Below are 81433 nucleotides of genomic sequence, written 5' to 3'. Positions count from 1 at the left end.
GCCCAAAGCAACAGGCGTGCCATCTACCCGCGTGTGGCGCGGACCCCCCGATCAGATTGCCGGGGGTCTGGGGGCAGAGCCCCCAGGGGAAGCACCCAACGCAAGCTGCCCGCCCGCACGGCGACCCACCCGCAAGCTGGCCGCCCGCAAGGTGACCCACCCGCAAGGTGACCACCCACAAGGTCGCCACGCACAAGGTCGCCACGCACAAGGTCGCCACGCACAAGGTCGCCACGCACAAACCAACCACCCGCAAGGTGACCACCCACAAGGTCGCCACCCACAAACCAACCACCCGCAAGCCAGCCACCCGCAATGGTCGCGGCCCTCAAGTCCGCGGAACGCACCGAAAACGCACGCTGACGCAGGCGTCCCCCCGATCTGAGACCCCCTACAACTCAACCTACTCAGAGGGTCCGACAAGATCGGCAGAAGACATGTCCACCCTGCTCAGAGCGGGATCCCATACGCGTAAGCCCGCAGGTCCACACCCGGCAGCGGCGACCAGTCGCGGTCCGGCAGCCGCGTGAACCCCAGCCGCTCGTACAACCGGTGCGCCGCCAGCATCTTCTCCGACGACGACAGCACGACGTGGGTCGCGCCGGCCTCGCGCGCCTTGTCGACCACCGCGCGCACCAAGGTCTCGCCCACGCCGCGGCCGCGCGCTGCCGCCGTCACCGCCAGCATGCGGAACTCCAGCTCGCCCGGCCTGGAGATCTCGGCGTAGGGCGTGCCGGGGTGCACCACCGTCACCGAGCCCAGGACGGTGCCGGACTCGTCCTGGGCGACGAGCAGGTCGGCGTCGCGGAAGCGGGAGGCGGCGTCGGCGAGGACGGTCGCGTAGTCGTCGTGGGCGCCCACGAAGCCGTCCGCTCGGTACGCCTCGACCGTCACGGCGCCGACCGCGGGCAGGTCGGCCTCCGTTGCCGGGCGAATGATCAGATCAGCCATCTGCGCCTTCTTCCACTGAGTCAGCTTCGACGGGAAGGGCCACCTCCCTCGCCGCGTCCGGCCCTTGTTCCAGCAGGACGCGAAAGCCGGCCTCGTCGAGGACCGGGACCTTCAGCGAGACGGCCTTGTCGTACTTGGATCCTGGCGAGTCGCCGACCACCACGAAAGCGGTTTTCTTGGAGACCGAACCCGCCGCCTTGCCGCCGCGGGCGAGGATCGACTCCTTGGCCGAGTCGCGCGAGTACTCCGTCAGCGAGCCGGTGACCACGATGGACAGACCTTCGAGGTTGCGCACGATGGACGCGTCGCGCTCGTCCTCCATCCGCACTCCCGCAGCGCGCCAGCGCTCCACGACGCCTTGGCGCCACTCCGTTTCGCGCCACTCGACCACGGCCGTCGCGATGGTCTGACCGACGCCCTCGGCACCGGCGAGCGCCTCTTCGGGAGCCTCGATGATCGCGTCCATCGAACCGAACTGCTGCGCCAGCGCGCGGGCGGCCGTCGGGCCGACGTGGCGGATCGACAAGGCGACCAGAACCCTCCACAGAGGACGCTCCTTGGCCGCCTCCAGGTTGTCCAGCAGTTTCACCGCGTTCGCGGACAGCTCGCCGTTCTTCGTCGTGAAGCGCTCGACCTGCCGCAACGCCTCGGCGTCGAGGTCGAACAGGTCGGCCTCGTTGGTGTAGATCGTGGACTCGGTGATCGCGGCGGCCGCCTCGTAGCCGAGCACCTCGATGTCGAGCGCGGCGCGGGAGGCCAGGTACGCCAGGCGTTCGCGCAGCTGGCCGGGGCACGTCTCCGCGTTGGGGCAGCGGATGTCGACGTCGCCCTCCTTCATGGCCCGCAGCACCGAGTTGCACTCCGGGCACCGGGTCGGCATCTCGAACTCGCGCGCGTCGGCGGGGCGCGCGGCCAGCACCGGGCCGAGCACCTCGGGGATCACGTCGCCCGCCTTGCGGATGACGATCCGGTCGCCGATCAGCACGCCCTTGCGCTTGACCTCGGACCCGTTGTGCAGCGTGGCCCGCGCGACCGTCGAGCCGGCCACCTTCACCGGCTCCATCAGCGCGAACGGCGTGACGCGGCCCGTGCGGCCGACCTGGACCTGGATGTCCAGCAGCGTGGTGGTGGCCTCTTCCGGCGGGTACTTGTAGGCGATGGCCCACCGCGGCGCGCGGGACGTGGTGCCCAGGCGCCGCTGCAGCGAGACCTCGTCGACCTTGATCACGAGGCCGTCGATCTCGTGGACCGCGTCGTGCCGGTGCTCGCCCCAGTACTCGACCTTCTTGCGGACGTCCGCCGGGTCGGTGAGCACCTCGGTGTGCGGCGACGTCGGCAGGCCCCACGCCTTCAACGCCTCGTAGGCGAGCGACTGGCTGGCCACCTCGAAGCCCTCGGTCTTGCCGATGCCGTGGCAGATCATCCGCAGCTTGCGCGACGCCGTGACCTTCGGGTCCTTCTGCCGCAACGACCCCGCCGCGGTGTTGCGCGGGTTCGCGAACGGCGGCTTGCCCTGCTCGACCAGCGAGGCGTTCAGGGCCAGGAAGTCCTCCACCGCGAAGAAGACCTCGCCGCGCACCTCGACGAGCTCCGGCACCGGGTACTCGGCGGAACCCTTCAGCACCACCGGAACGTCCGCGATCGTGCGGACGTTCAGCGTGACGTCCTCGCCGGTACGGCCGTCGCCACGGGTGAGCGCCCTCGTCAGCCGCCCCTTCTCGTACAGCAGGTTGATCGCGAGGCCGTCGATCTTCAGCTCGCACAGGAAGTGCGTGCCGGAGCCGATCTCCTTCCCGACGCGCTCGAACCAGCCCGTCAGCTCGTCCTGCGCGAAGACGTTGTCCAGGCTGAGCATGCGCTCCAGGTGGTCGACCGCCTTGAACTCGGTCGAGAACGTGCCGCCGACCAGCTGCGTCGGCGACTGCGGCGTCGCGAGGCCGGGATGCTCGGCCTCCAACGCCTCCAGCTGCTTGAGCAGACCGTCGAACTCACCATCGGTGACGATCGGATCGTCCAGCACGTAGTAGCGGAACTGGTGCGAGCGCACCTCTTCCGCGAGCACGGCATGCCGCTCGCGGACCTCTGCCGGGACGTCTTCAAGGCTCTCGCTGGTCACGTCCCACAGCTTAGTGACCAGGTCTGACAGTTTTTCAGCGCTCGGTTTCCCCGGCGAGTTCCCTGACCAGAGAACGCAGTTCCAGCAGGCTGATCGTGCCCTGCGGCTCCAGCTCCGCGGTCTCCACGCGCCGCAACCGCTCCCCCGCCAGCCGCTCGCCGAGAGTGACGTCCAGCGGCAGGAACGTCATCGTCTGCCGGTGCTGGTCGCTCAGGTCCGCGAGCGCCGGGTGGTAGACCGCGACGTCCACGACGTCACCGTCCACCTGGGCCACCACCCGGTAGTCCCCCAGCCGCATCCGCACCTGGCCGAGGTTGATGATCACCTCGGTCGGGTCCGGCACCGGCGGCACCGAGTCGTGGAACTCCCACACCATGTCCGACGGCGGCGCGGCGGCGATCCACGCGTCGGTGTACGGGCGCAGCCTCGGGTCTTCCTGACCGGTGACCACCAGCGCGTACATCGCCATGTGGCCCTGTTCGAGAGAGAACATGAGGTCCGGGTGCAACGAACTCACGAGGTCCCGCAGCTCGTCCTCGACCCGGTGCGGTTCGCCGTCCCCCAGCGCCGCGCTGACCACCGGTACCAGCTCGAACCACCGTTCCCAGAACCGTTGTGCGGCTTCCTCGGCGTTCGGCAGGTGGGCGGGGACGACGTCTTCGGCTTTGCTGCGGCGGAACCACTTCATGATTCTCAACTGTAGAGCTTGCGCCCCTCGGCCAGCATTTCAACGAACTGGGCGATGCGCCTCTGCCGCGTCTCGGGCCTCTTCGCGTCGTGAATGCGCAGCAGCACGGCATACCTGTTCTGGCTGTTGAGCGTCTTGAAGAACTCGGCCGCCTTGGGATTGGCCTCCAAAGCCGCGGTGAGGTCGTCCGGCACCTCGATCGTCGCCGGACCCGCGTAGGCCGCGTCCCAGCGTCCGTCCGCTTTGGCCTTCTCGATCTCGTTGAGCCCGGCCGGCAGCATCTTGCCCGCGGCGATCAGTTCCTCGACCTTGCCGCAGTTGCGCTTGGACCACTTGCTCTTCGGCCGTCGGGGCGTCCACCGCTGCGAGTACCAGGTCTCGTCCACGGACCGGGTGAGTCCGTCGATCCACCCGTGGCACAACGCGATGTCGAGCGCCTCTCCGTAGTTGATCGACCTGATCCCCGAGCCCTTCTTGGCGAACTTGATCCACAGCTCGGTCTCGCTGGAGCCGTTCTCGTGCAGCCACGCGTCGAACTGCGCGGGTTCCTCGAAGACGATCAACGCACCCTCCTCAGGCAGAGCGTCATGTCCTCATAGGGAACACCGAGTTCGGCCTCTTCGGGGCAACTTTCTTCGGCTATGTCGACGACCTGCACGTTCACCCGCGGCGCCGCGCAGTCGAACTTGGACACGACGGACCTCTGCAGATCGTCGGTGTCGAGCTCGAAGCAGTCGCCCCGCGCGGCGTTGGGCATCAGGCACAGGGCGGCGTCGTGCCTGGTGTCGCGCAACACCTTGTAGTCACCGCGCGGGCACTCCGCGCTGGTCTCCGTCAGCACGGTGCCGACCTTCAACGCGGCCCGGCCACCGCCGCAGTCGACGACGGTGAGGCCCAGATCGTTCTCACCGGGGCCGTTGAACCGCACGCAACTGCCCTTCTCCGCCTTGGAGTAGTCGGTGAGGAACATGGATTCCGGTGCCGACTGGGCAGGTTCGTCGGTTCCGCTGAACGCCCACCACACGCCGAGATAGGCCAGCACGGCAAGTACGCACACCATCAAGGTCTGTCTCACGACCACGCTGCGGAGTATGGCGGCGAAAACTCAGTGGCGCGCGGCGACGGGTTTGGCCACAGTGCGCCTCATGCTGATCCGGCGGGAGACGCCCGCAGACATCGACGCCATCCGCACCGTCACCGATCTCGCGTTCAAGAACGGGCCGGAAGCTCCGCTGATCGACTGGCTGCGCGCGGACGAGGGCTGGATCCCGGAGTTCTCGCTGGTGGAGGACGGGGTGCTCGGGCACGTCGTGTGCTCGCGGGGGTACGTCGACGACGTGCCGGTGCTCGGGCTCGGGCCGATCGCCGTGCATCCCTCGCACCAACGGGCGGGGATCGGGTCGGCGTTGGTGCACGCGGTTCTGGGTGCGGCGGAGGCTCGGGGCGAACTCGCGGTCATCCTGTTGGGTGACCCGAAGTACTACTCGCGGTTCGGGTTCCGGCTGGCGTCGGAGTTCGGGATCACGCCGCCGGTTTCCGCGTGGGCGCCGCACTTCCAGGCCCGGCTGTTCGGTGACGTGCCCGCGGGGGCGTTCCGGTACGCGGAGCCGTTCAACCGGCTTTGAGCACCTTGCCTTCGGCCGTGCGCGCGTAGACCGTGCCGTCTGCCTGTGCGGACACGGTGTCGATGAAACGGCCTTCGCCCAACGGTTCCCAGGTCGTGGTGAGGCGGTTCAGGCGTCCGTCGATCAGGGTGTAGATGCCGACAGTTCCGTCTGGACGGAGCACCGCTTCGGGTGAGGCGTCGAGGCCCTGGGCGAGCTCGCGCCACGTGCCTGCGGCGGCGGCCATGAGCTTGGTGCCGGAGCGGACGTAGACGGCCGCGGACCCGTCCGGGTAGGCGATCACGGACGGTTTGCCGGTGGCGAACCCGGCCGGGCTCACGGACTGCCAGCTCGCGGCCTGCCGCTTCGGAATCGATACGGACTCACCGGCCCCCTGGGGGGATCCACCCCCCATCCCAATCATCTCAAGCGGGTCTGACATTTTCGCGACGCTGCCGTCGGCCAGCACCGCGTACAGGTCGACCGTCCCATCAGGACGGAGCACCGCCTCGGGGTCTCCGGCCACGCCCGAAGCCACCGGCCGCCACGCCCCGTCGACCAACGCCACGACCTCCCCGCGAGCCGTCCGGGCGAACACGAACCGGCCGGCCACCGAAGGACGTCCGACGAACACACCCGAGGTGCTCAGCCGCACGCCATCGGCCCAGACGTCGCCGTCCTCCACGACGTAGACCCCACCGGCGACCTCGGGACCGCCCTGCCACGCCTGCCGCAGCATCGAACCCGCGCGCGCCTCCGCCTGGTCGTACCGCTCCGGGCAGCACGACCGCTGCACGGCATCGGCGAGCCGTCCCGCCGAGAGATCCGGCCGGTCTACGCGCACCGCGTACTCGAAGAACCGGCCCGCGGCGTAGGAGACGTCCATGATCTGCTCCGGCGCGCCCCAGCCCATCGACGGCCGCTGCTGGAACACGCCCAGCGAGTCCGCGTCGCCGCAGTCGAGGTTGTTCATGTGCGACTCGACCCACCCGGCCTCGAACCCGGCGAGCATCACCTTGTCGCTCACGCCCCGAGAAAGACCGACGGCGTGCACGACACGGATGACGTCCGCGTCGTGCACGCCGGGAACTCGGCAGGACACCTTCACCGGCAGCGCATGCGCCGTACCGGCCGTGAGCAGCAAGAAGACCAGCGCGAGCCTGAGCACAAGTCCGAATTGGACACCCAGGCCCGCGCCGGCGCCACTCAGGAGTTCGCGATCAGCGAGAACCCGAGCACGCCCGTCGCCGTGAAGTCGATGGCCGGTTCGGAGCTCGGCCACGAGCGCAGGTCGTCGGCGAACACGGACTTCGCGGAGTTGAACTCGAGCGTGTACGGCTTGGTGCAGTCGACGGAACCCGCCGGCATCTCACCGAGGTCGCCGAACAGCGAAGCGTCGTTCGGGCCGTTGATCACGGCGCCGACCAGTACCTTCGAGCCACCGTTGGACGAACCCGAGAGGTTCGCGGCCTGGTGGTGCGGGCACTCGGGGAACTTCGTGCCGACGCCGACGATCAGCGACGTGCCCCAGGCGTTGGTGCCGAGGGCGAAGCCGCGCTGCTGCGTGCCGAAGGTCTCGTACTGCTTCGAGCCGGTGACCTTCTCGTACAGCGCGGCGGTGGTGATGTACCCGAACGTGCGCGAGCCGACGTCCCAGGTCTCGACGTTGGCGGCGGTGCGGAACGGCGAGGTCTTGGCCGCGTCCGCGCCCTTCTGCAGCTGGCGCTGGATGTCACCGACGATCTGCTTCTCGGTCACCTCGGCGCCGGGGATGCCCTTCTTCAGCAACGGGGCGAGATCGGCGTGGCCGAGCGCGGAGATGTTGTAGACGTTCAACGTGTCGGGGTCCTGCGTCGCCAGGAACTCCTTGGCCCAGTGCGTGGCGGCCTTCGCGAACTGCGTGTAGCGCTTGTCGTGCAACGCCTTCGCGGCCAGAGCGAGCTGGGTGGCGCCGAACTCCATGTCGTCGGTCCACGACTCTTCGGGGTAGTACGCGTGCGGGAACGCCGTCACGAGCTCGCCGACGTCCGAGGTCTTGGCCAGGGCGAAGAGCTGCGCGGCCTTGTCCAGGTACGAACGCGCGACGCGCGGGTTGCGGTCGGCCTCGATCTGCGCGGCCAGTGCGAACGAACCGGCGACGCGGCCGACGAGGTTCGGGCTGATCTTCTCGCCGGCGACGTTGGCGCGGAAGACCGGGCGGTACTTGATGAAGTACTCGCTGTCGCCCGGCTGCACGTTCAGCTTGTCGTCGGCCTCGGGCAGGCGCCACACGTCGTGGTCGCCGACGAAGCCGAACTCCTCGGAGCCGGTGCCGATGCCGACCTGCGCGTAGAGCGTGCCGGTCTTCTCGTCGAACGCCTTGTCGAGCCACTTGAGGCCGAACTCGGCCTCGTCGTAGAGGGCGTCGTTGTGCTTGTTGCGCAACGCCAGCAGCATCGACGCGGTCGAGTACGACGACGCGTGCGTGAACTTCACGAAGTCACCCGCGTCGAACCAGCCGCCTTCGAGGTCGACCTTCGCGCCCGTCGGCTTCAACGGTGCCGCGATCTGGTCGCCGCCCTCGCCCGCGAACACCGGCGCCTCGTAGACGAGCGCCTCGCGGTCGGTGAGGTGCGCGGGCTTGCGGTTCAGCCTGCCCGGGACGACGTCGGCGCCGTCGCGCTGCGCCTGGAAGAACTCGACGGTGTTGTGCGCGACCGGCGAGAACAGCTTCTTCAGCGAGTCGACCTTGAACGCCGGCGAGGTCGTCGTGCCGACCTTGATCCGGTACGTCCCCGGCGCCCTGACCTTGGAGAAGTCGATCGGGTGCACGGCGGGGAACTTCTCGCTCCACGACCCCGTCGAGGCACCCGTCTTCCCGGTCAGCACGGTGCGACCGCGACTGTCCACAACGGAGAACCTGGTGTTCGCGGCGCCTCCGAGCACGTAGGCGTGCTTCTGCTCGGAGGTGCCGAACCCGACCTGATCCAGTCGGATCTGGCCGGTGGGCGCGGCCTGTGCAGGCGCCACGACCACGCCTGTGAGCACTGCGGCGACGAGCGCCGCCAGTCTGATGCGCATGAGGGGAACTCCCGGTCCAGGCCCGGCGATCGGCCTACGGTTAAGAAAGTTTCCTAATAGTTCGCAGCAGACTAGCCGCACAAACCGGACATCACCAGCCCTCAGGCGGCTCCGAAAACGCCATCGAAAGGTCGCGGGTCAGCGACAGGGCACGTTTGACCCAAGTGGACGTAGCGCCCGCTAGACCGCACGTCGGAGTGGGCAGCGCCTGCTCGGCGAGGATCGACCGCGGGAAGCCGAGACGGTCCACCAGCGTGAACGCCCGCTGCCCGACGTCCTTCAACGTGACCGGCGCACCGGGGTCGAGGCTCGGCACCAGCCCCAGCGCCAGCGTCGTGCCCGCCTCCCACGTCTCGCCGATCTCGTCGAGCGCTTCTGCACCCTTGATCAACGTCGCGTCGAACGAGATGGCCGTGGCACCGGCTTCGCGCAGCAGCGTCAACGGCGGGTGCAGCGCGCAGCAGTGCACGATCACCTCGTGGTCCTTCAGTGCCTCGATCACCACGGCGAGCACGTTGCGCGCGTCCGGCCCCGGCACGGCGGGCACGGTGCCGAGCTTGGACGGCGTCGGCAGCAGGCCCTGCAGCACGGCGGGCAGGCCCGGTTCGTCGATCTGCACGACGACCTTCGCCTTGGTGCGCTTGGCGACCTCGGCCGCGTGCAGCTGGAGCCCCTCGGCGAGCGACGCGGCGAACTCCTTCACCGCACCTGGGTCCGTGAGCACCCGATGGCCGCGCATCAGTTCGATGTTCGACATCAACGTCCACGGCCCGACGGCCTGCACCTTGACCGTCTCGGGCTGTGCACCCGCACGTTCCAACGCCTCGTCGAACGCGTCCAGGTCGCCACGCAGCAGATCGACGGCACGGCGGTGGTCACGGCCGGGGCGCGGGGTCACGCGGTAGCCGGACGTGACGACCTCGATCGCGAGGTCGACGAGCAGGCCGGCCGTGCGCCCGATCATGTCCGCGCCGACTCCCCGGCCAGGCAGCTCCGGGACGTGCGGCAGCTCAGGCAGTTCTCCGACGACGACGCGCGCCGCCTCGTCGATGTCGGTTCCGGGCAGCGATCCGATTCCAGTTGCTCCACGCACCCACCGAATTGTTCCACTGTCCGGCGGACAGAAGAGGTCTAGACCCATTGACGCTGTGGTCTAGGCCACTTACCGTGATTGAGCAGGCGCTGAACGTACGGGCGCCTCCCTGTACGTGGTGCAGGACCGCGACGCGCCCCGTGGTCCTGCACCACTCCCTTCCTCCCCTGCCGGAAGGACCACACCCGATGGCCCGCTTTGCGCTCTTCGCGGCCGGGGCCGCCACCGCACTGGTGGCCGGACTCGTCGCCCTGGCCCCCACCGCCTCCGCGGCCGGTGAATCCGCCGCCTTCAGCCTGGACTCGAACTGGGGCTCCGGCTACCAGGGCAAGTTCACGATCACCGCGGGCACGACCGCGCTGGCCGGCTGGAAGCTGGAGTTCGACCTCGCCGGCGCGTCCCTCGGCTCGTACTGGGACGCCACGGCGACCAGCAGCGGCAACCACCACACGTTCACCAACCGCGAGTACAACGGCAACGTCGCCGCGGGTGCCTCGACCAGCTTCGGCTTCCTGGTGAGCGGCTCGGCGTTGCCTGCGAACTGCAAGCTCAACGGCGTCCCGTGCGGCGGCGGTGGTGGCACTACGACCACCACGACGACTACGACAACGACCGGGCCGACCACCACCACGACGTCCGATGTGCCGCCCACGCCCGGTAGCGCGCGCGTCGCCCCGTACATCGACATCACGATGCCGACGCCGTCACTGATGGACGTGGCCAACGCGACCGGCCAGAAGCACTTCACGCTCGCGTTCGCGCTGGGCTCGTCGGCCGGCTGCGATCCGGCGTGGGGCGGCACGGTCCCGTTGAACGACAGCCGCATCATCAACGACACCAGGGCGCTGAAGGCCGCGGGCGGCAGCGTCATCGTCGCGACCGGCGGCGCCATGGGCCCGTACCTGGAGCACGTCTGCTCGTCGGTCGACGCGCTCTACAACGCCTACGTGAAGGTGCTCGACGCCGTGGGCTCGAACAGCATCGACGTGGACGTGGAAGCCACGATCCCGCAGGCCACCGTGAACGCGGCGCTGAAGAGGCTCCAGGACGCCCGCGGCACCACCGTCAGCTACACGATGCGCATCCAGGGCCAGGACTACGGCATGGACCCGTACTCGGTGGACGTGCTGAAGGACGCGGCCGCCAAGGGCGTCAACGTCCTCGTGAACCCGATGCTGATGAACTTCGGCTACACGGGCAACTGGGGCGACGCGATGGTCAACGCCGCGAACGCCACCCTCGGACAGATGCGCGCCATCTGGCCGTCGAAGTCCGACGCGCAGCTGAAGGCACTGCTGGGCCTCACGCCGATGATCGGACGCAACGACACGGGCCCGACGACCACCCAGGCCGACGCACGCAAGGTCGTCGACTACGCGAAGGCCAACCACGTCGGGCGGATCGCGTTCTGGTCGGCCGGCCGCGACAACGGTTCGTGCCCCGGCGGCGGAGTTTCGCCCACGTGCAGTGGAATCTCGCAGGCCAACTGGGAATTCACGAACATGTTCAAGACTTTCACGGGCTGATTTCGTCCCTGCGGAGCGAAGGCCGTTGCGGGAACTTCCGTCCCCGCAACGGCCTTCCTCATTCCGTCAGGGAGCTCAGCAGGAGCTGCAGCATCCGCAGCCAGGACCCGTGCAACCGCCACAGCAAGAACAACCACCCATGGTGCCCACCTCCGATGTTGAGCGATCAAGCCTGTCGGACAGTAAGGCCGCTCCAACGCTGCGTGACACCACCTTCAGAGTGATTACGCTGCCACGAATGAATGGTCCTGCCGAGATGCTCGCCGCCGACAAGGCGTCCACCGCCCTGGGCATCGAGCCCGTCGAGCTGCGCGACGGCTACGCGATGCTGCGAATGACGGTCGCGGAGAACATGATCAACGGTCACGGCATCGCGCACGGCGGTTATGTGTTCCTGCTGGCGGACAGCGCGTTCGCGTGCGCCTGCAACAGGGCCGGGTCCGTCACCGTCGCCGCCACGGCCGAGATCGACTTCATCCGGCCCGTGCACGAGGGTGACGAGCTGGTGGCGGAGGCGGTGGAACGGACCCGGTTCGGCCGCAGCGGGATCTACGACATCACGGTCAGGCGTGGGAGTGAGATCGTGGCTGAGTTCCGCGGTCGGTCGCGGACCCTGCGCGCTTGAGGCCGGCGAACTGCAGTGCGGCGAAGACGAAGACCGCGAGCGCCTGCATCAGCACGAGGCCCACGCCGGCGTCGGTGAGCGGGAACCACTTCAGCTCGGCCGTGAGAACGCTGTCCACGCCCCACACCGCGTTGCCGATGATGACGAGCAGCACCATTCGGCGGTCGGGCACGGGACGCATGCCGAGTGTGAAGACACCCACGCCGTAGACGACGAAGAAAATGCCGACACCGATCAGCCAGGCGGTTGGCAGTCCGATTTCCGGGCGGATCAGCAGGGCGAGCACGCCCATCGTGAACGAAGCGACACCGTCGAGTTTCAAGGCGAATTTCAACATGGCCCGACGATGGCCCGCTCAACGCTGCCAAAACCACGTCAAGCGCTGCCAACTCCTGCCATCAGGTCCGCCGCGACCAGGCGTGCGGCGGCGTTCTGCCAGTTGTGGAGCGTGCGCTCGGGCACCTGTGTCACGAACCACTGCAGCGCGCGGCGGTCCTCCGCGTCGAGGTCCTCGCGCTTGGTCCGGACCGAATAGGGGCGGATTCCCTTGACGTAGTAGAAGTACACGGCGTTGTAGTAACGCCATTCGTCGCTCGTGCCGAAATCGCCTTCCAAGGGCTTGAGTCGTTGAATGGACGCCAGCAGCATGCTTTTCAACTGCGCGGCCCGATCCAGCGGAGGGCCCTCGTCGGTCAGCGCGATCAACGGGCTCGCGACGAGTTTCCCGAGATCGCCGTAGTGGCTCAGGGCCTTGCGGGTGAGCCGGGCGAACTCCGCCTCGTCCTCGGTCACCAGCGGCCGGCGTTTGGGCAACGACTCGGCGGCGTCGCGGAGTTCGGCGCGTTCTGCCGCGACCGCGGGCACGGCAAGACGGTCGACCATCAAAGCGAGCGGGTTCGCCAGCACCTGGACCGCGATCGCCGCCGCCACGGTCGTGAAGACGAGCAGTTCCTGGCCACCGAAGAAGATCACCTGCGAGCCGAACAGCACCGCCGTGAAGCCCGAGATCACGAGCGACCGCAGCATGTCCGCGCGGATCGACTCGCCCTCCTCGACGGCGTCGGTGACGGCGACCAGCACGCCGAACACGACCACGTCGAACCCGAGCGAAGGCAGCGTGATCGCGTCTGGCAGCAGGCCCAGCAGGAACGCACCCGCGGAAAGGCCGAACATCACCCCAACGAGTGAAAAGTAAGCACGTTTTCTTATGGCTAGGACCACGGCGGCAGCCATGGGAAGCAATACGATCCACGGCACGAAGAAGGAAATCGCGAAGAACGGCAGCAGCGCGAGCAGCCACCACCTGATCAACTCGGGCCGGCAGAGCAACAGGACCGCACCCGTCCAGGCCAGCGCCGGCACCCCGATGACCACGGGATGTGGCGCCACGACGGCCGCCGAATAGCCGATCATCCCCGCGCCCGCCCACCACAGGAGCGGTTTGCGCGGGTCGCGGGCGAGCAGGTACAGACCCAGCCACCAGGCGAGGCCGGAGACCAGCAGCGATAGGCCGAACACGGGTCAAAGCTAGCCCTACCTGCAAAACTGATCTGCATGCCGGTAGAGCTGACGCTCCACAAAGCGGCCGAGGAGCTACGAAGAGGCGACCTCGCGAGCGTGCTCAGCGCACGTCAGCGCGTCGCAGGACTCGTCGGCACCTACCCGCAGCGGCTCGACCTGCGGGAGCGTCTCGCCGAGGTCTACCGGGTGCTCGGTCAGCCGGCGCAGGCAGGCCGCTGGACCTATCTCTCCGAGGACCGCGATCCCGAGGAACTCCTGGCCTTCGAACGCGCCTACCGCCGCGCGGACGCCCGTCTGGTCGCGCTCTCATGGCAGGGCCGCGTCGACGAGGCGCCGACCGAGACCGCCCGCACCCGGCTCGCGGCGTTGTACTTGGAGGCGCAGGTCGAGCTGCAGCACGAACTCGACGCGACCCCGAACGAGGAGACGTCCTGGGGCGCGTGCCTGATCGTCATGGCCGGTGGCACGTTCGTGCTGGTGTGTTTCCTGCTGGGGATCGTGACTCTCGTGCAGTTCTTGTGGAAGCTGGTCTCATGAGAACGCTGTCGCAGTACGTCCGCCGGACCCCGATCATGCGCGTGTCAGCAGACGGGCGACCGCTCGTGTTCAAACTGGAGCACCTGCAGCTCACCGGCTCGTTCAAGCTCCGCGGCGCCGTCAACACCCTGCTGTCGCTGAACGTCTCCGAGGTCGTCACCGCGTCCGGCGGCAACCACGGCATCGCCGTCGCGCAGGCCGCCCAGCTGCTCGGCGCCCACGCCACCGTGTTCGTCCCGGTGACGGCGCCCGAGACCAAGACCAGGCGCATCGAAGCGTTGGGCGCCAAGCTGATCCGCCACGGCACCACCTATGCCGAAGCCGCCGCGGCCGCCCGTGAGCTCGACCTGCCCTACGTCGAGGCGTACAACGACCGGACGGTGATCGAGGGCCAGGCCACGGTCACGCAGGAGATCGTCGAGGACGCCCCGGACGTCGACACGATCTTCGTCGCGGTCGGCGGCGGAGGACTCGTCGCGGGCGCCGCGCTGGCTTCGGGCGGACGGCACGTCGTCGCCGTGGAACCCGAGAACTGCTGCGCCATGCACAACGCGCTAGAGGCCGGTGAGCCCGTCGACTCCGTGGTGAACTCCATCGCCGCGGACGCCCTGGGTGCTACGCGCGCGGGCTCGTTGTCGCTGGAAATCCTCAAGCAGCACAACGTTTCTTCCAAGCTGGTCACCGACGAGGAGATCCTCTCGGCGCGCGACCGGCTGTGGGAGGAGTTCAGGATCGCGGTCGAACCCGCCGGTGCGGCGGCGTTCGCCTCGTTCCTCAGGGGCGATGTGTCGAGTGAGCTGCCCTGCGTGCTCCTGTGCGGAGCGAACTCGGAGTGGCGTCCCAGTTAGTCCGGCGGAACCGGCGGGCCCCGAGACGGCGCAACGGCGACACCACCCACACCGGTTCGTCGTTGTGCCGGGCACGACCGATGAGCTTCCGCCGGTCCGCGGGGCTGACGAAGCACCGGAACGCGCTGCGAGCACGCGTAGCGAGGTCCTGCGTGTCGGCGAACGCCGTGTCGATGAACGTCACGCCGCGAACGCTAGATCCGCATTCCCGGCCCTACAAGCGAATTAGCTGGTCGCGTCGATGGTCGCGCTGGCGAGCACGATGTCGCCCGCCGCGTCCTCGCGGTAGATCGCGACGGCCTGACCGGGCGCCACGCCCTTCAACGGCTCCCGCAACTGCACCCGCAGCACGCCGTCGACCAGTTCGGCGACGGCCGGAGCCGTGCCACCGTGCGCACGCACCTGAGCAACGCACTCGACGGGTCCGTCGAGCTCTACGTGCGAGACCGGCGACGACGCGGAAATCCCGGTCACCGCGAGCTTTTCGACCGCGCCGACCCGCACGTTCCCGGACACCGGCTCCAGCGCCAGCACGTACCGGGGACGGCCGTCGGCGGCGGGGCCGTCGATGCCGAGGCCCTTGCGCTGCCCGACGGTGAACTCGTGCACGCCCGCGTGCCGGCCCAGCACCGCGCCGGTCGCGTCGTCGATCAGCAGGCCCGGCTTGGTCTCCATGCGGCCCGCCAGGAACTTCTGCGTGTCGCCGTCCGGGATGAAGCAGATGTCGTGGCTGTCCGGCTTCTTCGCCACCGACAGCCCGCGTGACGCCGCCTCGACGCGCACGTCGTCCTTCGTCGTGTCCCCCAACGGGAACATCGCGTGCGAGAGCTGCTCCGCCGTCAGCGAGGCCAGCACGTACGACTGGTCCTTGCCCATGTCGGCGGAACGGCGCAGCTCGGGACGGCCGCCGACCATCTCCAGGCGCGCGTAGTGGCCGGTGCAGACGGCGTCGAAACCGAGGGCGATCGCCTTGTCCAGCAACGCCTCGAACTTGATCCGCTCGTTGCAGCGCAGGCACGGGTTCGGCGTGCGACCGGCCGCGTACTCCGCGACGAAGTCCTCCACGACCTCTTCGGTGAAGCGCTCGGCGAAGTCCCAGACGTAGAACGGGATGCCCATCAGGTCGGCCGCGCGACGAGCGTCGTGGGCGTCTTCGATCGTGCAGCAGCCACGTGCGCCGGTGCGCAGGGTGCCGGGCTTCGCCGACAACGCCAGGTGCACGCCCGTCACGTCGTGTCCCGCTTCGACGGCGCGCGCCGCCGCCACCGCGGAATCGACACCACCGCTCATCGCCGCGAGGACCTTCACTGCTTGACCACCTTCCGGGACCGCCTCATACCTGCCAGGCCCGCCGTGCGGGCCCTCTCCACCACCGGGCCGATGACCGATGCGAGTTGTTCAACGTCCGCCCGCGTCGACGTATGCCCGAGCGAGAACCTCAAAGATCCACGGGCCAGCGCCGGTTCGACGTCCATCGCCAGTAGTACGTGCGAGGGCTGCGCGACACCGGCCGTGCACGCGGAGCCCGTCGAGCACTCGATGCCCTTGGCGTCCAACAGCATCAGCAGGCTGTCGCCCTCGCAGCCGGGGAACGTCAGGTGCGCGTTGCCGGGCAGCCGGTCCGCCGGATCGCCGTTCACGATCATGTCCGGCACCACCGCCCGCACCGACGCGATCAGTTCGTCCCGCAGCGCCGCGATCTCCACGGCCCGGGAAGCCTGTTCCTCCACCGAGATCCGCACCGCGCGCGCCAGCCCGACGATCGACGGCACGTCCAGCGTGCCGGACCGCACGTCACGCTCCTGGCCGCCGCCGTGCATCAACGGCGTGCACTTCACGTCCCGTGCGAGCAGCAGCACGCCGATGCCGTACGGACCGCCGACCTTGTGGCCGGTCATCGTGAGCGCGGAGGCGCCGGAGGCGGCGAAGTCGACCGGGACCGCGCCCACGGCCTGCACCGCGTCCGTGTGGAACGGCACACCGCGTGCGGCGCACAGGGCGGCGATGTCCTGCACGGGGTTGATGGTGCCGACCTCGTTGTTCGCCCACATCGTGGTGACGAGCGCGACGTCGTCGTCCAGCGCCTCGGCGACCGACTCCGGCGACACCCGGCCGAAGCGGTCGGTGGGCAGCCACGTGACCTCGGCGCCCTGCTGTTCGAGCCACTCGACGGCGTCCAGCACGGCGTGGTGCTCGACGGCCGAGGCCAGCACGCGACGACGACCGCTGGCCCAGTAGATGCCCTTGACCGCGAGGTTGTCGCTCTCCGTGCCGCCGCCGGTGAAGAGCACCTCGGACGGCCGGGCGCCCAGGGCGTCGGCGATGTTCTCGCGGGCCTCTTCGATCGCCCGCCGCGCCCGCCTGCCGGAGGTGTGCAGCGACGAGGCGTTGCCCGTGGTGGACAACGCCTCGGTCATGGCCGCGACCGCCTGCGGGTGCATGGGGGTCGTGGCCGCGTGGTCGAGATAAGCCATCAGGCCTTCAGGGTAGCCCGCATGCGTGGCCCGGTCAGAATCGCTCCCACCACCGCCAACGCCGCCATCGACAGGTTGAGCACCACCACGCCCGCGGTCGGCGCCGTCGCCACGACGAGCACACCGCCGAGTCCGATCATGGTCGCGGAGAAGAGCATGTCGCAGATCTGCAGTGCCGCCGAGTTGAAACCCCGGTCGGCCTCGGGTGACGCGGCCATCATCAGCACGCCGACGCTGGACGTCGCCATGCCCATGCCCGCGCCCGCCACCGCCCACAGGACCGGCGTGAGGAAGGCCGGGCCCCACGTGGGTGCGATGAGCGTCACGGCCCCGATACCGGTCGCGACGAACAGGAACCCGACGCGAACGAGCGTGTGGCGCTCGATCTCGGGGTGCCTCGACGCCCACATCGACGCGCTGGCCCAGCCGAGCGCGCTCAGCGTCAGCGGAATCCCGGCTTCCAGGGGCGAGTAGCCGTGCACGACGGACAGCGTCAGCGGGATGAAGCCCTCGACCGCGAAGAACGTGCCCGCGAGCAGACCGCGGGCGAGGATCGTGACGGGGAGGCCGCGGCGGGCGATGAGCGTGCCCTTGGGCAGCAGGATGCGCAGGGCGGGCGCGAGCAGCAGCAACGCCACGGCGATCAGCCACCACGTGCGGTGCTGCAGGCCCCAGCTCAGTCCGGCCACGCCGAGACCGACGGCGACCGCGGCGAGCGGCAGGTACCTGCGCGTCGGCGGAGCCTCGGTGTGCGGCGGCAGCTTTCGCAGCACCGGTACGAGCAGCACGCTGCCGACCAGCACCAGCGGGATGATCGCGAGGAACACCCACCGCCAGCTCAGGTGCTCGGTCGCCCAGCCCGCGACCGCCGGCCCGACCAGCGACGGGATCACCCAGGCCGCGGACAGCGCGCCGAACACGGCGGGCCGGGTGTCCTCCGGGTAGGCGACCGCGATCAGCACGTAGACCGCGACGATCAGGAACCCCGCGCCGAAGCCCTGCAGCACCCGGCCGGCGAGCAGCACCGTCATCGTCTCGGCGACACCCGCGACCACGAGTCCGGCGAGGAACAGCACCACGCCGATCAGCACCGCGGGCTTGGGGCCGCGCCGGTCCGAGAGCCGTCCGGAGAAGACCGTCGCGATGACACTCGCCGCGAGGTTCGCGAGGAACGGCCACGCGTACAACGCCTCGCCCTGCAGCTCGCGGACCATGGTGGGCATCGCCGTGCCGACACCCATCGCCTCGAACGCGAGGAGGGTGACCAGCAGGAGGATGCCCGTCGTGGGCCAGCGGCGGTCAGGCGACCAGAGGCGTGATGGTTCGCGCGCGGTGAGAGTCACCTGTAGATGGTGCAATCTCCAGTTCGGTCGAGGTCAAGCGGTTTGATTGCTCTTCGGCAAGTTTCGCCAGTTCGCGGCGGGTTCCCGCGCGGCCGGGAGCGATCTCGTCGAGCACGTGCACCTCGACGACCAGGTCCCGCGCCTTGAGCACCCGGCGGATCGAGTCGATCAGGGTGTCGCCGCCGACGAACGCCGGCTGCGTCGTCAGGTGGTCGCCGATCCGGTAGCGCAGCACGATCGGCCGCACCGGCACACCGGCGTCGAGCGCGGCCTGGAACAGCGCCGGCTTGTAGTGCCCGGAGGCGAGCCCGCACCACGTCGTGCCCTCGGCGTGGATGGCGACCGCGCTGCCGTTGCGCAGGGTGGTCGCCAGCTCGTTCACGGTCTGCGGCAGCTCGCGCAGCTTCTCGCGGTCGAGGTAGACCGTGCCGACCGCGGTGATGATCGGGCCGAGCACGGGCCAGCTCTTGATGTCCTTCTTGGCCACGATCTTGACGGGCTGCACCGAGTCGATCGCGAGCTCGTCGAGCCACGACACGTGGTTGCTCGCGACGAGCACGCCACGCTTCGGGATCTCCTGGAACTTCCGGGCGCCGTGGACTTCTAGCCGCACGCCGAACGCCCGCAGGATGGCGTGGAACCACAGGCGCACAACGCTTTCGCGCTGCTTGCCCGGCAGCAGCAACGCGAGAGCGATCCACGCGCCGCACAGGATCGCCGTGACCGCCGTGACCGCGCGCCAGACCTGCCTGAGCTTGGCGACTTCTCGCGGTGCGCTGCCGACGCACCCGTCACCGCACGGCGACGCGGGCATCCAGGCGTGACTCATGACGTCTCCCCCAGGAAGAACTTCAGGTAGCGCTGATCCACGTGGTCCATGCCGAGCAGGATGAAGAGGTCGGCGACGCCGAAGTCCGCGTCGAGCGCGGGCCGTCCGCAGATCTTGGCGCCGAGCCGCAGGTACCCCTTGAGCAGCGGCGGCAGCACCGTCTTGTCGGGCCGCGCGATTGCGTCGACGTCCCAAGGGTTGTGCGGCGTGACCCGGTACTGCTCGGGCGCGTAGTGCTTGGCGTGCACCGTGTCCCAGACGCCGGCCGCGAAGCTGCCACCGTCCTGCAGCGGGATCGACGCGCACCCCACGAGCCACTTGTGGCCGCTCAGCAGCATGTACCGCGCGATGCCCGCCCACACGAGGCTGACAACGGCACCGTTGCGGTGGTCGGGGTGCACGCACGAGCGGCCGGTCTCGACCGTGGAGCTGCGGATGTCGTTCAGGTTCGTCAGGTCGAACTCGCCGTCACCGTAGAGCCGCCCGGCCTCCTTGGCGCGCTCCGGCGGCAGCATCCGGTACCCGCCGACGATCTCGCCGGTGCGGTCGTCGCGCACCACGAGGTGGTCGCAGTACTGGTCGAACTCGTCGACGTCGTGGCCGGGCACGCTGGTGTGCAGCGTCGCCCCCATCTCACCGGCGAACACCTCGTAGCGCAGTCTCTGCGCGGCGACGACTTCTTCGCTGTCACGGGCGACGAGGAGGGAGTAGCGGGGAGCGTCCGCGCCCTGCTGGGCGGGGGTGCTGACAAGCAGTTCCGGCTGCGTCATGCGCACCAGGGTGAAGCCGGCTTGGCGAATCGCAGCAGGTCAAACCGATGACGCCTCAGTGGCAGTCGGGTTAACCCACGGTGGTGCTACCTCGGGCCGCGTCGTTTCAGCCTCGCGAGGTGCCGGACCAGGTGGAGTTCCTCGCGCACCAGCCTCCTGCGTTCGTCCAGGGCGAGATCGGCCAGCGGGTCGTCCAGGACCGTGTCGCGGTCCACGTGCACCGTGTACGTCGCGTAGGTCCGGCAGTCGGAGCACCACTTGAGCAGGAAGGTCCGCTCGTAGGAGCGGTCCGTCGGCGGGTGGAACCGGCGCAGGTACTCGTGGATCGTCCCGGCGCACCCGGCATCGTCAGGCGATGCGTGCAGCCGCTGAACTCTCCTTCACCGGTACTGGAGCCAGTAGCGCTCTTCGGTCATGGCACCGACCCTAACGCTCAGATCGAGTTCGGGTTGTGGATGTACGCGCTGATCTTCGTCAGCACCGGTTCCCGCCAGCACCGGAACGGCGCCGTCGAGCAGACCTCGTCGACGGCCTTCCGCCCGAGGCCGGGAAGCGCGAGGTGATCGTACGACTCCGGAACAGGCGAACGGCCGCCCCACCGAGGCGGGACGGCCGTTCGTGAGCTGAAGTGCTCAGCCCTTGCGCTTCTTGACCTCTTCGGTCAGCTGCGGCGCGACGTTGAACAGGTCGCCCACGACGCCGAAGTCGGCGATCTCGAAGATCGGGGCCTCGGGGTCCTTGTTGACCGCGACGATCGTCTTCGAGGTCTGCATGCCCGCGCGGTGCTGGATGGCACCGGAGATGCCCAGCGCCACGTACAGCTGCGGCGAGACCGTCTTGCCGGTCTGACCCACCTGGAACTGGTGCGGGTAGTAGCCGGAGTCGACGGCGGCGCGTGAGGCACCGACGGCGGCGCCCAGCGAGTCCGCGAGCTCCTCGACGGTCGAGAACTTCTCGGCCGAGCCGACGCCGCGGCCACCGGAGACGACGACCGAGGCCTCGGTCAGCTCCGGGCGGTCGCCGCCGGTGATGGCCTCGCGCGAGGTCACGCGGGCGGACTTGGCGGCGTCCACGGAGATGGAGACCGACTCGTCCAGCACGGCGTCCGCCGCGGACTCCTCGGCCTCGACGCCGCCGGGGCGGACGGTGATGACCGGGGTGCCGGTGCCGACCTTGGCCTTGACGACGAACGCGCCACCGAAGATGGACTGCACGCCGGTGCCGTCCGCCTCGATGTCCACGACGTCCACGAGCAGGCCGGCGCCGAGGCGCACGGCGAGACGGCCCGCGACCTCCTTGCCCTCGATCGTCGCGGAGACGAGCACCGCGGAGGCGTTCGGGGCGAGAGCGGCCAGCGCGTCGACCTTCGGGGTCACCAGGAAGCCGGCGGCGTCGTCGGACTCGACGGCGTAGACCTTCGCGGCGCCGTACTTGCCCAGCGACTCGCGGATCTTCGACGCGGTGCCGGGCGCGCCCACGACCACCGCGGCCGGGGTGCCCAGGCGACCGGCGGCCGTCAGCAGCTCGTAGCTGACCTTCTTGACCTCGCCGTCGACGTGGTCGACCAGAACCAGAACTTCAGACATGATTTCCCCTCCCTCAGATGAGCTTCTGGCCGACGAGGAACTCGGCGATCTTGGATCCGCCGTCGCCACCGTCCTCGACGCGCTGACCCGCGCTGCGCGGCGGCTTGGGGGCCGCCTCCAGCACCTGGGTCCACGCGCCGGACAGGCCGACCTCGGACGCGTCGATGCCGAGGTCCGCCACGGAAAGCGTGGAGACGGGCTTCTTCTTCGCGGCCATGATGCCCTTGAAGGACGGGTAACGCGGCTCGTTGATCTTCTCGGTCACGGAGACCACGGCCGGGAGCGACGCCTCGAGGAACGCGACGCCCTCGTCGGTCTCGCGCTCGCCCTTGATCGTCGTGCCCTCGACCGTGACCTTGCGCAGCTGGGTGACCTGCGGGAGGCCGAGCAGCTCGGCGAGGATGGCCGGGACAGCGCCCGCGCGGCCGTCGGTCGCCTCGTTGCCCGCGATGACCAGGTCGACGTTCTCGACCGTGCCGATCGCCTTCGCGAGGACCTTCGCCGTCGCCAGCACGTCCGAGCCGTGCAACGCCTCGTCGTTGACGTGGATCGCCTTGTCCGCACCCATCGACAGCGCCTTGCGAATGGCGTCGGTCGCGCGGTCGGGACCCATCGCGATCACGGTCACCTCGCCACCGTGGGCCTCCTGCAGCAGCAGTGCCTCTTCGACGGCGCGCTCGTTGATCTCGTCGAGCACGGCATCCGCGGATTCGCGGTCAAGGGTGTGGTCGGCGTCGGTGAGCTTGCGCTCGGACCAGGTGTCAGGCACCTGCTTGACCAGGACAACAATGTTCATAGGTCCTCTTCGACCTCCTGCGGACGGGCGGCGACGCTTACGCGGAGGACTCTAGGGATTGCGCCGCCGGGTGTTCACGACCCTGCCATCAATCCGGATGTTACCCGCCAGTAGCACCCCTGCAAACGCCAGCAAGCACCCCGCAAGCGTGATGGTTCTCACCCGGTGGCGCCACCTTTTGAGACGTAACCCATTCGGGGGTCTAGGCTGCGCTGACATGTACCGGCGAGTAGCTATCGTGACCGACTCCACGGCCTGCCTCCCGGCGCAGCTGACTGATCAACTCGGCATCGAAGTGGTGCAGATCCAGGTGCGGATCGGCGACCACACCGACGACGAGTCCCGCATCCCGGTCCCCGACCTGGTCTCGGCCATGCGTTCGAACGTGCCCGTCGCGACGATTCCCCCCGATCCGGGCGCTTTCTTCTGGACGTACAACGAACTGGCCGCGTCGGGCGTTCGCTCGATCGTGTCCGTGCACGTGTCGAGCCGACAGTCCGCGACCGTGGAAGCGGCCAAGGAAGCCGCCGCCAAGGTCCGCGTGCCCGTGCACGTCGTCGACACCCACACCTGCGGGATGAGCATCGGCTACGCGGTCCAGGCCGCCGCGAAGGTGGCGGAGGCGGGTGGCAACGTGGAGAAGGTGCTCGCGACCGCCCAGCGCCGCTTCGACAGATCCACCGAACTGATCTACGTCGACACCCTCGAGTACCTGCGCCGCGGCGGGCGCATCGGCGCCGCGGCCGCACTGGTCGGCGGAGTGCTGTCGATGAAGCCGCTGCTGACCATGGCCGACGGCCAGATCACGCCGCTGGACAAGGTGATCGGCGCAGACCGCGCGCTCAACCGGATGCTGGACATCGCGATCAAGCGCGCGGGCACCGACACCGTGGACGTCGCGGTGGAGCACTTCGACGCCCCGGAGAAGGCGGCCCGTCTGCTGCGCAATCTCCGGCGCCGCGTGCCCAACGTCCGCCAGTTCATGTTGACGCAGGTCAGCTCGGCCATCGGGGCGCACGTGGGCCCCGGCGCGCTGGGCATCACAGTTTCGCCGGTGTGACCCTCGGGAACTCCAGGTGCTGTTCCGTCCGTTGAACTGGACGTAACGGACACCTGGAGGACCGATGGCCGGTTTCATGGACAAGATCACCAGGTTCCTGCGCAGTCCGCAGGGCCACAAGCTCCAAGCCAAGGCACGGCAGATGGCTCAGGACCCGCGCAAGCGTGCGCAGGCCGAGCAGCTGTTGCGCAAGCTCCGTGGCGGCAAGAAGCACTAGTTGGTCTTGAACAACGCGTTCAGTTCGCCGTAGCCCAGACCCTCTTCGGTGCTGTCGTACGTGCCCTTCGACAGCAGCTCTTCGGCCGCCTTCTTGGCCGTCGCGTAAGCCGCTGACGCCAGCGCGGTGCCGACGCTGATCCTGGCAGCGCCCGCGGTCCCCAGCTCGTGGACCGCGGGTGCACCCGGACCCGCCAGCACGTTCAGCGGCGCGTCGATCTTCCCGGCCAGCTCCTCGACGGTCTCGAGGTCGGTCACGCCCGGCACGAAGATGCCGCTCGCCCCCGCCTCCAGGTACGCCTTCGCGCGGTCCAGCGTGTGCTGAAGACGGTCCTGCGGCTCCCCGATGCCGCGCAGGTACACGTCGATCCGCGCGTTGATGTAGAGATCCGGCGCCGCCTCGCGGGCCGCCTTGAGGCGTTCCTGCTGCTCCTGCACGTCGCGGAGCCCTGCCCCGTGCGCGTCCTCGATGTTGACGCCGGACGCGCCCGCTTCAGTCACGGCCCTCGCCGTCTCGCCGACTTCCTTCGCGTCCCTGCCGAACCCGGACTCGATGTCCGCGGTCACCGGGACGCTGACCGCCTTCGCGATCCTGGCGACGAGGTCGATGGCCAGGTCGCGGTCGAGCGCGTCGCCGTCCGGGGCACCGAGACTCCACGCCACGCCGGCACTCGTGGTGGCGACGGCCTTCGCGCCGGCCGCCTCGACGATGAGGGCGGAGGCGACGTCCCAGGCGTTGGGGAGGGCGAGCGGACCGGACCGGTGAAGGGCGTGGAAGAGCTTCGTGCGATCAGTGGCGGAAGTCATGATCGATTGATATCAGCAGGCACTGACATTTTCCGGCGAGTTTCGGACAGGAACCGATGACTTTCCGACACGGCCTCTTCGGGCGCTGCGCCCAGTTGCCCGGCTCAGTTGCTGCCCGCCTTGCGGCGCACCTCTTCGAACGTCCGGAGGTAGCGCTGACGGAAGTCCTCGCGCTCCACCCACGTCGTGTGTTCGACGGGCTGGGGTGAGGCGGGCGGCGGCAGCGCGGTCTGCACCACGGGCGGCGGAGCGGGCTCCGGCTCAGGCTCGGTTTCGAGCTCTGGCCGGGGTTCCTCGACCAGTTCCACGACCGGCTCTTCGGCGACCGACTCCCCCGAGACCACCTCGGCGACCGGTTCGACGGCCTCAGGACTGTCGGTGCTCGGCGCTACGGTTGATTCGGGGGCTTCGAAATTCCCCACGGGGGGATCGAGGTCCCCATCCCAATCATATCCAGCGGCACCGACAGTTTCGGGCGCTGCGACAGGCTCTGGCTCGGCAACTACTTCCGCGACCGGCTCCGGTTTCGCGATGGGCTCCGGTTTCGCGACGGGCTCCGGCTCGACAGCAAGCTCCGGCTCGGCAACCGCAGCAGGCTCGGCCACCGCGGCAGGCTCGACCACCGGTTCGGCGACCGGCTCGGCCAGCGACGCGAACGCCGGTTCCAGCCGCGGCTCCAGCTGCCGCAACCCCATCACCGGATTGCGGTGGATCGGCCTGGTGTCGTAGTCGTCGTCCACCGGCTCGACGGTCGCGGGCCTCTCCACCCACGTCCGCTCGGCCGGCGCCTCCGACGGCGGGGAATCGTGCGACGCCGAGTCCTCGCGGCGCCGCACCAGCACGTACATGAGGGCTGCCCCCAAGGTGAAGGACAGCACGCACAGTCCGAAGACGATCCCGACTGCCCCTGCCATTGCGAAGGCTCCTAGCTGACGAGGACGTCGATCTGAGGTCCGAAGTCCGTGGGCGGGCCCCAGACGGGGTCCACGATCACCCGCGTGGTGATCTCGCTGTCCACCCCTTGCTCGGCCAGGTACTGCCGCAGCAGGCCGGCCCTCTCCATCGCGAGCACGTCGCAGCGGTGCGACGCCGTCTCGCCGTTCCACGCGTGCGCCACCAACGTCACCGAGCCGGTGGCGTTCTGCAGCACGCTGGCCAGCGATCGCCGCACGTCCTCACCGCGGCCCACCAACGACGCGGTGCCCGGCGCGAACGTGATGCCCTTGACCGCGTGCGACGAGAACAGGTTCCGCACCGCCTCCTGCGCGACCGCCGCGGGCAGCGACACCGGTGCGGGCGGCTCCATCCGCAGCGGCGCCACGAAGTCGGAGACCGGGATCGGGCCCGAGCGGGTGGCCGGCGCGGCGGGCGACGACGACAACGCCGTCTCCAGTTCGTTGCCGTACACGGAGAACCCGAACGCCGTGACCGACGCGGGCACCATCAACGCACCGACGACCAGAGGGACCCAGCGCTTCACGACGCGGCCACCTGTTCGGGAATGTGTAGCGGGGCAACGCGATCCGCGGCCACCGACAGGGCGGCGCGGGCGGCGGACAGTTGCGAGTGGACGACCCGCTTCAGCTCGTGCAGTTCGTCGGTCCGGTCGGCGACCTCGGCCAGGCGGCGCTGGGCTTCCCGGCACGCCATCTTCACCATGAACTCCGACCGCGCCCGTGCCAGCGCCTCCTGCTCCTGCAGGTGCTGCGCGGCCTCGTTGCGGCGGCGGGTCATCGTGAGCTCGAAGAACTGCTGGGCCTTCTCGCGCTTGCGTTCGGAGTCGGCTTCCAGCGAGTTGCACTGCAGTGCGGTCTCCCGCAGCAGCATGTCCGCGTCGGTCTGGGCCTGGGCGACGGCCTCGGCGCACTCGCGCTCCACCTCGTCGGCGCGCTGGCGGTGCTGGGCCTCGAGGTCGGTGCAGCGGCGTTCCATCTCCAGCTCGCGCCGTTCCATGGCGGCGGCGCGGGTGGCGCAGTCCTGACGCGAGGCGTAGAGCTCGGACTCGGCCTCGGCGCGCATGGCGGAGGATTCGCGTTCGGCGGCGGCACGCAGCTCGGCGACTTCGACGTCGGTGCGCGCACGGAGATCGCCGCACTCTCGTTCGGCCTGCAGGTGCATCTCCGCCGCCTCGTCCTCGGCGAGGCGGAGCATGCGGTGCATCCGTTCGGTGGCGCTCGCGTGCGTGCCCGACGTGGATTCGAGGCGCTCGATCCTGGCGCGCGCCTCCTCCAGGTCCTGCCGCGTCATTTCCAGCAGCTTGCGCAAATCGGCTGCCTGCGCCAGCGCCTCGACCCGGTCGAGGCTCGTGAAGCGGAGCTGCTCCTCGAGATTCTCGATGTGGTCGATGACCTGACGTCGATGAAAACCTCGGTAGACAACGTCGAAACCGGCGTGCAGCGGAACTAGTTCCTGCTCTTTTGCACCCATGGTCACCTACTCACTCAACCGGGCTGAAGATTGTGCGAGCTTACCCACGGGCGGTGACACCAACCAGCGTCGACAATGGACGGACAGGGTTGATGTAACACGTGGAATAACCCGTCTTTCCTGGGCAAATGCGACGCCCGTAGATCAACACCAATCGACCCGCAGTCACCCGATTGTGTCAAGCAGGGCTCCTTTTCGGGGTGTTCACTCCGTGCGTTCGCCGTGCACGGAAAGCAACCATCAAGGTCGAGATCACACGAATTGCCTTCCATCGGTCGTGGCTACTTCGATCACGCTTCGTTAACCTTCTCGTTCGTGTCCTCACGAGTAGCCGTCGTCACCGACTCGACCGCGTCGCTTCCGGCCCGTCTGGCGGACAGGTTCAACATCATCACGGTCCCGATGCAGCTCAAGATCGGGTCGGAACTGATCGACGAGGCATACGTGCCGACCGACAGGCTGCTGCAGGCGATGGAGGCGCAGATCCCGATCACGACGCAGCCGCCGGCGCCGGACGCGTTCTTCTGGGCCTATCAGGACGCGTGGGCGAAGGGCGCGGAGACGATCGTCTCGGTGCACGTGACGCCGAAGCTCTCCCCCGCGACGGACGCGGCGAAGGTGGCCGCGGCCAAGTCGCGCGTGCCGGTGTTCATCGTGGACTCGCACTCGTCGGGCATGACGCTCGGATTCGCGGCGCTCGCGGCCGCGCGGATCGTGCAGAGCGGCGGCAACGTCCAGAACGCGCGCAACGTCGCCGAGCAGCGCGGCCGGGACGCCAACGTGCTGATCTACGTCGACACGCTGCACTACCTGCGCCAGGCGGGCAGGGTCAGCGCGGCGGCGAAGCTCTTCGGCGACGCGCTCTCGGTGAAGCCGCTGCTCACGGTGGTGAACGGCGAGGTGGAGCCGTTCGACAAGGTCGTCGGCCGCGACCGGGCACTGGTGAAGCTCGTGGACAAGGCCGTGGCAATGGCTTACGGACGCAACGTGGACCTCGCGGTCGAGCACTTCGCGGCCGAGAAGGAGGGCCACGAGCTGCTCGAGATGCTGCAGAAGCGGATCCCGCACGCCCGCGACGTGGTCCTGACGCAGGTCAGCGCGGCGATCGGCGCGAACGTGGGACCGGGAGCGCTGGCCGTCACCGTCTCGCCGTTCTGATCAGAGCTCGGCGACTTCCTCCGCCAGGAGCAGCCCGGGGTCGAACCCGAGCGGCGCGAGGTGACCGGCGAGCTCCAGTGAGAGCACGCCCTGCAGGCGCGTCCAGAAGGCCAGCGCGCGGTGCACCGTCGGCGACGACGCGGGCAGGGCGCCCGCCCATCCCTGGCTCATGCCCAGGACGAGGTCGAACGGGGTCTTCGGCTGCTCGTCCGGTTCGCCCGCGCAGACCTCCAGCAACACCGTCAGGATCTCGTCCGAGATCGCGGTGACGTCGTCGGGCGCGTGATAGCCGGGCACGGGGGTGCCGTAGATGAGCAGGTAGCGCTGCGGGTCGCTCAGCGCCCACTCCCTGATGACCGCGGCGAGCGCCACCGGGGTGGTGCCGGCCGCGTGGGCGACGCGGACGGCGTCGGCGAGGCTGCGGTACGCGTCCCGGATGAGCGCGGTGATCAGCTCGTCGCGACCGGCGAAGTACCGGTACAACGCGGGCCCGCTCATGCCCATCTCCTTGGCGATGGCGTTGAGCGACAACGCCGTCACCCCGGCCGTGGCGATCTGCTCCCACGCGTGCCGCTTGACCTCGTCGCGCACCTGGGCCCGGTAGCGCTCACGAGGGTTCCCTGCCGGCTCCGTCATGGTTAGACCCTCTCACATTCGTTATTGACAGTCACGCAGGCTTCAGCTTAGCTTCTGCATGTCACAAGAGTTAGAGCTTCTAACTACCGCGATTGCCACTAACGAACCGAAGGGGAAGTCCCATGACCCGCACCCGCACCGCCCTGACCGCCCTCTCGCTCAGCGCCGGCCTGCTCGCCGTCACCGCGTGCCAGAGCGCGCCGACCAGCACTCCCGCGCCGACCAGCAGCGCCGTCCCGACGGGTTCGGTGACCTGCGAGGGCCAGGGCATCAACCCCGCCGCCCAGCTGCACCACCGCACCGAGACCCGCATCAACGCGCCGCTGGACGCGGTCTGGAAGGTGCAGACCGAGGTGGAGGGCTGGCCCGCCTGGCAGAAGGCCGTCACCACCGCGAAGAGGCTGGACCAGGGCGAGCTGAAGGCGGGTTCGAAGTTCGAGTGGACGACCCCGGCGCCCGCGACGCCGGTCTCGCCCGCCACCACGCTGAACATCACCTCGACCGTGCTCGGGGTGAAGACCGGCGAGTGCGTGCGCTGGAGCGGGCCCGCGGTCGGCCAGGGCCTGGGCATCGACGAGGGCGTCCACGTCTGGACCTTCACCGAGGTCGACGGCGGCGTCCTGGTCCGCACCGAGGAGAGCTGGACCGGTGCCCAGCTGGAGGCCGACCCGGCCACCGCCATCAAGGTCCTGGCCCCCGGCCTCGACTTCTGGCTGGCCGACCTCAAGGCCGCCGCAGAAGCCCGTCCCGCCCAGAACTGACGTCCAGAAACCCGAACCTCAGAAGGAGAAGATCATGTCCACCGACACCCGCGCCTCCGTCCACCCGTCGAAGTCCGTCCTCGTCGCGGCCTGGGCCGTGCCCGTCATGGTGATCGGCAAGTTCGGCCTGCTCTCCGGGATCCCGATCGCCGTCGTGCTCGTCGCGAGTCTGCGCAAAGGCCGCTCCCGAGCCCTGCGCTGGTGGTCAGGAGCCCTCACGCTGGCCTACGCCACCCCGTTGACGACGTGGCTGGCCGGGCCGAGCGAGGCACCGAGCCTGTCCAAGTACATGGACACCACGACGACGGCGGCACTCGCCGCGGCGGGCGTCGCGACCGCCATCGCGCACCAGGTAGTTCGCAGGCGGTCTACTGGCAAGTAACCTGGCGGGCGTGACCCTCCCCCTGACCGGCGAACGCACCGTGCCCGGTATCGCGGAAGAGAACTACTGGTTCCGCCGGCACGAGGCGGCCTACCTCCACCTCATCGGACACTGCGCGGACGCCGTCGTGCTGGAGGCGGGCTGCGGTGAGGGCTACGGCGCCCAGCTGATCCGCACGGTCGCGCGCCGGGTGATCGCGCTCGACTACGACGAGCTGACGTCGCAGCACGTGTCGCGCTCGTACCCGCAGCTCAACGTGCTCCGCGGGAACCTGGCGACCCTCCCGTTGCGCGACGGCAGCGTCGACGTGGTGGCGAACCTGCAGGTCATCGAGCACCTGTGGGACCAGGAAGGGTTTCTCGCGGAGTGTCTGCGGGTGCTGCGTCCCGGCGGGAGGCTGATCGTGACGACGCCGAACAGGCTGACGTTCTCCCCTGGCCAGGACACGCCGCTGAACCCGTTCCACACCAGGGAACTCGCACCGTCCGAACTGGACGAGATGCTGCGTGAAGCTGGTTTCCGCGTTGACGAACTGACGGGACTGCGTCACGGACAGAGGCTTGACACGCTCCTGAACGGACAGATCATCAACGCACAGGTCGAAGTCGCCCTGTCCGGCGCGCCGTGGCCGGCCGAGCTCAAAGAGGCTGTGGAGTCGGTGACGGTGGAAGACTTCGACATCAACCCTGACGACATGGACGCCTGCCTCGATCTCGTGGCCGTGGCGGTGCGCGCGTGACGTCGAGCAACACTCCCAAGGCTTCCGAGGGCACGTTCTGCCTCGTCCTGCACAGCCATCTGCCGTGGCTCGCGCACCACGGCGCGTGGCCGGTCGGCGAGGAGTGGCTCTACCAGGCGTGGGCGCACTCGTACCTGCCCATCGTGGACATGCTGCGCCGGTTCGCCGACGAGGGCCGTTCCGACGTCCTGACGCTCGGCGTCACCCCGATCCTGGCCGCGCAATTGGACGATCCGTACTGCCTGCGCGGCATGCACGACTGGCTCGGCAACTGGCACCTGCGCTCGCACTACGCCGGCGAACGGCTGCGGGAGCTGTCGACGTACGAGCACCGAGCGTCGTCCTGGGCGCTGGACAGGTTCGAAAGTCAGTGGCGGCACGGGTTCTCGCCCGTTCTCCGGTCCCTTGTGGACTCTTCGACGATCGAGCTGCTCGGCGGGCCCGCCACGCATCCCTTCCAGCCGTTGCTCGATCCGCGGGTGCGGGCGTTCGCGCTGCGGACCGGTTTGGACGACACGGCGCTGCGCGTCGGCCGTGCGCCGGAAGGGATCTGGGCGCCGGAGTGCGGTTACTCGCCCGGTATGGAGGCGGGATACGCGGCGGCGGGCGTGCGGCGGTTCATGGTCGACGGACCCGCGCTGCACGGCGACACGTCGTCGGCGCATCCCGTCGGTTCGTCGGACGTGCTCGCGTTCGGGCGTGATCTGGAGGTCTCGTACCGCGTCTGGTCGCCGAAGGTCGGCTATCCGGGCGATGCCGCGTACCGGGATTTTCACACCTACGATCACCCGACGGGCCTCAAGCCGTCGCGCGTGACGGGCAAGAACGTGGCGCCGGAGGACAAGCGGCCGTACGACCCGTTGTTGGCGCGCGAAGCTCTCGACCGCCACGTGGCCGATTTCGTGGAAACGGTCGTGCGGCGGTTGCGCGCGATCGACGGCGGTCTTGTCGTGGCGGCCTACGACACCGAGTTGTACGGGCACTGGTGGCACGAAGGTCCCTTGTGGCTCGAAGCCGTGCTGCGCGCGTTGCCGGAAGCGGGCGTGCGCGTGACGACGTTGCGGGGCGCCGTCGAGGCCGGGCACGTGGGCGCGCCGGTCGAACTGCCGGCGTCGTCGTGGGGCAGCGGCAAGGACTGGCGCGTGTGGGACGGCGCGCAGGTGTCGGACATCGTGTCGCTGAACGAGTCGGTGCAGAAGGAACTGCTGGGACTGGACTTCTCCTCCGACGTCCGGAACCCGGTGCTGGACCAGGCGGTGCGCGAGGCGCTGCTGGCGTTGTCGAGCGACTGGGCGTTCATGGTCACCAAGGACTCGGCCGCCGACTACGCCCGCTACCGCGCGAAGATTCACAGCGACCGTTTCAGCGAGCTCGCGGCGTTGACGCGGAACGGTCGCGGACAGGCGAGAGCAACGGAGCTCCGCGCGGCAGACGGCCCGTTCGGGCACCTGGACGCGCGAGGAATGGGGTAGCGGGATGCGCGTGCTGATGTTGTCGTGGGAGTACCCGCCGGTGGTCGTCGGCGGGCTGGGCAGGCACGTCCACGCGCTCGCGACACAGCTGGCCGCGCAGGGGCACGACGTCGTCGTGCTGTGCCGCCAACCTTCCGGCACCGACGCGATCACGCATCCCACCGTGGACGTGGTGAGCGAGGGCGTGCGGCTGGTCCGCGTCGCCGAGGACCCCGCGCACTTCGTGTTCGAGAAGGACCTGTTGGCGTGGACGCTCGCGATGGGTCACGCGATGACGCGTGCCGGGCTGGCGTTGGACTCGTGGCGTCCCGACGTCGTGCACGCGCACGATTGGTTGGTCGCGCATCCGGCCGTGGCGCTCGCCGAGGCGTTCGGCGTGCCGTTGGTGGCGACGATCCACGCGACCGAGGCCGGGCGGCACTCCGGCTGGCTCTCGCACCCGCTGAACCAGCAGGTGCACTCGGTGGAGTGGTGGCTGGCGAACCGCGCCGACTCGCTGATCACCTGCTCGTCGGCGATGCGCGGCGAGGTCGCGCATCTGTTCGAAGTGGACACCGCCGACGTTTCCGTGCTGCACAACGGCATCGAGCCCGGCGGCTGGAAGGTGCGCGCGAAGGACGTCGGCGCCGCTCGCCGCACGTACTCGCCGCACGGTGATCCGCTGTTGCTCTTCTTCGGCCGGATCGAGTGGGAGAAGGGCATCCAGGACCTGATCGCCGCCCTCCCCCGGATCCGCCGTTTCCACCGGGGCACAAGGGTTGTGGTGGCCGGTGGCGGTTCGCAGACCGAGTGGCTGCAGGACCAGGCGCGCAAGCACCGCGTGCTGCGGGCCGTGGAGTTCGTCGGCCATCTGTCCGACAGGTCTTTGGCGGCGTTGCTCACAGCGGCCGACGCCGTCGTGCTGCCCTCCCGCTACGAACCTTTCGGCATCGTGGCACTGGAAGCGGCGGCCGCCGGCACGCCCCTGGTCGCGTCGACCGCCGGCGGGCTCGGCGAGGTCGTGCTGGACGGGGTGACCGGGCTGTCGTTCACCCCCGGTGACGTGGACGGACTCACCCGCGCCGTCCGTGACGTGCTGTCGGACCCCGCCTCGGCCGCCTCCCGTGCCCGCGCCGCGAAAGCGCGTCTGGTCTCCGACTTCAACTGGGCCACGATCGCCACCGACACGGCTTCGGTCTACGCCAAGGCTTTGGTGCGCGAACCACGCGTCCTGGGCCGCCCCAAGATCGCTACGGGCAATCTGTTCACCTAGGTCCGCTACAGTCGCCGGTCCCGTTAACAACAGGTGACCGAGGACTGAATGAAATACCAACGCTTCGTGGCGCTCGGGGACAGCTGCACCGAGGGCCTGGACGACCTGCTTCCCGACGGCCGCTACCGGGGCTGGGCGGACCGAGTCGCGTCCGCACTGGACGCGCCGGGCTTCCGCTACGCCAATCTCGGCGTGCGCGGCCGCCGTCTCGACCAGATGCTGGTGGAGCAGGTCCCGTCCGCGGCGGCGTTGAAGCCAGACCTCGTCGTGCTCTTCGGCGGCGGCAACGACGTGATGTCCAACGCGACCCTGGACCAGATCGCCGAGCGGGCAGACGCGATGGTGCGCGCCGTGACGTCGTTCGCGCCAACAGTCGCCGTCTTCACGTTGAGCGACATCTCGCACCGCATGCCGTTCGGCCGGCGTATGCGTCCGCGCATCGAGACCTTGAACGCCGCCATGCGCGCCGCAGCGTCCTGCTACGGCGCTGTGCTGGTCGACGTGGAGGCCGACGAGTGCGTGCACGACTCACGCTACTTCGGCCCAGACCGCCTGCACCTGTCGTCGTTGGGGCACAGGCGGTTGGCCGGCCACGTGCTGTCGGCGCTGGACATCGCGTTCGATGAATCCTGGCTGACGCCGCTGGAGGGCACGGCCGCGAGCGCCTCGGTTCTCGATCACTGGCGGTGGCTGCGCGACCAGGTGCTGCCGGTGGCCTACACGCGGACGCGCAACAAGCTCATCGGGCGGCAGCCGGGTGACGGCTTCGTGCCCAAGCGCCCGCAGCTCGCGCCGCTGACCTGGCAGCGGCACGCAACTCGCTGACCGTCAGGCGGACGCGTCCTCAGCCCGCTTGGCCAGAGCGTCCTTGGCCTTGCGGGCCATGTCCGCGATGTCCGCCCGCCGCTGCGCATCGGCCTCGTAGTCGGCCCGCCGATCCCGCACCACCCGAGCCGGCATCCCGACCGCGATCTTGAAGTCCGGCACGTCCCCACGCACCACGGCGTGCGCGCCGAGCACACACCCGCGACCGACACGAGTGCCGCGCAGCACGGTCACCTTGGCCCCGAGCCAGCAGTCCGGCCCGATGCGCACCGGCGACTTCACGATGCCCTGGTCCTTGATCGGCAGCGTGATGTCCTCGACCTTGTGGTCGAAGTCGCAGATGTAGACCCAGTCCGCGACCAGCGAGGACGCGCCGATCTCGATGTCGAGGTAGCAGTTGACCGTGTTGTCCTTGCCGAACACGACCTTGTCGCCGATGCGCAGCGACCCCTCGTGGCACCGGATGGCGTTGCCGTCGCCGATGTGCACCCAGCGGCCGATCTCCAGGCGGCCGAAGCCGGGGCGGGCCATGACCTCGACGCGCTTGCCGAAGAACACCATGCCGCGCAGCACCACGTGCGGGTTGAGCAGGCGGAACTTCAGCAGCCGGTAGTACCGCACGATGTACCAGGGGGTGTAGGCGCGGTGGCGCAGGACCCAGCGCAGGGAGGCCATCGTGAGGAACCGCGCCTGCATCGGGTCACGGCGCGACCTGCGCCAGCGAGTCCAGACGGGTGCGCCCCACATCGATGTCATGCGGGCACTTTATCTTTTGACCAGTGCCGCCATCGACGCCCCCTTGCCCTGACCTGCTGGTTTCCCCCTCGTTGTGTCCGGTCAGATCTGGTCGGTTCTGGACCTCTGACGGCCTGGAGACGGCCTGGAACTCGACCACCACGGCCTCTCGTGCCCGCCCGTTTGCGCGGTTCGAGGGGCCGTTCTGGCAGGGGCAGATCGGTTCGATGAAGGTCGGGGTCAGGCTGGCGACGGAACGGAACGAGGGCATCAAGCGGACGGGCTCGGCGGTCGTCTGCTTGGCGGCCGGCGGCGTTGGCACGATCTGAAGGGCACCACGGCGTGTCCACCTCATGGCTTGCGCCTCAAGCTCGTAGACGCCCCAGAGGGAGAGCTGTCCGGGCTGGGTGCGGTGGCGCTTGCTCATGATCGGCACTCCTGCGGTCGAAGGGCTTGGATGAGGCGGTGGCTATTCGCCCCCGCTCCCTCGGCCCTGGCCGCTCCTAGTGCTGTGACGGTGCTGTCAAGAGTGGGCTTCAGCCCATCGCGTAGCGACGCCGCAGGCGCTCTTGATAGCGGCGGCACGGCATTAGACGATTTCGGCCCCGTGGGAGGAGCCAACGCTTGTGAGCTGCACGTTCGCAGGCAATTCCGCGGTTGAGTCTGATCGGCTTCGGGACAATGCCGGCCGAACTGCTGGCCGCTGGTGGTGGCGCGCGGACTCGACCACCTGCGCACGCTCCCGCGCGGGGCCGACAGGCGGAGCGAAGCGGGAGCCTGGCGTGTCCCGATGCGGAGAGCGGGCGCAACGGTGGGCGGTGTCAGCACGAGACGACCGCCCGCGCGCCGCCAGCGGCGGCGGGCCTTGATCCCATACAGCACAATTCAGCAACGAAACTGCGACAGTCTGAAGAACGCGATAGTCGCTAGCGCAACCGGCTGATTTCGCGTGTCTGGGCTCGCTGTCCTGGCGCCTGACAGCTACTCTCTTGCGACTCGCTGCGGCGAAGGGAGGGCGTGGAAATGAAGGCGGCCTTGGCTCGCTTCTGGACGGCGTTTCTCTCCGTCGCGGCGGTTGTGGGGCTGTATCTCGCCGCTCTTGACGTAGACCTGCTTCCAGTGTTCTGGGCCAGCCTATCTTCAGCCGTCTTATTGGGCATCATTCCGATTGCCTTTCGGCAGGCCGTCCAGATTAGCGAGAAGATTCGCAAGTATCCGGTACTCCTTCAGCGAGCAGCGGAGCTGGAGGAGAAGAATGAAAAACTGACAGAAGATTTGAATCTCGCTACTAGCGTAACTGGCAGATGGAGCGATGGAGTAATTGAGGGTCGCTACCAGGTGCTTGGGGCGCTACTTGCCACACAATGCCCCACTGTTCATTTGTTGGGCGTAGAGGCGAATGACGGACAAGTTTTTCTTCTTGGGCAGTGGGACGGCGTCCCCCCAAGTATAAACACTCGACTGAACCTGGTGACTGTCGGGTCGGAATCCTCTAAAGGAGTCTTGCAAATTGTGAACGTCGACGCAGAAAAGAAGGTAGTTAAGCTTCAATGTGTCGATGCAATAGTTCCGGACTTCTGGCAGCACCTCAACGATAGAGCCGCGCGAGATCCAAGCCCTCCGGCGGGAGTTAAATTGGTTCCATTCGAATTTCCGGAATGGCCCACCTTAGATGGTGCTAAGTACGCTATCGCGACCGAAAACGAACAGGCGGAGGAGTAAGCGGGTGGGTGCTACTAGAATCGATGGCAAGATTGCCGCCATCGTCTCCTCTACTGCTGTTGCCTTGAATATCGGGTCAGATGCAGGAGTGCGTGTAGGTGCCCGTGTGGACTTCTACCGTGTTGTGGAGGTTGTCGATCCCGACAGTAAGGAGAGTCTGGGATCCGTGAGCGTGCTCAAGGGGCAGGCTAAAGTTACATTGGTTGAGAATAGGATGTGCGTGGCTGAGACGGAAGCTAAGATTGAGGACGGGCTCTCCGCTTTGTTGCCAGCTATGGCGCGTGCGACAAAGAGTTATCGACCTTCTTTCATGGCCGCGGAGAACGCCGCTGATTTTACCTCGCGAGACATAGAAGTTCGCGTAGGTGAACGCGTTGTTGTGAGGGTCGAGGGCTCTTGATTCAATGCGTCGAACCTCATGTATTGGCAGGTTGGCTAGATTGCGGACTGAACAAGCGACAAAAGCTGTCTAGCGATCCCAGGTGCGACGGCGACGGTATTAGATGATTCTTTGGTGTGTTGAATGCCCGAACTGTCAAATACTAGCGCTCCAGCCTCCCGCGCGATGAGAATTCCAGCCGCAAGGTCCAAGGGCTGGTTGGAAAGAATAACCGCGCCATCAATGCGTCCTTCAGCAAGCCAGACGAGATCGTGAGCTGCGGAGCCGAACATTCGAACGCGTTCGACTTGTGCTGCGAGTGCCGCAGTGACTGAGATTCGCTGACTGTTTTTCTCGGCTGCTCTGTCCCCAAGGGCGTAATCTCCAATTGCTACAATAGCATTCGACAAGCTGGTCGTCTCGCTCGCCGCGAGTCTTGTTCCATTTACGAACGCGCCTCCTCCTGCGGTAGCTGAGTAGTGGAGCTCAAGGTATGGCAACGAGACTGCGGCAACAGTCGCTATTTCATCCTGCATGAGCGCCAGAGAGACGCCGCATAGCGGTATTCCATGAACAAAGTTCGCTGTCCCGTCAATTGGGTCGAGCCCCCATGTGTATCTGCTATTGGCGGCTATGCTGCTGCGCCCTTCCTCTTCTCCGAGGAACCCAATCTCAGGAGTCGCCTCAGCGAGGTACGCCCGGATCTCTTGCTCGATCCTCACGTCCACATCGGTGAAGGTGTCGCGGTCAGTCTTCGCAGTCACACTTTCGGGTCGAGCGGTCTTGATCAGCTCATGGCCGATGAGAACGGCCTTCCTGGCAATGTCTGCCAGGTGATCGAGCTGGTGCATCAAGCAACCTCCTGTGCGCGGTCCCACATGGACTCAAAGACTTGGGCGAACGTCGTGTAGAGACCAGGCATGACCTCGTCCTTCTCGATCACGAGCGTGGGCGATTCGACGCCTCGTGCGTCCGGCAGGTATGGCTGCACCACGCACTTGGACTGGTCAACGATCGTGATGTTGTAGCGGATCGGCTCGTCGTAGACACGGATGCCGAGCGACCCCTTGGCGTTCGGTGATGCCTTCGAACCCACACGGCGGAGAGCCTCGATATTCAAGCGCGTGAGCGTGCTGAGGTGCCCTTCGGGCAAGCCCTCTTCCTGTTCTCGGGCCGTGCTGTAGGCCCCTTTCGGGTCGAGGAACAACGCCCGGATGACCGTCCCGTCTTCGATCGCATCCAGCAGGCTCTTGTCCGAATACTGCTGGCACAGCATGTTGAGCGACAGGCCGGCCATGTCGATCTGCTTCGCGCCGTCAAACAGGGTGCGCGGGGTGACGTTGTGCAGGAACTCGGTTCGTGTCGCGTAGGCAGCGGTGATGTCGGCAAGCCGGGCTTGCTGGGGCAACTGCACCGGGCGTGGGGCTGGGGCGTTGCTCGCGGTGCGCTGGGAAGGAGTCACGAGGCTTTCGCCGTCTCCCTCGTGAGGCGCAAGGAGCTGCTGCGCAGTCCAGCCCGGAAACATCTTCTCCAGGATGCGGCAGTGGTCGGCGTACGGCAGGCCCAACAGGTCGCCGGACATCCATCGGTAGAACTGCGCCTTGCTCGGCCACTGGCCCACGAGGTCGCCGTCTAGCTGCTTCGCGACGCGGTCGTATTCCTTGCGGAATGTCATGTATCCCTGCATGTGCCGCTGCCGTAGCAGCACTCTCAACAGCGTCGATTCGGCCGGCATGACGTCTCCCCCGTGGTGCGAGTTCGACTCAACGTAGCACCCTCATGAGACCAAGACGAGACTATTTGAGTGCTCGGCGCGTCAGACGAGACAGGGACGGAACGCGGACGGGACGAATCGGTGCCGAATCTAGGTAGGCAGGTTCGAGAAGTGGCACCAAGCCGCGATTGAGCGGCCCTACTGAAGGAGAACCACGTGGGTATCCCCGCTGGTCATCGGTTCCCGATCACGTTCGACGAGTTGTTCCCGCAGGGGTTCTTCGTGCTGAGCGTCGAGCGGGCTACGGAGTACTCGGAGGGCAAGCAGCCGCGTCCCGCCGTGGACAAGCTGACGGGCCTTCCGGTGTGGACGGTCCAGGGCACGGACCCGTCCGCGAAGGGCAAGAACACGGGTCAGGTTGTGAAGATCGCTTCGGAGTACCAGCCGGTTCCGCCGGAGGTGTTGCCCGGCACGCCGTTCCGTCCGGCCGTGTTCCGTGGTCTGAAGGTCACGCCGTACGTGCGGGACGGCTGGGTGAGCTACACGGTGTGGGCGGAGGAGATGCTGGCTCCGCAGTCGGCGAACCGTGGCCCGAAGCCGCAGGGCAACGCCGCGCCTGATGCCTCCAAGGCAGCGTAAGCCGTGGCAGATCTTCAGGCGTTGGGTGAGCAGTGGCAGAAGGCTTACCAGCGGTTCACGACGGCCGATGAGGCGAACCGCTACGCGAGTGCTGATGATCCGGAGGCCGCCGCTCGGATCGCGCCCGCCTATCGACAGGTGGCGTGGGCCTGGCGGCAACTGGCCGGTCACGCTGAGACGCCCTGGTGGGCCAAGGCGGCTGCGCTCCACGCCGCTGAGATGTTCGACCACCAGGCGGAGACCCGTGAGCGGATGTTGAGCCACGACACCGACGCCTATGGCGAAACCGGAGTGGGGAGACTGACGTGACCGTGACTGAGCGTCGTGGGGCTACATGGGCTCAGGCTGAGCGGATCGTACGGCTCAGTGAGGCACACGAGGTGTTGCCTCGATTGATGCCGGACAAGACGGATCTGGCCGGGCTGCGGCGGTTTCATGAGAAGAGCGCGGCGGTGTACCGGCGAGTGGCTGATCTCGACCGTGGCCACCACCACGAAGCCCTGTACTGGGCGGATCGTGAGGACCGGCTGGCGCGCGAGTTGGACGGGCGATGAGAAGGAGAACTTCGTCGTGGCCGCCGAAAGTCTGTCTGAGGAGCTGCTGCGGGCTTCGCTGATGCGGTTGTCACGAGGGGTCGTGAGGACTTATCCCCAGTTCGGCGAGATGCTCGCGCAGAACATGATGCGGACGCGCAGCGCGGCTCCAGACCTGGAGCGGGCGGGACATTTTCAGGAACTCGGCGTGCTGCTCATGGATCTGGGGCGCCTGTACCTGGCCGAGTCGGACGTGCTCCTGGCGGCATCCGGGGCCGCAGAGCTCCCGGAGTCAGAGGGCATGGAATGGGAGGGGAGATCGCGAGGATTGGGCGGCGCTTAGCAGAATCCTTGTGAGATAGGGATTTGCGTCGTCGGCGCGTGGCTGCGTGTCGCGTGCTGATGACGCATGCCCTTGGCACACAACTGAATACGGGTGTGCGACCGGTTGGTCGTCGCCGATGGAAACAGCCGAGTTCTTGGCGGTTCTGGGTCTGCTTCCATGGCGACGCACTGACTGGTCTTTCTTGTCGTGTTCGTTGCTACGCAAAGGAATTCCAGTCGTGACAATGGTATCTGGCTGTACGGGTGCGGCGTCAAGCCGAGCCGATGGTCCGGTGGTGTGGATGTCCTCACTCTCCCCGAAGTGTGGGGGTGAGGCCTGATGGGTAGGTGGGTTGATCCGGCCCCGTTCGAGGGGGTGCGTCCGCGTGTGCCGTGGTGGGCGCTCGTTCCGGGAAAGCTGAAGTGGATTGCCGCCGTCGTGGCGCTGATGTGGCTGCTGCTGGTCGGCGTCGTCCGCCTGGCCCTCGTGGTCGTGCGGTATCCGGTGGTGACGCTGACGCCTGCGTTGGTGCTGGCCTGCTGGTGGCGTCTGGGCTGGGGGCCGCTGGTCCTCGTGCTGCTGGCGGTCGCGGCCGGCCTGGTGATTTGGTGGGGCCTGTCTCGGGGTTCGTTCCGTGGTCAGGTGTGGTTGCGGCTCGTGACGGAGTGGCGTCGTGCCTCGGTGTACGTGCCGCGCTGGAAGACCACCGTGCGTCTTGCCGAGTTGGCCAAGGAGTGGCGGGGCCGTGAGTACCTGCCGAAGCTGCGTCGGGTTCGTTCGGACGGCTGGCGGGATCGGGTCCGGGTGCGGATGGTCCCGGCGCAGTCGCACGAGGAATGGGAGCTTCGTCGCGCTGGCTTGGCGCACTCGTTCGGGGCGCGATCGTGCCGGGTTCGGGTGCTCAAGCCTCGGATGCTGGAACTCGACTTCGTGCACGCTGATCCGTTGGCCCGTCCAGCGCTTGTGCCTGCTCTGTGCAACGACGCGGACGCGGTGGACCTCAAGCGCGTGGTTGTCGGTGTCCTGGAGACCGGGAAGGCCTGGCGGCTCAAGCTGCTCGGCAACCAGGTCCTCGGCGTGGGGGTGCAGGGCGCGGGCAAGGCGTCGGTGCTGTGGTCGATCGTGTGGCACCTCGCTCCTGCCATCCGTGCCGGTGCGGTCCGCCTGGTGGGCATCGACCCGAAGGGCGGTATGGAACTCGGGCAGTGCGAGGAAGCGTTCTCGCGGCTCGTGTTCGACAACGGCGCGGCTGCGGTCGAGCTGTTGGAGGAGATCGCGGCAGAGGTCAAGGAGAGGGCCGCGAAGTACCGGGGTGTCCGCCGGATCTGGGCGCGGCGCAGTGGTGAGCCGTTCACGCTGCTGATCATCGATGAGTTGGCGGATCTCGTTGCGTACCAACCGGATCGCAATCTCCGGGAGCGTGCGGTGCGGGCCATTTCCACGATCACGTCACAGGGCCGTGCTCCCGGTTACGCGGTGCTGGGGCTGGTGCAGGACCCGCGCAAGGAGGTCGTGGCGTTCCGGCACCTGTTCGGGACCAAGATCGCGCTCCGGCTCGACGAGGCTCCCCAGGTGGACATGGTCCTGGGTGATGGTGCGCGGGCTCGGGGCGCTGCGGCTCACGAGATCAGCGAGAACACGCCCGGTGTCGCGTGGGTGAAGACCGATGGGCGCGGCATGCCCGAACGAGCGCGTGCCTTCCACGTCACGGACTCGGACCTGGTCGAGCTGGCCATGTTCTTCGGGATCACCGAAGCCACTGTTCACGAGTTCCCCAACCGCCCGGACGGCGGCGACGTGGCGGGACGTGAGGCGGCATGACCGACAACCGAAAGGAGACCATGACGAACACTGTGGATGGCGCGGAAACCGTTGGGGTGTCAGTCGTTCCGGCAGTCACTCAGGATGTGTCGGGCATGACCTCGGCGGAGCGTGCTCGGATGCCGCTCACGCTCGACGTGGTCAAAGCGGCGGCGGAACAGCACGGGGTCTGTGTGCGGCCGGTGCTGCGTGAGGTCGTGGACCTCGACACGGGCGAGATTCGCATGGTCGGTGTCCGCTGCAACTCGACCATCGCGAGCAAGTGCCCGGCTTGTGCGGACCGCAACCGGCGTTCGCGCATGGCTCAGTGCAGGGAGGGCTGGCACCTCGATCAGGAGCCCGTGGCGGAGCGGGAGACCGCCACGAGTGACCAGGTCGAGCTGGTGACCTACCGGGCTGACCTGACAGCCGAGTACCGCCAGGCGCAGCGTGAGCAGGACGCTGTGCAGGTCGAGGATCTGCGGGAGGCGATCAGGGAGGCTGATTCCGACCTGCGGCGGGAGGGAGTCCGCGGCAACCTTCCGAGCGTGGATCGGCCGGCTGTTGCGGCTCCGGTTCGCTCGACTCGTCGCCGTCAGGACTCGCCGAACCTGCCTCGGAGGAAGGTCGCCAAGACGACTGTGGGGCGGGAGTTCGCGGGCAAATACCGGCCTTCGACATTCGTGACGGTCACGCTCGACTCCTACGGCAAGGTGCGCACGGACGGCACGCCCGCTGATCCGAGTACGTACGACTACCGCCGTGCCGCTCGGGACGCGGTGCACTTCGCGTCGCTGGTGGACCGGTGGTGGCAGAACCTCCGTCGGGTTGTGGGCTGGGACGTGCAGTACTTCGGCACGGTCGAGCCTCAGAAGCGCATCACCCCGCACGCTCATTTCGCCGTCAGGGGCTCGATCCCGCACTCGGTGGTGCGTCAGGTGACGGCAGCGACCTACCTCCAGGTGTGGTGGCCCAACCACGACGAGATCCGCTACAGCGGTGACCGGTTGCCGGTGTGGGACATGCGCGCCAAGGGTTTCGTGGATCCGGACACCAATGCTCCGCTGACCTCGTGGGCGGATGCGGTGGCCGATCTGGACGCTCCGGCGCACGTGGTCGAGTTCGGGTCTCAGGTGCACTCCAAAGGCATCCTGGGCGGCACCGAGGAAGCAGGGCGGCACATCGGCTACCTGACCAAGTACCTGGTGAAGTCGATCTCTGAAGTTGTGGCGGTGGACGAGTCGCAACGGGTGAGTGAGCACGCGGACCGCCTGGCGGCTGAGCTCGCGATCACGCCGTGCTCGGAGCGGTGCGCGGTGTGGCTGCTCTACGGCGTTGCGCCCAAAGGCACGCACTCCCGGATGACTCCGGGTCGCTGCCGCTCCAAGGCTCACCGCCGCGAAACCCTCGGGCTGCCGGGGCGGCGGGTGCTGGTGTCGCGGCGGTGGTCGGGGAAGACCCTCGCCGAACACAAGGCGGACCGTGCCACGTTCGTCCGTGAAGCACTGGCGGCGGCCGGAATCGCCAAGCCTCAAGGGACAGAACGCACACGGTTGATGTGGGCTCCTGTCCGCGCAGGTGACCCGCACGCCCCCAGCCGGGCGGAACTGCTCATGCAGATGATCGCCCAGCGGCTCAAGTGGAGGGCCGAGTACGACCAGGCGCAGGCCGTCATAGCCGCTCTGCCTCGACCAGCGCCCGATCTTTCAGCAACTGAACCCATAGCGGCCTGACCAGCAGGAAGGGGGGAAGTGATGACGGAACGACCGCGCTTCATCACCGTGGAATGTCTGTGGACTCCGGCCGTGCTGGCTGAGTTCCTGGGCATCCCGGAGAAGACGCTCACGGACTGGCGCTATCGGGGGATCGGCCCGTCCTTCGTCCGGCTGGGCAAGCACGTCCGCTATCGCCCGGACGACGTTCGGTCCTGGTTGGACGAACAAGCAGCAGCCTGATCGACATGGCCCAGCCGGACCTCACGGCCCGGCTGGGTCTTTCAGCAACCCCGTATGGAAGCAGGACTCATGGCTGGACACGTGCAAGATCGCTGGTGGCGGGAGAAGGTCGACCCGGAGAGCAAGCAGGTCGTCCTCGGCAAGAACGGCAAACCTGAGCGGGAGAAGACCGACCTGTACGGGCTCGGTCTGCGATACAAGGTGCGGTACTACGACGATGCCGGCAAGGAGAGGTCGAAGAGCTTCCCGGACAAGCAACTCGGGAAGGCACAGGACTTCCTGACCAAGATGCAGCACGACGTCTTGGCCGGTGAGTACATGGCTCCGGACGCGGGAAAGGTCTTGCTCAAGGACTTCTGCGAGAAATACCTGAAGGGACGGTCACAAGATCCCTCGTCCCAGGAGACCTGGCAACAGATCGTCAGCAACTACATCTACCCGTTCATGGGCGAACTCCCCGTCGGTTCGATCACCGTCGACACGATGCGGGAGTACCTGGCGTGGATGACCAACGAGAAGGGCATCTCGGTCAACTTCCAGTCCCAGGTGTGGGACATCTTGTCGTCCGTGCTCCAGGCAGCGAAGGAGGAACGGAAGATTCGCACCAACCCGTGTCGGTCCCGCTCGCTGTCTCGACCACGTCGCGTCGAGAACAAGGTCGTCCCGTGGGCCGAGACCAAGCTGAGCAAGGTCGAGCTGGCGTTGCCCGCGCGATGGAAGATCATGGTTGCCCTGGGTGCCGGTCTGGGCCTGCGACAGGGTGAGGTCTTCGCCTTCACAATGGACGATGTCGACCGGGAGAAGATGCTCTACAGGTGCAACCGGCAGATCGCGATCATCAACAACAGGCTGACGTTCAGGCTGCCGAAGGGTCACAAGACGCGGGAGATCCCACTCAGTGAAGGCGTCTTGGAGAGGCTGGACGACTACCAGGAGAACTTCCCGTCAGTGGCGATCACGTTGCCGTGGAGTGAGCGGGACTCGAAGAAGTTCGAGACGGTCAACCTGCTGATCGTCAACGCACACAAGGTTCCGAACCACCGACAGACGTTCAACGACGAAGTGTGGCGCACAGCGGTCAGGAGGGCACAGGTCGAGCGGAATCCTGGTGGCGACGGAATGCACGCCCTGAGGCACCTCTACGCCTCTCATCTGCTTGCACAGGGCGTGAGCATCCGTGAGTTGGCGGAGTACCTCGGGCACACCTCCCCCGCGTTCACGCTCCGCAAGTACGCCCACCTGATGCCCTCCAGCCATCACCGGGCTCGGCTGGCGGTCAACTCGATGATCAAGCCGCGCAAACCGAACCCGTCCACGAGCGGGCAGACAGCGACCGGCGAGACCGTGCCGGATTCCCGGCCTGAGGACGTCTGACGGCCTGGAGACGGCCTGACGGCCCGAAAACAAGATCAAAGAGGATGCTTACAGCAGGTCAGAGCTTGATCTTGCACACATCGATGTCATGGACGAAGACTCTAACTTCGGGCGGCGGGCGCGCTGGACACGGTTCTAAAGTGGCCTCGACGAACGCGAGGTGCGACATGTGGGCGGTCATCGGCGTCTGGGACATCAGCCCCGAGGCGATCGACGCGTTGCGGGCGCAGGTGCCGCTGATGGCGTCGAGCAAGGTCGGGTTGCCTGGGTTCGTGCACGGCACGTGGACGCTCGACGGGCACATGATCCAGGTGTACGACAACGAGGCGGACGCGCGCCGCTACCACCAGGACATGCTCGACCAGGGCGCGACGGAACCGCCTGGAGTCCGCTGTGTCGTGTGGGACGTGTCCGAGGTCGGCGCCGAGTCTCAGGCACCCTAGGGGCATGGCGATTCCTCTCATCATCGACACCGACCCCGGCGTCGACGACGCGTTCGCGATCGCGCTCGCGGCCCGCAGTCCCGAGGTCGAACTGAAAGGCCTCACCACGGTCTTCGGCAACGTCGGGCTCGACCTCACGACGGCCAACGCGTTGCGCCTGCTCGCCCACCTCGGCCGCACCGACGTGCCGGTGATCAGGGGCTTCGGCGGGCCGGGCGGTGCGGCGGACGTGCACGGCGAGGACGGGCTCGGTGGGCAGGCGCTCACGTTGCCGGAGAACGCCGAGGGCGTCCGGAGCGAGGACGTCGTCCAGTTCTTCGCGGACAACGTCGGGCCGGACACCGTGGTCGCGGCGATCGGGCCGCTGACGAACATCGCTCACGCGCTCGAGGCCGGCGTCGAGTTCCCGAGGCTGATCGTCATGGGTGGCGGGCTCGGCCTCGGCAACATGACCGCGCGGGCCGAGTTCAACTTCTGGGCGGACGCCAAGGCCGCGCGGACGGTCATCCGCACGGGCAACCCGATCGTCGTGCCGCTCAACCTGACGCAGCGGTGCATCGCGGACACCGAGTTCCTCGCGAACGTCGACCCCGTGCTGAGCAACCTCACCGGCACCTACCGGGCCTACCTCGCCCGGCATTCCGAGCAGAACATGTCCGGGCGCGAGGAGGGCATCCTGATCCACGACGCCGTCGCCGTGGCGGAGGCGATCGTGCCCGGCACCCTGCACCTGAGGACCCACGGCCTCGACATCGACGACGAGGGCGCGCTGGTCGGGGGAAAGCACCAGGTAGAGGTCGCGGAGGACTGCGATTGGCCCGCGCTGAGGGCCTTCATGGAGCAGCGCTTGTCCGTTTGACGACAACTTCACGTCGCTGTCTGGGGTTGGGCGGGCACGGAAAGTAGGGTCCGCGACCATGCAGCGAAGAGTCCTCACGACAGCTGCGGTAGCGGTGGCCATGACGTTCGGAGTGGTCCCTGCCTCCGCTCAGCCCCAGATTCAGGTGGTGCCGGATCCGGCGGCACACGTGAACCCGTTCATCGGCACGACCAACCTCGGGAACACCTTTCCCGGCGCGGTCGTGCCGTTCGGCATGTTCTCCTTCAGCCCGGAGGCCAGTCGCGGCAACACCCTGCGCGCCGCGGCTCCCGGCGGATACCGGTACGACGCCACGAAGATCCGCGGCTTCAGCCTCACCCACATGTCCGGGACCGGCTGCGCGGGCGGAAGCGGTGACATCCCGATCTTCCCGCACGTCGGGGCCGTCACCACGTCGCCGACCACGGACGCGACCGACGCGGTCTACGCCAGCGAGTTCGCGCACGCGGACGAGGTGGCCAAGCCCGGCCGCTACGACGTGACCCTGAAGTCCGGCGCCAAGGCCGAACTGTCCGCCACCGAACGCACCGGTGCCGCGCGGTTCAGCTTCCCCGCCGACAAGCCTGCCACGGTGCTGATCAACACCTCCAAGTCGCAGGTCGGCTCGTCGGACGCCCAGACGGTGATCGACAAGGACAAGCGGACGATCACCGGCAGCGTCACGAGCGGCAACTTCTGCGGCTACATCAACCAGGTCGGCCGCCGCAGCTACTACACGTTGCACTTCGTGGCGGAGTTCGACCAGGAGTTCACCGAGGTCGGCACGTACCAGGACAACGTTGTCACGGCCGGAAGCACGTCCTCCAAGGGCGGCACGACGTACGGGACGAACGGCTGGCCGGTGCTCGGCAAGGGTTCCGGCGCCTACCTCGGGTTCGCGCCCGGTTCGCAGGTCGGCGTCAAGGTCGGCATCTCCTACGTCAGCCTGGACAACGCGAAGGCGAACCTCAAGGCCGAGAACAAGGGTCAGTCCATTGAGGACATGAGGGACAACGCGTACATCGCGTGGCAGAAGCAGCTCAAGCGCATCGAGGTCGGCGGCGGCTCCGATGACGAGCGGACGAAGTTCTACACCGCGCTGTACCACTCCCTGCTGCACCCCAACCTGTTCAGCGACGTCAACGGCGAGTACGCCGGGTTCGACGGCAAGACCCACAAGATCGACAAGAAACGGCAGAAGGCCCAGTACGGCACGTTCTCCGGCTGGGACATCTACCGCTCGCAGCTGCAGCTGCTCACCATGCTGGAACCGCAGATCGGCTCGGACATCGCGCAGTCGCTGCTCAACCAGTCCGAGCAGAACAACGGCGTGTGGGACCGCTGGACGCACAACGGCGGCGGCACGCACGTGATGAACGGCGACCCGGCACCGATCGCGCTGGCGGCCATCTCGGCGTTCGGCGGCAACGACTACGACGTCAAGGCGTCGCTGAAGTCGTTGGTGAAGGCCGCGACCGTGCCCACGGCGCTGGACCTGAGCAAGGACGGCTGGGCCGTGATGTCGGTCGGGCAGCGGCCGTCGCTCGACAAGTACCTGCAGAACAAGTACATGCCGTCCATCTCGAACGCGTGGGGCGGCGCGGCGGAGACGCTGGAGATCTCCGCGGCGGACTTCGCGATCAGTCAGCTCGCCGAACGCAGCGGCGACAAGAAGGTCGCGAAGACGTTCGCCGAACGCGCGCAGTGGTGGCAGAACAACTTCGACCCGGTCGCCGACAGCACCGGCGGCTACATCCGCAACCGCAACGCCGACGGCACGTGGGTCAAGGACTTCACGCCCGACACCGGCAACGGGTTCGTGGAGGGCAGCAGCGCCCAGTACACGTGGATGGTCACGCACAACGTCGCCGGTCTCGTCGACTCGCTGGGTGGCCGCGAACGCGCCAACAAGCGGCTGGACGACTTCTTCCACAACGCCGACGGCAGCTGGGCTCTGACGGGTCGCGGTGGCGCGAAGTCCGAACTGGACAACGAGCCGTCGGTGAACGTGCCGTGGCTCTACAACTACACGGGCCAGCCCGCCAAGGCGCAGGAGACGTTGCGCGAGACGATCGGCACGCTGTGGAAGAACGCCCCCGGCGGCATTCCCGGCAACGACGACCTCGGCGCGATGTCGTCGTGGTTCGTGTTCACCGCGATGGGCATCTACCCGCAGGTGCCGTCGCGCGCCGAGCTGGTGCTGAGCAGCCCGCTGTTCACGTCGGTGAAGATCAACCGCGGTGGCGGCAAGGACATCACGATCAACGCACCTCAGGCCAACGCCGCCACGAAGTACGTGCAGTCGTTGAAGGTCAACGGCAAGGCGTCCTCGAAGACGTGGCTGCCGGAGTCGTTCGTGGAACGCGGCGGCAAGCTCGACTTCGTGCTGGGCAAGACCGCTTCCTCCTGGGGCACCGGTGCTTCCGACGCCCCGCCGTCGTTCCGCGACGGCGAGAAGCCGATCAAGCACGACCAGCCGTACTTCCTGACCGTCGAACCGCGGCAGCTCGTGCTCGAGCCCGGCAAGTCGGTCACGGCGAAGGTCAACTCGGTCAAGCTCTACGACGGTGACCCGAAGGCGACCTACACGGTCACCGGCCCGGAGACGCTGAAGTTCACGCCCACCACCGGTGCCGTGCCTTCGGAGTTCACGGTCACCGCCGCACCCGATGCGGCACAAGGCTTCTACGACATCACCGTGACGGTGAACGTCGAGGGCGCGGCCAAACCGGTCGTGCTGCCGCAGACGGTGAAGGTGGCGCCGGCGGGCAGCATGCTCGCCGCCGTGAACAACGTGGGCGCCTCCGCCGACGCGGACGGCGAGGGCGACTTCGACGGCGGCGGCTACAGCTACTCGCGGGAAGCGCTGGCCACGGCCGGTCTTCCGCCTGGCGGCACCGCGACCGTCGACGGCCTCACCTTCACGTGGCCGTCGTCGCCTCCCGGCCGTCCCGACAACGCGACCGCCAAGAAGCAAACGCTTGCCCTGTCCGGAACCAAGCTCGCCTTCGTCGGCTCCGCGGCCAACGGAGCGCGAACGAAGCCGGCCACGGTGACGTTCACCGACGGCACCACGGCCTCGGTGGACATCGGCTTCAGCGACTGGACGCTGGGCGGCGGCGGGGCGGCACCGAGCTACGGCAACGTGATCGTCGCGAACACGCCGTACCGCAACACGCTGGGCGGCGGCAACGAGAAGGTCGCCACGCACATCTTCGCGACGAAGACGTACGTGGCTCCGGAGGGCAAGACGCTGGCGAGCGTCATGCTGCCGGATGACGGCGACATGCACATCTTCGCCGTGGCACTGGGTTAGGCCATCCCGGTGGGTGCGGCTCGGTTCACCGGCCGAGCCGCACCCGCCGAGGGGATGATCCCGAAGTGACCGACATCGAGCAGCGGCTCATCAGGGCGGCCCGCGACGGCGAGTGGCTGGAGTGCGCCGAGCCCGGCACCGTGGTGCGGGCCGGGCTGATCCGGGAACTGCTGATGGGTCGCCTCGGCGAGCTCGATCCTGGCGGGGTGAAACTGCGCGGGGTTCGGATCGAGGGCACCCTCGACCTCGTCCGCGTGAAAGCCGTGGCCGGCTTGAGCTTCAGCGACTGCACGCTCGACGAACCCGTCATGGCCCGTTACGCGAGCTTGCCGGAACTGCACTTCTACGGCGGAAGTTGTGCAGGGATCCACGCGAACGGCCTCCAGCTCGACGGTGACCTGTTCCTGCGCGGCGGGATCCAGATCACCGGAGACGACGACCGCGGCACGATCAGGCTTCTGGACGCCCACATCGCGGGCGACGTCGAGTTCGCGGACGTGGAGATCACCAACAACAGCGGCGCCGCGCTGCACGCCGACGGGCTGAAGGCCGGCGGCAACCTGACCTTGCGAGGCGTGCGGATCGCCGGGTCCGGCCGCAGCGCGCTCAACCTCTTCGGCGCCCACGTCGCGGCGAACCTCAAGGTGACGGAGTCCGAGGTCACCAACGGCGCCGGGGCCGCGCTGGTCTTCGACAACATCACCGTCGGCGGCAACTTCTCCCTGCGGAAGGGCAACCGGATCACCGGGCACGGCGAAGAGGGCGCGGTCCGCCTCGTCAGCGCCCACATCTCAGGACATGTCGAGATGAGGGACACGGAGATCATCAACGCCGCGGGACCCGCGCTGGAGTCGAACGGGATCCAGGTCGGCGGGAACCTCCTGCTGCGGGACCGCCTCCTCCTCACCGGGCACGACGAGTTCGGTGCGGCCGACCTGGCCGGCGCCCGCATCGGAAACGCGCTCCAGTTCGCCGGCGCGACGGTGACGAACACGGCCGGTCCCGCCCTCAGGGCCGACCGCGCCCGCATCGGCGACTCGTTGATCATGATCGGCGCCAACAGGTTCTCCGCGGGCGGCGACGGCCCCGCTCTCAGCCTGATCGGCACCCGCGTCGACGGCAGGTTCGGTTGTGCGGACGCGGTCGAACTGAGTTCGGGGTCGAACCTGGTGATGAACCTCCAGCACATGGTGGTGGGGGTGTCGACGAGGTTGCCGCACGCGGCACTGTGCCCCGCGCTCGGCCGCGGCCCGGCGTGCGAACACGACGGTCTCGTCCGCATCGACGACTTCTCCTACCCCGCCCTCGGATCGGGGTGGGACTGGGAACAGTGGCTGCACGTGATCCGCTGCCACACACCGGCCTATCACGCTTCCGCCTACCAACGGCTCGCCGCTGTCGAACGGGCCGCCGGCCACGACGGGACGGTGCGCCGGATTCTCATGGCACAGCAGACAGATCTGCGCCGGCGCAGCCCTCGGTCGTTGGGCGGGACGTTGACGCGGTGGTTCCACTGGCTGTGGGGAGCGCTAGCCGGGTACGGCTATCGGGCTCGCCGTACCGCCGCCGCCCTGCTGCTGGTGCTCGTCGCCGCCGGGGCGATCGGCTGGTGGGCCGGGCAGGTCGACACGCGTCCGGGACATCACGTCGCCGAACGGGTCACCACTCCGGGAGTTCCCTGTTCGACGGTCGAACTGGTCGGGCTCGGGCTGGACCGCGGGTTGCCGTTGGCCATGACCGGGATGCGGACGCGGTGCGATCTGGACACCGCGTCGAAGAAGGGACAGGCGTTCACAGCGGCCATCTGGCTGGTGCAGCTCGCTGTGTGGGGGCTGGCGACGCTGGCGTTGGCCGGGTACACGAACCTGGTGCGCAAGCCCGGGTGAGGTGGAATGTCGCGGTCTCCAGCGAGGCTGGTGCGGCGGCCAATAATCTTGGACCGTGTTCTCGGTTTCTGAGCGCGATCAGCTGCGCCGCGACCTCGTCAACGCCGCCGACGTCGATCCACGGGTGGTCGGGGCGGCGCTGACCGGGTCGGCGGCGGTGGGCAGGGAAGATCGCTGGTCCGACATCGACTTCGCGCTGTCGGTCGAGCGCGACCTGGACGCGGTGGTCGTCGACTGGACCGCGTTGATGTACGCGTGCGGCGCCGTCAGCCATCTCGACGTCCGGCGCGGCACGGTCCTGTTCCGCGTGTTCCTGATGCGGTCGACGTTGCAGGTGGACGTCGCGTTCTGGCCGTCGGACGAGTTCGGGGCGACCGGGCCGACGTTCAAGCTGCTGTTCGGTGAGACGAACGACCTGCCGCAGGCCGGGCAGCCCGACCGGGACGAGCTCGTCGGGCTCGCCTGGCTGTACGCGCTGCACGCGCGGTCGTCCATCGCACGTGGACGGTCGTGGCAGGCGGTCTACATGATCAACGGGATGCGCGACCACGTGATGTCGTTGTGGTGCCTGCGCGAAGACGTGAACGCGGTGCAGGGACGCGGACTGGACGACCTGCAGAACGCCGGCGCGTTCACCGGGACGCTGGTGTTGTCCACGCATCCCGACGAACTCGCGCGGGCGTTCCACGTGCTGACCGGGCTGTTGCTCGGGGAGATCACTGAGCCGGAACTGCGCGAGGCCGTTCGGGCGTTGTCTCCCGCAGCAGCAAACCGGCCGTGAGCAGCACCAGCACGGCCGCCGAGCCGTGCACCATGAGCGCGTAACCCACCGTGCCGCCGTGCGTGATCACGGCGAGGCAGTCGCCGATCGGGATGATCGAGTCCGCCAGGATCACCCAGCCCAAAGCTCGTCGGTGGCCCATCAGCAACAGGATCAGGGCTGTCAGGGCGTACGCGACGTCACGCACGCCCTTCACCACGTAGTAGCCGGTCGGGTCGACGATGCCGAAGCCCGACGCCGCGGCGTCGCCGTTCAGCAGGTAGGTGAGGCCGAAGTAGAAGCCGGCCAGCACGACGAGCCAACCCAGGATCGTGGTCAAACGCATTGCATCCTCCGCAAGAATCTAGCAGTGCTAGCGACAGGAGCGACGCTAACATTGCGAGCGCTCGCATGTCTAGCGGTGCTAGATTTTGCGGGTGAGCATTCAGAACCGGCGCGAGCGCGAACGCGCGGAGCGGCATCAGCTGATCATCGACGCGGCCCGCGAACTGGCGGAGGAGGAAGGCTGGGACGCGGTCACCACGCGCAGGCTCGCTGAGAAGGTCGAGTACAGCCAGCCGGTGCTCTACAGCCACTTCAAGGGCAAGGACGCGATCGTGCGCGCGGTCGCGATCGAGGGGTGCGGGGTGCTGGCCAGGCAGTTGCGCCAGGCGCGGCCGGTACGGGGACAGTCGCGGCTGCGGGCGACGGCGGAGGCCTACCTGGCGTTCGCGAGGGAGAGGCCCGCGCTCTACGACGCGATGTTCGTGCAGCAGGTCGACCTGCCGTGGGGCACGGGCGAGGTGCCGCAGGAGCTGCTCGACGCGTTCGCGGAGCTGGTGGCGGCGGTCGAGCCCATCAAGGGCGATCGGGATCTCGAGACGCTCACCGAGCTGTACTGGAGCACGCTGCACGGCTTCGCCACGCTCACGCACGGCAGGAGGCTGCGGCCGGAACACGACCAGGCGCGCCTCGACCTCGCGCTAAGTGCGCTCAGCCTCGGACAGCACGAAGACGGGCTTTGAGCCGATCCTGGTCAGCACGACCGTGGCCGACGCGGAGCCGGAGAGCTTCAGCCGCTTGCGCAGCGTGTTCGGGTCGACGTCCAGCCCGCGCACCAGGATCTCCAGCCGGCCGACACCGCGCGTCTTCAGCAACGACTTGAGCGACTTCTCCGTGTAGTGCCCGTGTTCGAGCACGCGGAACGCGCGGATGCCCGGCGGCGGCTTGTCCCCGCTGAGGTACGCGATGCGTTCGTCGAGCTGCCACAACCCGTGCCGGGCCGCGTAGTGCCGCACCAGGCCGGCGCGCACGACCGCGCCGTCCGGATCGATGATCCACGCGCCGGGCGGGGCGACCGGGCAGTCGTCGGGTTCGGCGTCCGTCAGGGTCCACGACTCCGAGCCGTGCAGCACGGAGGCGCGACGCGAAACCCCAGGCGTGGCAAGGCCTCGGGTCCACAGGCAGGCTTCCCGGACCGCGCCGTCCAGAGACACGACCTCGATCTCGGACGCCCACGGCGCGACGGCGAAGTCGATGCCGGGAGCGCACTTCACCGCGAGATCGACACCCGAGTACACCTCGGACAGCTCGTCCAGCGGCGGCACGAAGTCCGAGGGATTCCACTTGCGACGGCCGGCGGAATCGCGACGGGCCGGATCAGCCGTGACGGCACCGGCGCGAGACACCGGCCGCAAAGCGTCGGCCTGAACGACCAGCTGTCCCGGAACGTTGTTGCGCGCCATGGCAAGCCGCACCGGATCGAGGTCCGACCCCACACAACGCGAGGCCACCGCGCTCAACGCGAAAAGGTCCGCCCCCACTGAACAAGTCACGTCGTGCACGTCGCGACCAACGAACCGCAAGGCGCGATGATGAGCGACTGTGGAAGCCGTGGCTTGCTGCAGAGCATCGTCGGTGAAGAGCCACGAACCAGCGGAGTACAGTTTGGACACCGCACGACGACGCAGCAGCACGGTTTCCACGACCGGGGCGAAGGACGAACCGAGAAGCTTCCGAGCTACTTCGACATCACGCAACCGGGATGCGTCGGAAAAAGGCAACGCGTCCACCTCGGCCAGCGCGGCGGTTCCGGCGGCAGAGCGCAGGAACGCCACGTCGGCAGAGGTGAACGCGTACCCCAACTCAGGAAGTCTTCTTACCGGTGATCGACACGTTGTAGAACACCTCGCGCGGCAGCACCTTCGAGAGGACGTTCTGGTCGACCCACGAGAGGTTCTGCCAGGTGCGGTAGGCGAACATCGCCCACCCGAAGCCCAGCTTCTCGCGCGGCACGGCGGCCTCGAACGTGCGCACCGGCCAGCCGAACAGAGCCGCGGACAGCTCGTCGGTCACCGCGTGCACCGACACAGCGCCCGCACGACGAGCAGTCGCCTCGAGCTGGTCCGGGTCGAACGTGTGCAGGTCGACGACGGCCTCGAGGGCCGCCGCGCGGGAGGACTCGTCGAGCTCCTCCTGCGGACGGCGCCAGTCACCCAGCACCGGCACGGCCTTGGTGATGTTGGTGGTCAGCCACCACGTCGCCTGGCCGAGCTTGCGGGCGTAGAAGTTGCCGATGTTCGTCGGGTCGCCCGCGAACACGAACTTCCCACCGGGCTTGAGAACGCGCAGCACCTCGCGCATCGCCGCCTCCACATCCGGGATGTGGTGCAGCACCGCGTGGCCGACGACGAGGTCGAACGTGTTGTCGTCGTACGGGATGCGCTCGGCGTCGGCGACCCGGCCGTCCACGTCCAGCCCGAGGTGCGAGGCGTTGCGCAGCGCGACCTCGACCATGCCGGGCGACAGGTCGGTGACCGAGCCCTTCTTGATCACGTCGCCCTGCATGAGGTTCAGCAGGAAGAAACCGGTGCCACAGCCCAGTTCCAGCGCGTGCTCGTACGGGCCGACGTCACCCGCGGCGGCGCGGAACCGGTCCGTCGCGTAGGTGATGCAGCGGTCGTCGTACGAGATCGACCACTTCTCGTCGTACGTGCCCGCTTCCCAGTCGTGGTAGAGCACCTGCGCGAGCTTGGTGTCCTTGTAGGCCGCCTCGACCTCTTCCGCGGTCGCGTGCGGGTTGGGTGCCGGGTCAGTTGCCACTGAACTTCGCCTTTCCAGGACCGTTCTCGATGAACGACTCCACGCCCGCCTTCTTGTCCTCCGTCGCGAACAGCGCCGCGAAGAGGTGGCTTTCGAGCTTCAGACCCGACTCCAGGTCGGTGTCGAGACCACCGTCGACGGCGGCCTTCGTCGCGGCCAGCGCCAGCACGGGCCCGCCCACGAACTGCTTGGCCCACCGCACGGCCGCGGCGTACACGTCGTCAGGTGCCACGACCTCGTCGACCATGCCGATCTGCAGCGCCTCCTGGGCGCCCACGAACCGGCCGCTGTAGAGCAGGTCCTTGGTCTTCGACGGACCGATCAGCCGGGCGAGGCGCTGCGTGCCGCCACCGCCGGGGATCAGGCCGAGGAGGATCTCGGGCTGGCCGACCTTCGCGTTGTCGCCGGCGATGCGGCGGTCGCAGCCGAGCGCGACCTCGAAGCCGCCGCCCAGCGCGTACCCGGTGATCGCGGCGACCGTCGGCTTGGGCACCGAGGCCAGCGCGCCGAGAGCGTCCGACAGGCCCTTGGCCCGCAGCGTCATCTCGGCGTGGGAGATCTGCGCGAACTCCTTGACGTCCGCGCCGGCCGCGAAGACCTTCTCGCCGCCGTAGACGATGACCGCGTAGACGTCAGAACGCTCCGAGGCCTCCTTCGCGGCGGCCTGGAGCTCGGTCTGCACCTGCCGGTTCAGGGCGTTCATCGGCGGCCGCTCCAGGCGGATCGTGCCGATCCCGTCCTCGACCTCAAGCCTCACGAACTCAGCCACGCAGCCCTCCATCAGTTGTCGCGACAGCAGTGTCACGTTACCCGGCAGTAGCTTGTCAGACCTTCCGGCGGGCGAAGAAGCGGTCTCCCGCTTTCTGCAGCTCCAGGTCCTGACCGAACGTCTTCGAGAGGTTCTCCTCGGTCAGCACGTCGTCGAGCAGCCCCTGCGCCACGATCGAGCCCTCGCGCAGCAGCAACGCGTGCGTGAAGCCGGGCGGGATCTCCTCGACGTGGTGCGTGACCAGCACCATCGCGGGCGCGTCCGGGTCGAGCGCCAGCTCCGAGAGCTTCGCGACCAGGTCCTCGCGGCCGCCCAGGTCGAGGCCTGCGGCGGGCTCGTCGAGCAGCAGCATCTCGGGGTCGGTCATCAGCGCGCGGGCGATCAGCGTGCGCTTGCGCTCGCCCTCGCTGAGCGTGCCGTAGAGGCGGTCGGCGAGGTGCGCCATGCCGAGGGTGCCGAGCAGTTCGCGGGCGCGGTCCGTGTCCTGCTTGCCGTACTCCTCGCGCCAGCGGCCGAGCACCGCGTAGCCGGCGGAGACGACGAGGTCGACGACCGTCTCGTCGGGCGGGATGCGGCCGCCGAGCGCCGCGGAGCAGAGGCCGATCCGGGGCTTGAGCTCCTGAACGTCCGTTTTGCCCAGACGTTCACCCAGGAGGTGGACCTTGCCCTTGGTCGGGTGCAGGTCGGCGCTGGAGAGCCGTAGCAGCGTGGTCTTGCCGGCACCGTTCGGGCCCAGCACCACCCAGCGCTCGTCCAGCTCCACGCTCCAGTCGATGTTTCCGACCAGCGTGTTCTTCCCGCGGCGGACCGATACGCCCGCCATGTGCACGACCAGATCTGTCACGTCGACGTCCGCCACGGCTCCATTCTTCCGAACGACCATGCACGGGTCCTCCATCGGGGTGTCCCACGCACCGGGTGAGGCCGCTGGGCCGCCTGTGTGAACTCTCAAGTTTTTTGTCGGTGCCGGATGCCAAGATCGGAGGTATGGCTACGCGACCCGAGTCCGAGGTGCTGGCAGGCCGACCGTTCCCACTGGGGGCACACGCCGAAGCAGGCGGTGTCCGGTTCGCGGTGACGTCCCACGTCGCCGACGCGGTCGAGGTCTGCCTGATCGGCGACGACGGAGCCGAGAAACGGGTCGAGCTGACCGAACGGACGTTCGGCGTCTGGCACGGGCTCGTACCCGGCGTCATGCCTGGTCAGCGGTACGGGTTCCGGGTGCACGGGCCGTACGACGCGGGCCGCGGCCTGCGCTGCAACCCGGCGAAGCTGCTGGTCGACCCGTACGCGCGGCAGGTCGAGGGCGGGATCACGGACCTGAACGCCGTGCTCGGGTACGTGGGCGATCCGATGCACGGGCCGCCGTCCGCGGTCGACTCCCTCGGCAGCGTGCCACTTTCAGTCGTGAGCTCACCGGGCGGCGTGGACACGGGCGTGCGGCCCGAGGTGCCGTTCGAAGAGGCCGTCATCTACGAGATGCACGTCAAGGGCTTCACCAAGAACCACCCGGAGATCCCGGAGAAGCTGCGCGGCACGTACCTCGGGCTGGCGCATCCGGCGGCGATCGAGCACCTCACGCGGCTCGGGGTCACCACCGTCGAACTGCTGCCGGTCCAGGCGTTCCTGGACGAGCCGTCGCTGCTGAGCCGGGGCGCGAGCAACTACTGGGGCTACTCGCCGCTGGGCTACTGCGCGCCGCACGCCGCCTACGCGAGCGAACCGGGCCGCGAGATCCAGGAGTTCCGCACGATGGTCGCGGCACTGCACGCGGCGAACATCGAGGTGCTGATCGACGTCGTCTACAACCACACCTGCGAGGGCGGTCCGGACGGGCCGACCGTCTCCTTCCGCGGCTACGACGCGCCGGGGTACTACCTGCACGCCGGTGGCGGCAGCACGGTCGACATCACCGGCTGCGGCAACACGCTGGACGCCGGGTCGCCGCAGGTCGTGCGGCTGGTCACCGACTCGCTGCGGTACTGGGCGGACGAGATGGGCGTCGACGGGTTCCGGTTCGACCTCGCCTCGACCATGGGCCGTCCCGGCGGCGGGTTCTTCGACCGCGACAGCGCGTTGCTGACGGCCATCACGACGGACCCGGTGCTGTGCCGGTCCAAGCTGATCGCCGAGCCGTGGGACGCGACCGGCGACGGGTACCGCGTCGGCGACTTCGGGGTGCAGTGGGCCGAGTGGAACGGCCGCTACCGCGACACGGTCAGGGACTTCTGGCGCGGCCACACGTCCGTGCGCGATCTCGCGTACCGGCTCTCGGGGTCTTCAGATCTGTACGCGGACGACCTGCGCCGGCCGTGGCAGTCGATCAACTTCATCACCGCGCACGACGGGTTCACGCTGCGGGATCTGGTGTCGTACAACGACAAGCACAACGAGGAGAACGGCGAGGAGAACCGCGACGGCACGAACGACAACCGTTCGTGGAACCACGGCGCCGAGGGCGAGACGACCGATCCCGAGATCCTGTCGCTGCGGGCCAAGCAGGCGCGGAACCTGCTCGCGACGCTGCTGCTGTCGACCGGCACGCCGATGATGACCGCGGGCGACGAGATGTGGCGCACCCAGGGCGGCAACAACAACCCGTACTGCCTCGACAACCGCGTCTCGTGGGTCGACTGGACGGCGAGCGACGCGGGGAAGGCGTTGCTGGGGTTCACGCAACGGCTGATCGAACTGCGCGCGTCGTCGCCGGCGTTGCGGCAGCCCGAGTTCTTCGAGGGCCGCACGACGCCCAGCGGCAACCCGGACCTGGTGTGGTTCCGGCCGGACGGGCAGGAGATGGCCGAGACGGACTGGTTCGACGAAGGCCGCCGCACGCTCGGCATGTTCATCGACGGCTCGAACTGCCTGTCGCGCACACGGGACGGCGAGCTCGTGTCCGACGACTCGTGGCTGATGCTGATGCACGCCGGTGCGGACGAGATCAGCGTGACGCTGCCGCACGAGCGCTACGGGCCGTCGTACGAGCCGTACCTGGACACGACGACGACGGACGGCTCCCCCGCCAATCCCGGCTCCTTCGCGCCGCGGGACGAGGTGACGGTGGCGGCGCGCTCGTTGCTGTTGCTCCGGCTCCCGCGCTGAACTCCTTGCGGTTACTTGACTCTGTGTCCGAGGTGCTTCCGCCAAATGGACGCTCTAGCCACACTCAGAGTGCTCGTGGCACCATCACGGACGTGGTCGTCTATTGCTGGACCGACCGCACGATCGACCTCGTGCTCGTCGCGTCGTGCGGGTGTAGCTCGACGCGACGCATGCGCTGAAGAAGCGCCCTGCGTCGCGTCTTGATCGCTACCCCGTACCCGACGCGGCCTTCAGGAGCGAGTGCGTGACCTCGACGTATGCCGACCAAGATCAATTCGATCTCCACCCGGCGCTGGACAGCCAGCTGCTGCGTGACGTGATCCACCCGTCCCGGTCGCTGTGGACACCGCGCGAGCTGCGCGACCTGACCTCGTTCGTGGCGAGCGAACTGACGACCGGACTGCTCCAGATCCTCGACTACTCGCCGGAACGCCGCTGGTGGGCGCGGTTGGGCCTGACCGAGGGCGTCGAGCTGTGGCTGCTGTCGTGGCTGCCGGGTCAGGGCACCGAACCGCACGACCACGGCGGCTCGGCCGGCTCGTTCACCGTGCTGACGGGCCAGTTGCAGGAGGACTACCGCTACCCCGCGGGGCCGATCCGGTCCGCGGTGCGGGGCACCGGGGAGGCGCTGGGCTTCGGGTCCGGGCGGGCGCACCAGGTGCTCAACCCGTTCGACGGGCCTGCCGCGACCGTGCACGCGTACTCGCCGCCGCTCGTGCCGACCCGCGAGTACGCGTCGCTGCTCGACATCCCCGACTCGATCCCGCCGCTGCCCGCGCAGCGCCTGCCGCTGGCGCAGCTGCGTCAGCTGGCCGACCTGGAGGGCCCGTGAGCAACCTCGACACCATCCTCGACGAGGCGCGGTCGCACCTCAAACGGCTGGAACCGCACGACGTGCTCGCGCTGGAGGACGTGCTGGTCGTGGACATCCGGCCGGCCCACAACCGGCTGGCCGAGGGCGAGATCGAGAACTCCGTCGTCGTCGAGCGGATCGTGCTGGAGTGGCGGCTCGACCCGGACGGCGACTGGCGGCTGCCGGGCTTCACCGCCGACACGACCGTCGTCGTGGTGTGCAACGAGGGCTACTCGTCGTCGCTGGCGGCACGGGACCTGCAACGGGTCGGGCTGCCCAACGCGACGGACCTCGTCGGCGGGTACCGGGGCTGGCGCGCGGCCGGCCTGCCGATCCGCGAGGGCGGGTCGCCGCCGGTGGTCTGACGAGGGGGAACCGCTGTCCCGCCGGTAACGTCTGGTGATCGTGACAGTTGTGCGCTGGGCCGTGACCGCATTGGTGGTCGCCGGCACGATCGCCTGGACCCTCTCCGAGTTCTACCTCGGCCTCGCCGGAGCACTGGTCGGCCTGCTCGTGGAACTGACCGCGGTCCAGGCGGGCCTGGCGCTCGGCGCCGTCCTCTTCGGACTCCGGATCACGCACGTGATCATCGGCCTCGGTGCCGAGGTCAAGTCGTGGACGTGGACGCACCAGCGGGTCGTGCTGCGCGCCGTCCCCGTGCTCGCCACGATCGGCATCACCGGTCTCAAGCCGGGTGTGCGCAGGCGGACCGTCCTGACCGGAGTGTTCGCGATCGTCTTCTGCACGGCGGTCGCGGCGCTGACGTGGCTCGCGATCGGCAGCGCGTTCGGCAAGGGCATGGCCCTCGCCGCCACCGCCTGCCTCCTGACGCAGCTCGTGCCGGTCGAGAAGGCCGGCCACACCAGCCTGGGCTGGTTCGTGTTCTCGCTGCCGAAGATGACCGGACGGCCACTCGGCGAGCTGGAGGCGCGGCCGGGCGTGGCCGCCGGCATGGACGCCTATCGCCGCGGTGACCTCGACGAGGCGGAGCGGATCTACGCCGGGCTGGTGCGGGACCACCCCGAGCTGCTCACCGTCGTCGGGCTCAAGATCGTCACTGCGTGCGCCCGCGAGCGGTACCTCGAAGCGCTGCAGACGGTGATCGGGCTGACCGGTCGCGAGGACCTGAGCACGCGCGACCTGGCGTTCGTCATGGCGACCACCGCCGGCGTCGCCGTGCTGGCCGTCGAGTCGGGCCAGTTCCCGGCGGAGGTCGGGCTGGAAACGGCGCGCAGCATGTTCGGCAACGCCTACGAGGCCGGCTATCCGAAGCAGCGTGCGAACGGGACGCTGGCGATCATGGCGTTGATCGAGGGCGACACCGGGACCGCCCGGCAGCTCGCGGGCTACTCCGCCGAGTCGAGCGAGAACGCGGTGGGCCGCGCCGACGACCTGATCACCATCGCGCGGGCGTGGATGGCGGACGGCGACAACGCGAAGGCCCGCGAACTCGTGGCCGAAGCGCACGAGCTCGCGGGCTGGAGTCCGCGGGTGGCGGCGACCCGCGCCCGTCTCGAGATCAACTAGTGCCGCGAGCTGCCCCGCTGAGCGTGAACCGGCTCGTCAAGGTTTCGGGCCGCGGCACCAGCCCCTGGGTTCAGCGGAATCAGCCGGGGAAACCGGGCGAATTGTTGCCGTTCCCGCCCGAGTTGCCCGCGCCGACGTTGTTGCCGCCGCCACCGTTGCTGTTGCCGTTACCGCCGTTGTTGTTGTTTCCGACGTTGTTGCCGTTGCCTCCGATGTTGCCCGATCCGGTGACGTTGCCGTTGCCGGGAGTCCACGGGTTGTGCGACAGCGCGGTGATGGAGATCGGGCCCACCAGCTGCGTGTCCAGCACATCCCTGCTCTGGGTGGGAGCGGCCTGTGCGGTCGACGCGAACAGGCCCATGCCTGCGATTGCGACTCCGAGGACGATTGCCTTCTTGATCATCTGCGTTGTTTCCGTTCTGCTTGCAGCGGATCGAGCAATTGCAGGTTAACCACAACTTCCGCGCAGAAACGAATCGGTAGCACCATTGTGTGCTTTACCGAAAAACACTTGAACTGCGACAAATGGGTGACCGCGCAGCTCGATGCGGTTATTCCGATCCAAACGGAATACTACGCTCCGCACACACGAGAAGGGCCCGTCACCGAGACCGGTGACGGGCCCTTCTCACCCCGCGATTTTCAGATCAGCTGTTCTCGACCGGCAGTCCGGGGAGGCCGGGCAGTGAGGGCAGGCCACCGGGAGGCGCCGGCAGGCCGCACTTGCTCAGCAGGTCGGTGACGGTCTTGAGCAACGTGGTCAGCAGGCCGGTGAGCTTGCCGACGTCGGGTAGCGCACCGCCGGCGGCGCCGAGGACCGTGCCGCCGAGGCCCGCGATGGTGGAGATCAGGTTCAGCACGACCGGCAGGCACTGGTCGACCGGGCCGGTGTACTCGGCCGTCTTCACCGGTATCGGCACGCCCGGCACGCTCACCGGGGGTGTCGGCAGACAGCCTGAGCTCTGCAACGCGGTCACGAGGCCGAGAAGGTCACCGATCAACGGTGTCACGGCACCCACGTTGGGCAGAGGCAGAAGACTGCTGACGGTTTTCGTGAGTTTTCCGGCGAGGTCCTGGACGAGACCTGCGCAGGCGGCTGGGAGTTCTGGCGCGGCGGGTGACGCACTGGCAGCCGGGATGGTCGAGGCGGTGAACAGAGCTGCGACGAGCGAGAGTGCGGTAATCGTTTTCTTCACGGCTACCTTCTTCCTCAATGCGCAATTCACTTGGAGCCGCACCGGAAATCTCTCTACGAATTCAGGAGCGGTTCATTCCATGCCAAGGAGCGTAAGCCTGCACACGTGCCCCTACCAGCGGAGATCACGAATTCACCCACTCGAAAAAGGGGTCATTCGTTTGAGGGAAGCCGTAAGTCGGACACACGCCTGACGCTCGTCACGAGCAGTGAACAGGCAACAAGGAAGACGAACACATCAGGGCATCCAGCCCGCCGTTTGAAGGCGAACTGGATGCCCTGCGCTGATCTGGTAAAGCGATCAACTAGCCAGAACGACCCTGCCGAGTTCCGCAGACGTCGCCAGCAGGCCGTGCCGCGGCAGCACGCGCACGGTGTAGCCGAGCGCACCAGCGTGCGGCAGCGGCACCTCCGCCTCGTAGTTGCCGTTGCCCGCGTAGTTCATCGGCGCGGACACGATGTCCTTCAGCTCATCGGAGTCGTGCGACACCTTGCCCAGCACGACCTGGACGTCCACTTCGGACGGTTCCAGCCCGGCCAGCTCGACGCGTGCCCGCACGATGACCGGCGACCCGAGCACCGGCACGGAGGAACCGCCGAGCACCAGGTCGCTGTCGAGCACCCGCACCCGCGTCCACGACGCGCGCAGCCGGTGCCGGTAGGCGGAGAGCTCCTTGGCGCCCCGGTAGCCCTCACCGACGACGTTCTGCGCGGACGCGGCGGCCGGCGCGTAGTAGGTCTCCACGTACTCGCGCACCATGCGGGAGGCCTGCACGACCGGGCCGAGCGAGGCCAGCGTGTGCCGGACCATCGACATCCAGCGGGTCGGCACGCCGTCCTCGCCTCGGTCGTAGAACAGCGGCGCGACCTGCTGGCCGAGCAGCTCGTACAGGGCGTTGGCCTCCAGGTCGTCCCGGCGGACCGGGTCGTTGACGCCGTCCGCCGTCGGGATGGCCCAGCCGTTGGAGCCGTCGTACAGCTCGTCCCACCAGCCGTCCCGGATGGACAGGTTGAGGCCACCGTTCAACGCCGACTTCATGCCGGACGTGCCGCACGCTTCGAGGGGGCGCATCGGGTTGTTCAGCCACACGTCGCAGCCCCAGTACAGGTACCGGGCCATGGACATGTCGTAGTCCGGCAGGAACACGATCCGGTGCCGCACGCCCGCCTCGTCGGCGTAGCGCACGATCTGCTGGATCAACGCCTTGCCGCCGTCGTCCGCCGGGTGCGACTTGCCCGCCACGACGAGCTGCACGGGCCGTTCGGGGTGCAGCAGCAGCGAACGCAGCCGCTCCGGGTCGCGCAGCATCAGCGTGAGGCGCTTGTACGTCGGCACGCGCCGTGCGAAGCCCACGGTCAGCACGCCGGGGTCGAACACGCCGTCGGTCCAGCCCAGTTCCAGCGCCGACGCGCCGCGCTGCAGCCACGACTCGCGCAGCCGGCGGCGCACCTCGTCGACCAGGCGGCCGCGCAACGTCGACCGCAGCTCCCACAGCCCGGCGTCGGTGACCGGCTCGAACGCGCCGATGCCGAACCCGGAGCTGGTCTGGGTGTCCGCTTCGGACGCTCCGAGCAGCTTGCTCATCTCAGCCGCGGCCCAGGTCGGGCCGTGCACGCCGTTGGTGACCGAGCCGATCGGCACCTCGGTGCCGTCGAAGTTCGGCCAGAGGGCGCGGAACATGTCCCGGCTGACCTCACCGTGCAGTTTGGACACACCGTTCGCGCGCTGGGCGAGCCGCAGGCCCATGTGGGCCATGTTGAACATGCCGGGGTTGTCCTCGGCTCCCAGCGCGAGGATGCGCTGGGTGTTCACGCCGGGGACGAGGTTCTCGGCGCCGAAGTAGTGCTGGACGAGGTCGACGGGGAACCTGTCGATGCCGGCGGGCACGGGCGTGTGCGTCGTGAACACCGCACCGGCACGCGCGGCCGTGAGCGCCTGGTCGAAGTCGAGGCCGTCGTTGGTGATGTACTCGCGGATCCGCTCGAGGCCGAGGAAGCCGGCGTGTCCCTCGTTGGTGTGGAACACCTCGGGCTGGGCGTGGCCGGTGAGCTCGCAGAAGGTCCTGACCGCCCTGACGCCGCCGATGCCCGCGAGGATCTCCTGGCGGATCCGGTGGTTCTGGTCGCCGCCGTAGAGCCGGTCGGTGACGCCGCGCAGGTCCTCGTCGTTCTGCTCCACGTCCGAGTCGAGCAGCAGCAACGGGATGCGCCCGACCTGCGCCTTCCAGATCTTCGCGCGCAGCATCCGGTCGCCCGGCATGGCCACGTGCACCAGCAACGGCAGCCCGGACGGCTCGGTCAGCAGCTCCAGCGGCAGGCCGCGCGGGTCGAGCACCGGGTAGTGCTCGATCTGCCAGCCGTCGAGCGACAGCGACTGCCGGAAGTAGCCGGACCGGTAGAGCAGACCCACGGCGATGAGCGGAACGCCCAGGTCGGAGGCTGCCTTGAGGTGGTCGCCGGCGAGGATGCCGAGACCACCCGAGTAGTTCGGCAGCGCCTCGTGCACGCCGAACTCCATCGAGAAGTAGGCGACGCTCGTGGGCAGCGGTGTGTCCGGTGCGCCGTGCTCACGGCGCTGGGTGATCTCCTCCTGCCTGCGCTGGTACCAGCGCGGCCCTCCGACATAACGCTCCAGGTCGGAGGCGAGCGCGTGGAGCTTGAGCAGGAACTGCTCATCTCTCGCGAGTGACTCCAGCTTCCCCGCGTCTACGACGGAGAGCAGGCGCAACGGGTCGCCACCCACCTCGGACCAGACACGCGGGTCGATCGAGGCGAAGAGGTCCTGCGTGGGCGGGTGCCACGTCCAGCGCAGGTTGGTGGCGAGCGTGCTCAGCGCGGACAAGGGCTCCGGCAGGCTGGCTCGGACGGTGAACCGGCGAAGTGCTCGCATGACGAGCGAACTTACCTGCCACCCCTGAGTGCCTGACAACGTTCCCGGTCAGACCTGCAACGACTTGCAGAACCGGTCAAGACGCGGACGGGCCTTGAGCAGCCGAGACGTGCATCTCGGGCCGTTTGCCCGCGGCGCCCCGCTCGAGCACTTCGCGAAGCCTGGTTGCCAGGCCGGACACGTCGAGGGCGCCGAGATCCACCTCGACGGGCCCGGCGATCTTCAAGATCTCGGCGTCCTCGGCGGTGAGCTCCAGGTGTCCATTCCGCACTGGACGTCCTGCTCGTCCGGCTCGTAGGTCGTGCGCTGGAGCGAGAACGACCTCCGCGCACCGGAACCGTCGGTCCCGGCGTTGACGAGCCGCACCGGTCAGCCCTTCTCCTCGCCCGTGATCAGCAGCTTGGCGCCCTTCCCGGAGATCTCGAGCGTGTGCTCCTTGGTGTCGGTCTTGTTCGACTCGGCGTCGGTCAGCTGCAGCGCCGTCGTCACCGAGAAGGTGCCGTCGTCGTTGGACGTGACCACCGGGTTGCCCTGGACCGCGACCTTCGAGAACTTGCTCCAGAAGGCCTTCTCGCCCGCCAGGCCGGGTGCCTGGTCCGGGTCCCAGTCGTTGCGGGCGGCCTCGACGTTCGAGGGCAGCTTGGCGTAGTGCTGCTTCACGAAGGTGGTGACCTGGGCCGGGGTGAACTTCGTGGCCGGCGGCTTCGACGACGGCGGCTGGCTCTGGGAGGTCTGCGGCGGCGGCTTCTCGGAGGTGGCCGCGGGCTTGCTGGCCGTCGGCTTCTCGGAGGTGGGCTCCTGGGCCTGCGACGTGGTCTTCCGCGTCGTGGTGGGACCGGCGCCGGTGGTCTTGTCCTTGTCGCCCATGTTCACGATGGCGTAGGCGACGCCGGCGATCAGGAGCACGCCGAGGATCGCCGCGACGACCGCGAGGCTGCGGTTCTTCTTCGGTTCTGGCTCGGGCTCGTAGTCGTCGTAGTCGTCGTAGGTCTCGGGCAGTGGCGCGGGCGGACGGGTGCGCGGTGCCTGGGGCGGCATGGTGCGGGGCGGCGGGCCCTGCATGGTGCCCGCGCCCATCACGGCGGTGCCGGACGGCGGGGTCATCGGGCGCGGCGGGATCACCCTGGTGACCGGGACCGGGGCGCCGGACGCGATCGCCTTGAGCTCCTCGGCGGCCTGGGCGGCGGTGGGGCGCTGCGACGGCTCGTTCGCCAGCAGCCTGATCAACAGGCCGGTGAGCGGGCCCGAGCGCATCGGCGGGCGGGTCTCGCCGCGCGCGACCTTGTAGAGCAGGCCCAGGTCGTTCGTGCTCTTGCCGAACGGCGGTTCGCCCTCGGTCATCGCGTAGATCGTCGCGCCGAGCGAGAACACGTCCGACGGCGGCGCGGGCGCGGCGCCGCGGGCCAGTTCCGGCGCGAGGTAGGCGGGGGTGCCGGCGAGCATGCCGGTCTTGGTCACGGCCACGTCGCCCAACGCGCGCGAGATGCCGAAGTCCGTGATCTTGACGGTGCCGTCGCGTCCAATGAGGACGTTGCCCGGCTTGATGTCGCGGTGCACGATCCCCGCGGCGTGGGCGGCGGCCAGCGCCCCGGCGGCCAGCGAGCCGATGCGCGCGGCCTCCATCGGGGGCATCGGGCCGTTCTCCAAGATCGCGGAGAGGTTGCGGGACGGCAAATACTCCATGACCAGGCACGGTTTGCCGTCCTCGACCACGACGTCGTACACGGCGATCGCGTTCGGGTGCTGCAAGCGCGCGGCGATGCGGCCTTCACGCATGGCGCGCTGCACGGCCTCGTGGAACTCGTTCGACTGGACGTCGTTGAGAAGTAGCTGCTTGACCGCCACGTCACGGTGCAGGAACTCGTCGCGTGCCCTCCACACGACGCCCATCGCACCCGCGCCGAGCTGATCGAGCAGTACGTAGCGATCGCCAAGCTTGTTCACGCGCGCACGGTACCTGTAGCGCCCTCTTAACACGGTGAGTTGTCGGACAAGAGTCCAATGAAGAGGACGCCAAATGGAGACAACGTGGCCGAGAGACCCTGGACACGATGAGCGCTCAAGGTGTGCGATCGACAGTGGCGGGGTACGGATCTACAAGGGGTAACCCGCTGTCAGACGGCTTGATCGAGCAAGGCAGGATTACTGATTGACGCGAAGCGACACGGCGGAAGGGCGTTGCCGATGAGCGGACGACTCGGTATCGACGACGTATCCCCGGTGGTGTCGGCTGGTAGATATCCAGCCAAAGCCGTTGTGGGGGAACACATTCCGGTCCAGGCCACGGTGTGGCGCGAGGGACACGACAAACTCGCGGCCACAGTCAGCTGGCGAGGACCGAACGACCGAGTCGCTCGGCAGACCCGCATGCACGAGGTCGGAATCGGCCTCGATCGGTGGGGCGCGACCGTGGTTCCGGACCAAGAAGGCGCTTGGACGTTCCGGATCGATGCGTGGAGTGACCCTTGGGGCACCTGGAACCACGCCGTTGAGGTGAAGATCGCGGCGGGGCAAGGCCCCGGTGATCTCGCAAATGATCTCGAAATCGGTGCCCAGCTACTCGATCGGGTGGCAAGGCGACCCGATCGAAGGCAAGAGCGAGCTCTGCTCACTTCCGCGGCGACGGCCCTGCGCGACGAGGACCGGCCGCTGGCCGAACGCGTCGCGCCGGCGTTCGCGGCCGACGTGCAGAAGCTGATGTTCGAGCACCCGGTGCGCGAGCTGATCACCAAGGGCAAGACCCACAAGATCTGGTGCGACCGCAAGAAGGCGGCGTACGGCTCCTGGTACGAGTTCTTCCCGCGCAGCACCGGCGGGATCGACGAGACCGGCCAGGCGGTGCACGGCACGTTCGCCACGGCGACCAAGGAGCTCGACCGGGTCGCGGCGATGGGCTTCGACGTCGTCTACTTCCCGCCGATCCACCCCATCGGCAGGGTCAACCGCAAGGGCCCCAACAACACGCTCGTCGCGACGCCGGAGGACACGGGATCACCGTGGGCCATCGGCGCGGACGAGGGCGGGCACGACGCGATCCACCCGCAGCTCGGCACGATCGAGGACTTCGACGCGCTCGTCGCACGGGCGAACGATCTCGGCCTCGAGGTGGCGCTCGACTTCGCGCTGCAGTGCGCGCCTGATCACCCGTGGGTGCTCAAGCACCCGGAGTGGTTCACGACGCAGCCCGACGGCACGATCATGTACGCCGAGAACCCGCCCAAGAAGTACCAGGACATCTACCCGATCAACTTCGACCTCGACCCGCAGGGCCTCTACCACGAGGTGCTGCGCGTGGTCCTCTTCTGGGCCGAGCACGGGGTGCGGATCTTCCGGGTCGACAACCCCCACACCAAGCCGCCGGACTTCTGGCAGTGGCTGATCTGGAAGGTGAAGGAGGTCTACCCGGACACGCTGTTCCTGGCGGAGGCCTTCACCCGGCCGGCCCGCCTCTACGGCCTGGCGAAGCTCGGCTTCACCCAGTCCTACACGTACTTCACGTGGCGGACGGGCAAGCAGGAGCTGATCGAGTTCGGCGAGGACGTCCGCGACCACTGGGACGAGGCACGGCCGAACCTGTTCGTGAACACGCCGGACATCCTGCACGAGTCGCTTCAGCACGGCGGTCCCGGAATGTTCGGGCTCCGCGCGGCCCTCGCGGCCACGCTCTCCCCCACGTGGGGTGTGTACAGCGGCTACGAGCTGTTCGAGTACGAGGCCGTGAAGCCCGGCAGCGAGGAGTACCTCAACTCCGAGAAGTACCAGCTGCGTCCACGGGACTACGCGCGCGCACTGGCCGACGGGCGTTCGCTCGAACCGTGGCTGCGCAAGCTGAACCACATCCGCAAGGCGCATCCCGCACTCCAGCAGATGCGCACGCTGAAGTTCCAGAGCGTCGAGAACGACGCGTTGGTCGCCTTCTCCAAGCGCGACCCGGCGACGGGCGACACGGTCGTGGTCGTCGTGAGCCTCGACCCGCACAACGCGCAGGAGGGGACGTTGTACCTCGACCTGCCCGAGCTCGGATTCGACTGGCACGAACGCGTGATCGCGCACGACGAGGTCACCGGGGAGACCTGGGACTGGGGACAGGCGAACTACATCCGCCTCGAACCATGGCGTGCCACCGCGCACGTCGTCAGCCTTCAGCGGCGTTTCAGCTGATCAACCGCACAACCCCCGACGAGGTGGGAACAATGGCCGACGACTCCCGTCCCGACGCTGTACTCGGGTTGGATGGTGTCCCGCACACCGGAGAAGCCGTCAACGACGACGGTCTGCTGGTCGAGCCCCAGGCAGAGGACTTCCGGTCCGCGAGGCAGGCGAAGCCCAACCCGGACTGGTACAAGGGCGCCGTCTTCTACGAGGTCCTGGTCCGGGCGTTCAGCGACTCCAACGGCGACGGCACGGGCGACCTCAGAGGACTCGCCTCGCGCCTCGACTACCTGGAGTGGCTGGGCGTCGACTGTCTCTGGCTGCCGCCGTTCTACGCGTCGCCGTTGCGCGACGGCGGGTACGACATCAGCGACTTCCGGGCGGTGCTGCCGGAGTTCGGCACCGTCGAGGACTTCGTGTACCTCCTGGAGGAGGCGCACCGGCGCGGGATCCGGGTGATCACCGACCTGGTGCTCAACCACACCAGCGACGCGCATCCGTGGTTCCAGCAGTCGCGGCAGGACCCGACGGGCCCGTACGGCGACTACTACGTGTGGAGCGACGACGACTCGCGTTACAGCGACGCGCGGATCATCTTCGTGGACACGGAGTCGTCGAACTGGACGTACGACCCGGTGCGCGGGCAGTTCTTCTGGCACCGCTTCTTCAGCCACCAGCCGGACCTCAACTTCGAGAACCCGGACGTGCAGGAGGCGATGCTCGACACCCTGCGCTTCTGGCTGGACCTCGGCATCGACGGGTTCCGCCTCGACGCCGTGCCGTACCTCTTCGAAGAGGAAGGCACGAACTGCGAGAACCTGCCGCGCACGCACGAGTTCCTGAAGAAGTGCCGCAAGGTCGTCGACGACGAGTTCCCCGGCCGCGTCCTGCTGGCCGAGGCGAACCAGTGGCCGTCGGACGTCGTCGAGTACTTCGGTGATCAGGCCGTCGGCGGCGACGAGTGCCACATGGCGTTCCACTTCCCGCTGATGCCGCGGATCTTCATGGCGGTGCGGCGGGAGTCGCGGTTCCCGATCTCGGAGATCCTGGCGCAGACGCCGGCCATCCCGGAGAACGCCCAGTGGGGCATCTTCCTGCGCAACCACGACGAGCTCACGCTCGAGATGGTCAGCGACGAAGAGCGCGACTACATGTACTCGGAGTACGCCAAGGACCCGCGGATGAAGGCGAACATCGGCATCCGCCGCCGCCTCGCCCCGTTGCTCGAGAACGACCGCAACCAGCACGAGCTGTTCACCGCGCTGCTGCTGTCGCTGCCCGGCTCGCCCGTTCTGTACTACGGCGACGAGATCGGCATGGGCGACAACATCTGGCTGCAGGACCGCGACGCCGTGCGCACGCCGATGCAGTGGACCCCGGACCGCAACGCCGGCTTCAGCAGCTGCGACCCCGGCCGGATCTACCTACCGGTGATCATGGACCCGGTCTACGGCTACCAGGGCCTCAACGTCGAGGCGCAGCTCAACAGCTCGACGTCGCTGCTCAACTGGACGCGGCACATGATCGAGGTGCGCAAGCAGCACCACGCGTTCGCCGAGGGCGACTTCACCGAGCTCGGCGGCTCCAACCCGAGCGTGCTCGCCTACAAGCGGCAGTGGAAGCGCCCGGACGGCCGCGAGGACATCGTGCTCTGCGTGAACAACCTGTCACGCTTCCCGCAACCCGTCGAGCTGGACCTCTCCGAGCACCGCGACCACGCGCCGATGGAGCTCACCGGAGGTGTCAAATTCCCCGCGATCGGGGAACTCCCCTACCTGCTGACCCTTCCGGGTCACGGTTTCTACTGGTTCCAGCTGGTAGAGGCGGGCGACGACAGCGAGATGAGGTGAATCCCCGCGTGACCGACCCCCACGAACTAGTCGAGAAGCTGGTCGCCTCACTACCCGATCTGCTCCCGGCCGCCAGGTGGTTCGGCGGCAAGGACAAGCCGATCACGGCCGTCCGTCCACTGAGGACGACGGTGGTGGACGGCGATCTGGTGCACGTGATCTTCGAGGTCGAGCAGCCGGGCCGCACCGAGCAGTACCAGGGCGCTCTGAGTCTGAGCACCGGCGCCTGGGACGTGTTGCTCGACCCCGAGCACAACGGCGTGCTGCTCGACCGGATCGCGACCGGGCACGAGGTGGACGGCATCACCTTCGCGCACGAACCCGGCACCGAACTGCGCTCGGGCCTGCGCGGACGGCCGATCGGCGTCGAGCAGTCCAACACGTCGCTGATCTACGGCCAGCAGTACATCCTGAAGATCTTCCGCAAGCTCGCGAACGGCGAGAACCGCGACCTGACGCTGCACCGCGCGTTGCGTTCGGTCGGCTGCGAGCACATCGCGCAGCCACTGGGCGCGATCTCGACGTCGTTGAACGGCGAGCAGGTCACCCTCGCGATGCTGCAGGAGTTCCTGCCGGACGCGGTCGAGGGCTGGGACATGGCCAAGACCTCGGTGCGCGACCTGATGGCCGAGGCCGACCTGCACGCGTTCGAGGTCGGCGGCGACTTCGCCGGCGAGGCGCAACGACTCGGCCACGCGGTCGCGAAGGTGCACGCCGACCTGGCGGAGGCGCTGGGCACCCGGATCGCCGACGAGGACGCGATCTCACGCGCCATCGCCGGCATGCAACGACGTCTCGGCGTCGTGCTGGAGGCGGTGCCTGAGCTGGGCCGCCACGAAGAACCGCTGCGTGCCGCGTTCGAGGAGGCGCGCGAGCACATCGGCGCGCTCCCGATCCAGCACATCCACGGCGACCTGCACCTCGGACAGGTGCTGCGGACCGTGCACGGCTGGCTGCTGATCGACTTCGAGGGCGAGCCGGCCGCCAAGGTCGAGGACCGCCTCGCGCTGCGGTCGCCGTTGCGCGACGTGGCGGGGATGCTGAGGTCGTTCGACTACGCGGCACGGCAGCTGCTCGTCGGCCAGCCCGATGACGACCAGCTCGCCTACCGCGCGATGGAGTGGACCAAACGCAACCGGGCGGCGTTCTGCGACGGCTACGCCGAGGTGGCGGAGGACCCGCGGGACCACGTGCAGCTGCTGCGCGCGTTCGAGCTGGACAAGGCGGTCTACGAGGTCGCGTACGAGCACGCCAACAGGCCGGAGTGGTTGACGGTTCCGCTGTCGTCGATCGCCCGGATGACTTCTGGAGGAGAGTAAGCCGTGAAGGCCGACCTGGACCGACTCCTGTCAGGTGCGCACCACGACCCGCACTCGGTGCTGGGTGTGCACTCCGTCGGCGACCAGGTGATCGCGCGGGCACTGCGTCCCGGCGCGACGTCGGTCGCGGTGGCCTGGGGCGACAAGCAGGTTGAGCTGCCCCGCATCGCCGACGCGCTCTTCGAGGGCGAGCTGCCCGAGGTGCCCGGCGACTACCGGCTCCTGGTGAAGTACAACGGCGGTCCGGCGGTCGAGGTCGACGACCCGTACCGGTGGCTGCCGACCGTGGGCGAGCTGGACCTGCACCTGATCGGCGAGGGCCGGCACGAACGGCTCTGGGACGTGCTCGGCGCGCACGTCCGTTCCTACGAGACGGCTTCCGGTGACGTCACCGGCATCTCGTTCGCTGTGTGGGCGCCGAACGCGCGCGGTGTGCGCGTGACCGGTGACTTCGACGGCTGGGACGGGCGCGCGAACCCGTTGCGCTCCATGGGTTCCAGCGGCGTGTGGGAAGTGTTCCTGCCGAACGTCGTGGTGGGCTCGCGGTACAAGTTCCGCATCCTCGGCCAGGACGGCATCTGGCACGAGAAGGCCGACCCGATGGCGTTCGCCACGGAGGTGCCGCCGCAGACGGCCTCGATCGTCACGCGGTCCGAGTACCAGTGGCAGGACGCGGAGTGGGAGGCCCGGCGCGAGGCCACGCAGTGGGCGAACGCGCCGATGTCGACCTACGAGGTGCATCTCGGTTCCTGGAAGCCCGGTCTGAACTACCGGGAACTGGCCGTCGAGCTCGCGGACTACTGCGAGGACATGGGCTTCACGCACATCGAGATGCTGCCGGTGGCCGAGCACCCGTTCGGCGGGTCGTGGGGCTACCAGGTCACCTCGTACTACGCGCCGACCTCGCGCTTCGGGTCGCCGGACGACTTCCGGTACTTCGTGGACACGCTGCACCAGCGCGGTATCGGCGTGCTGGTCGACTGGGTGCCCGCGCACTTCCCGAAGGACTCGTGGGCGCTCGCGAAGTTCGACGGCACGCCGTTGTACGAGCACGCCGACCCGCGCCGCGGTGAGCAGCTCGACTGGGGCACGTACGTCTTCGACTTCGGGCGCAACGAGGTCCGCAACTTCCTCGTGGCGAACGCGCTGTACTGGATCGAGGAGTTCCACCTCGACGGTCTGCGCGTGGACGCCGTCGCGTCGATGCTCTACCTCGACTACTCGCGACCGGCGGACCAGTGGCTGCCCAACGAGTTCGGCGGCAGGGAGAACCTCGAGGCGGTGCGGTTCCTGCAGGAGCTGAACGCGACCGTGTACAAGCGGCACCCCGGCGTGGTCATGATCGCCGAGGAGTCGACGGCGTGGCCGGGCGTGACGCGGCCGACGCACCTGGGCGGGCTCGGGTTCGGCTTCAAGTGGAACATGGGCTGGATGCACGACTCGCTGCACTACCTGTCGCGCGAGCCGATCCACCGCTCGTTCCACCACAACGAGATGACGTTCTCGCTGGTGTACGCGTGGAGTGAGAACTTCGTACTGCCGCTCTCGCACGACGAGGTGGTGCACGGCAAGGGCTCGCTGTGGCAGCGCATGCCGGGTGACGACTGGAACAAGGCCGCCGGCGTGCGGTCGCTGCTGGCGTTCATGTGGGCGCATCCGGGCAAGCAGCTGCTGTTCATGGGTGGTGAGTTCGGGCAGCGGCAGGAGTGGTCGGAGTCGCGGTCCCTCGACTGGCACCTGGTCGAGCAGGAGCCGCTGCACCAGGGCATCCAGGCGCTGACGCGGGACCTGAACTCGGTGTACAAGACGGCGTCGGCGTTGTTCTCGCACGACGTCACGCCCGAGGGGTTCCAGTGGATCGACGCGAACGACTCGGCGGGCAACGTGCTGTCGTTCCTGCGGGTCGGTGAGGACGGCGCGACGCTCGCCTGCGTGGCGAACTTCTCCGGGTCGCCGCACCACGACTACCGCGTCGGCCTGCCCTCGTCCGGACGCTGGAAGGAGCTCGTGAACACCGACGCCGCGCACTACGGCGGTTCCGGTGTGGGCAACCTCGGTGGCGTCGAGGCCGAGGCCAGGCCGTGGCACGGGCGGCCGTACTCCGCGATCCTGCAGCTACCGCCGTCGGGCGTGCTGTGGCTCGTTCCTGATCCGTCAGTCGAATCCGACTGATCCAAACGGGGTGTGCCGGGCCGGTGAACCTGATCAGCCCGGCGCACGTTGCCCCTTGTATGCGCCTGACTTGGACGACTGGGACGCCCTTGAGACCGGCCGGCAGGCACAATGGGTTCATGCGGCACCGGAGCATCGCGCTGATCGTCGCCACCGCCCTGCTCGCGGTGGGCTGCACCGCCGAGATCCCAGGGCGCCCGCGTGCCGCCAAGGTGGTGAAGAAAGAGGCGTCCAGCGCCACGATCCAGGTCCGCGGCTCGGACAACGGCCCGATCGACAAGCTGGCCGCGACCGCGCTGACGGACATCGACGAGTACTGGACCGAGTCGTTCCAGTCGACCTTCAACAAGCCGTGGAAGCCGCTGAGCGGCGGTTACTTCTCGGTCGACACGGCCGACTCCACCGCGAAGCCGCCACCGTGCACGCAGAAGGCCGCGGACGTGGAGGGCAACGCGTTCTACTGCCCGGCCGCCGACGCGATCGCCTGGGACCGAGCGTCCCTGCTACCGGTGCTGCAGGACCGCTTCGGCGAGGCCGCGGTGGTCGTGGTGCTCGCGCACGAGATCGGGCACGCGGTGCAGAACCGCATGGGCATCACGCCGGAGGCCGAGCGCCGCGAGCCGGACAAGTACCCGACGATCCTCACCGAGGCGCAGGCGGACTGCTTCGCGGGCTCGTTCGTCCGCAACGTCACGGACGGCAAGTCGGCTCGCCTGGACATCAACGCGGACGCCCTGGACAAGGCGCTGGGCGCGTTGATCACGTTCCGCGACCCGGTGGGCACCTCCCCGGAGGACGAGCAGGCGCACGGAAGCGCGTTCGACCGCGTGGCGGCGTTCCAGGACGGCTACGAGCAGGGCACGAAGTTCTGCGCGGCCATGTCGGTGCAGAACCGCCAGTTCACGCAGCGCGCGTTCACCAGCGTCAAGGACCGCGCGAACGGCGGCAACCTGCCGTTCTCGGAGATGCTCGAGTCCGTGACGCCCGACCTCGACGGCTTCTTCAAGGGCCTGGCCACGACCGCGGGCAAGACCTGGCCCTCGCCGCGCGCGGAGGCCTCCCAGACCGAGCCGAACTGCTCCGGCGACCAGGGTCCCGTCGCGTACTGCCCGTCAGACAAGACCATCAAGATCGACACCAAGGACGAGCTACCGCTCCTGCACAAGGAACTCGGCGACTACGCGACGGGCACGCTGATCGCGTCCAGGTACGCGATGGCCGAACTGGCCGTGTTCGGCAAGCCGACCGAGGGTGAGAGCGCCTCCGCGGCGGCTCTGTGCCTGGCCGGGGCGTACACGGGCGCGGTGTTCCAGCGTCAGGACGGGTTCGGGCTGTCGCCGGGTGACTTCGACGAGGCCGTGACCGTGCTGCTGCAGTTCGACTACGCGGCCCGTGACGCCAAGGGCGGCAACCCGGTGGATCCCGGGTTCGAGCGCGTGGCCCGGTTCCGCGAGGGCGTGTTCGAGGGCGCGAAGAAGTGCGGCGTCTGACGGTCTTCTGAACGAGCGGAAGCCCGCACCGGCTCAGGGCCAGGTGCGGGCTTCAGCGTCTTTCGACCGGTGCCTGGTCGGACACGACCGAGATCCGCGCGCCCGGGATCTTCAGGGTGCCGCCGATCAGGTCCGTGTTGCGCACCGTGACCTCGGTGAAGGTCGCGAACGGGACGTTCAGCGGCGGCGGGTGCGCGGCCGTGTAGTCCACCGGGATCTTGATCCCGAGCAGGTCCAGGTTGCCCTTGAGCTGCACCGTGTACAGCTCGATGCGCCCCGGTGACACCGTGGACGTGCTTCCGGGCCGGGCCGCCGTGATCAGCTTGACGCCCGGTGAGATCTCGCCGGACTGCACCAGGTCCTTGATCTTCATGTCGTTGGCCGTGAACTTCAGGACCTTGACGAGCTGCCCGCTGACCAGCGCGTCGACGACCCCGACGAAGTTGAGACCGCCGAGGTCCAGCCGGGACGCCGTCAGGGTCCACTCGCGCCCTCCGGCCGCCACCGGTGCAGGGGCCGGTGGCGGTGGGGCCGGCGTCGAGGGCGACGGCTCCGCGCTGGGCGGCTGGACCGGCACGGACGACGACGCCGGCGGTGGGGTGGAACTGGTGCTCGACGCGGGTGGCTCCGGCGTGGTGCTGGTCGGGGCCGGTGAGCTGCTGCCGGGGGTGGACGACGGCGGCGGCTCGGTGCTCGACGGCGGTTGCAGCGCCAGCACCGCGACCATCGCGACGGCGGCCAGCGGCTGTGTTCGCATCATGTGGGTTGAACCCTTTGGGTCGTCTCCGGCTCAAGCTCTGGTTCCGCGGTGGCGCTCTCGCGCCTCGCCTTCTTCGACCCCTTCGCCTCCTTCGGCTTCTTGGGTTCGTCCGTCCACGCGACGGCGAGCGCGCCGCCGAGCAGACTCAGGAGGGTTCCGGCCAGGAAGCCGCCGAGGTTGGTCACGACGAGCGCGACCAGCGACAACAGCACCGTGACCAGGCCGGCCGCGAGCCGGAACTTGGGCTGCAGCCACAACGAGGCCGCGCAGATCGCCAGCAACGCGCCGATCAGCAGCGCCGAGACGCCGCCGATCGTCTTGATCGAGATGACCATGTCGCCGAGCTTCACGCCGACGAACGGCGGGAACAGGATGATCAGCGCACCCGCGGCCACGAACAGGCCGGCCCAGAAGGGCCGGCCACGTCGCCACGCGGTGAAGCCGTGCCAGATCCTCAGAAGCACTCTTGCTTCCCCTGGCGAATGGTCAGGCTCATGCCCTTGAACCTGATGGTCTGGGCCGTGGTGGCCCAGGCGGTCTGCTGCAGCGAGGTGATGTTCGCCGTGTCAGCCTGCAGTCCGAACGACCCGGGCAGGCCCCTGAGGTTGTCCGGTCCCTTCGTCACCTTGCTCGCGTCGACGCCGATCTCGGGGTTGCCGAGGACCAGGTCACCGTTGAGGTCGGTGAGGTTGACGACCAGGTTGTCGGCGGACATGCCGCCCACGCTGTCCGCCGTGATGCGCATCGTCACGTCACCGACGATCGGCATGCCCGGGACGAACACCGACTGGCAGAACTTGTCGAGCCTCGCCGTCTTGAAACCGCTGACAGCGACGACGTGCACCTTGCCGGCGCCCGCGTCCACACCGCCGAACTGGACGAATCCCTGGCCCGTCAAGTTGTCGGCGGAGACCTTGAAATTGGTGCCGGACACCGCGAACGAGGCGGCCAGCGCTCCCTGGGACATGCCGAAGAGGAGGGCACCGGCGCCGACGACCCCGATACCGAGCACCCCTACGAACCGTGCCCAGCGCGTTCTACCCATACCGCCGAACTCCTTCCACGCTGAAGGCTTACGTCGCAGGGACTGTGCGCTCCGGAACATCGGTGAGACAACGAAAACGAGTCCGCGCAGTCTTGAAATCACCCCAGGGGGTGAGAGGGTTTCACGTTTGGCCGCAGGTAGGTGCCGAACGACCCGCGAAGCCGCTTAGTAGGGTCTGACCTCATGGGATTCGGACGAATCGCCGTCGCGCTGGCCGTGACCGCTGCCTTGACCGCGTGCTCTTCCGTGGTCGAGGGCGAACCGAAGGGCGAGCGCCCCGACCCGTCCAGGGTCGCGGGCCTGGAGATCTCCAACGGCCCGTCCGGCCCCAAGCAGGGCGTGCCGGACGCGGACCTGAGCGTGGAGAACGGCGACGGCGGCGAGATGGACCGCCTGGCGATCAACACCCTCGCCGACGTGCAGGAGTTCTGGAAGTCCGAGATCCCCAACTCGTTCCCCGGCAAGACCTTCGAGCCGGTGAAGCGCGTCATCTCCTACGACTCCAACGGCAAGGGCGTCGAGGTCTGCAAGCTCAACACGACCGGCATCGCGAACGCGTTCTACTGCGCGCTGGACGACAGCATCACCTGGGACCGCGGCGAACTCCTCCCGATGCTCAAGGACTCGTTCGGCCCGATGGCCGTCGTGACGGTCCTCGCCCACGAGATGGGCCACGCCGTCCAGTACAAGCTCGGCCCGGCCTCCAACATCGGCGCCAACACCCCGTCGATCGTCAAGGAACAGCAGGCCGACTGCTACACGGGCGTCTTCATGCGCTGGATCGCCGAGAACAAGTCGAAGCACTTCGAACTCTCCACCGGCGAGGGCCTCAACCAGGTCCTGCAGACGATGTTCTTCATCCGCGACAGCGCCGGCACGTCGTTCGAGAAGCAGGGCGCCCACGGCAGCGCGTTCGACCGCGTCTCGTCCTTCCAGTTCGGCTTCACCAGAGGCGCGGCCCGCTGCGCCGAGATCAACGAGGCCGAGATCGCCAAGCGCATCACCGAACGCCCCTTCGACCTCTCCGACACCGACCAGGGCCAGGGCCGCGGCAACGCCAAGATCGACGAGGACAAGTACCTCAGGGCCCTCGAGGAATCCCTCCGCGACGCCTACAAGACGAGCGGCGCCGCCTTCCCCGCCTGGGACAAGGCCGGTATCAAACCCTGCGCGGACGCCCAGACCACCTCACCGGTCTCCTACTGCCCCGCGGTCAACCAGCTCCAGCTGGACCTCCCGTCCCTGCTGAAGATCGGCACGCCCCCGAAGAAGGGCTCGAAGGGCGGCATCGGCGACTTCGCGGCGTTCGCCGTCATCGCCTCCCGCTTCTCCCTCTCCATCCAGCACGCCACAGGCTTCAAACTGGACGACGACGCCGCAGGCCAGCGCACCGCCTGCCTGACAGGAGCCTGGGCAGGCCTCACGAACCGCCCCGACGCGGCAGCGGGCCTGCGCCTGTCCCCAGGAGACCTCGACGAGGCAGTGGCAGAACTGCTGGCAGACGACAGCCTCATCGCGGCAGACGTCAACGGCAAAGCGGTCCCCTCGGGCTTCGCCCGCGTAGAAGCGTTCGGCGACGGCTTCTTCCGAGGCCTCTCGTTCTGCGTCAAAAAGTATTCAGTTTGATTCTTCCATCGACCACCGTCGATACTTGCCGAGTGCTAACCGATGAAGCAACGACCTACGCCTCATGGTTCTCGACGCTGTCCGACCCGACCCGAGTCCGCCTGCTCCACCACGTGGCCTCGGCATCGGCCCCAGTCACCGTCGGCGAACTGACCACCTTGCTGGGCGTGAGCCAGTCCACCTGCTCACACCACGTGCGCAAACTGGCAGAGGTCGGCTTCCTCCACGTCCAGCGCGAAGGCACAACCACCCTCGTCACCGTCAACCCGGCCTGCTGCACAGGCCTCCCCCAAGCGGCAGACGCGGTGATGGGCACCCTCCCCACAGGCACGGTCCGCCCAGTACCAGGCGTGACCATCCGCCCGATGACCACAGCGGACTGGTCGGACGTCCGCCGCATCTACGGCGAAGGCATAGCCTCAGGCAACGCGACCTTCGAAACGGAAGTCCCGTCCCGCAGAACCCTGGAATCCAAGTGGCTACCGGACCACCGCTGGATAGCCGAGGTGGACGGCACAACAGCGGGTTGGGCAGCAGCCACCCCGATCTCAGCCCGCGAGTGCTACGCGGGCGTGGTGGAAACCTCGATCTACGTGGCCGACGCCTCCCAGGGCAAGGGCGTGGGCAAAACCCTGCTGCACCACCAGGTCAAGTCAGCAGACCAGGACGACCTGTGGACCCTGCAAGCAGCGATCTTCCCGGAGAACCGCGCAAGCATCGCCCTGCACCACAAAGCAGGCTTCCGCACGGTGGGCGTACGAGAACGAATCGCACAACACCACGGCGAATGGCGAGACACAGTCCTGTTGGAACGCAGACGTCCCTAGAAGCCCACCCACCCGCGAGGCCGAAGGCGAGCCGTCCACCGCCCGCGAAGCCGAAGGCGAGCCGTCTTTACCAAGCGCCCAGGGCGGTGGGGTCCCGTCACGAGTCGCGCCACAGCACTTGCTGCATGCAAGAAGGGTTGTCAAACGGACACGCTTTTCGTCCGTTTGACAACCCTTCTTGCATGTGGCCCGCTCTTGGTGCGGCTCGTGAC

General features: G+C 68.1%; 81 protein-coding genes. 41 read left to right on the top strand and 40 right to left on the bottom strand.

What is annotated here, in order from left to right; all coding sequences use genetic code 11:
- Positions 1 to 450: 450 nt before the first annotated feature.
- Genes ACIQF0_RS47085 through ACIQF0_RS47065 form a run of 5 tightly spaced genes read right to left on the bottom strand, consistent with a single transcriptional unit; the run spans position 451 to position 4836 of the window.
- Positions 451 to 951, bottom strand: a complete 501-nt coding sequence (locus ACIQF0_RS47085) for a GNAT family N-acetyltransferase (protein ID WP_401041473.1) — start codon at positions 949 to 951, stop codon at positions 451 to 453.
- Complete coding sequence (gene ligA / locus ACIQF0_RS47080) at positions 944 to 3076, bottom strand: NAD-dependent DNA ligase LigA (RefSeq protein ID WP_401041475.1); 2133 nt, start codon at positions 3074 to 3076, stop codon at positions 944 to 946. The genes ACIQF0_RS47085 and ligA overlap by 8 nt, the downstream gene beginning before the upstream one ends.
- Positions 3077 to 3101: 25 nt before the next feature.
- Positions 3102 to 3755, bottom strand: coding sequence for a hypothetical protein (locus ACIQF0_RS47075; protein ID WP_401041471.1), 654 nt, complete (start codon positions 3753 to 3755; stop codon positions 3102 to 3104).
- 5 nt (positions 3756 to 3760) lie between these two features.
- Positions 3761 to 4318 (bottom strand): YdeI family protein, encoded by a 558-nt coding sequence (locus tag ACIQF0_RS47070; RefSeq protein ID WP_401041470.1) that lies wholly within the window; start codon positions 4316 to 4318, stop codon positions 3761 to 3763.
- Complete coding sequence (locus ACIQF0_RS47065) at positions 4315 to 4836, bottom strand: hypothetical protein (protein WP_360048790.1); 522 nt, start codon at positions 4834 to 4836, stop codon at positions 4315 to 4317. The genes ACIQF0_RS47070 and ACIQF0_RS47065 overlap by 4 nt, the downstream gene beginning before the upstream one ends.
- Before the next feature lie 64 nt (positions 4837 to 4900).
- Between ACIQF0_RS47065 and ACIQF0_RS47060 the strand changes: the two genes are divergently transcribed.
- Complete coding sequence (locus ACIQF0_RS47060) at positions 4901 to 5380, top strand: GNAT family N-acetyltransferase (RefSeq protein ID WP_401041468.1); 480 nt, start codon at positions 4901 to 4903, stop codon at positions 5378 to 5380.
- On the opposite strand, the gene ACIQF0_RS47055 is transcribed toward ACIQF0_RS47060, so the two are convergent.
- The 3 genes from ACIQF0_RS47055 to ACIQF0_RS47045 all read right to left on the bottom strand — a co-directional run bounded on the left by ACIQF0_RS47055 (position 5367) and on the right by ACIQF0_RS47045 (position 9560).
- Positions 5367 to 6527 carry a hypothetical protein gene (locus ACIQF0_RS47055; protein ID WP_401041467.1) on the bottom strand — a complete coding sequence of 387 codons (1161 nt, stop codon included), beginning with the start codon at positions 6525 to 6527 and terminating at the stop codon, positions 5367 to 5369. The two genes, ACIQF0_RS47060 and ACIQF0_RS47055, sit on opposite strands and share 14 nt — an antisense overlap.
- Before the next feature lie 38 nt (positions 6528 to 6565).
- Positions 6566 to 8419, bottom strand: a complete 1854-nt coding sequence (locus ACIQF0_RS47050; RefSeq protein WP_401041466.1) for a glycoside hydrolase family 9 protein — start codon at positions 8417 to 8419, stop codon at positions 6566 to 6568.
- Positions 8420 to 8510: 91 nt separating this feature from the next.
- A complete protein-coding gene (locus tag ACIQF0_RS47045) occupies positions 8511 to 9560 on the bottom strand; it encodes a methionine synthase (RefSeq protein ID WP_401041464.1) in 1050 nt (349 codons plus the stop codon).
- A gap of 140 nt (positions 9561 to 9700) precedes the next feature.
- Here ACIQF0_RS47045 and ACIQF0_RS47040 point away from each other — a divergent pair, with 140 nt between their 5' ends.
- Positions 9701 to 11038 (top strand): cellulose binding domain-containing protein, encoded by a 1338-nt coding sequence (locus ACIQF0_RS47040; RefSeq protein ID WP_360048780.1) that lies wholly within the window; start codon positions 9701 to 9703, stop codon positions 11036 to 11038.
- A gap of 238 nt (positions 11039 to 11276) precedes the next feature.
- Positions 11277 to 11663: a hydroxyphenylacetyl-CoA thioesterase PaaI gene (gene paaI / locus ACIQF0_RS47035; protein ID WP_401041462.1), complete on the top strand. Its 387-nt coding sequence runs from the start codon at positions 11277 to 11279 to the stop codon at positions 11661 to 11663.
- Here the strand turns inward: paaI and ACIQF0_RS47030 are convergent.
- Both ACIQF0_RS47030 and ACIQF0_RS47025 read right to left on the bottom strand, forming a co-directional pair.
- Entirely contained in the window at positions 11602 to 12000 is a 399-nt protein-coding gene (locus tag ACIQF0_RS47030) for a hypothetical protein (RefSeq protein WP_401041460.1), read from the bottom strand. The genes paaI and ACIQF0_RS47030 overlap by 62 nt on opposite strands.
- 38 nt (positions 12001 to 12038) lie before the next feature.
- Positions 12039 to 13181, bottom strand: coding sequence for a hypothetical protein (locus tag ACIQF0_RS47025; RefSeq protein ID WP_401041459.1), 1143 nt, complete (start codon positions 13179 to 13181; stop codon positions 12039 to 12041).
- Positions 13182 to 13217: 36 nt separating this feature from the next.
- On the opposite strand from ACIQF0_RS47025, the gene ACIQF0_RS47020 reads away from it, so the two are divergent.
- Together ACIQF0_RS47020 and ACIQF0_RS47015 are read left to right on the top strand one after the other, a co-directional pair.
- On the top strand, positions 13218 to 13721 hold the full coding sequence (locus ACIQF0_RS47020) for a DUF6584 family protein (RefSeq protein WP_360048772.1): 504 nt from the start codon (positions 13218 to 13220) through the stop codon (positions 13719 to 13721).
- Positions 13718 to 14569: a serine/threonine dehydratase gene (locus ACIQF0_RS47015; RefSeq protein ID WP_401041457.1), complete on the top strand. Its 852-nt coding sequence runs from the start codon at positions 13718 to 13720 to the stop codon at positions 14567 to 14569. The genes ACIQF0_RS47020 and ACIQF0_RS47015 overlap by 4 nt, the downstream gene beginning before the upstream one ends.
- Before the next feature lie 225 nt (positions 14570 to 14794).
- Here the strand turns inward: ACIQF0_RS47015 and mnmA are convergent, their stop codons facing one another.
- From mnmA to ACIQF0_RS46975, 8 genes are all read right to left on the bottom strand, one after another.
- A complete protein-coding gene (gene mnmA / locus ACIQF0_RS47010; protein ID WP_401041455.1) occupies positions 14795 to 15877 on the bottom strand; it encodes a tRNA 2-thiouridine(34) synthase MnmA in 1083 nt (360 codons plus the stop codon).
- The gene (locus tag ACIQF0_RS47005; protein WP_401041454.1) at positions 15874 to 17043 is read right to left on the bottom strand and encodes a cysteine desulfurase family protein; all 1170 of its coding nucleotides are present in this window, start codon (positions 17041 to 17043) and stop codon (positions 15874 to 15876) included. The genes mnmA and ACIQF0_RS47005 overlap by 4 nt, the downstream gene beginning before the upstream one ends.
- On the bottom strand, positions 17043 to 18386 hold the full coding sequence (locus ACIQF0_RS47000) for an MFS transporter (protein ID WP_401041452.1): 1344 nt from the start codon (positions 18384 to 18386) through the stop codon (positions 17043 to 17045). The genes ACIQF0_RS47005 and ACIQF0_RS47000 overlap by 1 nt, the downstream gene beginning before the upstream one ends.
- Complete coding sequence (locus ACIQF0_RS46995) at positions 18343 to 19215, bottom strand: lysophospholipid acyltransferase family protein (protein ID WP_360048766.1); 873 nt, start codon at positions 19213 to 19215, stop codon at positions 18343 to 18345. Before ACIQF0_RS46995 ends, ACIQF0_RS47000 begins: the two co-directional genes overlap by 44 nt.
- Positions 19212 to 19985 carry a GNAT family N-acetyltransferase gene (locus ACIQF0_RS46990; protein ID WP_401041450.1) on the bottom strand — a complete coding sequence of 258 codons (774 nt, stop codon included), beginning with the start codon at positions 19983 to 19985 and terminating at the stop codon, positions 19212 to 19214. The genes ACIQF0_RS46995 and ACIQF0_RS46990 overlap by 4 nt, the downstream gene beginning before the upstream one ends.
- 86 nt (positions 19986 to 20071) lie before the next feature.
- Positions 20072 to 20200 carry a hypothetical protein gene (locus tag ACIQF0_RS46985; RefSeq protein ID WP_401041448.1) on the bottom strand — a complete coding sequence of 43 codons (129 nt, stop codon included), beginning with the start codon at positions 20198 to 20200 and terminating at the stop codon, positions 20072 to 20074.
- 417 nt (positions 20201 to 20617) lie between these two features.
- Positions 20618 to 21571 carry an electron transfer flavoprotein subunit alpha/FixB family protein gene (locus tag ACIQF0_RS46980; protein WP_360048762.1) on the bottom strand — a complete coding sequence of 318 codons (954 nt, stop codon included), beginning with the start codon at positions 21569 to 21571 and terminating at the stop codon, positions 20618 to 20620.
- A 13-nt stretch (positions 21572 to 21584) separates the two neighbouring features.
- A complete protein-coding gene (locus tag ACIQF0_RS46975) occupies positions 21585 to 22367 on the bottom strand; it encodes an electron transfer flavoprotein subunit beta/FixA family protein (RefSeq protein ID WP_360048760.1) in 783 nt (260 codons plus the stop codon).
- A gap of 217 nt (positions 22368 to 22584) precedes the next feature.
- Between ACIQF0_RS46975 and ACIQF0_RS46970 the strand changes: the two genes are divergently transcribed.
- Positions 22585 to 23427, top strand: a complete 843-nt coding sequence (locus ACIQF0_RS46970) for a DegV family protein (RefSeq protein WP_401041446.1) — start codon at positions 22585 to 22587, stop codon at positions 23425 to 23427.
- Between the two features lie 64 nt (positions 23428 to 23491).
- Positions 23492 to 23644 carry a hypothetical protein gene (locus ACIQF0_RS46965; RefSeq protein ID WP_177320432.1) on the top strand — a complete coding sequence of 51 codons (153 nt, stop codon included), beginning with the start codon at positions 23492 to 23494 and terminating at the stop codon, positions 23642 to 23644.
- Here the strand turns inward: ACIQF0_RS46965 and ACIQF0_RS46960 are convergent.
- The 4 genes from ACIQF0_RS46960 to ACIQF0_RS46945 form a co-directional block, all read right to left on the bottom strand.
- Positions 23641 to 24450, bottom strand: coding sequence for an isocitrate lyase/phosphoenolpyruvate mutase family protein (locus tag ACIQF0_RS46960; protein ID WP_401041444.1), 810 nt, complete (start codon positions 24448 to 24450; stop codon positions 23641 to 23643). The genes ACIQF0_RS46965 and ACIQF0_RS46960 overlap by 4 nt on opposite strands.
- Positions 24451 to 24554: 104 nt before the next feature.
- Entirely contained in the window at positions 24555 to 25364 is an 810-nt protein-coding gene (locus tag ACIQF0_RS46955) for a hypothetical protein (RefSeq protein WP_401041442.1), read from the bottom strand.
- 11 nt (positions 25365 to 25375) lie between these two features.
- Entirely contained in the window at positions 25376 to 25930 is a 555-nt protein-coding gene (locus ACIQF0_RS46950) for a hypothetical protein (RefSeq protein WP_401041440.1), read from the bottom strand.
- Positions 25927 to 26877, bottom strand: coding sequence for a hypothetical protein (locus ACIQF0_RS46945; protein ID WP_401041439.1), 951 nt, complete (start codon positions 26875 to 26877; stop codon positions 25927 to 25929). The genes ACIQF0_RS46950 and ACIQF0_RS46945 overlap by 4 nt, the downstream gene beginning before the upstream one ends.
- Before the next feature lie 315 nt (positions 26878 to 27192).
- Here ACIQF0_RS46945 and ACIQF0_RS46940 point away from each other — a divergent pair, with 315 nt between their 5' ends.
- The gene (locus tag ACIQF0_RS46940) at positions 27193 to 28035 is read left to right on the top strand and encodes a DegV family protein (RefSeq protein WP_360048750.1); all 843 of its coding nucleotides are present in this window, start codon (positions 27193 to 27195) and stop codon (positions 28033 to 28035) included.
- Here the strand turns inward: ACIQF0_RS46940 and ACIQF0_RS46935 are convergent, their stop codons facing one another.
- Positions 28036 to 28671, bottom strand: coding sequence for a TetR/AcrR family transcriptional regulator (locus ACIQF0_RS46935; protein ID WP_401041438.1), 636 nt, complete (start codon positions 28669 to 28671; stop codon positions 28036 to 28038). It abuts the gene before it with no gap.
- Between the two features lie 122 nt (positions 28672 to 28793).
- Between ACIQF0_RS46935 and ACIQF0_RS46930 the strand changes: the two genes are divergently transcribed.
- Genes ACIQF0_RS46930 through ACIQF0_RS46905 form a run of 6 tightly spaced genes read left to right on the top strand, consistent with a single transcriptional unit; the run spans position 28794 to position 34102 of the window.
- A complete protein-coding gene (locus ACIQF0_RS46930; RefSeq protein WP_401041436.1) occupies positions 28794 to 29432 on the top strand; it encodes an SRPBCC family protein in 639 nt (212 codons plus the stop codon).
- A gap of 34 nt (positions 29433 to 29466) precedes the next feature.
- The gene (locus ACIQF0_RS46925; RefSeq protein WP_401041434.1) at positions 29467 to 29814 is read left to right on the top strand and encodes a hypothetical protein; all 348 of its coding nucleotides are present in this window, start codon (positions 29467 to 29469) and stop codon (positions 29812 to 29814) included.
- Between the two features lie 10 nt (positions 29815 to 29824).
- Entirely contained in the window at positions 29825 to 30553 is a 729-nt protein-coding gene (locus tag ACIQF0_RS46920; protein WP_401041432.1) for a class I SAM-dependent methyltransferase, read from the top strand.
- Positions 30550 to 32025 (top strand): 1,4-alpha-glucan branching protein domain-containing protein, encoded by a 1476-nt coding sequence (locus ACIQF0_RS46915; protein ID WP_401041430.1) that lies wholly within the window; start codon positions 30550 to 30552, stop codon positions 32023 to 32025. The genes ACIQF0_RS46920 and ACIQF0_RS46915 overlap by 4 nt, the downstream gene beginning before the upstream one ends.
- 4 nt (positions 32026 to 32029) lie before the next feature.
- Positions 32030 to 33277 carry a glycosyltransferase family 4 protein gene (locus ACIQF0_RS46910; RefSeq protein ID WP_401041428.1) on the top strand — a complete coding sequence of 416 codons (1248 nt, stop codon included), beginning with the start codon at positions 32030 to 32032 and terminating at the stop codon, positions 33275 to 33277.
- A 48-nt stretch (positions 33278 to 33325) separates the two neighbouring features.
- On the top strand, positions 33326 to 34102 hold the full coding sequence (locus tag ACIQF0_RS46905) for an SGNH/GDSL hydrolase family protein (RefSeq protein WP_401041426.1): 777 nt from the start codon (positions 33326 to 33328) through the stop codon (positions 34100 to 34102).
- Between the two features lie 3 nt (positions 34103 to 34105).
- Here ACIQF0_RS46905 and ACIQF0_RS46900 read toward each other — a convergent pair whose 3' ends face one another.
- Positions 34106 to 34858: an acyltransferase gene (locus ACIQF0_RS46900; RefSeq protein ID WP_360048738.1), complete on the bottom strand. Its 753-nt coding sequence runs from the start codon at positions 34856 to 34858 to the stop codon at positions 34106 to 34108.
- Positions 34803 to 35264, bottom strand: a complete 462-nt coding sequence (locus tag ACIQF0_RS46895; RefSeq protein WP_401041424.1) for a hypothetical protein — start codon at positions 35262 to 35264, stop codon at positions 34803 to 34805. The genes ACIQF0_RS46900 and ACIQF0_RS46895 overlap by 56 nt, the downstream gene beginning before the upstream one ends.
- Positions 35265 to 35854: 590 nt before the next feature.
- Between ACIQF0_RS46895 and ACIQF0_RS46890 the strand changes: the two genes are divergently transcribed.
- Positions 35855 to 36559 carry a hypothetical protein gene (locus tag ACIQF0_RS46890; RefSeq protein ID WP_401041422.1) on the top strand — a complete coding sequence of 235 codons (705 nt, stop codon included), beginning with the start codon at positions 35855 to 35857 and terminating at the stop codon, positions 36557 to 36559.
- A gap of 106 nt (positions 36560 to 36665) precedes the next feature.
- A complete protein-coding gene (locus tag ACIQF0_RS46885; protein ID WP_401041420.1) occupies positions 36666 to 36959 on the top strand; it encodes a hypothetical protein in 294 nt (97 codons plus the stop codon).
- A 35-nt stretch (positions 36960 to 36994) separates the two neighbouring features.
- On the opposite strand, the gene ACIQF0_RS46880 is transcribed toward ACIQF0_RS46885, so the two are convergent.
- On the bottom strand, positions 36995 to 37789 hold the full coding sequence (locus ACIQF0_RS46880; protein WP_401041418.1) for an inositol monophosphatase family protein: 795 nt from the start codon (positions 37787 to 37789) through the stop codon (positions 36995 to 36997).
- On the bottom strand, positions 37789 to 38673 hold the full coding sequence (locus ACIQF0_RS46875; RefSeq protein ID WP_401041416.1) for a DUF5919 domain-containing protein: 885 nt from the start codon (positions 38671 to 38673) through the stop codon (positions 37789 to 37791). The genes ACIQF0_RS46880 and ACIQF0_RS46875 overlap by 1 nt, the downstream gene beginning before the upstream one ends.
- Before the next feature lie 195 nt (positions 38674 to 38868).
- Between ACIQF0_RS46875 and ACIQF0_RS46870 the strand changes: the two genes are divergently transcribed.
- The 13 genes from ACIQF0_RS46870 (at position 38869) to ACIQF0_RS46810 (ending at position 52563) form a co-directional block, all read left to right on the top strand.
- The gene (locus ACIQF0_RS46870) at positions 38869 to 39291 is read left to right on the top strand and encodes a hypothetical protein (protein WP_401041414.1); all 423 of its coding nucleotides are present in this window, start codon (positions 38869 to 38871) and stop codon (positions 39289 to 39291) included.
- Positions 39292 to 39294: 3 nt separating this feature from the next.
- Entirely contained in the window at positions 39295 to 39600 is a 306-nt protein-coding gene (locus tag ACIQF0_RS46865; RefSeq protein WP_401041413.1) for a hypothetical protein, read from the top strand.
- Positions 39597 to 39845, top strand: a complete 249-nt coding sequence (locus ACIQF0_RS46860; RefSeq protein ID WP_401041412.1) for an AMED_5909 family protein — start codon at positions 39597 to 39599, stop codon at positions 39843 to 39845. Before ACIQF0_RS46865 ends, ACIQF0_RS46860 begins: the two co-directional genes overlap by 4 nt.
- Before the next feature lie 82 nt (positions 39846 to 39927).
- A complete protein-coding gene (locus ACIQF0_RS46855) occupies positions 39928 to 40167 on the top strand; it encodes a hypothetical protein (protein ID WP_401041410.1) in 240 nt (79 codons plus the stop codon).
- A 321-nt stretch (positions 40168 to 40488) separates the two neighbouring features.
- Positions 40489 to 41970: an FtsK/SpoIIIE domain-containing protein gene (locus ACIQF0_RS46850; protein ID WP_401041409.1), complete on the top strand. Its 1482-nt coding sequence runs from the start codon at positions 40489 to 40491 to the stop codon at positions 41968 to 41970.
- A 95-nt stretch (positions 41971 to 42065) separates the two neighbouring features.
- Positions 42066 to 43682, top strand: a complete 1617-nt coding sequence (locus ACIQF0_RS46845; RefSeq protein WP_401041408.1) for a replication initiator — start codon at positions 42066 to 42068, stop codon at positions 43680 to 43682.
- 21 nt (positions 43683 to 43703) lie between these two features.
- Positions 43704 to 43904, top strand: a complete 201-nt coding sequence (locus tag ACIQF0_RS46840; protein WP_401041407.1) for a helix-turn-helix transcriptional regulator — start codon at positions 43704 to 43706, stop codon at positions 43902 to 43904.
- A gap of 69 nt (positions 43905 to 43973) precedes the next feature.
- Positions 43974 to 45278: a tyrosine-type recombinase/integrase gene (locus tag ACIQF0_RS46835; RefSeq protein WP_401041405.1), complete on the top strand. Its 1305-nt coding sequence runs from the start codon at positions 43974 to 43976 to the stop codon at positions 45276 to 45278.
- A gap of 140 nt (positions 45279 to 45418) precedes the next feature.
- On the top strand, positions 45419 to 45721 hold the full coding sequence (locus ACIQF0_RS46830; protein WP_319977720.1) for a hypothetical protein: 303 nt from the start codon (positions 45419 to 45421) through the stop codon (positions 45719 to 45721).
- Between the two features lie 4 nt (positions 45722 to 45725).
- The gene (locus tag ACIQF0_RS46825) at positions 45726 to 46580 is read left to right on the top strand and encodes a nucleoside hydrolase (RefSeq protein ID WP_401041404.1); all 855 of its coding nucleotides are present in this window, start codon (positions 45726 to 45728) and stop codon (positions 46578 to 46580) included.
- Between the two features lie 58 nt (positions 46581 to 46638).
- On the top strand, positions 46639 to 49896 hold the full coding sequence (locus ACIQF0_RS46820) for a GH92 family glycosyl hydrolase (protein ID WP_401041402.1): 3258 nt from the start codon (positions 46639 to 46641) through the stop codon (positions 49894 to 49896).
- Positions 49897 to 49961: 65 nt separating this feature from the next.
- The gene (locus tag ACIQF0_RS46815; RefSeq protein ID WP_401041401.1) at positions 49962 to 51782 is read left to right on the top strand and encodes a hypothetical protein; all 1821 of its coding nucleotides are present in this window, start codon (positions 49962 to 49964) and stop codon (positions 51780 to 51782) included.
- 55 nt (positions 51783 to 51837) lie between these two features.
- The gene (locus ACIQF0_RS46810) at positions 51838 to 52563 is read left to right on the top strand and encodes a nucleotidyltransferase domain-containing protein (protein ID WP_401041399.1); all 726 of its coding nucleotides are present in this window, start codon (positions 51838 to 51840) and stop codon (positions 52561 to 52563) included.
- Here ACIQF0_RS46810 and ACIQF0_RS46805 read toward each other — a convergent pair.
- The gene (locus tag ACIQF0_RS46805; protein WP_401041398.1) at positions 52499 to 52888 is read right to left on the bottom strand and encodes a DUF4267 domain-containing protein; all 390 of its coding nucleotides are present in this window, start codon (positions 52886 to 52888) and stop codon (positions 52499 to 52501) included. The genes ACIQF0_RS46810 and ACIQF0_RS46805 overlap by 65 nt on opposite strands.
- Positions 52889 to 52979: 91 nt before the next feature.
- On the opposite strand from ACIQF0_RS46805, the gene ACIQF0_RS46800 reads away from it, so the two are divergent.
- Entirely contained in the window at positions 52980 to 53567 is a 588-nt protein-coding gene (locus ACIQF0_RS46800) for a TetR/AcrR family transcriptional regulator (RefSeq protein ID WP_401041397.1), read from the top strand.
- Here the strand turns inward: ACIQF0_RS46800 and ACIQF0_RS46795 are convergent.
- From ACIQF0_RS46795 to ACIQF0_RS46780, 4 genes are read right to left on the bottom strand one after another with little or no spacing between them, the layout of a single operon-like run.
- Positions 53526 to 54686, bottom strand: coding sequence for a class I SAM-dependent methyltransferase (locus ACIQF0_RS46795; RefSeq protein ID WP_401041396.1), 1161 nt, complete (start codon positions 54684 to 54686; stop codon positions 53526 to 53528). The two genes, ACIQF0_RS46800 and ACIQF0_RS46795, sit on opposite strands and share 42 nt — an antisense overlap.
- 1 nt (position 54687) lies before the next feature.
- Positions 54688 to 55644, bottom strand: coding sequence for a methyltransferase domain-containing protein (locus tag ACIQF0_RS46790; protein ID WP_401041394.1), 957 nt, complete (start codon positions 55642 to 55644; stop codon positions 54688 to 54690).
- Positions 55634 to 56413, bottom strand: coding sequence for an enoyl-CoA hydratase-related protein (locus ACIQF0_RS46785; protein ID WP_360048724.1), 780 nt, complete (start codon positions 56411 to 56413; stop codon positions 55634 to 55636). Before ACIQF0_RS46785 ends, ACIQF0_RS46790 begins: the two co-directional genes overlap by 11 nt.
- Positions 56414 to 56468: 55 nt before the next feature.
- Positions 56469 to 57296, bottom strand: coding sequence for an ABC transporter ATP-binding protein (locus ACIQF0_RS46780; protein WP_401041392.1), 828 nt, complete (start codon positions 57294 to 57296; stop codon positions 56469 to 56471).
- A gap of 104 nt (positions 57297 to 57400) precedes the next feature.
- Between ACIQF0_RS46780 and glgX the strand changes: the two genes are divergently transcribed.
- The 4 genes from glgX (at position 57401) to ACIQF0_RS46760 (ending at position 61895) form a co-directional block, all read left to right on the top strand.
- Positions 57401 to 59515: a glycogen debranching protein GlgX gene (gene glgX, locus ACIQF0_RS46775; protein WP_401041390.1), complete on the top strand. Its 2115-nt coding sequence runs from the start codon at positions 57401 to 57403 to the stop codon at positions 59513 to 59515.
- 244 nt (positions 59516 to 59759) lie between these two features.
- A complete protein-coding gene (locus tag ACIQF0_RS46770; RefSeq protein WP_401041389.1) occupies positions 59760 to 60347 on the top strand; it encodes a cysteine dioxygenase in 588 nt (195 codons plus the stop codon).
- Positions 60344 to 60733, top strand: a complete 390-nt coding sequence (locus ACIQF0_RS46765; protein ID WP_360048719.1) for a rhodanese-like domain-containing protein — start codon at positions 60344 to 60346, stop codon at positions 60731 to 60733. The genes ACIQF0_RS46770 and ACIQF0_RS46765 overlap by 4 nt, the downstream gene beginning before the upstream one ends.
- A gap of 40 nt (positions 60734 to 60773) precedes the next feature.
- Positions 60774 to 61895 carry a hypothetical protein gene (locus ACIQF0_RS46760; RefSeq protein ID WP_401041387.1) on the top strand — a complete coding sequence of 374 codons (1122 nt, stop codon included), beginning with the start codon at positions 60774 to 60776 and terminating at the stop codon, positions 61893 to 61895.
- A 79-nt stretch (positions 61896 to 61974) separates the two neighbouring features.
- Here the strand turns inward: ACIQF0_RS46760 and ACIQF0_RS46755 are convergent, their stop codons facing one another.
- The 5 genes from ACIQF0_RS46755 to ACIQF0_RS46735 all read right to left on the bottom strand — a co-directional run bounded on the left by ACIQF0_RS46755 (position 61975) and on the right by ACIQF0_RS46735 (position 67924).
- Positions 61975 to 62298 carry a hypothetical protein gene (locus ACIQF0_RS46755; protein WP_093592931.1) on the bottom strand — a complete coding sequence of 108 codons (324 nt, stop codon included), beginning with the start codon at positions 62296 to 62298 and terminating at the stop codon, positions 61975 to 61977.
- A gap of 244 nt (positions 62299 to 62542) precedes the next feature.
- Positions 62543 to 63091, bottom strand: a complete 549-nt coding sequence (locus ACIQF0_RS46750; RefSeq protein ID WP_360048713.1) for a hypothetical protein — start codon at positions 63089 to 63091, stop codon at positions 62543 to 62545.
- Positions 63092 to 63391: 300 nt separating this feature from the next.
- Complete coding sequence (glgP, locus tag ACIQF0_RS46745; protein WP_401041385.1) at positions 63392 to 65980, bottom strand: alpha-glucan family phosphorylase; 2589 nt, start codon at positions 65978 to 65980, stop codon at positions 63392 to 63394.
- A 76-nt stretch (positions 65981 to 66056) separates the two neighbouring features.
- Entirely contained in the window at positions 66057 to 66251 is a 195-nt protein-coding gene (locus ACIQF0_RS46740; RefSeq protein ID WP_401041383.1) for a hypothetical protein, read from the bottom strand.
- A gap of 98 nt (positions 66252 to 66349) precedes the next feature.
- Positions 66350 to 67924 carry a protein kinase gene (locus ACIQF0_RS46735; protein WP_401041382.1) on the bottom strand — a complete coding sequence of 525 codons (1575 nt, stop codon included), beginning with the start codon at positions 67922 to 67924 and terminating at the stop codon, positions 66350 to 66352.
- A 240-nt stretch (positions 67925 to 68164) separates the two neighbouring features.
- Between ACIQF0_RS46735 and ACIQF0_RS46730 the strand changes: the two genes are divergently transcribed.
- From ACIQF0_RS46730 to ACIQF0_RS46710, 5 genes are all read left to right on the top strand, one after another.
- Complete coding sequence (locus tag ACIQF0_RS46730) at positions 68165 to 70141, top strand: alpha-1,4-glucan--maltose-1-phosphate maltosyltransferase (protein ID WP_360048706.1); 1977 nt, start codon at positions 68165 to 68167, stop codon at positions 70139 to 70141.
- A 32-nt stretch (positions 70142 to 70173) separates the two neighbouring features.
- A complete protein-coding gene (treS, locus tag ACIQF0_RS46725) occupies positions 70174 to 71982 on the top strand; it encodes a maltose alpha-D-glucosyltransferase (RefSeq protein ID WP_360048704.1) in 1809 nt (602 codons plus the stop codon).
- An 8-nt stretch (positions 71983 to 71990) separates the two neighbouring features.
- Complete coding sequence (locus tag ACIQF0_RS46720) at positions 71991 to 73301, top strand: aminoglycoside phosphotransferase (RefSeq protein WP_360048702.1); 1311 nt, start codon at positions 71991 to 71993, stop codon at positions 73299 to 73301.
- 3 nt (positions 73302 to 73304) lie between these two features.
- Positions 73305 to 75473, top strand: a complete 2169-nt coding sequence (gene glgB, locus ACIQF0_RS46715) for a 1,4-alpha-glucan branching protein GlgB (protein ID WP_401041379.1) — start codon at positions 73305 to 73307, stop codon at positions 75471 to 75473.
- Positions 75474 to 75592: 119 nt separating this feature from the next.
- A complete protein-coding gene (locus ACIQF0_RS46710; RefSeq protein ID WP_401041377.1) occupies positions 75593 to 76963 on the top strand; it encodes a neutral zinc metallopeptidase in 1371 nt (456 codons plus the stop codon).
- A gap of 52 nt (positions 76964 to 77015) precedes the next feature.
- Here ACIQF0_RS46710 and ACIQF0_RS46705 read toward each other — a convergent pair whose 3' ends face one another.
- Genes ACIQF0_RS46705 through ACIQF0_RS46695 form a run of 3 tightly spaced genes read right to left on the bottom strand, consistent with a single transcriptional unit; the run spans position 77016 to position 78768 of the window.
- Entirely contained in the window at positions 77016 to 77723 is a 708-nt protein-coding gene (locus tag ACIQF0_RS46705; protein WP_401041376.1) for a hypothetical protein, read from the bottom strand.
- A complete protein-coding gene (locus ACIQF0_RS46700) occupies positions 77720 to 78187 on the bottom strand; it encodes a DUF6114 domain-containing protein (protein ID WP_401041374.1) in 468 nt (155 codons plus the stop codon). The genes ACIQF0_RS46705 and ACIQF0_RS46700 overlap by 4 nt, the downstream gene beginning before the upstream one ends.
- A complete protein-coding gene (locus tag ACIQF0_RS46695; protein ID WP_330272932.1) occupies positions 78178 to 78768 on the bottom strand; it encodes a DUF6230 family protein in 591 nt (196 codons plus the stop codon). The genes ACIQF0_RS46700 and ACIQF0_RS46695 overlap by 10 nt, the downstream gene beginning before the upstream one ends.
- A 183-nt stretch (positions 78769 to 78951) precedes the next feature.
- On the opposite strand from ACIQF0_RS46695, the gene ACIQF0_RS46690 reads away from it, so the two are divergent.
- Complete coding sequence (locus tag ACIQF0_RS46690) at positions 78952 to 80394, top strand: neutral zinc metallopeptidase (RefSeq protein ID WP_401041372.1); 1443 nt, start codon at positions 78952 to 78954, stop codon at positions 80392 to 80394.
- Between the two features lie 32 nt (positions 80395 to 80426).
- Complete coding sequence (locus tag ACIQF0_RS46685; RefSeq protein WP_401041371.1) at positions 80427 to 81221, top strand: helix-turn-helix domain-containing GNAT family N-acetyltransferase; 795 nt, start codon at positions 80427 to 80429, stop codon at positions 81219 to 81221.
- Positions 81222 to 81433: the final 212 nt, after the last annotated feature.

The sequence above is a fragment of the Lentzea sp. NPDC092896 genome, assembly GCF_044754905.1.
GTDB lineage: Bacteria > Actinomycetota > Actinomycetes > Mycobacteriales > Pseudonocardiaceae > Lentzea.
The sequence above is the reverse complement of the archived record's forward strand: the minus strand, read 5'-3'. Positions and strand labels throughout refer to the sequence as shown.

Bases quoted from the DNA above. Each gene is read 5' to 3' on its own strand.
- ACIQF0_RS46845 (WP_401041408.1), top strand. From the start codon at position 42,066: ATGACCTCGGCGGAGCGTGCTCGGATGCCGCTCACGCTCGACGTGGTC.
- ACIQF0_RS46900 (WP_360048738.1), bottom strand. From the start codon at position 34,858: ATGACATCGATGTGGGGCGCACCCGTCTGGACTCGCTGGCGCAGGTCG.
- glgP (WP_401041385.1), bottom strand. From the start codon at position 65,980: ATGCGAGCACTTCGCCGGTTCACCGTCCGAGCCAGCCTGCCGGAGCCC.
- ACIQF0_RS46980 (WP_360048762.1), bottom strand. From the start codon at position 21,571: ATGTCTGAAGTTCTGGTTCTGGTCGACCACGTCGACGGCGAGGTCAAG.
- ACIQF0_RS46820 (WP_401041402.1), top strand. From the start codon at position 46,639: ATGCAGCGAAGAGTCCTCACGACAGCTGCGGTAGCGGTGGCCATGACG.
- ACIQF0_RS46705 (WP_401041376.1), bottom strand. From the start codon at position 77,723: ATGATGCGAACACAGCCGCTGGCCGCCGTCGCGATGGTCGCGGTGCTG.
- ACIQF0_RS46930 (WP_401041436.1), top strand. From the start codon at position 28,794: ATGACCCGCACCCGCACCGCCCTGACCGCCCTCTCGCTCAGCGCCGGC.
- ACIQF0_RS46835 (WP_401041405.1), top strand. From the start codon at position 43,974: ATGGCTGGACACGTGCAAGATCGCTGGTGGCGGGAGAAGGTCGACCCG.
- treS (WP_360048704.1), top strand. From the start codon at position 70,174: ATGGCCGACGACTCCCGTCCCGACGCTGTACTCGGGTTGGATGGTGTC.
- ACIQF0_RS46850 (WP_401041409.1), top strand. From the start codon at position 40,489: ATGGGTAGGTGGGTTGATCCGGCCCCGTTCGAGGGGGTGCGTCCGCGT.
- ACIQF0_RS46695 (WP_330272932.1), bottom strand. From the start codon at position 78,768: ATGGGTAGAACGCGCTGGGCACGGTTCGTAGGGGTGCTCGGTATCGGG.
- glgX (WP_401041390.1), top strand. From the start codon at position 57,401: ATGGCTACGCGACCCGAGTCCGAGGTGCTGGCAGGCCGACCGTTCCCA.
- ACIQF0_RS47020 (WP_360048772.1), top strand. From the start codon at position 13,218: ATGCCGGTAGAGCTGACGCTCCACAAAGCGGCCGAGGAGCTACGAAGA.
- ACIQF0_RS47015 (WP_401041457.1), top strand. From the start codon at position 13,718: ATGAGAACGCTGTCGCAGTACGTCCGCCGGACCCCGATCATGCGCGTG.
- ACIQF0_RS46935 (WP_401041438.1), bottom strand. From the start codon at position 28,671: ATGACGGAGCCGGCAGGGAACCCTCGTGAGCGCTACCGGGCCCAGGTG.
- ACIQF0_RS46960 (WP_401041444.1), bottom strand. From the start codon at position 24,450: ATGACTTCCGCCACTGATCGCACGAAGCTCTTCCACGCCCTTCACCGG.
- paaI (WP_401041462.1), top strand. From the start codon at position 11,277: ATGAATGGTCCTGCCGAGATGCTCGCCGCCGACAAGGCGTCCACCGCC.
- ACIQF0_RS46905 (WP_401041426.1), top strand. From the start codon at position 33,326: ATGAAATACCAACGCTTCGTGGCGCTCGGGGACAGCTGCACCGAGGGC.
- ACIQF0_RS46730 (WP_360048706.1), top strand. From the start codon at position 68,165: ATGAGCGGACGACTCGGTATCGACGACGTATCCCCGGTGGTGTCGGCT.
- ACIQF0_RS47050 (WP_401041466.1), bottom strand. From the start codon at position 8,419: ATGCGCATCAGACTGGCGGCGCTCGTCGCCGCAGTGCTCACAGGCGTG.
- ACIQF0_RS47030 (WP_401041460.1), bottom strand. From the start codon at position 12,000: ATGTTGAAATTCGCCTTGAAACTCGACGGTGTCGCTTCGTTCACGATG.
- ACIQF0_RS46975 (WP_360048760.1), bottom strand. From the start codon at position 22,367: ATGAACATTGTTGTCCTGGTCAAGCAGGTGCCTGACACCTGGTCCGAG.
- ACIQF0_RS46710 (WP_401041377.1), top strand. From the start codon at position 75,593: ATGCGGCACCGGAGCATCGCGCTGATCGTCGCCACCGCCCTGCTCGCG.
- ACIQF0_RS46690 (WP_401041372.1), top strand. From the start codon at position 78,952: ATGGGATTCGGACGAATCGCCGTCGCGCTGGCCGTGACCGCTGCCTTG.
- ACIQF0_RS46895 (WP_401041424.1), bottom strand. From the start codon at position 35,264: ATGAGCAAGCGCCACCGCACCCAGCCCGGACAGCTCTCCCTCTGGGGC.
- ACIQF0_RS46825 (WP_401041404.1), top strand. From the start codon at position 45,726: ATGGCGATTCCTCTCATCATCGACACCGACCCCGGCGTCGACGACGCG.
- ACIQF0_RS46970 (WP_401041446.1), top strand. From the start codon at position 22,585: ATGTACCGGCGAGTAGCTATCGTGACCGACTCCACGGCCTGCCTCCCG.
- ACIQF0_RS47005 (WP_401041454.1), bottom strand. From the start codon at position 17,043: ATGGCTTATCTCGACCACGCGGCCACGACCCCCATGCACCCGCAGGCG.
- ACIQF0_RS46910 (WP_401041428.1), top strand. From the start codon at position 32,030: ATGCGCGTGCTGATGTTGTCGTGGGAGTACCCGCCGGTGGTCGTCGGC.
- ACIQF0_RS46995 (WP_360048766.1), bottom strand. From the start codon at position 19,215: ATGAGTCACGCCTGGATGCCCGCGTCGCCGTGCGGTGACGGGTGCGTC.
- ACIQF0_RS46840 (WP_401041407.1), top strand. From the start codon at position 43,704: ATGACGGAACGACCGCGCTTCATCACCGTGGAATGTCTGTGGACTCCG.
- ACIQF0_RS47085 (WP_401041473.1), bottom strand. From the start codon at position 951: ATGGCTGATCTGATCATTCGCCCGGCAACGGAGGCCGACCTGCCCGCG.
- ACIQF0_RS46925 (WP_401041434.1), top strand. From the start codon at position 29,467: ATGTCCACCGACACCCGCGCCTCCGTCCACCCGTCGAAGTCCGTCCTC.
- ACIQF0_RS47075 (WP_401041471.1), bottom strand. From the start codon at position 3,755: ATGAAGTGGTTCCGCCGCAGCAAAGCCGAAGACGTCGTCCCCGCCCAC.
- ACIQF0_RS46965 (WP_177320432.1), top strand. From the start codon at position 23,492: ATGGCCGGTTTCATGGACAAGATCACCAGGTTCCTGCGCAGTCCGCAG.
- ACIQF0_RS46990 (WP_401041450.1), bottom strand. From the start codon at position 19,985: ATGACGCAGCCGGAACTGCTTGTCAGCACCCCCGCCCAGCAGGGCGCG.
- ACIQF0_RS46780 (WP_401041392.1), bottom strand. From the start codon at position 57,296: ATGGTCGTTCGGAAGAATGGAGCCGTGGCGGACGTCGACGTGACAGAT.
- ACIQF0_RS47040 (WP_360048780.1), top strand. From the start codon at position 9,701: ATGGCCCGCTTTGCGCTCTTCGCGGCCGGGGCCGCCACCGCACTGGTG.
- ACIQF0_RS46805 (WP_401041398.1), bottom strand. From the start codon at position 52,888: ATGCGTTTGACCACGATCCTGGGTTGGCTCGTCGTGCTGGCCGGCTTC.
- ACIQF0_RS46875 (WP_401041416.1), bottom strand. From the start codon at position 38,673: ATGCCGGCCGAATCGACGCTGTTGAGAGTGCTGCTACGGCAGCGGCAC.
- ACIQF0_RS47045 (WP_401041464.1), bottom strand. From the start codon at position 9,560: ATGGGTCTAGACCTCTTCTGTCCGCCGGACAGTGGAACAATTCGGTGG.
- ACIQF0_RS46945 (WP_401041439.1), bottom strand. From the start codon at position 26,877: ATGGGTGCAAAAGAGCAGGAACTAGTTCCGCTGCACGCCGGTTTCGAC.
- ACIQF0_RS46955 (WP_401041442.1), bottom strand. From the start codon at position 25,364: ATGGCAGGGGCAGTCGGGATCGTCTTCGGACTGTGCGTGCTGTCCTTC.
- ACIQF0_RS46755 (WP_093592931.1), bottom strand. From the start codon at position 62,298: ATGATCAAGAAGGCAATCGTCCTCGGAGTCGCAATCGCAGGCATGGGC.
- ACIQF0_RS47060 (WP_401041468.1), top strand. From the start codon at position 4,901: ATGCTGATCCGGCGGGAGACGCCCGCAGACATCGACGCCATCCGCACC.
- ACIQF0_RS46880 (WP_401041418.1), bottom strand. From the start codon at position 37,789: ATGCACCAGCTCGATCACCTGGCAGACATTGCCAGGAAGGCCGTTCTC.